Annotated in this window: 94 protein-coding genes, 1 tRNA gene, 5 pseudogenes, 1 riboswitch and 2 other annotated features (1 of these 103 cut by a window edge); of the genes and pseudogenes, 15 read left to right on the forward strand and 85 right to left on the reverse strand. The window is 45.0% G+C overall.

Annotated elements, in window-relative coordinates:
- The 6 genes in view from hemL to hemA are tightly spaced (at most 36 nt apart) and all read right to left on the reverse strand, a layout consistent with a single transcriptional unit that may run on beyond the window.
- On the reverse strand, nucleotides 1-82 hold the 5' portion of the coding sequence (gene hemL, locus V6D44_RS14750) for a glutamate-1-semialdehyde 2,1-aminomutase (protein ID WP_087992326.1). 1211 nt of this gene lie to the left of the window's left edge; 82 of the gene's 1293 nt are visible here — the first part of the coding sequence; it begins with the start codon at nucleotides 80-82; its stop codon lies beyond the left edge, outside the window.
- 29 nt (nucleotides 83-111) lie between these two features.
- On the reverse strand, nucleotides 112-1086 hold the full coding sequence (gene hemB, locus V6D44_RS14755) for a porphobilinogen synthase (RefSeq protein ID WP_087992327.1): 975 nt from the start codon (nucleotides 1084-1086) through the stop codon (nucleotides 112-114).
- Nucleotides 1083-1871, reverse strand: a complete 789-nt coding sequence (gene hemD / locus V6D44_RS14760) for a uroporphyrinogen-III synthase (protein WP_289347817.1) — start codon at nucleotides 1869-1871, stop codon at nucleotides 1083-1085. Before hemD ends, hemB begins: the two co-directional genes overlap by 4 nt.
- Nucleotides 1861-2802 carry a hydroxymethylbilane synthase gene (gene hemC, locus V6D44_RS14765; RefSeq protein WP_087992329.1) on the reverse strand — a complete coding sequence of 314 codons (942 nt, stop codon included), beginning with the start codon at nucleotides 2800-2802 and terminating at the stop codon, nucleotides 1861-1863. The genes hemD and hemC overlap by 11 nt, the downstream gene beginning before the upstream one ends.
- A 36-nt stretch (nucleotides 2803-2838) precedes the next feature.
- Nucleotides 2839-3669, reverse strand: coding sequence for a cytochrome c biogenesis protein (locus tag V6D44_RS14770; protein WP_087992330.1), 831 nt, complete (start codon nucleotides 3667-3669; stop codon nucleotides 2839-2841).
- Between the two features lie 7 nt (nucleotides 3670-3676).
- Complete coding sequence (gene hemA / locus V6D44_RS14775) at nucleotides 3677-5044, reverse strand: glutamyl-tRNA reductase (protein WP_087992331.1); 1368 nt, start codon at nucleotides 5042-5044, stop codon at nucleotides 3677-3679.
- A 227-nt stretch (nucleotides 5045-5271) separates the two neighbouring features.
- Between hemA and V6D44_RS14780 the strand changes: the two genes are divergently transcribed.
- Nucleotides 5272-5769, forward strand: a complete 498-nt coding sequence (locus V6D44_RS14780) for a hypothetical protein (RefSeq protein ID WP_087992332.1) — start codon at nucleotides 5272-5274, stop codon at nucleotides 5767-5769.
- Between the two features lie 26 nt (nucleotides 5770-5795).
- Here V6D44_RS14780 and yihA read toward each other — a convergent pair whose 3' ends face one another.
- From yihA to ilvB, 13 genes are all read right to left on the reverse strand, one after another.
- Nucleotides 5796-6383, reverse strand: a complete 588-nt coding sequence (gene yihA, locus V6D44_RS14785) for a ribosome biogenesis GTP-binding protein YihA/YsxC (RefSeq protein ID WP_087992333.1) — start codon at nucleotides 6381-6383, stop codon at nucleotides 5796-5798.
- Entirely contained in the window at nucleotides 6380-8704 is a 2325-nt protein-coding gene (lon, locus tag V6D44_RS14790; protein WP_087992334.1) for an endopeptidase La, read from the reverse strand. The genes yihA and lon overlap by 4 nt, the downstream gene beginning before the upstream one ends.
- 179 nt (nucleotides 8705-8883) lie before the next feature.
- Entirely contained in the window at nucleotides 8884-10542 is a 1659-nt protein-coding gene (lonB, locus tag V6D44_RS14795) for an ATP-dependent protease LonB (protein ID WP_087992335.1), read from the reverse strand.
- A gap of 152 nt (nucleotides 10543-10694) precedes the next feature.
- The gene (clpX, locus tag V6D44_RS14800; protein WP_087992336.1) at nucleotides 10695-11957 is read right to left on the reverse strand and encodes an ATP-dependent protease ATP-binding subunit ClpX; all 1263 of its coding nucleotides are present in this window, start codon (nucleotides 11955-11957) and stop codon (nucleotides 10695-10697) included.
- A 271-nt stretch (nucleotides 11958-12228) separates the two neighbouring features.
- Nucleotides 12229-13503, reverse strand: a complete 1275-nt coding sequence (gene tig, locus V6D44_RS14805) for a trigger factor (RefSeq protein WP_087992337.1) — start codon at nucleotides 13501-13503, stop codon at nucleotides 12229-12231.
- 226 nt (nucleotides 13504-13729) lie between these two features.
- Nucleotides 13730-14734, reverse strand: a complete 1005-nt coding sequence (gene ddcA / locus V6D44_RS14810) for a DNA damage checkpoint antagonist DdcA (protein ID WP_148962253.1) — start codon at nucleotides 14732-14734, stop codon at nucleotides 13730-13732.
- A 118-nt stretch (nucleotides 14735-14852) separates the two neighbouring features.
- The gene (gene leuD / locus V6D44_RS14815) at nucleotides 14853-15452 is read right to left on the reverse strand and encodes a 3-isopropylmalate dehydratase small subunit (protein WP_087992339.1); all 600 of its coding nucleotides are present in this window, start codon (nucleotides 15450-15452) and stop codon (nucleotides 14853-14855) included.
- A 12-nt stretch (nucleotides 15453-15464) separates the two neighbouring features.
- A complete protein-coding gene (gene leuC / locus V6D44_RS14820; RefSeq protein WP_202327017.1) occupies nucleotides 15465-16883 on the reverse strand; it encodes a 3-isopropylmalate dehydratase large subunit in 1419 nt (472 codons plus the stop codon).
- Nucleotides 16884-16933: 50 nt separating this feature from the next.
- The gene (gene leuB, locus V6D44_RS14825) at nucleotides 16934-18031 is read right to left on the reverse strand and encodes a 3-isopropylmalate dehydrogenase (RefSeq protein ID WP_087992341.1); all 1098 of its coding nucleotides are present in this window, start codon (nucleotides 18029-18031) and stop codon (nucleotides 16934-16936) included.
- A 20-nt stretch (nucleotides 18032-18051) separates the two neighbouring features.
- Nucleotides 18052-19608, reverse strand: coding sequence for a 2-isopropylmalate synthase (locus tag V6D44_RS14830; protein WP_333516659.1), 1557 nt, complete (start codon nucleotides 19606-19608; stop codon nucleotides 18052-18054).
- Nucleotides 19595-20623 (reverse strand): ketol-acid reductoisomerase, encoded by a 1029-nt coding sequence (ilvC, locus tag V6D44_RS14835; protein WP_087992343.1) that lies wholly within the window; start codon nucleotides 20621-20623, stop codon nucleotides 19595-19597. The genes V6D44_RS14830 and ilvC overlap by 14 nt, the downstream gene beginning before the upstream one ends.
- Before the next feature lie 23 nt (nucleotides 20624-20646).
- Nucleotides 20647-21165, reverse strand: coding sequence for an acetolactate synthase small subunit (gene ilvN, locus V6D44_RS14840; RefSeq protein ID WP_003222543.1), 519 nt, complete (start codon nucleotides 21163-21165; stop codon nucleotides 20647-20649).
- Complete coding sequence (gene ilvB / locus V6D44_RS14845; protein ID WP_202327016.1) at nucleotides 21162-22886, reverse strand: acetolactate synthase large subunit; 1725 nt, start codon at nucleotides 22884-22886, stop codon at nucleotides 21162-21164. The genes ilvN and ilvB overlap by 4 nt, the downstream gene beginning before the upstream one ends.
- Nucleotides 22887-23007: 121 nt before the next feature.
- Nucleotides 23008-23255: a binding site (T-box leader), on the reverse strand.
- A gap of 425 nt (nucleotides 23256-23680) precedes the next feature.
- Between ilvB and V6D44_RS14850 the strand changes: the two genes are divergently transcribed.
- The 3 genes from V6D44_RS14850 to V6D44_RS14860 all read left to right on the forward strand — a co-directional run bounded on the left by V6D44_RS14850 (nucleotide 23681) and on the right by V6D44_RS14860 (nucleotide 25630).
- Nucleotides 23681-24007: a hypothetical protein gene (locus V6D44_RS14850; protein ID WP_087992345.1), complete on the forward strand. Its 327-nt coding sequence runs from the start codon at nucleotides 23681-23683 to the stop codon at nucleotides 24005-24007.
- A gap of 179 nt (nucleotides 24008-24186) precedes the next feature.
- On the forward strand, nucleotides 24187-24642 hold the full coding sequence (locus V6D44_RS14855) for a GNAT family N-acetyltransferase (RefSeq protein WP_253268454.1): 456 nt from the start codon (nucleotides 24187-24189) through the stop codon (nucleotides 24640-24642).
- 163 nt (nucleotides 24643-24805) lie between these two features.
- Nucleotides 24806-25630: a YsnF/AvaK domain-containing protein gene (locus tag V6D44_RS14860; protein ID WP_253268455.1), complete on the forward strand. Its 825-nt coding sequence runs from the start codon at nucleotides 24806-24808 to the stop codon at nucleotides 25628-25630.
- 163 nt (nucleotides 25631-25793) lie between these two features.
- Here the strand turns inward: V6D44_RS14860 and V6D44_RS14865 are convergent, their stop codons facing one another.
- The 13 genes from V6D44_RS14865 to sdhC form a co-directional block, all read right to left on the reverse strand.
- Entirely contained in the window at nucleotides 25794-27059 is a 1266-nt protein-coding gene (locus V6D44_RS14865; protein WP_253268456.1) for a Kelch repeat-containing protein, read from the reverse strand.
- A gap of 302 nt (nucleotides 27060-27361) precedes the next feature.
- Nucleotides 27362-27435: transfer RNA gene (locus V6D44_RS14870), tRNA-Arg, on the reverse strand.
- A 130-nt stretch (nucleotides 27436-27565) separates the two neighbouring features.
- Nucleotides 27566-28075, reverse strand: coding sequence for a YfcE family phosphodiesterase (locus V6D44_RS14875; protein WP_333516660.1), 510 nt, complete (start codon nucleotides 28073-28075; stop codon nucleotides 27566-27568).
- A 15-nt stretch (nucleotides 28076-28090) separates the two neighbouring features.
- Nucleotides 28091-28687 carry an XTP/dITP diphosphatase gene (locus V6D44_RS14880; RefSeq protein ID WP_202327009.1) on the reverse strand — a complete coding sequence of 199 codons (597 nt, stop codon included), beginning with the start codon at nucleotides 28685-28687 and terminating at the stop codon, nucleotides 28091-28093.
- A 12-nt stretch (nucleotides 28688-28699) separates the two neighbouring features.
- Nucleotides 28700-29437, reverse strand: coding sequence for a ribonuclease PH (gene rph, locus V6D44_RS14885; protein WP_253268458.1), 738 nt, complete (start codon nucleotides 29435-29437; stop codon nucleotides 28700-28702).
- Nucleotides 29438-29547: 110 nt separating this feature from the next.
- Complete coding sequence (gene gerM / locus V6D44_RS14890; RefSeq protein ID WP_087992354.1) at nucleotides 29548-30648, reverse strand: spore germination protein GerM; 1101 nt, start codon at nucleotides 30646-30648, stop codon at nucleotides 29548-29550.
- A 115-nt stretch (nucleotides 30649-30763) separates the two neighbouring features.
- Nucleotides 30764-31582: a glutamate racemase gene (racE, locus tag V6D44_RS14895; protein WP_087992355.1), complete on the reverse strand. Its 819-nt coding sequence runs from the start codon at nucleotides 31580-31582 to the stop codon at nucleotides 30764-30766.
- Between the two features lie 7 nt (nucleotides 31583-31589).
- On the reverse strand, nucleotides 31590-32030 hold the full coding sequence (locus V6D44_RS14900; protein ID WP_003222521.1) for a MarR family winged helix-turn-helix transcriptional regulator: 441 nt from the start codon (nucleotides 32028-32030) through the stop codon (nucleotides 31590-31592).
- Nucleotides 32031-32278: 248 nt separating this feature from the next.
- Nucleotides 32279-32503 (reverse strand): spore germination transcription factor GerE, encoded by a 225-nt coding sequence (gene gerE, locus V6D44_RS14905; RefSeq protein ID WP_003184172.1) that lies wholly within the window; start codon nucleotides 32501-32503, stop codon nucleotides 32279-32281.
- 115 nt (nucleotides 32504-32618) lie between these two features.
- Nucleotides 32619-33062 (reverse strand): acyl-CoA thioesterase, encoded by a 444-nt coding sequence (locus V6D44_RS14910; protein ID WP_289347830.1) that lies wholly within the window; start codon nucleotides 33060-33062, stop codon nucleotides 32619-32621.
- Between the two features lie 56 nt (nucleotides 33063-33118).
- Nucleotides 33119-33880, reverse strand: a complete 762-nt coding sequence (sdhB, locus tag V6D44_RS14915; RefSeq protein ID WP_087992358.1) for a succinate dehydrogenase iron-sulfur subunit — start codon at nucleotides 33878-33880, stop codon at nucleotides 33119-33121.
- A 2-nt stretch (nucleotides 33881-33882) separates the two neighbouring features.
- Entirely contained in the window at nucleotides 33883-35643 is a 1761-nt protein-coding gene (sdhA, locus tag V6D44_RS14920; protein ID WP_087992359.1) for a succinate dehydrogenase flavoprotein subunit, read from the reverse strand.
- Nucleotides 35644-35676: 33 nt separating this feature from the next.
- Complete coding sequence (gene sdhC, locus V6D44_RS14925) at nucleotides 35677-36285, reverse strand: succinate dehydrogenase cytochrome B558 (protein WP_003222512.1); 609 nt, start codon at nucleotides 36283-36285, stop codon at nucleotides 35677-35679.
- 292 nt (nucleotides 36286-36577) lie between these two features.
- On the opposite strand from sdhC, the gene V6D44_RS14930 reads away from it, so the two are divergent.
- Nucleotides 36578-37024 carry a YslB family protein gene (locus tag V6D44_RS14930; RefSeq protein WP_087992360.1) on the forward strand — a complete coding sequence of 149 codons (447 nt, stop codon included), beginning with the start codon at nucleotides 36578-36580 and terminating at the stop codon, nucleotides 37022-37024.
- Nucleotides 37025-37062: 38 nt separating this feature from the next.
- Here V6D44_RS14930 and V6D44_RS14935 read toward each other — a convergent pair whose 3' ends face one another.
- The 14 genes from V6D44_RS14935 to zapA form a co-directional block, all read right to left on the reverse strand.
- Nucleotides 37063-38292: an aspartate kinase gene (locus tag V6D44_RS14935; protein WP_202326999.1), complete on the reverse strand. Its 1230-nt coding sequence runs from the start codon at nucleotides 38290-38292 to the stop codon at nucleotides 37063-37065.
- A gap of 127 nt (nucleotides 38293-38419) precedes the next feature.
- A riboswitch (Lysine riboswitch) is annotated at nucleotides 38420-38598 on the reverse strand.
- A 64-nt stretch (nucleotides 38599-38662) separates the two neighbouring features.
- Nucleotides 38663-40435, reverse strand: a complete 1773-nt coding sequence (uvrC, locus tag V6D44_RS14940; protein ID WP_333516661.1) for an excinuclease ABC subunit UvrC — start codon at nucleotides 40433-40435, stop codon at nucleotides 38663-38665.
- A 135-nt stretch (nucleotides 40436-40570) separates the two neighbouring features.
- On the reverse strand, nucleotides 40571-40885 hold the full coding sequence (trxA, locus tag V6D44_RS14945; RefSeq protein ID WP_087992363.1) for a thioredoxin: 315 nt from the start codon (nucleotides 40883-40885) through the stop codon (nucleotides 40571-40573).
- 324 nt (nucleotides 40886-41209) lie between these two features.
- Complete coding sequence (gene abfB / locus V6D44_RS14950; protein ID WP_333516662.1) at nucleotides 41210-42697, reverse strand: alpha-L-arabinofuranosidase AbfB; 1488 nt, start codon at nucleotides 42695-42697, stop codon at nucleotides 41210-41212.
- 214 nt (nucleotides 42698-42911) lie between these two features.
- The gene (gene etfA / locus V6D44_RS14955; protein WP_087992365.1) at nucleotides 42912-43889 is read right to left on the reverse strand and encodes an electron transfer flavoprotein subunit alpha; all 978 of its coding nucleotides are present in this window, start codon (nucleotides 43887-43889) and stop codon (nucleotides 42912-42914) included.
- 35 nt (nucleotides 43890-43924) lie between these two features.
- The gene (gene etfB / locus V6D44_RS14960; RefSeq protein ID WP_087992366.1) at nucleotides 43925-44698 is read right to left on the reverse strand and encodes an electron transfer flavoprotein subunit beta; all 774 of its coding nucleotides are present in this window, start codon (nucleotides 44696-44698) and stop codon (nucleotides 43925-43927) included.
- A 14-nt stretch (nucleotides 44699-44712) separates the two neighbouring features.
- Nucleotides 44713-45489 (reverse strand): enoyl-CoA hydratase, encoded by a 777-nt coding sequence (locus V6D44_RS14965; protein ID WP_087992367.1) that lies wholly within the window; start codon nucleotides 45487-45489, stop codon nucleotides 44713-44715.
- Between the two features lie 14 nt (nucleotides 45490-45503).
- The gene (fadR, locus tag V6D44_RS14970; protein ID WP_202326993.1) at nucleotides 45504-46088 is read right to left on the reverse strand and encodes a fatty acid metabolism transcriptional regulator FadR; all 585 of its coding nucleotides are present in this window, start codon (nucleotides 46086-46088) and stop codon (nucleotides 45504-45506) included.
- A gap of 110 nt (nucleotides 46089-46198) precedes the next feature.
- Nucleotides 46199-47887, reverse strand: coding sequence for an AMP-binding protein (locus V6D44_RS14975; protein ID WP_202326985.1), 1689 nt, complete (start codon nucleotides 47885-47887; stop codon nucleotides 46199-46201).
- A gap of 188 nt (nucleotides 47888-48075) precedes the next feature.
- The gene (locus V6D44_RS14980; RefSeq protein WP_003222485.1) at nucleotides 48076-48480 is read right to left on the reverse strand and encodes a DUF350 domain-containing protein; all 405 of its coding nucleotides are present in this window, start codon (nucleotides 48478-48480) and stop codon (nucleotides 48076-48078) included.
- Nucleotides 48481-48494: 14 nt separating this feature from the next.
- The gene (locus V6D44_RS14985; RefSeq protein WP_333516663.1) at nucleotides 48495-50852 is read right to left on the reverse strand and encodes an endonuclease MutS2; all 2358 of its coding nucleotides are present in this window, start codon (nucleotides 50850-50852) and stop codon (nucleotides 48495-48497) included.
- Between the two features lie 20 nt (nucleotides 50853-50872).
- Entirely contained in the window at nucleotides 50873-52585 is a 1713-nt protein-coding gene (gene polX, locus V6D44_RS14990) for a DNA polymerase/3'-5' exonuclease PolX (RefSeq protein WP_289347835.1), read from the reverse strand.
- A gap of 72 nt (nucleotides 52586-52657) precedes the next feature.
- The gene (locus V6D44_RS14995) at nucleotides 52658-53191 is read right to left on the reverse strand and encodes a CvpA family protein (RefSeq protein WP_087992373.1); all 534 of its coding nucleotides are present in this window, start codon (nucleotides 53189-53191) and stop codon (nucleotides 52658-52660) included.
- Between the two features lie 6 nt (nucleotides 53192-53197).
- Nucleotides 53198-53455: a cell division protein ZapA gene (zapA, locus tag V6D44_RS15000; protein ID WP_087992374.1), complete on the reverse strand. Its 258-nt coding sequence runs from the start codon at nucleotides 53453-53455 to the stop codon at nucleotides 53198-53200.
- Nucleotides 53456-53588: 133 nt separating this feature from the next.
- On the opposite strand from zapA, the gene rnhC reads away from it, so the two are divergent.
- Nucleotides 53589-54530, forward strand: coding sequence for a ribonuclease HIII (gene rnhC / locus V6D44_RS15005; protein WP_202326981.1), 942 nt, complete (start codon nucleotides 53589-53591; stop codon nucleotides 54528-54530).
- Between the two features lie 34 nt (nucleotides 54531-54564).
- On the opposite strand, the gene pheT is transcribed toward rnhC, so the two are convergent.
- Together pheT and pheS are read right to left on the reverse strand one after the other, a co-directional pair.
- On the reverse strand, nucleotides 54565-56979 hold the full coding sequence (pheT, locus tag V6D44_RS15010) for a phenylalanine--tRNA ligase subunit beta (RefSeq protein ID WP_333516664.1): 2415 nt from the start codon (nucleotides 56977-56979) through the stop codon (nucleotides 54565-54567).
- 15 nt (nucleotides 56980-56994) lie between these two features.
- Nucleotides 56995-58029, reverse strand: a complete 1035-nt coding sequence (gene pheS / locus V6D44_RS15015; RefSeq protein WP_087992377.1) for a phenylalanine--tRNA ligase subunit alpha — start codon at nucleotides 58027-58029, stop codon at nucleotides 56995-56997.
- Between the two features lie 80 nt (nucleotides 58030-58109).
- Here pheS and V6D44_RS15020 point away from each other — a divergent pair.
- Nucleotides 58110-58317, forward strand: a pseudogene (locus V6D44_RS15020) (hypothetical protein).
- Between the two features lie 66 nt (nucleotides 58318-58383).
- On the opposite strand, the gene V6D44_RS15025 reads toward V6D44_RS15020, so the two are convergent.
- Nucleotides 58384-59130 carry a TrmH family RNA methyltransferase gene (locus V6D44_RS15025; protein ID WP_087992378.1) on the reverse strand — a complete coding sequence of 249 codons (747 nt, stop codon included), beginning with the start codon at nucleotides 59128-59130 and terminating at the stop codon, nucleotides 58384-58386.
- Between the two features lie 118 nt (nucleotides 59131-59248).
- Here V6D44_RS15025 and sspI point away from each other — a divergent pair, with 118 nt between their 5' ends.
- The 4 genes from sspI to V6D44_RS15045 all read left to right on the forward strand — a co-directional run bounded on the left by sspI (nucleotide 59249) and on the right by V6D44_RS15045 (nucleotide 63480).
- A complete protein-coding gene (sspI, locus tag V6D44_RS15030; RefSeq protein ID WP_087992379.1) occupies nucleotides 59249-59464 on the forward strand; it encodes a small acid-soluble spore protein SspI in 216 nt (71 codons plus the stop codon).
- Between the two features lie 68 nt (nucleotides 59465-59532).
- Nucleotides 59533-60636, forward strand: a complete 1104-nt coding sequence (locus tag V6D44_RS15035) for a CdaR family transcriptional regulator (protein WP_202326978.1) — start codon at nucleotides 59533-59535, stop codon at nucleotides 60634-60636.
- 100 nt (nucleotides 60637-60736) lie between these two features.
- Complete coding sequence (glcD, locus tag V6D44_RS15040; RefSeq protein WP_202326976.1) at nucleotides 60737-62149, forward strand: glycolate oxidase subunit GlcD; 1413 nt, start codon at nucleotides 60737-60739, stop codon at nucleotides 62147-62149.
- Nucleotides 62146-63480, forward strand: a complete 1335-nt coding sequence (locus tag V6D44_RS15045) for a (Fe-S)-binding protein (RefSeq protein ID WP_333516665.1) — start codon at nucleotides 62146-62148, stop codon at nucleotides 63478-63480. Before glcD ends, V6D44_RS15045 begins: the two co-directional genes overlap by 4 nt.
- Before the next feature lie 38 nt (nucleotides 63481-63518).
- Here the strand turns inward: V6D44_RS15045 and V6D44_RS15050 are convergent, their stop codons facing one another.
- The 19 genes and pseudogenes from V6D44_RS15050 to V6D44_RS15135 form a co-directional block, all read right to left on the reverse strand.
- Nucleotides 63519-63887 carry a VOC family protein gene (locus V6D44_RS15050; protein WP_333516683.1) on the reverse strand — a complete coding sequence of 123 codons (369 nt, stop codon included), beginning with the start codon at nucleotides 63885-63887 and terminating at the stop codon, nucleotides 63519-63521.
- Nucleotides 63802-63989 (reverse strand): annotated as a pseudogene (locus V6D44_RS15055) (hypothetical protein). Before V6D44_RS15055 ends, V6D44_RS15050 begins: the two are co-directional and overlap by 86 nt.
- Nucleotides 63932-65728, reverse strand: a complete 1797-nt coding sequence (cstA, locus tag V6D44_RS15060) for a carbon starvation protein CstA (RefSeq protein ID WP_333516666.1) — start codon at nucleotides 65726-65728, stop codon at nucleotides 63932-63934. Before cstA ends, V6D44_RS15055 begins: the two are co-directional and overlap by 58 nt.
- 111 nt (nucleotides 65729-65839) lie before the next feature.
- On the reverse strand, nucleotides 65840-66397 hold the full coding sequence (locus V6D44_RS15065; protein ID WP_333516667.1) for a DUF4097 family beta strand repeat-containing protein: 558 nt from the start codon (nucleotides 66395-66397) through the stop codon (nucleotides 65840-65842).
- The gene (locus V6D44_RS15070; RefSeq protein ID WP_333516668.1) at nucleotides 66357-66725 is read right to left on the reverse strand and encodes a hypothetical protein; all 369 of its coding nucleotides are present in this window, start codon (nucleotides 66723-66725) and stop codon (nucleotides 66357-66359) included. The genes V6D44_RS15065 and V6D44_RS15070 overlap by 41 nt, the downstream gene beginning before the upstream one ends.
- Nucleotides 66722-67036 (reverse strand): hypothetical protein, encoded by a 315-nt coding sequence (locus V6D44_RS21155; protein WP_437124934.1) that lies wholly within the window; start codon nucleotides 67034-67036, stop codon nucleotides 66722-66724. The genes V6D44_RS15070 and V6D44_RS21155 overlap by 4 nt, the downstream gene beginning before the upstream one ends.
- A gap of 59 nt (nucleotides 67037-67095) precedes the next feature.
- A complete protein-coding gene (locus V6D44_RS21160) occupies nucleotides 67096-67275 on the reverse strand; it encodes an HAAS signaling domain-containing protein (protein WP_437124935.1) in 180 nt (59 codons plus the stop codon).
- Nucleotides 67272-67598, reverse strand: a complete 327-nt coding sequence (locus tag V6D44_RS15080; RefSeq protein WP_176365293.1) for a PadR family transcriptional regulator — start codon at nucleotides 67596-67598, stop codon at nucleotides 67272-67274. The genes V6D44_RS21160 and V6D44_RS15080 overlap by 4 nt, the downstream gene beginning before the upstream one ends.
- A 154-nt stretch (nucleotides 67599-67752) precedes the next feature.
- Nucleotides 67753-69255: an alpha-L-arabinofuranosidase AbfA gene (gene abfA / locus V6D44_RS15085; protein WP_333516669.1), complete on the reverse strand. Its 1503-nt coding sequence runs from the start codon at nucleotides 69253-69255 to the stop codon at nucleotides 67753-67755.
- An 18-nt stretch (nucleotides 69256-69273) separates the two neighbouring features.
- Entirely contained in the window at nucleotides 69274-70119 is an 846-nt protein-coding gene (gene araQ, locus V6D44_RS15090; RefSeq protein ID WP_202326970.1) for an arabinose ABC transporter permease AraQ, read from the reverse strand.
- Nucleotides 70120-71061 carry a carbohydrate ABC transporter permease gene (locus V6D44_RS15095; RefSeq protein ID WP_087992389.1) on the reverse strand — a complete coding sequence of 314 codons (942 nt, stop codon included), beginning with the start codon at nucleotides 71059-71061 and terminating at the stop codon, nucleotides 70120-70122. It lies immediately after the preceding gene.
- Nucleotides 71062-71096: 35 nt separating this feature from the next.
- Entirely contained in the window at nucleotides 71097-72398 is a 1302-nt protein-coding gene (locus tag V6D44_RS15100) for an ABC transporter substrate-binding protein (protein ID WP_202326968.1), read from the reverse strand.
- Between the two features lie 30 nt (nucleotides 72399-72428).
- Nucleotides 72429-73613, reverse strand: coding sequence for a sn-glycerol-1-phosphate dehydrogenase (egsA, locus tag V6D44_RS15105; RefSeq protein ID WP_087992391.1), 1185 nt, complete (start codon nucleotides 73611-73613; stop codon nucleotides 72429-72431).
- On the reverse strand, nucleotides 73610-74428 hold the full coding sequence (locus tag V6D44_RS15110; RefSeq protein WP_333516670.1) for an HAD-IIA family hydrolase: 819 nt from the start codon (nucleotides 74426-74428) through the stop codon (nucleotides 73610-73612). The genes egsA and V6D44_RS15110 overlap by 4 nt, the downstream gene beginning before the upstream one ends.
- A complete protein-coding gene (gene araD, locus V6D44_RS15115; RefSeq protein WP_187957039.1) occupies nucleotides 74406-75095 on the reverse strand; it encodes an L-ribulose-5-phosphate 4-epimerase in 690 nt (229 codons plus the stop codon). The genes V6D44_RS15110 and araD overlap by 23 nt, the downstream gene beginning before the upstream one ends.
- Before the next feature lie 13 nt (nucleotides 75096-75108).
- On the reverse strand, nucleotides 75109-76794 hold the full coding sequence (araB, locus tag V6D44_RS15120) for a ribulokinase (protein WP_087992394.1): 1686 nt from the start codon (nucleotides 76792-76794) through the stop codon (nucleotides 75109-75111).
- 15 nt (nucleotides 76795-76809) lie between these two features.
- The gene (araA, locus tag V6D44_RS15125; protein ID WP_333516671.1) at nucleotides 76810-78300 is read right to left on the reverse strand and encodes an L-arabinose isomerase; all 1491 of its coding nucleotides are present in this window, start codon (nucleotides 78298-78300) and stop codon (nucleotides 76810-76812) included.
- Between the two features lie 316 nt (nucleotides 78301-78616).
- On the reverse strand, nucleotides 78617-79585 hold the full coding sequence (locus tag V6D44_RS15130; protein ID WP_087992463.1) for a glycoside hydrolase family 43 protein: 969 nt from the start codon (nucleotides 79583-79585) through the stop codon (nucleotides 78617-78619).
- A gap of 155 nt (nucleotides 79586-79740) precedes the next feature.
- Nucleotides 79741-80826, reverse strand: a complete 1086-nt coding sequence (locus V6D44_RS15135; protein WP_087992396.1) for a M42 family metallopeptidase — start codon at nucleotides 80824-80826, stop codon at nucleotides 79741-79743.
- A gap of 183 nt (nucleotides 80827-81009) precedes the next feature.
- On the opposite strand from V6D44_RS15135, the gene ysdB reads away from it, so the two are divergent.
- Nucleotides 81010-81402, forward strand: a complete 393-nt coding sequence (gene ysdB, locus V6D44_RS15140; RefSeq protein WP_087992397.1) for a sigma W pathway protein YsdB — start codon at nucleotides 81010-81012, stop codon at nucleotides 81400-81402.
- A gap of 16 nt (nucleotides 81403-81418) precedes the next feature.
- Here the strand turns inward: ysdB and V6D44_RS15145 are convergent, their stop codons facing one another.
- The 4 genes from V6D44_RS15145 to infC are packed head-to-tail and all read right to left on the reverse strand — an operon-like array spanning nucleotide 81419 to nucleotide 82870.
- Complete coding sequence (locus V6D44_RS15145) at nucleotides 81419-81688, reverse strand: DUF1294 domain-containing protein (RefSeq protein WP_087992398.1); 270 nt, start codon at nucleotides 81686-81688, stop codon at nucleotides 81419-81421.
- 56 nt (nucleotides 81689-81744) lie between these two features.
- On the reverse strand, nucleotides 81745-82104 hold the full coding sequence (gene rplT / locus V6D44_RS15150; RefSeq protein WP_087992399.1) for a 50S ribosomal protein L20: 360 nt from the start codon (nucleotides 82102-82104) through the stop codon (nucleotides 81745-81747).
- Between the two features lie 31 nt (nucleotides 82105-82135).
- Complete coding sequence (gene rpmI / locus V6D44_RS15155) at nucleotides 82136-82336, reverse strand: 50S ribosomal protein L35 (RefSeq protein ID WP_003222418.1); 201 nt, start codon at nucleotides 82334-82336, stop codon at nucleotides 82136-82138.
- Between the two features lie 12 nt (nucleotides 82337-82348).
- Nucleotides 82349-82870, reverse strand: a complete 522-nt coding sequence (infC, locus tag V6D44_RS15160; RefSeq protein ID WP_010886591.1) for a translation initiation factor IF-3 — start codon at nucleotides 82868-82870, stop codon at nucleotides 82349-82351.
- A gap of 58 nt (nucleotides 82871-82928) precedes the next feature.
- Nucleotides 82929-83059, reverse strand: a sequence feature (ribosomal protein L20 leader region).
- A gap of 459 nt (nucleotides 83060-83518) precedes the next feature.
- Between infC and V6D44_RS15165 the strand changes: the two genes are divergently transcribed.
- Nucleotides 83519-84151: a hypothetical protein gene (locus V6D44_RS15165; RefSeq protein WP_333516672.1), complete on the forward strand. Its 633-nt coding sequence runs from the start codon at nucleotides 83519-83521 to the stop codon at nucleotides 84149-84151.
- A gap of 31 nt (nucleotides 84152-84182) precedes the next feature.
- Here the strand turns inward: V6D44_RS15165 and lrgB are convergent, their stop codons facing one another.
- The 4 genes and pseudogenes from lrgB to lytS all read right to left on the reverse strand — a co-directional run bounded on the left by lrgB (nucleotide 84183) and on the right by lytS (nucleotide 87956).
- Nucleotides 84183-84878, reverse strand: a complete 696-nt coding sequence (lrgB, locus tag V6D44_RS15170) for an antiholin-like protein LrgB (RefSeq protein WP_202326962.1) — start codon at nucleotides 84876-84878, stop codon at nucleotides 84183-84185.
- Between the two features lie 20 nt (nucleotides 84879-84898).
- Nucleotides 84899-85339 (reverse strand): antiholin-like murein hydrolase modulator LrgA, encoded by a 441-nt coding sequence (gene lrgA / locus V6D44_RS15175; RefSeq protein ID WP_087992402.1) that lies wholly within the window; start codon nucleotides 85337-85339, stop codon nucleotides 84899-84901.
- Between the two features lie 133 nt (nucleotides 85340-85472).
- On the reverse strand, nucleotides 85473-86198 hold the full coding sequence (gene lytT / locus V6D44_RS15180) for a two-component system response regulator LytT (protein WP_087992403.1): 726 nt from the start codon (nucleotides 86196-86198) through the stop codon (nucleotides 85473-85475).
- Nucleotides 86176-87956: pseudogene (lytS, locus tag V6D44_RS15185) on the reverse strand (two-component system sensor histidine kinase LytS). The gene lytT and the pseudogene lytS overlap by 23 nt, the downstream one beginning before the upstream one ends.
- A gap of 175 nt (nucleotides 87957-88131) precedes the next feature.
- Between lytS and V6D44_RS15190 the strand changes: the two are divergent.
- Entirely contained in the window at nucleotides 88132-88914 is a 783-nt protein-coding gene (locus V6D44_RS15190) for an HAD family hydrolase (RefSeq protein ID WP_202326960.1), read from the forward strand.
- A 41-nt stretch (nucleotides 88915-88955) separates the two neighbouring features.
- Here the strand turns inward: V6D44_RS15190 and thrS are convergent, their stop codons facing one another.
- The 9 genes and pseudogenes from thrS to V6D44_RS15235 all read right to left on the reverse strand — a co-directional run bounded on the left by thrS (nucleotide 88956) and on the right by V6D44_RS15235 (nucleotide 98329).
- A complete protein-coding gene (thrS, locus tag V6D44_RS15195) occupies nucleotides 88956-90887 on the reverse strand; it encodes a threonine--tRNA ligase (protein ID WP_087992405.1) in 1932 nt (643 codons plus the stop codon).
- A 401-nt stretch (nucleotides 90888-91288) separates the two neighbouring features.
- Entirely contained in the window at nucleotides 91289-92134 is an 846-nt protein-coding gene (gene ytxC / locus V6D44_RS15200; RefSeq protein WP_202326958.1) for a putative sporulation protein YtxC, read from the reverse strand.
- A gap of 78 nt (nucleotides 92135-92212) precedes the next feature.
- Nucleotides 92213-92854 (reverse strand): TVP38/TMEM64 family protein, encoded by a 642-nt coding sequence (locus V6D44_RS15205; RefSeq protein WP_202326956.1) that lies wholly within the window; start codon nucleotides 92852-92854, stop codon nucleotides 92213-92215.
- Nucleotides 92855-92887: 33 nt separating this feature from the next.
- The gene (dnaI, locus tag V6D44_RS15210) at nucleotides 92888-93823 is read right to left on the reverse strand and encodes a primosomal protein DnaI (protein ID WP_333516673.1); all 936 of its coding nucleotides are present in this window, start codon (nucleotides 93821-93823) and stop codon (nucleotides 92888-92890) included.
- Nucleotides 93824-93850: 27 nt separating this feature from the next.
- A complete protein-coding gene (gene dnaB, locus V6D44_RS15215; RefSeq protein WP_333516674.1) occupies nucleotides 93851-95272 on the reverse strand; it encodes a replication initiation membrane attachment protein DnaB in 1422 nt (473 codons plus the stop codon).
- A gap of 114 nt (nucleotides 95273-95386) precedes the next feature.
- Nucleotides 95387-95845 carry a transcriptional regulator NrdR gene (gene nrdR, locus V6D44_RS15220; protein ID WP_087992410.1) on the reverse strand — a complete coding sequence of 153 codons (459 nt, stop codon included), beginning with the start codon at nucleotides 95843-95845 and terminating at the stop codon, nucleotides 95387-95389.
- Between the two features lie 276 nt (nucleotides 95846-96121).
- Nucleotides 96122-96502, reverse strand: coding sequence for an adenosylmethionine decarboxylase (speD, locus tag V6D44_RS15225; RefSeq protein ID WP_003223584.1), 381 nt, complete (start codon nucleotides 96500-96502; stop codon nucleotides 96122-96124).
- A 238-nt stretch (nucleotides 96503-96740) separates the two neighbouring features.
- A complete protein-coding gene (locus V6D44_RS15230; RefSeq protein WP_087992411.1) occupies nucleotides 96741-97763 on the reverse strand; it encodes a glyceraldehyde-3-phosphate dehydrogenase in 1023 nt (340 codons plus the stop codon).
- Nucleotides 97764-97968: 205 nt separating this feature from the next.
- Nucleotides 97969-98329 (reverse strand): annotated as a pseudogene (locus tag V6D44_RS15235) (winged helix-turn-helix transcriptional regulator).
- 149 nt (nucleotides 98330-98478) lie between these two features.
- Between V6D44_RS15235 and V6D44_RS15240 the strand changes: the two are divergent.
- Nucleotides 98479-98728: pseudogene (locus V6D44_RS15240) on the forward strand (aldo/keto reductase); the annotation flags it as partial.
- Nucleotides 98729-98757 lie beyond the last annotated feature (29 nt).

Here is a 98757-nt window from a genome sequence, read left to right on the forward strand (position 1 = left end):
CGCGAACAGGACTGTTCACACCGCCCGGCATGAGTTTTTGCGCTTCTTTAAAAGCCGCTTTAGATTTTTCATAGCTTCTCATCTGCCTCAACTCCTGTCAACTGAATAAAATTACTCCGCAAGCCATTTCGCTGCGTCTTTCGCATGATACGTAATAATCAGATCGGCGCCTGCACGCTTCATGCTTGTTAAAATTTCTAACACAATTTCTTTTTCTTTGATCCAGCCGTGCTGCGCTGCAGCCTTCACCATTGAATACTCTCCGCTTACATTATAAGCGACGAGCGGCAAAGTAAATTCATTTTTCACATCACGCATGATATCCATATATGAAAGCGAAGGTTTGACAATCAAAAAGTCCGCGCCTTCCTCGACATCTGATTGTGCTTCGCGAAGGGCTTCCATACGATTGGCAGGATCCATCTGATATGTTTTGCGGTCCCCAAATTGCGGCGTGCTGTTTGCTGCGTCACGGAACGGGCCGTAAAACTCACTTGAATATTTCACGGCGTAAGACATAATCGGAATATTGACAAACCCTTCTTTATCAAGCGCTTTTCTGATAACCGTAACAAATCCGTCCATCATGTTTGACGGCGCAATGATATCCGCACCTGCTTTCGCTTGACTGACAGCTGTCTGCGCCAAAAGTTCCAGCGATTCATCATTGAGGATGACCCCGTCTTTGACAAGTCCGCAATGGCCGTGATCTGTATATTCACATAAGCATGTATCAGCGACAACAACCATCTCAGGGAAGTGTTTTTTAATTTCTGTGATGGCTTCTTGGACGATGCCGTGATCATGGTACGCTTGTGTACCGCAATCATCTTTTTCTTCTGGGATGCCGAACACGATAACAGATTGGATGCCCAGTTTGACCAGCTCTGCCACTTCATCCTTCAATACATCCAATGATACATGGTAAACATCAGGCATTGACGGAACAGCTTTTTCACCTTCGAGCCCTTCAACGACAAAAATCGGATAAATAAAATCGGATGGATGCAAGCGTGTTTCCTTTACCATCTCTCTCATTGCTTTTGAAGACCGCAGGCGGCGGTGCCTGTTAAATGATTGACTCATATTCTCTCTTCCTCTCTTGACATGCTGCACATTAACTCAAGCATGCCATCTATTGTAAATGTATCAGGCGTATACGATGTGATGCCGTACGTCATCAGGGCGTCCCTTGTTAAAGGTCCGATGCTGATACAGGCCGTCCTGTTCATCTGCCACTTTTTCAATTCTTCTTTTAAGACATGCATAAACGTATGTACGGTTGATGAACTCGTAAAAGTCACATAATCAAATGAGTATTGACTCGCAGCCTCTTTCAGTGCCTTGATGCCTTCTTCATCCGGAATCGTTTCGTAGACAACCCATTCCTTCACTTCAAAACCAAGCGGGATAAGCTCTTTTTTCACCACATCACGTGACAAATTACCTTTAATCACAGTAATCCGTTCCTCGGGTTCAGCGTGCTGCTTAAGGGTCTCTGCCAATTGTTCAGCGATATAATCCTTAGGCATCACATCAACCGATACGTTATGCGTTTCCAACCGGCGGGCCGTTTTTTCACCGACTGCCGCAATTTTTTTATGCGCAGGAAGAATAAGCTGATTTTCCTTTAGGTAAGAAAAAAAGAAGTCCGCTCCGTTCACGCTTGTAAAAACAAGCCAGCCAGGCGCGGCAAGATCCTCTTTCACCTGTTTCGCAACATCGTTTGGCAAAGCGCGGCGAAACGTAATTAAAGAGGTCAAAACCGCTTTTCCGCCAAGTGCCTCCACTTTTTGCTGAAACGATTTTGCCTGCGCCTTATTCCGGGTGACTAGCACTGTTTTTCCCTTCAGCGGAAAATCATTTTTCATCCTCATCAAGCTCCTGTTTTACACGATCAATTAATTCTTTGGCTCCTTTGGCAGCCATAAGAGCGGCACAGCGTTTTCCGACTTCTTCCGGATCGTTTCCTGTAACGGTTTCTTTATAAATGATTTTGCCGTCCGGAGAAGCAACAAGACCTGTCAATTCAATTTCATCCTGCTCGTTTAAGACGGAGTAGCCTGCGATCGGAACCTGGCAGCCGCCCTCCAACGCGTTTAAATAAGCACGTTCCGCCAACACAGTCCGTTTTGTATATTCATCTGTAAACTGTGAAAACAATGCCAATAGTTCGTCATCCGTTTCTCGGCACTCAATCGCCAGTGCCCCCTGGCCCACTGCAGGCAAGCAGCGTCCAGGCTCGAGGAATTCGGTTACAACATCTTGCTTCCAGCCCATTCTGGAAAGTCCGGCAGCGGCTAATATAATCGCATCATAATCCTCAGTTTCCAGCTTTTGAAGTCTCGTATCTATATTACCTCTAATCCATTTAATTGTAATGTCAGGACGCTCAATCAAAAGCTGCGCGCTTCTTCTTAAACTGCTCGTGCCGATGACAGCGCCTTCCTTCATTTCTGAAAGCTTTACGCGATTCTTTGAAATAAGGGCATCACGAGGGTCTTCTCGTTCAGGAATACAGCCGATCACAAGGCCTTCAGGCAAAACAGCAGGCATGTCCTTCATGCTGTGTACCGCCATATCAATCTCTTCGTTTAAAAGCGCTTGTTCAATCTCTTTGACAAACAGCCCTTTTCCGCCCACTTTTGATAGTGTAACATCGACGATTCGGTCGCCCTTTGTCACAATTTCTTTAATTTCAAAAGCAAATGAAGGATTGATTTCCTTCAGTTTTTGAATGACCCATTTGGTTTGAGTCATAGCGAGTTTGCTCCGTCTGGAACCTACTTTAATCGTTCTCATATTTTTCTTTCCTCCCGAATCTGCTTGGGACATCATTTAACTGAACCAATGGAATTGCGACAGGCTTCCAAGCAGGAAATAATTGATCATCAGCACAAGAAAACAAGCCGTATTCCACAGTGCAGCGACCTTTCCTTGCAGCTCTTTAATCAGCCTGATATAAAGATAATAGCTGTACAGCAGCAGGACGACAAACGAACCAAGTACTTTGGCGTCGAACCAATACAGCGTTTCTAGTGAGACATACGCCCAAATGACGCCGAGAATCAAACTCAGCAACAGCATCGGGACCCCGATGACATTCAGAACATACGCCATATAATCAAGCTTAGACAAATCTTCTATTCTCAACAGCCATTTCCCCCATTTTTTCTTTTTCAGCAGACGATATTGAAACAGATATAACACTGAAAAAACGAACGAAAGGGAAAAAGCGCCGTATGAAAGAATCGCCATTGTAATATGAATCACCAATAGCTCGGATACAAGCTGCCCGGAAAAAGCGGCTGACTGCTGCTCTGTCGGTGAAAATGTGTGAATGGCGATCATAGAAAATCCTATTACATTTGTGAAAAACACAATAAAGTCAACTCGTAAAAGCTTTGTCAGTACAAGTGACAGCGTGACAAGAACCCAGGCATAAAAATAAAGCGCCTCCGTCACATTTAATACCGGAAACCGCCCCGTCACCCACATAAAGTAGGCCAAATACACAGTTTGCAGAGTCCAGACAATAGAAAGCAACCAGAAGGCCATTTTTCCAGCCTTCCGGTTGTGTTGAAGAAAATCTATAAAATAAAAGAGTACACTTAATGCGTAAATGACGATTGTCCCCTCATTAAGTCTTGCCATTGCAGTATCAATCATTCAGCTTTCACTCACTTACAAGTGGGGCAAAGCCCGCTTTTGATTCAGCCTTTTTAAAAGAATGGACCTTTTGGCTGCTTTCAACAGTATTCAGCATTTGACGGCCCGCAGCTTCCTCAATGTCAAAAATCTGCATAAACAAGGCCAGCTTTTCTTCAGAATCAGCATCTGCCGCAAGCTCTTTCACCTTTAAGATCGGATCTCGGAGCATTTGGTTAATGATACTTTTGGTATGTTTGTTCAACAGTTTTTTCTCTCTCGTACTCAAGTGAGGCAGCTTCCGCTCGATGCTGTCCATCGTTTCTGACTGGATGGCAAGCGCCTTTTCGCGCAATGCGGAAATAACCGGAACGACACCAAGTGTATTCAGCCATTGTTTAAACTCTACAATGGTTTCTTCAATTAACAGTTCAACTTTTTCAGCGGTTTCTCTGCGCTCTTTCATGTTCGCCTCTACAATGCCTTCCAGATCGTCGATATCATAAAGGAAAACACCTTCTAGATCATTCAGCGCCGGATCAAGATCTCTAGGAACGGCAATGTCCACCATAAACAGCGGACGCCCCTTACGAAACTTATTCGCATTTTCCATCATCTCTTTGGACACGACAAAATCACTTGCACCGGTTGAACTGATTAAAATATCGGCCTCCGCCAGCGCGCTTTCAAGCTGATTTAAGCTTCTCGCCTCACCAGAGAAACGGTCTGCAAGCTCCTTTGCTTTCAAGTACGTTCGGTTAATGACAGTTACCTTGCCAATTCCCTGTCCGTGCAAGTTTTCCGCAGCAAGCTCGCCCATTTTTCCTGCACCAAGAATCAATATGTGCCTGCTTGAAAGGTTTCCGAAGATTTTTTTCGCAAGCTCAACGGCCGCATAGCTAACAGACACTGCATTAGAGCCAATGTCTGTTTCGGCGTGAGTCCGTTTACCTACTGTAACCGCCTGCTTAAACAACTCATTAAAAATCGTGCCGATCGTTTTTTCTTGCTGAGCTGTTTTAAAGCTGTCGCGCACCTGGCCGAGAATTTGCGTTTCACCGATAACCATAGAATCCAATCCGCAGACTACACGGAACAAATGCTCAACAGCCGCATCGCTTTCGTAAAACCTTAAAAACGGTGAAAGGTCTTCTTTGCTTAATTGAAACCAGTCAGCTAAAAACTTCTTTATATAATAACGGCCGGTATGGAGCTGGTCGACGACCGCATAAATTTCAGTGCGGTTGCAGGTTGAGACAATGATGTTTTCAAGAATGCTTTTCTCCGCTTTCAGCTGCACCATCGCTTCTGCCAGCTCTTCCTGCTGAAAGCTTACTTTTTCACGTATCTCAATAGGGGCGGATTTATAATCTACTCCCACAACAAGTATATGCATAGCTTAATTACACCCCCAACACCCAATCTTTATTTATAATCATTCTAACATAGAATTCATTATTTATAATAATTATAACATAGTTTCTTTCGCAAAATGTGAACAGATTTTAAAATTCTTATGCTATATTAGAAAAAGCTTCACGTGCAATAAGCATTCCTATTGACAATACCAAAAACAGCAGAAATTTACTACACATCAGCTCTAAAAATAAGAAGGTGATATGCATGAAACAAAAATCAATTTTATTCCCTTGTCTGCTGCTTGCCGCTTCTGTATATGCATGGCTTGAAAGCGGCCAAGCCGAACTGTTTTCAGGGCAGGATCAATGGCCTGTTCTCCTCATGCTGTTAGGCGCAGCCTTTATATATCAAGGAAAAAAAGAAGCCGTTACACCCCATTTTTTTATCGGTTTGCTTCTTTTGGGGATCGGTTTGCACTTTTTCGCCAAGCCGAAATGGGTATGGTGGCCGGATGATTTTGAAATGCTTCTATTTATGATCGGCTTCTCGCTCTTCGTTTCAGCCGTTCAGAAAAAAGAATATGTATATGAAGCTGTATCAATGATTTGTTTTTCCCTGTTTTTGTACTTTTTCAAACACATTATGGCGTGGCTTGAGTCTGCGCATATTCCGACAGCGCTTCTGAAAGAGTATTGGCCGTTTGTCTTTATTGGAATCAGTTTATTGTTATTATTGATAAAACGAAAAAAATCTATGCGATAAAACAAAAAACCGGCAGAGAAAACTCTCTACCGGTTTATCATTTTTTTGATCGCTCCCCAAGCCTCGTCTTTCCCCTTTTTCGTTTCTGAGGAGTAGAGAATCAGCTCATCTTCGGGATCAATATTTAATGTCTGGCGGACAACTTTTGCGTGTTTGTCCCATTTTCCTTTCGGAATCTTATCCGCCTTTGTAGCGATAATAATAACAGGGATGCCATAATACTTTAAGAATTCATACATCTGCACATCATCATTAGACGGCGCATGCCGCAAATCAACGATCTGCACCACTGCTTTCAATTCCTCGCGTGACGTAATATAAGTTTCAATCATTCTGCCCCAAGCTTCACGCTCAGACTTTGACACTTTGGCAAAACCGTAACCCGGTACATCCACAAAATGCAAAACATCATTGATAATATAAAAATTCAACGTTTGTGTTTTTCCCGGTTTTGATGATGTTCTCGCAAGATTTTTGCGATTGATTAACGAATTGATAAATGACGATTTTCCCACGTTCGATCTTCCGGCCAGTGCAATTTCCGGAAGTCCCCCTCCAGGGTACTGTTCCGGCTTAACCGCACTGATCACGATTTCTGACTTTGTGACTTTCATTTCTTCTCTCCTACTAAGGCATGTTCCAAAACTTCGTCTAAGTGGGACGCCAATATAAATGTCAGGCCCTCTCTGACGCTTTCCGGAATATCCTCTATATCTTTTTCATTCTCTTTAGGCGCAATAATGGTCGTTAATCCCGCTCTATGCGCGCCGAGCGCTTTTTCCTTTAATCCGCCGATTGGAAGCACGCGTCCGCGAAGCGTGATTTCCCCAGTCATGCCGACTTCACGTGAAACTGCCCGTCCAGTTAAAGCAGAAACAAGAGCTGTCGCCATCGTAATCCCGGCTGACGGACCATCTTTAGGCACCGCACCCTCAGGTACATGTATATGAATATCATACTTCTCATGAAAGTCAGGTTCAATGCCAAGTTCTTCTGTTTTTGAACGCACATAGCTGAATGCAGCCTGAGCTGACTCTCTCATGACATCTCCGAGCTTTCCTGTCAGGATCAATTTCCCTTTACCCGGAGAGAGCGATACTTCAATCGACAGCGTATCTCCGCCGACGGTTGTATAAGCAAGCCCTGTAACTACACCTATTTGATCTTCTGTTTCAGCTTGTCCATATCTGAAAATGCGCTTTCCGATAAAGTCCTGAAGGTTCTTCTCAGTAACCGTAATCCGTTTTCGCTCTTCAGCAACAATGGTTCTTGCGGCCTTACGGCAAATCGCGGCAAGCTGGCGTTCAAGGCTTCTCACACCCGCTTCTCTCGTATAGTAGCGGATGATATCGAGAATCGCCTGATCACGTAGCTGCAGGTTGCTTTTCTTAAGCCCGTGTTCCTTGATCTGCTTCGGAAGCAGGTGGTCTTTCACGATTTCGAGTTTTTCTACTTCTGTGTAACCTGCAATATTAATAATTTCCATTCTGTCTCTGAGCGGACCCGGAATCGTCGCCAAATTGTTTGCCGTTGCGATAAACAGCACTTTTGATAAATCAAAGGTTTCTTCAATATAGTGATCACTGAAGGTGCTGTTTTGCTCTGGATCAAGCACTTCAAGCATAGCAGATGACGGGTCGCCTCTGAAATCAGATGACATTTTGTCAATCTCGTCTAATAAGAAGACCGGATTCAGCTTGCCTGCTTTTTTCATTCCTTGAATAATGCGTCCAGGCATTGCTCCGACATAAGTTCGTCTGTGTCCGCGGATCTCTGATTCGTCACGCACTCCGCCGAGTGAAACTCTGACAAATTTCCGCTCCAAGCTTTTTGCAATGGATTTCGCTAAGGACGTTTTCCCGACACCTGGAGGTCCTGCCAAGCAGAGAATCGGGCCTTTTAGGGATTTTGTCAGCTTCTGGACAGCCAAATATTCTAAGATACGCTCTTTCACTTTTTCTAGTCCGTGATGCTCTTCGTCCAAGAGGCGCCCTGCCTCTTTCAGATCAAGCTTATCATCTGTCTCATCCGTCCACGGGAGAGCGATCAGCCAGTCGATATAATTGCGGATCACAGAGCTTTCCGCGGAACTTGACGGAATTTTTTCGTATCTGTTCAATTCCTTTAGCGCGGTTTCCTTCACATGGTCAGGCATGCCAGCTTCTTCGATTTTTTCCGTCAGCGTTTGTACTTCGCCTGTTTTGCCTTCTTTATCGCCAAGCTCTTTTTGGATTGCTTTCATTTGCTCACGCAAGTAGTATTCCTTTTGCGTACGCTCCATCGAACGTTTAACGCGCTGGCCGATTTTTTTCTCGATCTCCAGCACTTCTTTTTCATTATTAATAAAATCAATAACCTTGTTCAGTCTGTCTTTGACGTCAGACGTTTCTAAAATATCCTGCTTATCCTTTAGTTTAAGGGGCAGGTGAGAAGCAACGATGTCTGCCATTCTCCCTGGCTCTTCGATATCTGTAACCGCGGCGTATGTTTCGGCAGAGATTTTTTTAGAAATTTTTATGTACTGATCAAAGTGGTCTAACAAAGTCCGCATCAATGCTTCGTCTTCTGTATCTTTTGATTCATCTTCATGAATCAGCTGAATGTCGACCGACGTGTAATCCTCATACTCATTGTATTTGACGATTTGAGCGCGTTTGAGGCCCTCAACCAACACACGAATCGTACCGTTCGGAAGCTTCAGCATTTGCTTAATTTTTGTATAGGTGCCGACAGTGAAAATCTCGTCTTCACCCGGTTCGTCTATCGAAATATCCTGCTGAGTGGCTAAAAATATCATATGATCATGCATCATTGCCTGTTCAAGGGCTTGAACCGACTTGTCACGTCCTACATCTAAGTGTAAAACCATCGTCGGGTACACTAATAAACCTCTTAAAGGGAGGAGCGGGATGCTGCGTTTTAATTCTTCTGCCATATGACTGACACCTCCGTGACTTTAGTATGAACCATTATAATACAACTTTTTCATCCTTGTACAATAAACGGCATGATTCTATTTTCTATAATACAGTCTCCTCGTAGTATACCCTTTCTTTCCGATATGAAAAAGGAAAAGATGTCCTTCATAGAAAAAACCCTATTTTAAAAATAGGGTCAGACGGATTCTTTATTGATTTGCATATTAAACGGTTTTTGTTCTGTTGGCGGATTCACTAAAATTTCATCAAGCACTTCCTGGAACGTCTTCACTGCAATAATTGTGATTCCGTCAATCTGCTTTAGGATCGTCTGCTGATTTTCATACGGGATGATCACTTTTTTCGCACCGGATTGCTTAGCTGCTTTTATTTTCGGAATCACGCCCCCAATGGGTTTTACAAGACCATTCAGGCTGATTTCGCCCGTCATGGCAACAGTATTGTCAATTGGGATTTTGTGAATCGCCGAGAAAATTCCCGCTGCCATGGCGATGCCTGCCGACGGCCCGTCAATCGGAATCCCTCCTGGGAAATTAACGTGTATATCATAATCAGACGGCTTCATTCCCATTGTCCGGAGGACGGTTAACACGTTTTCAACCGACCCCTTTGCCATGCTTTTTCGCCGGATTGATTTTGATTGGCTGCCGATACTCTCTTCTTCAGCTATTCCTGTGATATTAATGGATCCTTTGTCCTGAGCCGGGCTTACACTCACTTCGATTTCCAGCAGCGATCCGCTATTAGGTCCGTATACTGCAAGCCCATTTACGATGCCGACTTGCGGTTCAGCGCCGATTTTCTGTTCGTGCTTCGGAATAAGCTGGCTGGAATGAATGACCCATTCAATATCCTCAATCGTAATGTCTTTCCGATTCTCCGTTACCGCCATTCCCGCCGCGATTTGAATCATGTTAACGGCTTCCCGCCCGTTTCGCGTAAAGCTGGTCAGCAGATCCAAACCTTCAGCAGAAATGTTTTTTTCAATTTTATCCGCTGCCGTTTTGGCAACTGTTTTCAATTCATCCTTTTCAAGCTCACGGAAAAATACCTCTAAACAGCGGGATCGGATAGCTGGCGGAATTTCGTTCGGCATTCTTGTCGTTGCGCCAATCAGGCGAAAATCAGCCGGCAGCCCATTTTGAAAAATGTCGTGAATATGATTCGGGATTTGTGTGTTTTCCTCGCTGTAATACGCGCTGTCTAAAAAGACTTTTCTGTCCTCAAGCACCTTCAGCATTTTATTCATTTGAATAGGATGCAACTCACCTATTTCATCAATAAACAGCACACCGCCATGGGCATGGGTAACAGCACCCTGCTTCGGCTGCGGAATTCCCGCCTGTCCCATCGCTCCTGCCCCTTGGTATATGGGATCATGGACAGAGCCGATGAGCGGATCGGCAATTCCTCTTTCATCAAAACGAGCTGTTGTCGCATCGAGTTCCACAAATACAGCCTGCTCTTTAAACGGCGATTGTTTATGTTTTTTCGCTTCTTCTAACACAAGCCGTGCAGCAGCTGTTTTTCCGACGCCCGGAGGCCCATAGACAATGACATGCTGAGGATTGGGCCCGCACAAAGCGGCCTTTAATGCTTTAATGCCGTCTTCCTGCCCAACGATATCTTGAAAGCTTTTGGGGCGGACCTTTTCAGATAATGGCTCGGACAAGCTGATGGCACGCATTTTCCGAAGCTGCTCCATTTCCTTCTTCGATTCCTTATCTATCGTGACCTTTTGTGTCCTTTGATTTTTAAGCAAATTCCAAAAATACAAACCGATGATGATCCCAAAAAACAGCTGAATAAATAACGCGATCCCTGTCCAACTCATGATGGTCCCTCCTGAAAAACAATTTATGTATCCAATTCATTCCTCTGAATGCTAGTATCTCCCACAGAAGACGGGAATAAACGTTTTTCCGGAAGAGTTTGCACGACAAAAAACCTCCTGAATGTCACCACTCAGGAGGTTTGTGCTTATCTTTATGCAGATGTTTTATCTTGGCTTACCTCAGTGCCGTCTTTTAATAAGAGGCGGGGAAGCTCTCCGTGTGTCACAGTTGCCCCGGTAATCACACATTTTTCAATGTCATCACGAGAAGGCAGATCAAACATCACATCAAGCATGATGCCCTCAATGATAGAACGGAGTCCGCGCGCTCCAGTCTTACGTTCAATTGCTTTTTTAGCAATTTCAGAAAGCGCTCCTTCTTCAAACTCAAGCTCAACATTGTCAAGCTCAAGCATTTTCTTGAATTGCTTAACAAGAGCATTTTTCGGTTTTGTTAAAATCGCAACCAATGCTTCTTCGTCAAGCTTTTCAAGGCTCGCAATAACCGGAAGACGTCCGATAAATTCAGGAATTAACCCGAAGCGGAGCAAGTCTTCAGGAAGCACTTTTGAAAGAAGATCTTCTTTCTCAAGATCAGCAGCTTTATTGTCCCCACCGAATCCAATCACTTTTTGACCTAAACGGCGTTTGATGATTTGCTCGATACCATCGAAAGCACCGCCGCAAATGAACAAAATGTTTGTTGTGTCAATTTGAATGAATTCTTGATGAGGGTGCTTACGTCCTCCTTGAGGCGGCACGCTTGCCACTGTACCCTCAAGAATTTTAAGCAATGCCTGCTGTACTCCTTCACCTGACACGTCACGTGTAATAGACGGGTTTTCTGATTTTCTTGCCACTTTATCGATTTCATCAATATAAATAATGCCCTTTTCGGCTTTTTCTACATCATAATCAGCAGCTTGGATGAGCTTCAAGAGAATATTCTCTACATCTTCACCCACATATCCAGCTTCAGTCAAAGACGTAGCGTCCGCAATCGCAAACGGCACATTTAAAATGCGGGCCAATGTTTGCGCCAGAAGGGTTTTACCGCTTCCTGTAGGACCGATTAATGAAATATTACTTTTTGAAAGCTCAACATCATCAACTTTACTGTTGGAGTTAATGCGCTTATAGTGGTTATACACAGCAACAGCGAGTGATTTCTTCGCTTGATCCTGTCCGATGACATATTCATTCAGAATTTCGCGAATTTCCTGAGGCTTCGGTACGTCTTTAAATTCTACTTCTTCTTCAGTTCCGAGTTCTTCCTCCACAATTTCAGTGCAGAGTTCGATACATTCGTCACATATATATACACCAGGTCCGGCTACAAGCTTACGAACCTGATCTTGTGTTTTTCCACAAAACGAGCATTTTAATTGTCCTTTTTCCTCGTTAAATTTAAACATTCTTTCACCCCTTAATCTTGTCTCACTTTTTCTTTTACCGGCAGAGCAAAAGAAAATGATTCTTGAAACGAACGAGTATGTATTGCATTTTACCATACTTTCCAAAAAGACGGTAACAATGTGTTTCTGACTTGCACATTCTATATGTATGACAAAAAACAGCCCTGCATTAACTATCTTGCCCCAAGAAAAAGAGATATATCATAATTGTACAAAACAAGGCACGAATGATTCGCGCCCTGTTTTATTATTACTATTATTATGCACCATATTAACGGTTTTCTACAAGAAAATCAATTGCTTTGCGAACTTTTAAATCTTCTTTCATCGCGTCAGTAGAACCGATGGCTTGTTTAATATTTTCAACAGGCATGTTGTATGCTTCAGCCATTTTAGAAAGCTCAGCATCAACTTCCTCATCTGATACTTCAAGGTTTTCCGCTTTCGCAATCCCCTCAAGAGTCAGGTTAGATTTAACGCGTTTTTCAGCATCTTCTTTCATTTGCTCTTTTAACGCAGCTTCATCTTGGCCAGAGAATTGAGTGTAAAGCTCAAGGTTCATGCCTTGCATTTGCAGACGCTGTTCAAATTCCTTCAGCATGCGGTCAAGCTCAGTGTCGACCATTGCTTGCGGTACATCGATTTCAGCATTCTCAGAAGCTTTCAGAACAAGCTCTTCACGCAATTTAGCGTCAGCTTCGTTTTCTTTCGCTTCTTCTAAACGTTTCTTTGTTTTTTCAGTTAATTCAGCAAGTGTTTCCACTTCTTCATCGATATCTTTTGCGAATTCATCGTCAAGCTCAGGAAGCTCTTTCGCTTTGATTTCGTGAATTTTCACTTTGAACACAGCTGGTTTGCCAGCAAGCTCTTCAGCGTGATACTCTTCAGGGAATGTCACTTCAACATCCTTCTCAGCGCCTGCTTCAAGGCCGACTACCTGCTCTTCGAAGCCAGGGATGAATGAACCAGAACCTACTTCAAGAGAGTAGTTTTCTGCTTTTCCACCTTCGAACGCTTCGCCGTCAACGAAACCTTCGAAATCAAGAACAACTGTGTTTCCTTCTTCAACAGCGCCTTCTTCTTTTACAACAAGCTCCGCTTGACGCTCTTGAAGCGCTTTTAGTTCATTTTGAACATCTTCATCAGTTACAGTTGCATCGTCTTTTTCAACGCCTAAGCCTTTGTATTCGCCAAGCTTCACTTCAGGTTTCACTGTTACTTTCGCTGTGAAGATTAAGCTTTCGCCTTTTTCGATTTTTTCAACATCGATTTCAGGACGGTCTACAGGCTCGATTCCAGCTTCTTCAACCGCTTTAGGGTATTCTACAGGAAGAAGAATATCCAAAGCATCTTGGTAAAGAGCTTCTACGCCAAAGCGCTGTTCGAATAATCCGCGAGGAATTTTTCCTTTACGGAATCCAGGAATTGAAACTTGTTTTACTACTTTTTTAAATGCATCATCAAGTGCTGTTTTAAACGTTTCAGCATCAACTTCAACCGTTAAAACGCCTTCGTTGCCTTCTTGTTTTTCCCATTTTACAGACATGTGTTTCCCTCCAAAAATCTATTCAGGTTGTGTCGGTCTTCCATTCTAAAGCAATCATTCGGCTTCGTCCAACAAAAACAAAGCTGCCAAAGATCAGAATCATTATGTATAGATGTTAATAATGAACTCAAAGCCTGTCCAACCGTATTTCTTATAACCCGTTATACACAAATACAACCATTATATTATAACATAACACATACCGCTTTCAACTATATGGCGCGATTTACAAATAAGAAATTTCTTCAATATCTTTTATCATCGTGCACGCTTCATCGAGTTCTCTGTCGGTAAACTCATACATCATATGAAGTTCTTCTCTTTCAATTTCAATCCCATGCATCTCGTAACCGACTTTATGCAGGGCAGCCGCCCAAAGGTCTGCCGAAAGCAATTTCGGCTGGAACGGATATAAAACATATAAATGTCTTCTCCACAGTTCTTCAACTGCCGCATATAAGGTTGGATTTTCATTTCCAAGTGTCTCATCCAGCACCCGAAGAACACGGTGTAAAATCGGTGCGGCATCAGGCGGGACAATCTCAGACGGTTCAATTGTCAGCGACTCGCCAAATTTAGTAATGTGCACGGGTTTGCTATACTCATGCTCAGCCAACAGCATGACGATCATCGTTTTGATATTCGGGTGAGCTGAGGGGTCTTGAAGGATTGTTTTGAGCAGACCTGTATACTTCGCTACATTCCGGTCTTTTAAAGAATGAATTAAATTCATTTGCTCCTCAGGGCTTGCCAGCACTTTCTCCGTGTCAATTGTATCCTCATATTCCTCGGCCCAAGCCTCGTCTTCACGTTCCGGATCGGTCATTTTACGGCTGAAATCAAGCAGCTTATAAAATTGTTCGGCACTTTCCGCAGGCAGCTGGTTTTCTTCCAAAACAGCTTCAATCGTGCTTTTGACTTCTTCGTATTTTTTGAGCTGAATTAAGATGGTCATGTACACCTGTAAAACCGTAAAATAATGGCCGTAACCTTCTTTTAGCATCTTCTCGCATACGCTTTCTGCCTCTTCCAATTCGCCCAGCTCTAAAAAGCAGATGGCCATCCCTAAGTGAAGATCGGATTCAGTATCATCATATTTCATCGCTTCTGAAAACAGATCAAGCGCTTCTTGATACTTTTTTTCCTTCAGTGATGACATCCCTTTTTCCACAAGACGGTCTTTCAGATGAGGAAAAGGAATAATTTTTGCGTTTTTCTTGTCATGCGTCATACCTATATTCCTTTCAGGCATTTATTTTGTTCAAGTGTATCAACACCTGCGAACAAAAACAAGGAATGAAAGGTTTCGCCAGGCTAAAAAAGCCGCCGGACAAATGCCGGCAGCTTTTTCAGGCTTGAAGCCAAGAGCTTCTTTGTGATTCAAACTGCTTGATTTCATCTTCCAGCAAAAGCGTTAATGAAATTTCATCATAGCCGTTGATGAGCATCTCTTTCCAATGCGGATCAACTTCGAATGAAATTTGATTGCCTTCACTATCACGAATAAGCTGATTTTCAAGGTCAACAGTCATTTGCAATGACTGGTTTTCATACTGACCGACAAGCGTTCTCCAATTGTCATATGGCATACGAATCGGCAGCATACCGTTTTTAAAGCAGTTCTGGTGGAAAATATCAGCAAATGACGGCGCGATAATGATTTTAAACCCATAGTCATCAAGCGCCCATGGAGCGTGTTCACGTGATGAACCGCACCCGAAGTTTTCTCCTGCTATTAAAATGGAAGCCCCTTGATAAGCAGGCTGGTTTAATTCAAATTCAGGGTTCGGTTCACCTTTCGCATCATATCTCCAATCAAAGAATGCAAATCGGCCGTAGCCTGTTCTTTCAATTCTCTTCAAAAATTGCTTAGGAATAATCTGGTCTGTGTCAACATTGATTCGATTTAATACGGCCGCTTTCCCCGTATGTGTTTTCAAAGGTTCCATCTCGCGCACTCCTTACACAACTGTTTTTTCCTGATAAAACTTTCTGACATCAACGAAGTGTCCGTGAATGGCAGCCATCGCAGCCATTGCCGGGCTGACGAGATGTGTTCTTGCACCTTTTCCTTGTCTGCCCTCGAAGTTGCGGTTAGAGGTTGACGCACAGCGCTCTCCCTCAGGAACAACGTCATTATTCATGCTTAAACACATACTGCAGCCTGACTCTCTCCATTCAAATCCAGCTTCCAAGAAAATCTGGTCAAGCCCTTCTTTTTCAGCCTGAAGCTTTACGCTTTGAGATCCGGGAACAACGATGGCTCTTACGCTGTCAGCTACCTTCTTCCCTTTGATCATATCAGCAGCCTGGCGAAGGTCAGTCATGCGGGAATTTGTGCAGGAACCGATAAATACGTGATCCACTTTGATGTCTTCAATATTCTGATGGGGGGTCAGCCCCATATATTCATAAGCACGAATCGCTTCTTTTTTGTCATCTTCTGCGGAAAAGCTTTCCGGCGCAGGAACTTCAGAATCGACAGGAAGAACCATTCCCGGGTTGATGCCCCATGTCACCATAGGAGAAATTTCGTTGCCGTCAAAGACGATAGATTTATCGTAAACAGCGCCAGAATCTGTGCGCAGCGCCTTCCATTCCTCTACGGCCTTGTCAAATTCTTCGCCTTTTGGCGTGTATTTGCGGTTTTGGCAATATTCGAATGTCACTTCGTCAGGTGCAATCAACCCTGCTCTTGCCCCTGCTTCAATTGACATGTTACACACGGTCATTCGTTCATCCATCGTCATATTTCTGAATACTTCCCCAGTGTATTCAATGACGTAGCCAGTGCCGAATTTCACCCCGTATTTACCAATGACAGCAAGAATGACATCCTTTGCCGTTACCCCTTTTTGAAGCGTTCCGTCTACGCGCACTTCAAGTGTTTTCGGACGCTGCTGCCAAAGTGTCTGTGTGGAAAGGACATGCTCAACTTCACTTGTCCCGATCCCGAATGCAAGGGCGCCGAATGCGCCATGGGTTGATGTATGGCTGTCGCCGCATACGATCGTTTTCCCCGGAAGCGTTAAGCCCAGTTCAGGACCGACGACATGGACAATCCCTTGATCCACACTGTGAAGATCGGCAAGGCGCACGCCAAATTCTTCACAGTTTCGTTCAAGCGCCGTCACTTGGCGTTTCGCCACTTCATCCTTTATCTCAAAACGATTGACGGTCGGAATGTTGTGGTCCATTGTCGCAAATGTGTTTTCGGGTCTTCTGACCTTTCTTCCCTTTTGTCTCAACCCTTCAAATGCCTGAGGAGACGTCACCTCATGAATAAGATGCAAATCAATATAGAGAAGATCAGGTTTCCCCTCACCATGTTTGACAATATGCTGATCCCAAATCTTTTCGATGATTGTTCGAGGCATCATCTTTTATTTCCTCCCTCTACCTATGAACTAAGACCGCTTAACGTAAGCTGTCACACATTAGAAATTGTATTTTCACTCATAATTAATGTCTTAACTTCCTTTGTAATGGCCTGAGTGCTGCTGAACTCTTCGCCTCGTGCCAAGTCTCTTGTTCTTTTTCCGGAAGCCAAGACTTTATTAACCGCATCTTCTACAGCTTTCGCTTCCTCTTCAAGCCCGAAAGATGTCCTCAAAAGCATTGCCGCTGACAATATGGCCGCGAACGGATTTGCCATCCCTTTACCGGCTATGTCAGGCGCGGAACCATGAACAGGCTCAAACAGATGAAGACCTGAACTTGACAGGCTGGCTGACGGGAGCATTCCGAGTGAGCCTGTAAGCATGGACGCTTCATCGCTTAAAATATCGCCGAACATGTTTTCAGTCACCACGACATCAAATTGATTCGGTGCATAAATCAGCTGCATGGCCGCGTTATCCACAAGCATGTGCTCCAGCTTCACATCAGGAAAGTCTTTTGCAACGTCCTCTGCCACTTCACGCCACAGCCTGCTTGATTCAAGAACGTTCGCTTTATCAACAGAGGTCACTTTGCCTTTTCTGGCCGCCGCCATTTTAAAGCCCTCTCTGATCACGCGCTCAATTTCCGTCCGCTTATAAAACAGTGTGTCTACAGCTTCCTGCTCACCTTCAGTGTTTACATAGCGTTTGCTCGGCTGGCCGAAATACAAGCCGCCTGTCAGCTCACGGACGATAACGAAATCAACGTTATCAATATATTCTTTTTTCAAAGGTGAAGCGTCAGAAAGGCTTTCGAACACCTTCACAGGCCGCAAATTCGCAAACAAATCTAGCTGTTTTCTGATGCTGAGCAGCCCTTTTTCCGGTCTCAGCTCCGAAGGATTTTGATCCCATTTCGGTCCGCCCACAGCGCCAAGCAATATAGCGTCCGCATTTTTACAAGCCGAAACGGTTTCCTCCGGGAGGGGGTTGTTATGTTCATCAATCGCCGCCCCTCCGATCAGGCCATATTCAAATTCAAAATCATGTTTAAAGCGTTCGGCAACACTTTTCAGTACGTCTGTCGCTGATTCTAATACCTCAGGGCCGATCCCGTCTCCGGGCAATAGAGCAATACGTTTCTTCAAGTTAACCGTTCTCCTTTCTTTTATGACCCGACAGCTGTATGGTTTTTAAGTCCGCTCATATTCGACTGGAAAACCAATTGACGGTTGACTGCGTTCAAATAGGCTTTCGCTGAAGCTTCTAATACGTCTTGCGCTATGCCCCGCCCTGCTGATTCTTTTCCGTTCAATAAAACTCTTACATACACCTGGGCAAATGCGTCTTCGCCTTTTCGATTGGACTGAATGCGGTAGTCCAAGAGCTCCACGTCTTTATCGATGCAGCGCTCAAGCGTGTTGTAGATCGCTTCCACGCTTCCTGCTCCAGTTGCCGCTTCCTGAATAAGCTCTGCGTTTTCTTGATTTTTCAAAGAAAGTGTAGCCGTAGGCACCTGGCTTGTTCCGTAATGCACTTGTAAGGAAAGAAATTCATACCCAATCTTGCGGTCTGTTACTTTTTCTTCTAAAATAAGAGAAACAAGATCCTCATCAGTGATTTCTTTTTTCTTCTCAGTCAACTCTTTGAACATCGCAAAGAATTTATTAATCTCTTCACTATCAAATTGGAATCCTAAAGCAGTCAGCCGGTCTTTAAATGCGTGGCGTCCGGAATGTTTACCCAGGACAAGCGCATCAGCTGTTACACCGACAAGCTCCGGTGAAATAATTTCATAAGTCGATTTTTCTTTTAAGAAGCCGTCCTGATGGATGCCTGATTCATGAGCAAATGCATTATCGCCCACAACCGCTTTATTGCGCGGAACAGCCATACCTGTCAGCTTGCTTACTAAATCGCTTGTTCGCTTAATCTCGTTCAATGTAATGCCTGTTTCAACTTGATAGAAATCTTTTCTGACATGGAGGGCAACGGCAATCTCCTCTAATGCCGCGTTTCCGGCTCTTTCACCGATCCCATTCACAGCGCATTCGATTTGATCAGCGCCATTTTCAATCGCAGCAAGAGAGTTTGCGACTGCCATCCCCAAATCATCATGACAGTGGGCTGAAAGCTTTGCTTGATGAATGTTCGAAACGTTTTCCTTCATATATTTAAAGATATTTCCGTATTCCGCTGGAGCCAGGTAGCCGACCGTATCTGGAAGATTGATAACACTGGCGCCTGCGTCAATGACTTTCTCGACGATTTCCGCTAAAAACGGCAGTTCAGTCCGGCAGGCATCTTCAGCTGACCATTGCACAACCGGAAAACGCTCTTTTGCGTATTTCACCATTTCAACCGCTCTTTCGATGACTTGCTCACGAGTTATTTTCAGCTTGTGTTTCAAGTGAATGTCCGATGTGGCGATAAATACGTGAACTCTCGGGTAAGCACCGTCCTTTAACGCTTCCCAAGCAGCATCAATATCACCTTTTACACAACGGGCAAGACCAGTCACTGAACAATTTTTAATGGTTCTTGCAATTTCCTGAACAGCTAAAAAGTCACCTCGGGACGAAGCGGGAAACCCCGCTTCAATGATATCTGCCCCGAGTCTTTCGAGCTGCTTTGCTATGGCAAGTTTCTCCTGTGTATTTAAGTTCACGCCAGGGGACTGTTCACCATCACGAAGCGTCGTGTCGAAAAAATTAATTTTGCGCAACGGAGACCACCGCTTCCTTCTTCTTGCCTTGTTTCACAAACGGCATCATTTCACGAAGCTTTCTTCCCACCACTTCAATTTGATGTTCGTTTTCGCTCGCATTGATCGCGTTGAAACGAGGACGGTTTACTTGGTTTTCGACGATCCACTCTTTTGCGAATGTCCCGTTTTGGATATCTTTTAATACTTCTTTCATAGATTCTTTTACTTTAGCGTCCACAACGCGCGGCCCTGATACGAAATCTCCCCACTGTGCTGTGTCAGAGATTGAATATCTCATGCCTTCAAGTCCTTCTTCGTACATAAGGTCTACGATTAATTTCAACTCGTGCAGACACTCGAAGTACGCAAGTTCAGGCTGGTAACCTGCTTCAGTTAATGTTTCAAATCCAGCTTTTACAAGCGCGCTTAATCCTCCGCAAAGAACTGCTTGCTCACCGAACAAATCTGTTTCTGTTTCTTCTTTAAATGTCGTTTCCAAAACGCCCGCTCTAGCGCCGCCGATTCCTTTTGCATACGCAAGGGCTTTGTCTCTTGCTTCTCCAGTCACATCTTGGTAAATCGCGAACAATGCCGGCACGCCAGCTCCTTGCTCATATGTTCTTCTTACCAAGTGTCCCGGACCTTTAGGCGCTACCAAGAATACATCTACATCCGCAGGAGGAACAATTTGATGGAAATGAACGTTAAATCCGTGAGCGAACACCAATGATTTTCCAGCTGTCAATTCATCTTTGATTTCAGCTTCGTATACTTTTTGCTGCTGTTCATCCGGAAGCAGAACCATGATGATTTCAGCTTGGGCTGCCGCTTCTTTTACTGAAAATACTTTATGTCCGTCTTCTTGAGCTTGCGTGAAAGATTTCCCTTGTCTAACACCGACGATCACGTCAACTCCGCTTTCTTTAAGGTTCAGGGCATGCGCGTGACCCTGCGAACCGTACCCGATAACCGCTACTGTTCTCCCACTCAATACGTTTTCTTTGATATCACCGTTATAATATACTTTTACCATTTCAATCTCTCCCTTGTTATGTTTTATACAATAGATATTGTTTTATTGGATGACGCCTTCTGCTGGGTTCCCCTCGCAAAAGCCGTTGTACCTGTTCTCGCGATTTCTTTAATGCCATAAGGTTTTAACAATTCAATAAGCGCTTCAATTTTGTTAGATTCGCCTGTCACCTGAACAACGATGCTGTCTCTGCTGACATCAACGACAGAGGCTCTGAACGGTTCTATAATTCCATTAATCTCTGATCTCGTTGACGGTGCGGAAACGACCTTGATTAAGGCCAGCTCCCTCTGGACAATCGATTGATTCGTGATGTCTGTGACTTTCAGGACATCAATCTGTTTGTTGAGCTGTTTTGTCAGCTGTTCAACATCATTTTCTCCTTCTACGTGAACGACAAAGGTGATTCTGGAAACGCCGGTTGTTTCTGTGTGGCCAACTGTAATACTTTCAATGTTGTAATGTCTTTTTGTAAATAGACCGGTGATCCGGTTTAATACGCCGGAACGATTCACCACAGTCAAAGTGATAATTCTTTTCAAGGTTTCACCCCCACCATTTCATGCAGCCCTTTCCCCGGAGCCACCATCGGGAATACTTTTTCTTCTCTGGCAACCCGCACGTCAATGACAACCGGCTCTTTTGATCTTAATGCCTCTTCCAGCTTTTCTTTCGCTTCCGCATCCGATGAAATTCTGATGCCTTTAATGCCGTATGCTTCTGACAATTTGACGAAGTCAGGCTGAGAAGCAAATTTAGATTCTGAATAGCGTTCTTCATAGAAAATTTCCTGCCACTGTCTGACCATTCCGAGACAAGCGTTATTTAAAATGATGACTTTGACCGGAAGATTCAATTCGCGAATGACATCGAGTTCTTGGAGCGTCATTTGAAAACCGCCGTCCCCGAGAACCGCCACTACAGTAGCATCTTTATCCGCCAGCTGTGCGCCAATCGCTGCCGGAAGGCCGAATCCCATCGTTCCAAGTCCGCCTGATGTGACCCATTTATCTGCTTTTTGGAACGGATAGAATTGCGCTGACCACATTTGATGCTGGCCGACATCCGTTGCGACTATAGCCTCGCCATTTGTAAATTGATGAATATATTCAATTAATTTCTGTGGTTTAAAGCCTTCTTCTTCATTATCTACATACCAGAGCGGGTACTCTTCTTTCCATTCGGCGAGCTGTTTTTTCCATTCGCCTGAATCGCTTTGTCTGCCGTCTTGTTTGATCAGCTCCTGCAGGACAATTTTGCTGTCTCCGACTACAGGAATCTGTGTTTTCATGATTTTTCCGATTTCAGCCGGATCAATATCGATGTGGGCAATCTTTGCGTTTTTTGCAAAGTGCTTCAGGTTTCCTGTGACGCGGTCATCAAAACGGGCACCGATACTGATTAAAAGATCACAATCATGAAGGGCCATATTGGCTGTATACGTTCCGTGCATTCCCGCCATCCCCAAGAAAAGCGGGTGATCAGCCGGGAAGCCTCCGAGCCCCAAAAGGGTGTGTGCCACTGGGATTTGCTGCTGTTCTGCATAATTTTTTAATTCTTCTGACGCTTTTCCGTGCAGTACGCCCGCCCCCGCCAGGATCACCGGTTTCTTTGCGCCGCTTACGGCTTCCACAAGCTTGCGGACCTGCAAATAATTCGGCTCGATAGTCGGCTGGTATCCCGGGAGATTCATCTCATGATCATAGCTGAATTCTCCTTCAATTGTTGCTACATCTTTCGGAATATCAATCAATACAGGTCCGGGTCTTCCAGTTGTTGCAATATGGAACGCTTCTTTAATGATACGCGGCAGATCTTCCGGCTGGCGAACCTGATAGCTGTGTTTTGTCACCGGCATGGTAATTCCTAAAATGTCCGCTTCCTGAAATGCATCACTCCCGATAACGGATGTGGCTACCTGCCCTGTAAAGACGACTAATGGCAATGAATCAATCATGGCATCCGCCAGGCCTGTAACAAGGTTTGTCGCTCCCGGGCCTGACGTGGCAATGACGACACCCGGTTTTCCGGAGACTCTTGCGTATCCTTCCGCTGCATGGATCGCACCTTGTTCGTGACGGGGAAGGATATGTACCAACCCTGAATTGTAAAGCTTATCGTAGATCGGAAGCACAGCCCCGCCCGGATAACCGAATATCATGTCTACTTTCTCTTTTTTCAATGATTCAATCAGCATTAATGCTCCGCTCATCGTCTGTGTACATTTGGCAGACGCCGAATCCACCTGTACATTAGTCCCCATTTTAGTTCCTCCTTTTGGATTTTCATCCTCTAAAGATCAATCGTTTTATTAGTTTGATAGCTGACTATTCAATAAAAAGAGCCTTTCCACCCACAATCAGCCGCGCAGTGATGCGATAGCTAAAAGGGGCGAAAAGGCTCTTCTTTCCGCGGTACCACCCTTGTTTACGGCCTATTGAATCAGCCGTCTCATGGATATTTCTATCCGCTTTAATAACGAGTGAATCAAGTTCACCCGGCCAAGTCCTACTATGGTTTCAGACTGGCACTCTGAGGCGAGTTCACCTTGTAAAGCTTTGCCGGTTCTCAGCTAACCCGGTTCTCTGTGGAAAGCTTTATCAAGGCTACTTATCCTCATCTGCGCTTTTCATATTCAGTCTCCGAAACAGCTTTTCAGCTGTTCAAGAAGGTCGTTTGTTTTTTCATTTTTCAGCATCACATTGCGATCATTTTCGCTTGTGAAGCTTGCGTTTATCTTTTGTTGAACTCATATTACGCCGCTTTGGACGCAGTGTCAACAGCATTTTTTAAAATTATTAGACAATTTTGATTAATCAATCTATATTGTATACGCTTTCATTATTGGCGCATAAGGAATTGTAACTATTAAAAGTTTTTATAATTTTTTTATTAATCTAATAAGAATACAACAGAATTTTTCAATCTGATAGAAAACTGTCATAAAATATGACGCGCTATCGTTTTTGATGGAATATATGTATGAAAGATCGGATAGGCACTTCCATTATTCCTCCGGCATACATTGGTGGTATCTTGTAAAGAAAAGGTGATACGATGAATAAATCATTAGCTGACATGCAAGGGTTCCCAGCGGGCTTTCCCACCTTTCCGCAGCCATATTATCCGACAGCTCCTTCCTTTTATCAGCAAAACGACCAGCCTTTTGGAGGCTATGGATACGGACAGCCGTACAGTCAGGCGTACAGCCCGATAAGCACCCCCTCTGCCATGTACTCCTCATTCCCATACGCATCCGGATTTTATGGGCAGCCATTTGCAGGCGCAGGCTATAGCGGCCACGGGGTAGGTTTCAGTATCCCGGCGACGCACGCCGGCGGATTCAGCAGAGCACCTGGCGCTCACGGAGGGTTTCGATATTAAAGCCGAATATTGTTTTCGGCCTTTTTTTTGCCTTGAAACGCCTTTCACAAATCAAATCATTCCAAAAATGATTCATACCGGCAGATTTTCTGTCTTTCTATTTGGAAAAAAGACGGAATATGATTATGATGAAATGAAATATGTTCTGATAACCTGCAAGTTTTTGAGGAGGAATAGAATTGCTTATAAAAATAGATAATGTAACTGGACACGAAGTGATCTCATTTGTGAATGAGCATTTACATAGCATGACGCTCAAGTCCCCGCCAGAAAGCATCCATGCCTTAGATGCAGAAAGGCTGAGAGGGCCTGAAATGACATTTTGGAGCGCATGGGAGGGCAATGAACTAGCCGGCTGCGGAGCGCTTAAAGAACTGGACAGCCGGCATGGAGAAATCAAATCAATGCGCACGTCTGCATCCCATTTAAGAAAAGGGGTTGCCAAACAAATTCTCCAACACATCCTAGAAAAGGCTAGAGAGCGGGGTTATGAGAGGGTAAGCTTAGAAACAGGTTCAATGGCTTCATTTAAGCCGGCAAGAAAATTGTATGAAAACTTCGGCTTTCAGTACTGTGAACCGTTTGCCGACTATGTTGAAGATCCGAACAGTGTGTTTATGACGAAGAAGCTGTGAACATTTTTTGGGATAGATAAGTGCAGAGGAGGATCTGACTTATCTATCCTTTTTTGTCCCTTGAAACTCCCCAATGCGTTCAATTTTGTTTATTTCAAAGTTCAGCGGGAATTAAAAACGACATGAACGATAAAATGCAAAATTGATAAAGGAGGAGATTAATATGAAAAGCATAGTTGGTGTATGCGAAACGCCGCAGGAAACCATTGCAGCCATTGAAGGCTTAATAACAAAAGGTTTTGATTCTGACGATATTTCGGTTGTGACAAGCCGGCGAGATACAGATTATCTTGAGTCACGGACAGGAACAGAGGTCAATCAAGCCGTCGATGCACATGAGGATGAATCCGAATCATTTTTTGATAAGCTGAAAGATTATTTTACAATGGATGATACTGCCGCACACAGCAAGACATTATCAGATTTGGATATTACGACTGGCGAAATAGAAAATTATCAAGAGGATCTGGATGATGGGAAACTCCTTGTGGCTGTTGATACAGATGCAGAAGTCAATCCACCTATTGATAACGGCAATGCTCTTTCAGGCGGCTTTTCAAGCACAAACGACATGGCGGATTATACAACGAAAGAAGAAAAAACAATGCCGCTGAGGGAAGAACAACTGAAAGTCGATAAGGAAGACGTTCAAACTGGAGAAGTAGAGATTGGAAAAGAAGTGAAAACAGAACAAAGAGATATGGACATCCCGGTGAGACGCGATGAAATTTATGTTGAACGCCGCCCAGTGGATGAAAATACAGCGGACGCTTCTCCCGTCAATGATTCAGAAACGGTTAGAGTTCCAATCGTTGAGGAAAAGCTGGAAGTGACTAAAAAACCGGTCGTCACTGATGAAGTGGTTGTCGGAAAACGGACTGTCGAAGAGAATGAGCACATTTCCGACACCGTGAAAAAAGAAGAGCCTCGTCTCAATAAAGAAGGAAAAGTTGACGGCTTGGATGATGATTCGTTAAATAACAAATAAATTAGTACATGTAAAAGGCTGCCTTGATATATTGTCAAGGCAGCCTTTTATATTCAGCTGTTAATGATAAAACTACCATAATAAGGATTTATTTTTCTCCAATTTTCAGAAAGACTCATACAAAAAACCGTCCATCACTATACTGAATGGTTTTAAAATACGTTTAATTTTTGTATTTATTCACTTCATACATCAAAATATTGTTAAAAACAACATAGTCCTTTTTACTTTCAAAGGGTCCTTTGTTATTATCATGCTCATCAATTTCATAAAAACCTGATCCCTCTCCAGCATCACGCTGCTTGTACCATTTAAGGAAACTGTTCACTTCTTTCATTGGAAGCTGATACTCTTTTTGTAGACCGTTAATCATCGTGATGACAAGGAAGGCTTCACCCTCATCAGATACAGTTTCATCATCTGGTTTTGTTTTGTTACCGTCATTCGCGCCTGGATTTGGAGTATTCACAGTTTCTGTAATTGTATATTTTTCTAAAGAGTTAAAGGCATTGCTTTGCGTATTGCTTTTTGGCGCCCCTCCAACAGTATAAAGCTCGTTATTTATTGAAACCGTCCCTGCCCCTGCGCGAGCATGCTGTATTTTTTCTTCCATAATGCTTACTTTATCAGATGCAGGATCATACACTTGGACGTTATTACTAACTGTAGTAGATGCAGAAAGGAACCCTCCGACTATATAAATTTTTCCATCCGACACCGCCGCGGAAGTATACCATAAAGGATTTATTAAATCCGCTTTCCTCTGCCAAGAATCACTCGACGGATTATATTCGTAAATATTTTTTCCGCCACCATTAGATCCGCCGCCAATGTAATAAATTTTTCCGTTCACAACAGCTGAAGCGGCAGCTCTTGCATTTGTTGGTTGGTTCGCTTTGTTTGTCCATGTCTTTGATAAAGTGTCATAAGCGAAATGTCTAGGTGTAGATGTATCCTGCTGTGTTATGAGATAGATGGTATTATCAATGGCTACCGCTGTGCCCAAATAGCTTTTTTTTGGTACATCTCCCCCTTCTTCCCACGTATCTGTTTTGGTATCATAAATTAATAGTTTTGAAGAATTATGATTTGAATCCGTGTTAGTTTTATTTCCTCCCATGACATAAATCTTTTCTTTTACTACAGCTACAGCTGATCCCGCTAAGTTTATTGGCATATCTGCTTTCTTTGACCATGTATCTTTCTGTGAGTCATATACAAGTGTAGTATTTGTAGCTGATCTATTTTTACCGAATCCACCGATAACATAAATTTCATTTCCAACCACAGCTGTTGCCGCATGGCTTCTTGGTTCAGGTAAGTCAGCCTTGCTCACCCACCCTTTTTCCTCTTCTGTTGCATGCGCTTGATAAAAAGGGCTTACGATTCCACAAAAAGTCAGCACTAACAATAGAATTACTTTTTTCAAAAATATCACTCCTTTTATAAAATTAGCTAACTCCTGTAATATCGTCTTTTCTTATCGAAAGTTTAACTTTCAAATATTTTTACCAATTTATAAATCCCATCATCTTAAATCGAAAAAAACCGCTCTGCTTTTCTTCTGACTGACGTTTCCATCGAAGATTGTCATAAAACTCCTCAGCAATATAATTATTGATATCAACAGTTTTTCAATACCTTCTGATTAGTTTTCAAATTCAAAACAATATAGAATTCTCAAAAGAAAAAAGCCTCAAACCAACTTCATGGTTTGAGACTTTTTTTAGACGTCCCAGGAGAGATTCGAACTCCCGACCGACGGCTTAGAAGGCCGTTGCTCTATCCAGCTGAGCTACTGGGACACGTTTTGTGTTTTCGTTTTTCGCTTTAACTATCAGCGACAAGATTTATTATATATGGGATGCAGCAATAAGTCAACGGTTTTTTAGAATTTTTTTCATGAGGAAGAAAAATTTCTTCCTCATGACATTTTCATAGTGGGACACGGTTTTGCAGATCGTCAATTTCATGGCCTGCTTGGTCGTAAAAACGCACTGTTGCGGCGTCATTTTCTAAAGTCAGTATAGCATAGCTTTCTGTCCTGCGCACCCTTGGAAGCCGGATGCTGCCTGGATTAATCATTAGTTTTCCGCGCAGCACTTCGCTTCCCGCGATGTGCGAATGCCCGAAACAGATCATATCCGCTCCGAGCTCCTCTGCACGATAGTATACGTTTAACAAGGTCTGTTTTATACCGTGAAGGTGGCCGTGTGTGACCAGTATTTTTTTTGAACCGGCATTCAGAAGAAGCTCGTTCTTAAAATCGCCTGTAAAATCGCAATTTCCTTTTACAACCTTATAAGGATCCAATGCCGGATGCCCGGTTTCGAGTTCAGAGTCTCCGCAATGAATCATGAGATCAACTTCCGCTTCATGCCGTTTCGCGATGGTTTGGAGTTCTTCTTCAAGCCCATGGCTGTCACTGATAATCAGCACGTTCATGTACAAGCTTCCTCCTTATGCCTCTAAAAGCTTCGACAGCTTTTTAAGCGCGTCAGCCCTGTGGCTGATTTTATTTTTTTCATCACTTGTCAGTTCGGCCATTGTCTGATCTTTATCTTTTACGATAAAGATCGGGTCATAGCCAAAACCGTATTCTCCTCTCGGCTCTTCAGCGATATACCCCTCAACATGGCCTTCGACTGTTTTTGTTTCCTCACCAGGGATGCTCACAGCCAGCGCGCATCGAAAACGGCCGGTACGCTGTTCTTTTTCGATTCCTTTCAGCTCGTTAAGAACTTTATCGATATTTGCCTGATCGTCTTTCTGTTCCCCTGCATAGCGGGCGGAATAAACGCCGGGTCGGCCCCCAAGATTATCGATGGACAGACCCGAGTCGTCCGCAATCACCATTTTGTTCACTGCTTTGGCAACAGCTTCTGCTTTGAGAATAGCATTTTCTTCAAACGTATGGCCTGTTTCTTCGATTTCTTCTGTGTATCCGATTTCAGCTAACGATTTGACATCATAGCCTTTTGGCTCAAGGATTTCTTTAAATTCCTTCACTTTTCCCGGATTATGTGTCGCAATAATTGCTTCTTTCATGATGTTCAAGCCTTTCTGTACTTATTTCAGTTCTGGCAGAGAATCACCCAGCACTTCTTTTTGCTTGTCAATCAGTTCATGAATGCCTTTTTCCGCAAGACCGAGAAGACCGTTCAGATCATCCCGTGAAAAAGTCGCCTCTTCCCCGGTTCCCTGCAGCTCCACAAAGCGGCCGCCGCCTGTCATAATGACATTCATATCAACTTCAGCGGAAGAATCTTCTTCATAATTTAAATCTAACAAAATTCCCTGTTCCTTATCAATTCCGACAGAAATCGCAGCAAGAAAATCAGTAATCGGATTTGCCTTGATCGTTCCCGCTTTGAGCAGCTTGCCAATCGCAATTGCCATGGCTAGAAATGCTCCTGTAATAGAAGCAGTTCTTGTTCCGCCATCAGCCTGAATGACATCGCAGTCAATCCAAATCGTACGTTCACCGAGCTTGTCTAAATCTACGACTGCCCGAAGCGCGCGGCCGATCAGGCGCTGGATCTCCATTGTTCTGCCGGTAACTTTCCCCTTAGAAGACTCTCTGATTGTTCTTTGGTTTGTTGCCCGCGGCAGCATGCTGTATTCAGCTGTAATCCAGCCTTTTCCCCCGCCCCGCAAAAACGGCGGCACGCGATCCTCAACAGACGCGTTGCAGATTACTTTTGTATTTCCCGCTGTTATTAGAACAGAACCTTCCGGATGGCTGATAAAATCCAAATCAAATGTGATTGGACGCAGCTCATCATGTTGTCTTCCGTCATGTCTCATGTTTTACCTCCGATTGTATGTACATAAACCATTTTTGTTCCGGAATTGAATAAAGAAAGAGGCAGCCGGAACGCTAACCTCTTTCTTTCTAGTATATCAAAAATTTCAATTTAAAAACTACCCGTATTCACTTGAGATGGTCTGGAGACCGGTTCAGTGAGCTTTTCGCCTTTTTCATTTACAAGCTCTGATTTCCCGTTTACTTTGACGGAAACGCTTTTTACATTCGGCTGCTCCGTTAACGTCAGCACAATGCTGTTCAGCACTTCTGAAGAAATCATTTTTGTCTTTTCATCAGCGCTGCCGAATATGGATTGATTGAAATCTAACGTCACGCGTCCGTCTTTGATTTTCGGCTTACTGACCAGCTTTACGTCATCACTGAAATCTGTTAACAGCCCGCTCACTTTGCTTGGGCCTTTAGCCAATTCGTTGATCGCTGCAGAAATATCATCTTTTTCAGTATTGTCGATCCGTTTCGTCACAGGCACATAGTACTCACTGTCTTCGTTTTCCGCCAAATAATAAACGGTGAGCGGATGTGTTGCGGTAAGATCATTTACGCCCGATGTTTCCATATTAATCCCGTCTTTACGGCTTAAATCATCTGAGATCGGCGTGCCCCCTACAGGCATCTCCTTCAATTCATGGCCGTTTATTCTCAGCTTCACTTTATCTATCGAACTGAATTGCGTAAGCGTCCACGTCACGGATTGAACAATTTTCTGTTCGTCTTCTTTCTTATAATTTTTAAATTCATTAGAGAAGTCGGCGATTGCAGTTCCATCTTTTTTGATGTCAACGTTAACGGTTGTGTCAGCCGGCAATACGGCTCTGAAGCCATTCGGAAGAATTTCTGACACAGGTCCGCCCTGAACGAGGTATTCAAGCGCCTGCTTGGCCGTGCCTTCACTTTTTGGAAGAGGCAGCGTTTGCGCAACGACATACCCGTTTTTATCAATGAGATAAAGCTCCCTCATGATTGTAGATGCGGCTTGATCCGCTTTGGCGGTATCGTTTTTTTCACTTTCTGTTTTTTCGGCTGCTGTTGTATTTGAATCGGCCCCCGCTTCATCGTTCACGTATGTAACGTCTTGAGGCGGATCAATTTCCTCGCCTGCCTTATCAGATTGAAACAAACCGCATCCGGATAAAAGCAGGGCAGAGGTGAGACAAGTGGCACCAATGACTGCAGGTCCTTTTTTCAGCATACTTTTCCCTCCTAAGGCTGTTTGTACTATTATGTATACGAGCCCTTATCAGGAAATAGACCGAAGAATTCCGGCAAAACAGAAAAAACCCGCAACATAACGTTGCGGGGCAAAGCTATTTTCTAATCGGTTCTTGCAGTGAAGTGCATTCCACATGGCCCACCTCATGGCCAAACCAGTCATTTGCGATTTTCGCAAACTGATCACGTGCTCCTGTTGTTAGGAACTGATGATCCGGAACAATCGGAGACTGGTTCAGCAGCCCTTTATATGAGAGAATCGTGCTGACTTCCCTTGCTGTTTCATCGCCGGACGAAATAATGTTTACGTGCTCTCCCATATATCTCTGAATGGATTCTTTTAAAATAGGATAGTGGGTGCAGCCTAAAATCAGTGAATCAATCGATGTGTCTTTTAACGGATACAGGGATGTTTTGACAATCTCGTCTGCTGTCTTGTCAAGAAACTTTCCGCTTTCTACAAAAGGCACAAGCAGCGGGCAGGCAAGGTTCTCAACCTTCAGGTCAGAATTTAATGCCAAAAGCGCCTCTTCGTACGCATTGCTCTTAATTGTATTCTCTGTGCCGATGACTCCGATATGCTGATTTTCCGTCACTTTTATCGCTGCTCTCGCACCCGGCTGGATCACTCCGACCACTGGTATACCGACGCTTCGCTGGATGTCTTCCAATGCGATCGCTGTTGCTGTGTTGCAGGCGATCACGAGCATTTTAATGTGGTGGTTTTCGAGTAAATAATTCGTCAGCTCCCACGTATATTGAAGCACTTCTTCTTCAGGACGCGGCCCGTATGGACACCGTTTCGTATCCCCGACGTAGATAATATTTTCTTTTGGTAGCTGTCTCATGATTTCCTTTGCAACGGTTAAACCGCCAACCCCGGAATCAATGACTCCTATTGGTTGCCCCAACAAAATCGCCTCATTTTCTCTTCATTTCATGCTGCAGTTTCATCAATGATTTTTCGAAGATGGCTATTTCTTCATCTGTAAACGTTTCGAACATATCACGCAGATATTCCTGCCTTTTTGTAATGACCTCTTGAATAATCCGTTCTCCTTCAGGCAGAAGATGTATCCGGACCACACGTCTGTCCGCCGGGTCCTTGACCCGCTCGACAAGCTCATTTTTTTGCATGCGGTCGATTAAATCCGTTGTCGTGCTGCATGCCAGATACATTTTGCCCGATAGTTCGCCGATTGTCATATCTCCTAGTTCATAAAGCCATTGCAGGCCGACAAATTGCGGCGGCGTAATTGCATATTGGTTAAGGATTTCTCGTCCTTTTTGCTTAATGATCGCGGCAATGTGGCGGAGTGACTTTTCAATATCCGCAACATGCTCCAAAGGTTTTGATGTCATTTGTCCATCCCTCACTCAAGGATCTCTTACGCACAAAAGCGTTCCGTGTCTATTTTCCTTCTTTTTTGAAGAAAATGCAAGACTCGCGCGAGAGAATTAGAGGACTTTAGGCAAACAACATCAAATAGCAAAAACTGTTTTAAGCTTTGCCATCCAAGTTTTGCATAGCATTCCAAATATGGTTTCAAACGTTCCAAACAAACAGCAATAACCGGCTCCTTCCTGAAAAGAAGGAATACCGGCAAGGATTAAAGCTCTAGCTCACCCATTCTAAGAAGCTCAACAACGGCTTGCGAACGCCCTTTCACACCCAATTTCTGCATGGCATTTGAAATATGGTTTCGAACGGTTTTCTCACTGATAAATAGCTCGCTTGCAATCTCCTTTGTTGTCTTATCTTGAACGAGCAATTCGAACACTTCTCTTTCTCTTTTCGTTAGCAGCGGCTTCGATTGAAATTCTTTCTCCTTCAAGTATTGTAACCCTCCTTGCTAAGGTGAGAGCGAATCAGAAACGAATGGGTTTTGATATAGTCAAGATATCTTATGTAAGAAGGGCACAGGAGGTGACGTTTACAAGAGAATTAGTTTATGGTGTATGGAGGAGCGTTTCTTTCTCCTCATCCGTCCAGCTGACAGTCTTGCCGCTTTCCTTTGAAACTTGGACCATCACAACTGCTCCGGTGAAGCAGGGCTCGCCTTCCCGATTTTCTCCGAGATAATGCAAGGTAAGGGATGAGCTGCCGACGGCGCTTGTTTTCACATAGATACGCAGCTCTTCATAAGGCATGACTTGGCGCAGATAATCGCATTGCTGGCTTGCCACGACCGTCATAGTCTGTTTGTTTTGATTCATCATATTCAGCTTTTTAAAATAAGAAATCCGCGCCTCCTCAAAGTATATAAAAGGCGTTACATTATTCATATGTCCAAACATGTCCGTCTCGGAAAATCGCACGGATACTTCATTAAAAAAAGAAAAGGACGTCTTCCATTGTTGAAACGGCATATCAATATAAGCGGGAAGCTTCATCTTTACTCATCTCCTTATTAAAAAAACCTCTCCCATGCGGAAGAGGTTTTTTCTTCTTATACTCTGTCGCTTCCGAAGAAATTGCGGAACGCTTGTAAGTTTGTATCTCTATTTAAGGCTGCAATCGAAGTGGTGAGCGGGATGCCTTTCGGGCAAGATTGAACGCAGTTTTGCGAGTTGCCGCAATCTCCAAGGCCGCCTTCATCCATCAGTGCGTCTAACCGCTCAGATTTATTCATGGCGCCTGTCGGATGTGCGTTAAACAGGCGGACTTGAGACATCGGTGCCGGCCCCATGAACTTCGATTTGCTGTTCACATTCGGGCAGGCTTCGAGGCAGACGCCGCACGTCATGCATTTTGATAATTCATATGCCCATTGACGGCGTTTTTCCGGCATTCTCGGCCCCGGTCCCAAATCGTGCGTACCGTCAATCGGTATCCACGCTTTTACTTTTTTCAATGAATCAAACATTCTGCTCCGGTCAACCTGCAAATCACGCACGACCGGGAACGTTTTCATTGGTTTTAAGCGGATCGGCTGTTCAAGCTGGTCGATAAGCGCCGTACAAGACTGGCGTGGCTTTCCGTTTATGACCATTGAACATGCGCCGCACACTTCTTCAAGACAGTTCATGTCCCATGTAACAGGGGTTGTCTTTTCACCTTTAACGTTAACCGGATTCCTGCGTATTTCCATCAAAGCGGAAATGACGTTTAGGTTCGGGCGGTATGGAACCTCAAATTCTTCATCGTAAGGCGTGCTGTCGGTTGTATCTTGCCGTGTGATAATAAATCGTATGGTTTTTTGTTCACTCATGATTATTTCGCCACCTTCTTCTTCGAGTAATCCCGTTTCCGAGGCGTTATCAGTGATACATCGACATCCTGATACTCAAATTCTGGCGCTTCATACGGGCTTACATGTTTAGCCATTGTTGTTTTGAGCCATTCATCATCATTACGTTCAGGATAATCCGGTTTATAATGGGCGCCCCTGCTTTCATTGCGGTTGTAAGCGCCAAGGGTAACCACCCTCGCAAGCTGAAGCATGTTCGAGAACTGGCGTGTGAACATCGCCCCCTGATTGCTCCATTTTGTCGTATCATTGATGTTAATCTTTTTAAATCGCTCCATTAATTCCTGAATTTTGTCATCCGTTTTCAAAAGCTTATCGTTATGGCGGACAACCGTTACGTTTGCCGTCATCCACTCACCGAGCTCTTTGTGAAGGACATAGGCATTTTCGGTTCCGTCCATGCTCATAATGTCAGCCCATTTTTCTTCTTCTTTTTTGACGTGAGCGTCGAATAAAGAGGAAGACATGTCTTCTGCTGAAGATTCTAAGCCATTTACATATTTCACGGCATTCGGTCCGGCCACCATTCCCCCGTATATCGCGGAGAGCAGGGAGTTCGCTCCCAAACGGTTGCCGCCGTGCATAGAGTAATCACATTCCCCAGCCGCAAACAGTCCCGGGATGTTTGTCATTTGATTGTAATCCACCCATAAACCGCCCATTGAGTAATGAACCGCCGGGAAGATTTTCATTGGAAGCTTCCGCGGGTCATCTCCCATGAACTTCTCATAAATTTCAATGATGCCGCCGAGCTTAATGTCAAGCTCTTTGGGATCTTTATGGGACAGATCAAGATACACCATGTTTTCACCATTAATGCCGAGCTTCTGGTTGACACACACATCAAATATTTCGCGTGTCGCTATATCACGCGGCACCAAGTTTCCGTAAGCTGGGTATTTTTCTTCCAGGAAATACCACGGTTTCCCGTCTTTATATGTCCACACGCGTCCGCCTTCACCGCGCGCCGATTCACTCATCAGTCTTAGTTTGTCATCGCCCGGTATGGCTGTCGGGTGAATTTGAATGAATTCTCCGTTTGCATAATACGCTCCCTGCTGATAAACGATCGACGCAGCAGATCCTGTATTAATCATGGAGTTGGTCGATTTTCCAAAAATGATCCCCGGTCCGCCCGTCGCCATGATGACAGCGTCTGAACGGAAGGATTCAATTTGCATGTTTGTCAGGTTTTGCGCAACAATTCCGCGGCAGGTTCTGTCATCATCCAATACAGCGCCAAGGAATTCCCAGCCTTCGTATTTTGTAACCAGACCCGCAACTTCGTATCTGCGCACTTGCTCGTCCAGTGCGTAAAGCAGCTGCTGTCCCGTTGTCGCACCCGCATAAGCTGTTCTGTGGTGCTGTGTACCCCCGAATCGGCGGAAATCCAGCAGGCCCTCAGGCGTCCGGTTAAACATGACGCCCATCCGGTCTAATAAGTGGATGATAGAAGGCGCTGCGTCACACATCGCTTTGACCGGCGGCTGGTTCGCAAGAAAGTCTCCCCCGTATACAGTGTCATCAAAATGCTCCCACGGAGAGTCGCCTTCCCCTTTTGTGTTGACCGCTCCGTTTATGCCGCCTTGCGCGCAAACCGAATGAGAACGTTTGACAGGAACGATGGAAAAAAGCTTAACCGCCATTCCTGATTCCGCTGCTTTAATTGTCGCCATGAGGCCGGCAAGACCCCCGCCGACTACGATAATGCTTGATTGACTCATGATAGCCCCTCTCCCTCTAGTAATCTAGTACTCTTATACAAATGCGAAAATCGCTTTTAAGCCTACGTATGACAGTGCAACAAAAATAATCAGCGTAACGTATGTCGAAATTCTTTGAGAACGAGGCGTTACCGTAATGCCCCATGTAACAGCGAAAGACCATAAACCGTTCGAGAAGTGGAAAATTGTTGATAAAACACCGACAATGTAGAAGCCAAGCATAGCCGGAGAGCTCAAAATATTCGCCATCATGTCGAAATTGACCTCAGCGCCCATTTGTGCTGCAATACGGGTTTCCCACACATGCCAACTGACGAAAATGAGGGTGATGATACCGGTTACACGCTGCAGGACGAAGAGCCAATTTCTCATATAGCTGTATTGACCTGCGTTATTTTTTGCAGTAAACGCTATGTACACACCATAAACTGCATGATAAATTAATGGTAAGAAGATAATAAAAATTTCCAATGCATACCTGAAAGGCAGACTATCCATAAAATGAGCAGCACTATTGAATGCTTCAGCGCCCCTTGCGGCAAACTGGTTGACGACTAAATGCTGAATGAGAAAGATGCCGACCGGTATGACGCCAAGCAAGGAATGCAATCTTCGAAAATAAAACTCTCTGTTCCCAGACATTACTTTACCCCCTGTTTGATAAGTGCGAAATGTGCTAAATCTCTTCCCCCACTTCTTTCAATTGTAAGCACTTTATTAAGATTTATTGACAATTTCATTTTACTCCTCCCTCAAAAGGGCGTCAAGAAAACGCGTACATAAATTACAATTTTCCGAATTAATTAGTTGATTTAAAAATTTTATTTTATCAATATATATTTCTCCCTTAATTTTTCATAAGAATTACAGGATCATTCTGTAATCCTCCCCCCTCTTTGGGCTATAATATACGAAGGAGAGAGGGGAGACAGCTATGAAGTCTAAATTTGAAGGATCTATTGACAATCTAAAAGAAATTGAAATGAACGCCTATGCCTACGAACTAATACGAGAGATCGTTCTCCCAGATATGCTTGGCCAAGATTACTCTTCCATGATGTATTGGGCAGGGAAACATCTCGCCCGTAAGTTTCCTCTTGAATCATGGGAGGAATTTCCGGCCTTCTTTGAAGAAGCGGGCTGGGGAACCCTCACTAACACAAGCGCTAAAAAACAGGAGCTTGAATTTGAACTTGAAGGGCCGATCATTTCCAACCGCCTTAAACATCAGAAAGAACCATGCTTTCAGCTTGAAGCTGGTTTTATCGCTGAACAAATTCAATTGATGAATGACCAGATTGCCGAATCATATGAACAAGTGAAAAAGAGAGCCGATAAAGTGGTTCTGACTGTGAAATGGGATATGAAAGACCCTGTGTAATCAAAAAGGCGGTGACTGCATAGTCCCGCCTTTTTTGATTACACAGCTGAAGGGTGTTTTGAAAGCTCAAATGCATCGTGCAGCGCTTCGACCGCTTTCACCATGTCATTTTCGCTTACGACTGTTGACACTTTGATTTCAGATGTGCTAACCATCTTGATTAAAATGTTTTTTTCCGCCAGTACAGCAAACATTTCAGCCGCTACACCAGGATTTGATACCATACCTGATCCGACAATGGATACTTTAGCCAGCTTGCTTTCTGTCTCGATTTTCTCAAATTCCAGCGCGCCTTTGTACTCTTCAAGCACCTCAACAGTCTGGTCCGCGTCTTCAGATTTAACAGAGAAGGAAATCCCGGCATCATGGTCTCCCGCCTGCGTTTGGATAATGATATCCACGTTAATATTTCTTTTGGCAAGCGTTGTAAAAATGGTAGACAAAGTGGTTAGGCCGCTTGTCAGCCCGTAGATTGTTACCCTTGTGATTTGATCTTCGAACGCAATGCCTCTGACAATTAAATTCTGCTCCATGGATGATTCCTCCTCAATTAATGTCCCCGCTTCTGTTTCTGTACTTGAACGCACTTCTAACGGCAATTGGTAATTTTTCGCGAATTCAACAGCTCTCGGATGAAGAACGCCGGCGCCTAAATTGGCAAGCTCAAGCATTTCATCGTATGAGATTCCGGCAAGCTTTCTCGCTGATTTCACATACCGCGGATCGGTTGTAAACACGCCGGGCACGTCGGTGTATATGTCACATTTATCCGCTTTTAATGCGGCAGCCAAAGCGACCGCTGTTGTGTCTGAACCGCCCCGGCCCAATGTCGTGATTTCACAATCCTCCGTCATGCCTTGGAATCCCGCGACAATCACAACCTTTCCTTGCTCAAGCTGGCTTGCTAAAACTGTAGTGTCGATATCTGTAATTCTGGCGTTTCCGTGTACGGATTCCGTGCGGATTCCCGCCTGCCAGCCAGTATAGGACACCGCGTCATAGCCTTTTTCCTGCAGCGCCATTGAAAGCAGGGAAATCGTGACCTGTTCGCCTGTCGCCAGCAGCATATCCATTTCGCGTTTGCTCGGCTGATCGGTGATGTCTTTTGCAAGGCTGACCAATGCGTCAGTCGATTTCCCCATAGCTGAAACGACTACGACGACTTGATGGCCTTTCTGTTTTTCCGCGATGACGCGGTTTGCCGCATTATTAATTTTTTCGACTGAGCCGACGGAAGTACCTCCGAATTTTTGTACGATTAGACCCATGAATGACCACCCTTTACATTTTGGTTCGTGCGGGTGAGGAGAAAGAGCGCTTTGTCCACAATAAAAAAAGCAATGAGAGGAATTTGCTCTCATTGCTTATCAATTAATCATCATGAATGATTATGAACAACGAGATAGCCCTCCAAGAAAATGATTTCTTGACAGCCTTACATTTATTCAATGCACGGCCAGCAAATAACACCGATGGGATTTTATTTGCTTCGGCGACCTCCCCTTTCAGCCTTTTTCACGGAATCCATCTTTCTCCAAAGGCTTACTCTTGAAGTTCGCACCTCTATCTTCACCATATAACACGATCTAACTATGAAATTAGTTCACATTTTATCAGATCTTTTTTAAAAGGACAACATTATTTTTGCAATTTGTCGTAAAGGAGCTGAGCCGCCGCTGCGGGAACACCCGCTTTTTTGAGGTCCTCAAGGCTTGCTTCCTTCATTTTTTTAACAGAACCGAAATGCTTTAACAGCATTTTCTTTCTTTTCTCTCCGATACCCGGAATGTCGTCCAATACGGATTGAAACGCGCTTTTACCGCGGATTTGCCTGTGAAAGCTGATCGCGAACCGGTGCACCTCGTCCTGGATGCGCTGCAGAAGATAAAATTCCTGGCTGTTTCGTTCCAGATACACCGCCTCCAGCGGATCCCCGATGAGTAAATTTGAGGTTCTGTGTTTTTCGTCTTTCGCTAAACCGGCAATGGGAATATCCAGACCGAGTTCATTTTCAATGACATCCCTTGCAGCGTTGATCTGCCCTTTTCCTCCGTCAATGATGATCAGATCAGGCAGCGGCAGGTTTTCACGAAGCACTCTTGAATAGCGCCTTCTGACGACCTCTCTCATTGAGCCGTAATCATCCGGGCCTGTAACGGTTTTGATTTTATATTTGCGGTATTCCCTTTTGTTCGGTTTGCCGTCGATAAACACGATCATCGCGGAAACCGGGTTTGTCCCCTGTATGTTTGAGTTATCAAACGCTTCGATTCTGTGAGGCGTATAAATATTCAAGGCTTCACCGAGCTTCTGCACAGCCCCGAATGAGCGCTCCTCATCCCGTTCGATTAAGGAGAATTTTTCTTTCAGCGCGATTTTCGCATTTTTATGGGCCAGCATGAGCAGTTCTTTTTTCGGGCCTTTTTTCGGCTGGTGGACGTTTGTTTCCAGCAGCTGCTCAATTATGGATTGATCTACGCTGTCCGGAACTAAAATTTCCTTTGGAAGGAAATGGTTGTTTTTTGAATAGAACTGCCCGATGAACGTAAGGAACTCTTCATCAGCTTCCTGATAGAGCGGGAACATGCTGACATCGCGTTCAATGAGCTTTCCTTGCCGGATGAAAAAGACCTGTACGCACATCCAGCCCTTATCGTATGCGTAAGCGAATACGTCACGGTCGACTAAATCGTTCATCGTCATTTTTTGTTTTTCCATCGTTGAGTCAATATGGGCCATTTGGTCGCGAAGCTCTTTTGCCCTTTCAAACTCAAGATTCTCCGCAGCCTCATGCATTTTCTCTTCAAGCTCTTTTTTGACATCATTATAGCCGCCCTTTAAGAATCGGGTAATGCTCTCAACCAGCTCTCTGTTCGTCTCTTCGGAAATATCCTTTACGCAAGGAGCGAGACATTGGCCCAGATGATAGTAAAGGCACACTCTGTCCGGCAGTTTGGAGCATTTTCTGAGAGGATACAGACGGTCGAGCAGTTTTTTTGTTTCCCTTGCTGCTTGCACATTCGGGTACGGCCCAAAATAGCGCCCTTTGTCTTTTTTGACATTGCGGGTGACAACCAGCCTTGGATGGCGTTCGTGGGTGAGTTTTATAAAAGGGTAGGTTTTATCGTCTTTCAGCATGACATTGTATTTCGGATCATGCTTTTTGATCAAATTCATTTCTAAAATAAGCGCTTCGAGATTAGAGGACGTCACGATATATTCAAAATCCTCGATTTCCGTCACAAGCCTTTGTGTTTTCGCATCGTGAGAACCGGTGAAGTAGGAGCGCACTCTGTTTTTCAGCACTTTCGCTTTTCCTACGTAGATCACAGTCTGCTGTCGGTCCTTCATCAGATAACATCCGGGCTGATCAGGAAGGAGGGCGAGTTTTTCTTTCAGTTGTTTGTTCATATGTTACCCTTCCTTATATTTAGTCCTTTGTTTCCAGTTTAACACGAACGTTTGTTTTTCTCTATGGTTCACAATTGGCGAATAAAAAAAGCGATCCCTCAATCGGAATCGCTCTGGCATGTAAGCAGCCGTAAATTAAAGATGTTTGTTTACAAGCTCTTGAAGTGCTTCTTTCGGTTTGAAGCCGACAGAAGTTTCAACAACTTCTCCGTCTTTTAACACAAGAAGTGTCGGGATGCTCATAACGCCGTATTTTCCGGCTGTTTCTTGGTTTTCATCCACATCGATTTTTACGATTTTCAGTTTGTCTCCCATTTCTTGATCCAGTTCTTCAAGAACAGGCGCAATCATTTTACAAGGTCCGCACCAAGGAGCCCAGAAGTCAGCCAGTACGACGCCTTCGCTTGTTTCAGCTGGGAAAGATTGATCAGTTGCTTTTACGATAGCCATTATTGAATTCCTCCAATTGTGAATGATGATTTTTAGTATAGCATCTCCCATTCGTTCACGCTATTTTAATGCTTACAAATTATTTTTTCCTGATCACAATCGGTTTACTCATTTTTATCTGGATTGAATGGGATATGTCACTTTTATTAAAACACGAATCTGATAATTGCCCCGATCACTACAATAGCCCCGATGATCATTAGAATTGTACGAAGCATAAGCTAACATCTCCTCTTCACTGTCATGTACTTTACCATGCCCTCCCGGAGCTGTTTTAAAACCTGAAAAAGAGCGCCGGCATGAAGCTCCGGCGCTCTCGCGCGATTAAGAATCCGCACGCAGCGTGAGTAAGACGACCGACATGGGCGGCAGTTTTACTTTCAGTTTGTTTTTGTTGAGGGTATATCGGCTGAAAGATTCCGGTTTGACGTGATGAGGATCGTCAAACGTGTTATGCGCATTCATTTTTTCTGCCGTGAGAATGAATCCGGAATGGTCCGCAGTCTTGTTAAGACCTCTCAGCTCAATTTCGGCCTCCGCTTTGTTTTGATGGTCGATGTTGCAAATCGTGATATTGATATCACCTTCCGCATGTTTCGATGCTGAAATACTGATTTGCGGCAGCGTTTCCCCCTTCCATTCATAGGCAGCGGAGGTTGTTTCAGTGTCTAAAAGAGAAGCATCCTGGTGTACCTTAAACATATCAAATACATGGTACGTCGGTGTCAAAAGCATCCGCTCTCCCTCAGTCAAAATCATCGCTTGAAGAACGTTTACCGTTTGGGCGATGTTGGTCATTTGCACCCTGCGGCAATGCTGATGGAAAATGTGGAAATGAGAAGCCGCGACCAGTGCATCACGAATGGTGTTTTGCTGATAAAGGAATCCAGGGTTCGTGCCTGGCTCAGGATCAAACCACGTGCCCCATTCGTCAATAATCAGCCCGACCCGCTGCTCCGGGTCGTACCGGTCCATAATCGTACCGTGTTTTTGAATCAATTCATCGATGTATTTGGCTTTTTTCATCGTAATGAACCATTCATCCTCCGTGAATTCTGTCGCTGATCCTTTGCCCTTCCAGAAATCACCCGGAATCGTGTAATAATGAAGGCTCAATCCGTCCATCAGGCCGGCGGCTTTTTTCATGAGCACGTCCGTCCAATTAAAGTCATCTACATTTGCACCGCCTGCAATTTTATAGATTTCATTGCCGCTGTAATTGCGGACATAGGTTTGAAAACGTCGGTACAGATCAGCATAGTATTCAGGGTGCATGTTTCCGCCGCAACCCCAGTTTTCATTGCCCACACCGAAATATTTCAGCTTCCAGGGCTCCTCTCTTCCATTTTGTATTCTCCAGTCTGACATCGGCGTGCCTGCATCAAACGTCATATACTCGATCCATTCCGCCATTTCCTGAACGGTTCCGCTTCCGACATTTCCGCAAATATAAGGCTCGCATTCAAGCAGCTCGCAAAGCATCATAAATTCATGCGTTCCGAATTCATTTGATTCAACTGTTCCGCCCCAGTGCGTGTTAAGCATCGTCTTTCGGTCACCGACACCGTTTGCCCAATGGTATTCGTCCGCAAAACACCCGCCCGGCCATCTGAGGACGGGAATGTGAAGCTGCTTGAGCGCTTCCAGCACATCCTTTCGTATTCCGTTTATATTGGGAATGCTTGAGTCCGATCCGACCCAAATCCCCTCATAAATCCCTCTTCCTAAATGCTCCGCAAAATGACCGTATATATTTTTGTTAATGGTTCCTTTTACAATATCTGTCTGGATCACTGCTTGATGTTTAGACATGCCTGATCATTCCTTTCATACGAATATGAAAAGCACCACAGTCAAATATGTGATCTGTCTTTTGTCTGAGGAGTCAGCATGAATGTAAGCGCTTTTAAAGTAACCATATTATATATGTTCGTACATGTCAACGATATTTTTCGTTATATATTTATTTGTACGTATGTATTTAAACATATAAAAAACCCCGAACTTCAGCAGTCCGGGGTTTCCTTTACGAGTGAATATTTAATTGTTTGAATTCCTCAGTTAATAATGGAACCACTTCAAATAAATCGCCTATGATGCCATAATCCGCTATTTTAAAAATATCGGCTTCAGGATCTTTATTGATGGCGACAATGACCTTGCTGTTTGACATGCCGGCTAAATGCTGGATGGCGCCGGAAATGCCGCAGGCGATGTACAAATCCGGGGTGACGACTTTCCCGGTCTGTCCGATCTGGAGAGCGTAATCGCAATAGTCAGCGTCGCACGCCCCGCGAGAGGCTCCGACTGCGGCTCCCAGCACCTCGGCAAGCTCCTGCAGCGGCTGAAATCCTTCCTTGCTTTTGACTCCGCGGCCGCCCGCAACGATAATTTTGGCTTCGGAGAGATCAACGCCGTCCGCTGTTTTTTTCACGATCTCTTGGATAACGGTGCGGAGGTCAGTAAGAGAAACATCAACGCTTTCAATACTCCCCGACCTGCCGGCGTCTATTTCTGAAGCTTGAATGTTATTGGGACGAATCGTTGCAAAAATCATGGGATCGGTTGAAATCACACGTTCAAATGCTTTTCCCGAGTAAATCGGCCTTGTGAATACGACATTTTCTCCGGTAACGCTTACATCTGTAGCATCAGAAATTAAGCTTGTTTGCAGCCGGGCCGCAAGTTTTGGTGAGAGATCCTTGCCCATTGCCGTGTGCCCGCATATGACCGAATCGGGCTTTTCTTGGTCAATAATGACCCTCATGACCTGGCTGTATCCGTCTGCCGTATAGGCTTTCAGCTTCGGATCCTCGGCTGTGAGAACTTTATCTGCTCCGTAATGGATAAGCTCCTGTGCAATGTTTTGTACATTTTCTCCGATGAGAACACCGATGACTTCTCCATCGCCTGAAATGGTTCTTCCTGCAGCTAATGCTTCAAAGGTGACATTCCGCAATTCTCCATCGCGAATTTCTCCGAGTACGATCACTTTTTTTCCCATTCTAACATCCCCCTGTTTCTTTGAATGTCCAAGCTTTATATGACTTTAGCTTCGCTGCGGAGCAATGAGACGAGCTCTTTTGCCTGTTCGGCAGGATCACCTTGGAGAAGCTTCCCGGCTTCTTTTTTCGGCGGCAGAAAACGTTCAATGGTTTTCATTTTTGGTTCGGCATCCTCTTCGTCAAGATCAAGATCATCAAGCTCTAGCTCTTCAAGTGGTTTTTTCTTGGCCTTCATAATGCCCGGAAGCGATGGGTAACGCGGTTCGTTTAAACCCTGCTGAGCTGTGACAAGCAATGGAAGTGTGGTTTTGATTTTCTCAACATCCCCTTCGACGTCCCTTTCTGCTTCTGCATCAGTGCCATTGATTTCGAGTTTGGTGATCGTAGTGATGCACGGAATATCCAGCAGCTCGGCAAGCCGAGGCGCGACTTGTCCTGATCCTCCGTCAATGGCAACATTTCCGCCGAGAATTAAATCAAAATCTTGATCCTTCATATAGTGGTATAAAACTTGAGAAATGGAATATTGGTCGGGTTCTTCAAGATCATCTTCTATGTTGATTAAAACGGCTTGGTCACATCCCATGGCAAGCGCCGTACGCAATTCCTTTTCCGCTTCTTCACCGCCGACAGTGACGGCAGTGATCGTGCCGCCGTGCTTTTCCTTCAGCTGGATGGCTTCTTCTATCGCGTACTCGTCGTATGGATTAATGATCCATTCCGCTCCGTCATCCTGAATCTTTCCTGCTTCAATGACGATTTTTTCTTCTGTGTCAAACGTCCGTTTCATCAGTACAAATAGATTCATGATCATATCCCCTTTTATTCGCCTTTGAACTGAGGCTTTCTTTTTTCGAGAAATGCCTGGATGCCTTCTTTGGCGTCCTCTGACTCAAATGCTTCTCCAAACCGCTTTGCTTCAAGCTTTAAGCTGCCATCATAGGAATAAACCTTGTTTGAATAAAGAAGCTCAAGCAGAGATGCCAGCGTTTGCGGGCTTTTTTGCGCAAACTTAGCGGCAAGCGCATTTGCTTTTTCAAGCACTTCTGCTTCATCCTTTGCTCCAATTGAAACAAGTCCGAGATCAAGCGCTTCTTTTCCGGATATCGGTTCTCCTGATCCAATGAGCTCTAATGCTTTGGCTATACCTATATATCTCGGAAGACGCTGTGTTCCCGCAAAACCCGGAATGATACCGAGGTTAAGTTCCGGGAGCCCCAGCTTGGCATCTTCTGCGGCGATTCTGATATGACACGCCATCGCAAGCTCAAGACCGCCGCCAAGTGCAGCACCGTGAATCGCTGCGATAATCGGTTTAGAGAAGCCTTCAATTCTTTCCATCAGCTGCTGGCCGCGCTCAGCCAGCTCTGAGGAATCCTCATTGCCTTTTAGCGATGTAAATTCTTTAATATCAGCGCCCGCTGAGAAAAATCTTCCCTCACCATGAATGATAATGCTTCGTACGCCTGCATCTGTCTCACATTGATCTAGACAGGAGGAGAGCTCTTCTAAAATTCGGCTGGAAAGCGCATTAGCTGGCGGATTGTGAATCGTCAAAACTGCCACAAATTGATCAACTGCCAGTGATATTGCATTCATAGGACAGAACTCCTTTACTTATTGTGAATTCCGGACACCAACAATTCTAAAACGCTGTCTGATAAGGCAGCTATATCGTACTTTTGGTCATTCATAACCCAAGTTGTCACGGTTTCGTCAATCGTTCCAAAAATCATCTGCCGGGCGAGGCGGACATCGAGGCCGTCTTTTAATTCGCCTGATTGTATGCCTTCCGTCAAAATGCCCTCTAAAATAGTTAAGTAGCCCTTTAATATTTCATTGATCTTCTGGCGCAGCTCCAAGTTGGACTGGCGGAGCTCAAGCTGAGTGACAATCGCGAGATTATGGTCATCCGCCAAAAGGGAAAAATGCTTTGAAATCACAAGCGCTAATTTCTCTTTGGCTGTCTCCTTGTCTTTTATGTCCTCTTCCATCCGCTCAATAAATTGGCCCATTTTTTCTTTAAAAAGAGAAATTAAAATGTCTTCTTTGTTTTTGAAATAGAGATAGATGGTGCCGTCCGCTACTCCGGCTTGTTTGGCGATTTTGGATACCTGTGACTGGTGGTAGCCGTTTTCCGCAATGACTTCTACTGCTGCATCAATAATCTGCATATACTTTGGCCGTTTTTGCTTCAAAGTTCATCGTTCCTTCCTATTGAAATGAATGACTATTCATTCATAATTTCATGATAAGGAGGATTTTCGACTTTGTCAAGTTTATTCATAGGTGTTCTCTTTTTCTTATGTCATGAGTTATTGATATGATGATTTTCGGCATCTTCTTCAAGTAAACGCCTTCTTAAAATTTTTCCTACCGCCGTTTTTGGCAGCTCTTTTCTGAATTCATAGGCTTTCGGCACCTTGTAGGGAGCGAGGCGGGATCTGGCAAAAGCGTCCAGTTCTTCTGCATCGGCTTTTGCGTCTTTCTTCAACACGACAAATGCTTTTACTGTTTCCCCTCTGTAGGAATCCGGCACACCTGCAACGACAATTTCCCGGATGGCTTCATGTTCATAAAGCGCTTCTTCTACTTCACGCGGGTAAATATTATAGCCGCCGGCGATGATGATGTCCTTCTTCCTGTCGGCAATATAGAAAAAGCCCTCTTCATCCATATAGCCCATGTCTCCGGTGAACAGCCAGCCATCTCTCAGTACAGCGGCGGTTTCCTCCGGTTTGTTCCAATATCCTTTCATCACTTGCGGCCCTTTAACAATGATTTCTCCATGCTCATACGGAGCGGCAAACCCATCCGTCTCTTCAGAATAGATCGCGGCGTCCGTACTCGGCCAAGGACAGCCGATACTGCCGGGCTTGTTCTTCCCCCAGATAAAATTGGCGTGCGTCACAGGGGATGCCTCAGACAAACCATAGCCTTCCACAAGCTTTCCGTCAGTCACCTTTTCAAATTTCTGCTTTACCTCAACAGGGAGTGCGGCTGATCCGCTAAGACAGCTTTTAATGGATGACAGATCATATTGCTGTAATTCGGGGTGATGCAAAAGACCAATGTAAATCGTCGGTGCGCCTGGAAAGAGCGTCGGTTTTTGTTTGTCGATGGTTTTAAGCGTTTCGAGCGGGTCGAACTTAGGAAGAAGAATCATTTCGAAGCCTTGCTTCATCGAATAATTCATCACTGCCGTCAGTCCGTAAACGTGAAAAAACGGTACGATGGCAAGCACTTTTTCAGCACCTTCCTTTACATCGTACATCCAAGCCGCGCACATTTCGGTATTGGCCAAGATATTCCGGTGCGTGAGCATGACCCCTTTTGGAGCCCCCGTTGTTCCTCCGGTATACTGGAGAACAGCAATATCATGCTCAGGCTCGATCTTTGGGATTGTCAGGAGCTCCATTTTTTCCTGTTTCACGCTGGAGGCGAACGTGTGAATGTGATCTTTTTTGTCAAAATCAATTTGTACTTTTTGTTTTTGCGTCAGTGGATAAAGAATATTTTTCGGAAAAGGCAAATAGTCTTTTATGCTGGTTACTAAAATCTGATCCACTATTGATAACGTTTTCATTTTTATCGCCTTCGGAAAAAGCAAATCTAAGGTGATGATCACGCTTGCCTCAGCATCTCTCAGCTGGTATTCAAGCTCGCGCTCGGTATAGAGCGGGTTCGTCTGGACCACGATACCGCCGGCAAACAAGACGCCATAATAAGAAATGACTGATTGCGGGCAATTGGGCAGCATGACAGCCACTCTGTCTCCTTTTTGCAGGCCATTGGACTGTAAAAAAGCTGCGAGTTTAAGCGCATCCGTCAGAATGTCATGAAAGGTGAGTTTTTTTCCATAAAAAGATACGGCGGTTTTGTCAGGGAATCGTGCGGCGGAGTCTGTCAGGATGGATTGCAGGGTTTGGTTCGGCAACGGAAGCTCATGCGGGATATTGTCAGGATACTCGGCAAGCCACGGCTTTTGAGACTGCATAAAACCTCCCCTTTCGGTTTTAGAGTTCCACCCTATCATTATAGCAGATGGACGGCAAAAAAAAGAAAAAGAAAGGTAAATCTTTCTTTTTCTCATGATACGAACAGATATATAAGACCGATTAACAAAAAGATTCCCGCCGCGGCGAGCAGTACCTTTGCAAGCTTTTCCATCGATTCTCCGTCCCCTTATATTCCGGCTGCCACCACAAATGAAAGCCCGACAGAAATGACAAATGAAATAAAACCGACAGCCCGGTTATCATTTTCAATTTCTTTATCAATTTTAAACCGCGGAGTCAAAAACTCAAAAATAAAGTAGCTGAGCAGAAGCATAACAAACCCGTACACGCCCCAGCCGATCATTTGCAGCAGAGAATTGTGCTGGGAGATGGAATGCTGAAATACGTTTGCGATCCCCAAAATTTTTCCGCCGGTCGCCATTGCCACCGCAAGATTTCCTTTTTGAATCTCTTCCCAGTTTTTATAAGCCGTCACCAGTTCAAACACAGTCAAAAAGAGGACGAGGCAGAGAACCGCGACACTGTAATACGCCGCGATTTCCACAAGCTCGTTTTCCCAAAAATCACTCATGGCCATACTCCCTTTTATTTTAGTTCAACAACCGTAACGCCTGATCCTCCCTCACCTGCTTCACCGAAACGGGAGCTTTTGACGCTGCGGTGGTTTTTCAGAAGATCCTGCACGCCTTTTCTCAAAGCGCCGGTTCCTTTTCCGTGGATAATTGACACTCTTGGATATCCGGCTAACACTGCATCATCCAAGTATTTTTCAACACGGCTAAGGGCATTTTCATAGCGTTCACCCCGAAGATCAAGTTCAAGCGATACGTGGTAATCCTTCCCCTTGACCGCCGTAATGATTTTTTCTTTTTTTGGTTCCGGAGCTGATTTGATAAACTCCAAATCTTTTTCTTTTACTTTCATTTTTAATATGCCGATTTGAACATTCCATTCATTGCCGCCGGTTTTTTCGAGCAGTGTTCCTTTTTGCCCGAAGGTGAGGACTTTCACCTCATCACCAGGCTTGAAATCACGTTTTTGCGGTTTCGGTTTTTCTGGTTTTTTGGACTTTTCAAAAGTAGGAACTGCGCCTTCTAACCTTTTCTTCGCGTTGATCAGCTCGTGATCCTTGAAGGATTTGTGTTCTTCTTTGATTGAGCGCAATTCATGAATAATGTCTTCGGCTTCTTCCGTTGCAGCTTTTACTTTTTCAGCCGCTTGCTGTTCAGCCTCCTCGAGCATTTTGTCTTTTTTGCTGTTGAGCTCGATGATTTGCTGCTGGAGCTCTTTGTGCAGCTTTTCTGCTTCTTTTCTGATTGATTCTGTCTCAGATAGCTCTTCTTCCGCGCGTTTTTTGCTATGTTCGAGCGACGCAATCATCGTATCGACTTCGTTATGCTCGGCTGTCATTTCTGACTTCGCCTGCCCGATAATATGAGCTGGAAGTCCAAGGCGTTTTGAAATTTCGAAGGCGTTGCTTCGTCCCGGCACACCAATTAAAAGTTTATAAGTCGGTGATAGCGTTTCGATGTCAAATTCGACGCTGGCGTTCATGACGCCTTCTCTGTTATAGCCGTACGCCTTCAATTCCGGATAATGCGTCGTGGCTAACACTCTAGCATTGGTGCGATGCACGTCATCCAGGATGCTCATGGCGAGGGCCGCCCCTTCTTGAGGGTCTGTCCCTGCGCCCAGTTCATCGAAGAGCACCAGGCTGTTTTCATTGACCTGCTCTAAAATGCCGACAATGTTCACCATATGGGATGAGAACGTACTTAAGCTTTGCTCAATCGATTGTTCATCGCCGATATCAGCGAACACATGCTCAAATACCGCGGCTTCTGACCCCTCATCTGCCGGAATATGAAGACCGGATTGCGCCATCAAGGTTAATAGCCCTAACGTTTTGAGGGTTACTGTCTTACCCCCGGTGTTTGGCCCTGTAATGACAATGGTTGAAAAATCACCGCCAAGCTCGATGTCATTGGCAACAACCTGGTCAGGCGGAAGCAATGGGTGGCGGGCTTTTTTCAAACGGACAAAGCCGCTGTCGTTCATGATCGGTTTTGTCGCTTTGACCGCTTTTGAGTATCTTGCTTTTGCAAAGATAAAATCAAGCGTCTGCAGCACTTGCAAATCTTGAAAGAGTTCCTCTGTATGCTCTGCCGTTTGCTCTGTCAGCACGCGTAAGATCCGTTCAATTTCTTGCTTTTCTTTCACTTTCGCCTGCTGAAGCGAGTTGTTCATATCTACAATCGCCTGCGGTTCAATGAACAACGTCGCGCCTGAGGAAGAGGTGTCGTGCACGATTCCTCCGTAGCTCGATCTGTACTCTTGTTTGACCGGAATAACAAAACGGTCATTCCGGATCGTAACGATCGTATCGGACAGCATTTTTGAAGCGGAAGAGGAGCGCAGCATTGACTCTAATCGGTCTCTGATTCTCGATTCGAGTGTTCTGAGCTGTGTCCGGATTCCTCTTAATGTTTCTGACGCATGATCAAGCACTTCTCCGTGATCATCGATGCAGGAATTAATCTCCCGCTCTAAATCCGACAGCGTAATAAGCTGTTCAGCATGCTGATGAATCAGCGGGATGTCGACGCCATCTTCAGCCATTTGGCTGATAAAATGTTTCATTTGTTTAACTGCGTAAAGCAAGCCTGAGATTTCAGTGAATTCTGAGGGACTGAGTACGCTGCCGATTTCCGCCCGTCTTAACGCTCCTCTGATATCAACAAGGCCGCCAAATGGCGCCCGGCCTCTCAGCCGGATAATGGCAGAAGCTTCATCTACTTCATCCAGCTGTTTTTTGATTTCGTCTATAGAAGCAGAAGGCTTAAGCTGGAGAAGCATTTCTTTTCCGAGCGATGATGCGGCGTGCTCAATAACCTGTTCTTTCACTTTATGAAATTCAAGTGATGATAATACTTTTTGCTGCACGATTGTGTGAGCCTCCTTACTTAATCGTTGCGCTTCAGGAATGCCTCTACGTCTTCAAGCGACCGGGCATTCAGAACGTTTTTCGTTTCCGTCCATCCTTTGCGCGCGGCAGTAACGCCGGTTTTCATATCGTCTAACATCTCACTATTATGGGCATCGGTATTAATCACCAATGTAACCCCTTGTTCGTTTGCTTTGATTAAATGCTCTGTGCGCAGATCGAGGCGCGCAGGGTTGGCGTTAAGCTCAAGCGCCGTATTTGTTTTCTTCGCTAGCTCAATCAGCTTGTCAATATCGATTTCGTAACCGGCCCGTCTGCCGATCAGGCGTCCGGTCGGATGTGCGATAATGTCAACATGCTTGTTGGCAAGTGCCGTCTCAAGGCGTTTCATAATGACGTGTTCCGGCTGATTAAAGCTGGAATGAATCGATGCAATGACAATATCCATTTCCGCCAGTACGTCGTCATCATAATCGAGTGTACCGTCAGGCAGGATATCCATCTCGACACCCTTCAAGATCCGGAAGTTCTCGAATTCCGCATTCAGCGCGTCAATTTCTTTTGCCTGCTGCTTGAGCCTTTCTGCAGTCAGTCCGTTGGCGACCTTTAAATATTGCGAGTGATCGGTGATCGCCATGTATTGATAGCCTTTTTTCATGCATGCTTCAGCCATCTCTCTGATCGAAAACGCGCCATCGCTCCACGTTGAGTGCATGTGGAGATCTCCTTTGATTTGCTCGGGCTCTATCAGTTCAATGCTGTCGCTGTAGGTTTCCACTTCTTGCCCGCTTTCACGGAGCTCCGGCGGAATCAGCGGCAGGCCGAAATGCGCATAAAATTCACGTTCACTAGGAAATGTTTTAATGGCTCCGGTTTCAACTGTCTCGACGCCGTATTCACTGATCCGCTCGCCTCGTTCTTTCGCGATCTGGCGCATCTTAATATTGTGATCCTTTGATCCCGTAAAATGATGGAGTGTTGTCGGAAACTGCTCTTCCGTCACAAGGCGGAAATCGACGCTTGTCTCATATTCAAAAGAAAGGATGACAGATACCTTCGTATCTCCGCTCGCAATGACGCTTTTGATGTTTGGCAGTGCAAGAAGCTGCTCCCTTATTTCAGCCGGATGATCTGTGGCAATAATATAATCCAGATCCTTCACCGTTTCCCGGGCTCTGCGGAGACTTCCGGCACGAGAAAACTTGATGATATCTGTAAATTGACCAAGATGCTCTTCAATATCCCGGGCAATCCGAAGGGCGTAGCCGATCGGGAACCGTTCTGGCTGTTTTCCGGCTTCACCGAGCGCCTGTAATATTTTTTCTTCTGATTTTTTGCCAAAGCCCGCAAGGCCTTGTACTTTTTGCTGTTCACAGGCTTCCTTCAGAGATTCTGCATCATGTACGCCGAGCTCCTTATACAGCTTTGCGATTTTTTTGCCGCCGAGCCCCGGCAGTTTCAATAAAGGCACGAGCCCTTCCGGCACTTCTTTCTGCAGCGATTCGAGCGTGCTTGACTTTCCTTCATCTATATACTCTTTAATGACGCTGTACGTACCTTTTCCGATGCCGGACAGCGACATCATATCGTCCATTTCTGATAAACTGCGGTCGTCCTGTTCCAGGGCTGCCGCAGCTTTTCGGAAGGCAGATATTTTAAACGGATTGTCCCCTTTGAGTTCCATGTAGACTGCAATGGTTTCAAGCAGCCTGATAATATCTTTTTTATGCATAAAATAACCCCCAGACGTTCACATATGTTTCCATCATACTCGAAAAAAACTTCTCCGGACAAGAGAAGTTTTTTATGCCCCGTACTGTGTCCACAGCTCTTGCAGGAGCCCTGACAAATACGGTGTATGGTTAATGATCACATTTGCGAGAGACGATTGCCCCATCATTTGCTGTAAAGCATCTACCGGAAGCACGGATGCGACATACAGCAGCACAAATGTAAATAAATAGACTTCTAGAAAACCGAGAACGGCGCCCAGCACCTGGTTAATTTGTTTGATCACCGGAATGCCGGCGACAATACTCAGAAATGACCCGAGGGTTCTCAGTAAGATTTTAGCGATGATAAATAAAACAATAAACGCAATCGCATTATAGTAGGCCGCTTCTAAATTTCCCGTAAAAAAAGAAAGTGCCGGCTGTCCTGCTGAGAAGTCGGGTGCAGGAATCCACTTTAAATGCGGCGCCACATTTTTATAGAATAAAGCCGCAAAGGCGATCGATAAAATAAAGCTCGTCAGGCGGATAAACTGAAGAATAAAACCGCGTTTTAACCCCAGTAAAGTCCCCATCAGGAGCAAGATTAAGATGATGATATCCAGCATAGTTGTTCAATCCTTTTCTTTAAGCTGACGCTCCAGTTCCTCATATTTCTCTTGTAATTTGACATAATCGTGCACCACATTTACCGCTGTCAGCACTGCAAGTTTATTTATATCAAGGTATGGATTTTGTTTATTGATTTCTCTCATTTTATCATCAACAATTCCGGCGACATACCTCATATGGGCTTTGCTTTCTTCACCGATCATCGTGAAGTGCTGGCCGTAAATGTCAACGGTTGTTTTTGTTTTTTTGCCGTCAGACAACGTTTCTCCTCCATTCCGTGAGAATCCTAGTACTTATCATAACACGTTTATTAAATGAATGGAAAGACGAGCCTCCCGCTGTTATGATACACTGGTAGATACAGCGAAAAGTGTAAAAAAAGGAGATTATTACGTGTCCCATTCTGTGATAAAAGTATCGTTGTCTGCGATTAATCAAATGAAAATGACGTACAGCGGTTCGCTTACTGCCTCTGTTCCGCAGGGAGCCGTTTTTCAGGCGAAACCGCCAGGCTGTACCATTACAGCATATCAATCCGGCAAGGTCTTGTTTCAAGGCAAAAACGCAGCGGCAGAATCCGCGCGCTGGGGAACAGCGGAGCCGCAGGAAAAGAAGAAAACGGCCAAAAAGCCGCCCGATCCCCGTTATGCCCCTCCGGCAAATATCGCCGGGATGTCTGTTATCGGCTCTGACGAGGTGGGAACCGGAGATTACTTTGGCCCGATGACGGTTGTTTGCGCGTACATTGACAAAACAATGCTCCCTTTAATGAAGGAACTCGGTGTTAAGGATTCAAAAGACTTAAAGGATCCGCAAATCATTGAGATCGCCCGAAATCTAATCAAAACCATTCCGTACAGCCTGCTGGTGTTAAAGAATGAAAAGTACAACAGCATGCAGGAAAAAGGCATGAGCCAAGGGAAAATGAAAGCTTTGCTGCACAATCAAGCCATCACCCATTTGTTAAGAAAAATGGACGGGGTAAAGCCTGAAGCCATTTTGATTGACCAATTTGCTGAGCCCGGTGTCTACTTCAATCATTTAAAGGGCAGAGACATTGTGAAGGAGCGGACCTATTTCAGCACGAAAGCTGAAGGCATTCACTTGTCAGTTGCAGCCGCTTCCATCATTGCGAGATATTCGTTTTTAATGGAAATGGATAAACTGTCACGCGAGGCAGGAATGACACTTCCAAAAGGGGCCGGTCCGCATGTCGATGAAGCGGCTGCCAAGCTGATCCTTAAAAAAGGGGGCTCCGCTCTCAGAACCTTTACAAAATTCCATTTTGCCAATACACAGAAAGCGCAGCGCCTTGCTGATAAAAAACGTTCATAGAAAAAAGCTTGCAGAGAAATCTGCAAGCTTTTTATTAGCCTCTCAAAACAGCCTGATACGTGTCTTCCAACGCTTTCAGCACTTTGCTGTGCGCTTTTGTCACTTCTTCTTCTGTCAGCGTTTGTTCAGGATTTACATACTGGAGTGAGAAAGCGACTGACTTTTTCCCTTCCTCCATATGCTCGCCTTCGTATACATCAAAGACGGATACGTCTTTCAGAAGCTTGCCGCCAGCCTCTTTAATGACGCTCTCGAGCTGGCCGCTTGTGACGGATTTTTCTGTGACAAGCGCGATATCACGTGTCACAGACGGATATTTTGGAATCGCTGTGTAGATAAGCGGCGCTGTTTCCGCTGTAAGCAGCGCATGTAGATCAAGCTCAAAGACGTATGTCTCTTTGATATCCAGTTCTTTTTCCAATGAAGGATGGACTTGGCCGATGAAGCCGATAAGAGAACCATTCAATAGAATGTTCGCTGTTCTGCCGGGGTGCAGCTGTTTGCGTTCAGATTGAACAAATTCAATGCAGTCAAGGACCTTCAGTTTGTCTAACAGTCCTTCCACAATTCCTTTGACGACGAAGAAATCAACCGGTTTTTTCTCGCCTTGCCACAGATGCTTGCGCCATAATCCGGTAACAGCTCCCGCTACGCGTTCTGTTTCAACAGGTTTTGTGTCCTCTTCTTTTGTCAGGAAAACGGAGCCGACTTCGTACAGCGCTACTGAGTCAGTCTGTCTCGCCAAGTTATAAGAAACAGAGTCAAGCAGATTCGGAACAAGGCTGTGTCTGAGAATGCTTCTTTCTTCGCTCATCGGAAGCGCAAGCACAGTGTTCAATGATTTTTCAATCGCAAACGCTGCCGCTTTCTTCTCATTTGTCAGTGAGTAAGTGATGGCTTGTGATAAGCCCGCGCCTTCAAGGAAACGTCTGACTTTACGGCGTTTTACTTGATATGGCGTTAACCCGCCTGTTGTTCCCTCTGTCTCAGGAAGCGCAGAAGGAATGTTATCGTAGCCGTACAGTCTTGCCGCTTCTTCTATTAAATCCTCTTCGATTTTAATGTCGCCGCGACGTGATGGAACTGTCACAACGAGAAGTTCATTCGCTTCACCGACAGTAAAGCCCAGACGGTTGTAAATGCTGATCAGTTCTTCTTTGCTGATTGTCATGCCGAGAACGCTGCTCACTTTGTCGGCTGATATGTGAATGTTATTTGCTTCGATTGTCAGATGATCTTTCTCAACCGTTCCAGCAAGCACTTCACCGCCGGCATATAAATGGATCAGCTGTGCAGCCCGTTCTGCCGCAAGACGTACGCGCGCCGGATCAATGCCTTTTTCAAACCTTACGCTTGATTCACTTCTCAATCCAAGGTCTTTGGAAGCCTTGCGAACCGTCTGCCCGTTGAAGTACGCAGCCTCAAGCAAAATCGTTTTTGTATCTTCCTGAACCTCTGACTTTGCTCCTCCCATCACACCGGCAACGGCCTGCGCTTTCGTTCCGTTTGTAATGACAAGTTGATCAGCAGACATCTTACGTTCTTGATCATCAAGGGTTACGATTGTTTCATTTTCAGCTGCTTTTCTTACTACGACTTCTTTGGACCCGAATTTGTCATAATCAAACGCGTGAAGCGGCTGGCCGTATTCAAGCAGGACAAAGTTTGTGATGTCAACGACGTTGTTGTGCGGGCGAATGCCTGCGTTCATCAGCTTCGTCTGCATCCAAAGCGGTGACGGAGCAATCGTGACGTTTTTAATGATTTTTGCAGTGTACAGCGGGTTCACTTCTTGATCTTCGACTTTGACAGCGATGTAATCAGACGCTTGTTCTGAAGCAGCCGGATAATCCGTTTGCGGAAGTTTTACCTCTGTGTCTAAAATTGCCGCAACCTCGTAAGCAACACCAAGCATGTTCATTGCATCCGCGCGGTTTGGCGTTAAACCAAGCTCAAGAATCGCATCATCAAGCTGTAACGCCGCTAAGGCATCGCTTCCTGTTTGTGCGTCATTCGGGAATACGAAAATGCCTTCCGCATACTCCTGTGCCACAAGTTTGCTTTCAATACCAAGCTCCTGCAAAGAACAGATCATGCCGTTAGATTCTTCACCGCGAAGCTTTGCTTTTTTGATTTTGAAATTGCCCGGCAGCATCGCTCCGACTGTTGCAACTGCGACTTTTTGTCCTTTATCCACATTCGGCGCGCCGCAAATGATCTGTACAGGTGCTTCCGCTCCGATATCCACAAGGCACTTATTCAGCTTATCAGCATTCGGATGCTGCTCGCGCTCCAGCACATGGCCGATGACAACGCCTTTGACGCCTTCTCCTTTGTATTCAATTCCTTCAACCTCAATACCTGCTCTTGTAATTTTCTCAGCAAGAACAGCCGGGTCCATGCCTTTTATATCAACATAATCCTCTAACCATTTATAAGAAACAAACATCCTAGCATCCTCCTCTTACGCCTGTTTAAACTGCGAAATAAATCTGACATCGTTTGTATAGAAGTGGCGGATATCATCAATGCCGTATTTCAGCATCGCGATGCGCTCAACCCCCATTCCGAATGCGAAGCCCTGATATTCCTTCGGATCAAAGCCAGCCATGCTCAGCACGTTCGGGTGAACCATGCCGGCGCCGAGGATTTCGATCCAGCCTGTTCCTTTACAGACTGAGCAGCCGTTTCCTCCGCATTTAAAGCATGTCACGTCCACTTCTACTGAAGGCTCAGTAAATGGGAAGAAGCTTGGGCGAAGTCTGATTTCGCGGTCTTGCCCGAACATTTTTTTCGCAACGAGTTCAAGCGTTCCTTTTAAATCACTCATGCTGATGTTTTTGTCAACGACAAGCCCTTCAATTTGCATAAATTGGTGGGAGTGTGTCGCATCATCATTATCACGGCGGTAAACTTTACCCGGGCAAATGATTTTAACGGGCCCTTTGCCTTCATGCTTTTCCATCGTCCGTGTTTGAACGGGAGACGTTTGCGTTCTCATCAGCATTTCCTCTGTGATGTAAAAACTGTCCTGCATATCGCGCGCAGGGTGTTCTTTCGGCAGGTTGAGCGATTCGAAGTTGTAATAATCTGTTTCAACTTCAGGTCCTTCCTCGACTGTGTAGCCCATACCGATAAATAAATCTTCAATTTCTTCAATGACAATAGTGAGCGGATGGCGGCCGCCGACTGCGACAGGGTTGCCCGGCAGCGTGACGTCGATTGTCTGTCCTGCGAGCTTCTGCTTCATTTCCTCTTCTTCAAGCTTCTCGTTTTTGACAGCAATCGCATTGGCGATACGCTCTCTTACTTCGTTCGCGAGCGCGCCCATTTTCGGACGTTCCTCAGCAGAAAGTTTGCCCATTCCGCGCAGCACTTCTGTGATCGGCCCTTTTTTTCCGAGATATTGCACCCGAATATCATTGACAACCTTTAATGAGCTTGTCGCTTCTACTTGTTCTAAAGCTTCTTGTTCCAGCTGTTTCAGCTTTTCTTCCATTTTGCATCCTCCTTTTATGTAAACAAACCGTCATATGTCTTTGGAAAACAAAAAAACCCGCCCCTTATACAAGGGACGAGTTGTGGCCGCGGTACCACCCTTATTTCAGACAGACTGATGCTGTCGTCAGCTTCATTGACATAACGGAATCAGATTCCGGTTCACCTTTACGCGCAGTGTACGCGGTCCCGGCGACAACTCAAGAGGTGAAGCCCATTTCCGGCTGCGTTTAAAAATGCTCTCAGTCAGCGGCATTTTCTCCCTGGAAAGCAGTTGATCAGAAATTGAGGTCCTCTGTCACGGTTTTTCAAATATTATGTTCTATTATAGATAAATCCATCGCTTGGCGCAACACTATCCTCGCAAGTGGTACACAAGGATGGCAGCCGCAATCGCAACGTTCAGTGATTCAGCTTGTCCATAAAGCGGCACGTACAGGTTCAAATCCGTTTTTTCCAGCAGGGCGGCATCGACCCCTGCTCCTTCATTTCCTACAAGAAGCGCGAAGGATTCAGACTGATGTATTTCCCGGTAAGGCGCCCCGTTTTGCAGCGCCGTGCCGTACACTTTTACGCCCTTTACCTTCAACTCATCCACGTATGTATGCAGATTTCTTCTTATAACAGGAATATGAAAATGAGACCCTTGCGCGGATCGAAGCGTTTTTCCGTTAAATGCGTCAGCCGTGCCGTCACCAAGCACAACCGCATCTAAACCGGCCGCATCAGCCGTCCGAATCATTGTTCCGAGGTTTCCCGGATCTTGAACAGCATCAATCAGCAGCACACGCTGAGGCAACGCCAGTTTTTCTTCAGGCATATGGCACACAGCGGCAATCTGCTGCGGCGTTTCTGTTTCAGTAACAGCTGCAAACGCATCTTCACTCAGCACATAGCACTGGATGCTCATATCAAGAGCTGACGGAATTTTCGTTTCATCCTTTACAAGAATTTCTTTCACCGTGCCCTCGCTCTTCAGCGCCTCTTCAACAAGATGTTCTCCCTCTATGAGGAATGTATTCGTTTTTGTTCGTTCTTTTTTCGTGTGAAGCTTTTTCCAATCCTTCACTTTTTGGTTTTTTGCCGATTCTATTTGTTTCACTGTCTGTGTGGCTCTCCTTTTTTTAACATGATGTTATTATATCGCAAGAACAGCACATAATAAACCAGGTGCAGGGTTAGAATATGCGTATTACATTTTAGGAAAAGGAGCGTTTCACATGGATCTTAATTTGCGTCATGCCGTCATTGCCAATGTTACCGGCAATAATCAGGATCAGCTTGAGCATACAATTGTGGATGCGATTCAAAGCGGTGAAGAAAAAATGCTTCCGGGGCTCGGCGTTTTATTCGAAGTCATTTGGCAGCATGCATCCGAAAGTGAGAAAAACGAAATGCTAAAAACGCTTGAAGGCGGATTAAAACCCGCCGAATAAGAGATGAAACCGGGTGACAGCGCCCGGTTTTTTTCTTATATAATAAAAACATGATGAGGGGGATCGCCATGTTTTTACAGCCGTTATTAGCGAAAAAAATTATTGCCGAAGTCAAGAAAATGTATGAACGTGAAGTCATTATTGTGAATACAGACGGACTCATTATGGCTAGCACAAATGATGAGCGTGTGGGACGATTTCATGAAGGAGCGCTCATCTGCGCAAAAGAGAAACGGAATGTCATTATTACAGTAGAAGATGAAAAAAAATTAAAAGGAGTAAAGGCAGGCCTGAATCTTCCTGTATTTTCCGACCGGGATGTAATCGCCGTCTTCGGGCTTACAGGTGAGCCTGCTGAGATTCAGCCTTACGGGGAGCTGCTTCGAAAAATGACAGAGCTGTTCATTAAGGAATCGCGGCATTTAGAGCAATCCCAGTGGCGGGAGAGAATGCTGGAGTCCTTTACGGTCGATTGGCTGCAATTAAAAGAGTGGTCTCCCGGTTTTCTTGAGAAAGCCCAGCTTCTCGGTGTTGATCTTTCCTCCCGGCGCCAAATGATTCTCATTCAAGGATATGAGTGGTCATCTTATGACATTGAGCAAATGGCACATATCTGGAAATCCGCGTACTCTTCTGACTTGTTCATCAGGTGGGGAAATGAACGGATTCTGATTAATCACGAAGTGCAAAAGCATGAACAAAGGGATCAGCTTTTGCGGCAGCTCCTTCACATTTGTTCATTTGTTCATACTGCAAACAGCTGTGTTGCAGCTGGCGCCGGAAGGGCTGTCGCAAGCTCCAGCCTGACAGACTCCTACGCGCAGGCTGAAAAAGCGCTGGCTGTCAGCCTTAAGCGAAAAACGCCCATCTTCGAAGAGGATCTGAAGCTTGATATGTGCCTGACTGAGATCAGCCCGGGCACCCGAAATGAATTTCCGCAAAGAGTATTCCGGGAGGCGCTTCAGCATCACGAGCTTATGAATACGATACGGACTTTCTTTCATCACGATTTGTCTTTGAAACAAACCGCTGAAGACATGCATATTCACATCAATACATTGCGTTATCGCCTGTCTAAGGCTGAACAGCTGACGGGTTTGCGTTTTGACTGCACAGAGGATATCGTCACGATATATGTTGCACTCTATTTTTTAGATCAAGATATAAAATAGAGAGTGTTTCAGTTTCATTTTTTGTATGTTTCTCCATAGAAAACGTTGCTTTTTTTCTTTTACAATAGATTGAAAGCGTTTTGACAGGGGGATGGGTGAAATGATCACCAAAGATGTAAAAGAACAGCTGGTCCAAATCGTCGGCAAGGAAAACTATGATGACTCGAATGCCGGCCGTCTCGTCTATTCGTATGATGCGACGCCGCAGTTTCAGTCTATGCCTGATGCCGTGATTGCTCCGAGGAGCACAAATGAAGTATCACGAATTTTAATGATTTGCAACGATCATCGAGTGCCGATCGTTCCAAGAGGATCAGGAACAAACCTATGCGGCGGCACGTGCCCGACTGAAGGCGGACTTGTTCTTCTCTTTAAGCATATGAACCGGATTCTTGAGATTGATGAAGAAAATTTGACCGCCACAGTCCAGCCGGGCGTCATTACATTAGATATGACCCGCGCGGTTGAAAGCAAAGGTTTGTTTTATCCGCCTGATCCGAGTTCTATGAAAATATCAACAATGGGCGGAAACATCAATGAAAATTCCGGCGGGCTCCGCGGATTAAAATACGGCGTCACCCGCGACTATGTCATTGGACTGGAGGCGGTGCTCGCAAACGGAGACATCATCCGCACCGGCGGAAAGCTCGCAAAGGATGTGGCCGGATACGATCTCACACGTCTTTTTGTCGGTTCAGAAGGAACACTTGGCATTGTGACAGAGGCAATCGTCAAACTCGTTCCAAAGCCGGAAACGAAGAAGACGCTGCTTGCCCTTTATGAAAATATCGATGCCGCTGCTCAAACGGTATCAGATATCATTGCCGCAAAAATCATACCCGCCACGCTTGAATTTCTTGACCAGCCCACACTTTTAGTCATTGAGGATTATGCTAAAATCGGACTTCCGACAAATGCAAAGGCGGTTCTGTTAATTGAGCAAGACGGACCGCTTGAAACCGTTGCACGGGATATGGAAAAGATTGAGGCGATCTGCAAAAAAGGCGACGCTGTTTCCGTTCAGACCGCCCAAACCGAGGAGGAAGCATTTGCCCTGACTGAAGCCCGGCGTTCTGCACTTTCTGCCCTTGCCCGCCTCAAGCCGACGACGATTTTAGAGGACGCGACCGTTCCTCGCTCAGAAATCGCCAATATGGTAAAAGCCATTAATGATATTGCCGCTAAATATGGGCTTTCTATTTGCACCTTCGGCCACGCGGGAGATGGAAACCTTCACCCGACATGTACGACTGACATAAGAAATGAGGATGAGATGGAGCGTGTCGAACAGGCTTTTGCCGAGATTTTTGAGAAAGCGATTGAACTTGGCGGCACGATAACCGGAGAGCACGGGGTCGGGGCCATGAAAGCGCCTTACTTGGAGATGAAGCTGAAAAAAGAGGGCATTGCCGCGATGAAAGCGATGAAAGCGGCATTTGATCCCCGGAACATATTAAATCCGGGCAAAGTGTTCGCGAAAGACTGCAGAAAACGTGTGGTGACGAAAAGATGACAACAGAAAAAGAAATGAACCAGATCCAAGATGAATTCAAAGAGCGCATGGATGAAGGCGAGCTTTTGAATTGTATGCGCTGCGGCTTCTGTCTTCCTTCTTGCCCGACCTATATCGAATCGGGATTTCAGGAAACTCACTCTCCGCGCGGGCGCATCGCCTTAATGAAAGCCGTAGCCGACGGTATGATTGAACCCGATGAAGATGTCGAGCGTTCGCTGTCACTTTGCCTAGGCTGTCGCGCCTGTGAACCTGTATGCCCGTCAGGCGTGAAATACGGACAGCTGCTTGAGGAAGCCAAAGATATTATCCACCAAAATAAAAAACACTCGCTCGGCGCTCGTGTCTTGCGAAAAGCCGCTTTTCAGGAGCTGTTTCCGCATCAAAACCGCATGCGCTCAGCTGTCAGCCTTATCGGTTTGTATCAGCGGTCTGGACTGCAAACCGCTGTTCGCAAAACCGGTATGCTTCGCGTCCTGCCTGAGCATTTGCGGACGATGGAAGCCGTTCTTCCTGATATTCCTAAAAACAAAGAAATGAAGCATCGGCCGCGTTTGCTGCCGTCAATTGGCCCCATGAAAAAACGGGTCGCCTTTTTTTCGGGCTGCTTAATGGATACCATGTTTTTACCGACCAACAATGCCACACTGAAGCTGCTGCAGCTGGCGGGCTGCGACATTGTCATCCCGCCTGACCAGGCTTGCTGCGGCGCGCTGCATGGGCACAGCGGGGAAAAAAACGCGGGGAAAGAGCTCGCGAAACAAAATATCGCTGCCTTCGAAGCGTTAGACGTCGAAGCTGTCATTACAAACGCAGGGGGATGCGGAGCCTTTCTCACTGAATATGATCATTTGCTGAAGGATGACCCCGAGTGGTCGGAGCGATCCGCTGCATTTGTTCAGAAACTAAAAGATTTTTCGTCCGTTTTGGTTGAACTCGATTTTCATCAAATGGACTTAGCGCTCGAGATGCCGCAGGTCATTACCTATCAAGATTCATGCCATCTAAGAAATGTGATGCATACGTCGCTTGAGCCACGCCAACTTCTTCAAAGCATCAAGGGGACCGAATTCAGAGAAATGGATAAAGCGGATAGCTGCTGCGGATCAGCGGGAATTTATAACATCGTGGAAGCTGAGATGTCTATGAAAATACTGGACAGTAAAATGGCTGCCGTCAAAGCGAGCGAAGCAATCGTCATTGTGACAGCAAATCCCGGCTGCCTGCTGCAGATGAAGCTGGGCATTGAACGTGAAGGACTAAACGGTAAAGTCAAAGCCGTTCACCTGGCTGATTTGCTGCTGGAAGCGACTGGACACCAAACATCATAAGAAAGCCCAAAACAGAAATTGTTTTGGGCTTTTGTGCATTATTCTATCGGACTGCAAATTTCAATATAATGTCCATCCGGGTCGGAGATATAGGCAACCGTCTGCCCCCATGGCTTCACTTTCGGCTCCCCAATAATTGTGACCCCCTGTTCTCTTACCCTTTTGATAACCGCTTCTACGTTTTCAGTGACAAAACCAATTTCAAATGTGTTCGAAGCAGATGTATCTGGAATGTCTAGCGGCGTGATTTCTCTGGCGCTTTCTCGCGTATTAAGCGCCAATATCGCAGAGCCTGTTTCAAATTCGACATACGTGCCGTGCTCAGCACGAATCGGCAGTCCTAAAATATCCTGATAAAAATGAATAGCCTGCTTGCTGTCCGATACGTATAGAATAAGATATTTCATTGATAATTTCATTGCCAATCCTCCTCAACATTTCATTAGTCCTTCTATCCCGGTATAGATGCTTCCATCCTTAAGCCCGGATCTCTCCACATCTGCGCCCATTTTTTCACAGCCGCCACGATAATGATGAAGCCTAACAGCAGCATGATGATCGATAGTACGCCATTCAATACACTGTAGCCTGCTGCTTCAGGATTGAAATACACATTGCGCACCATCCAATAGCCCGCATAATTGACAGTGACATATAAATAGGCAAGCGGGATAAGGCAGGTCAGAATGTAACGGCGTTTATCGGCGATTTTCAGCACGATGGTCGCTCCAATAATCAGCCCCACTGAAGCCATCAGCTGATTGGACACGCCAAACAGCGCCCAAATGGAACCGATATCCCCTGAATACAGCAGATAGCCCCACATCAGGCAGGCGAGCGCGCTGGCAAATACAGATCCCGGAATCCAGTCTGTTTTCTTCAGCGGTTTATACACCTCTCCGAAGAAATCCTGAATCAGATAACGGGCAACACGTGTGCCGGCGTCAATCGCTGTTAAAATAAATACGGCTTCAAACATAATGACAAATTGGAAAAAGTATGAGGCCAAATGGCTGAAAAACGGCATTCCGGTAAAAATATAAGTCATTCCCACCGCAAGCGTAACGGCTCCCCCTGTTCTTCCTTCTAAGTCCAAACCGATTTCCCTGCTCAATTCAGGCAAATGGACGACATTCATGCCGAGCGTACGGAAAACCTCAGGCGTGCTGTTAATCGCAAAGTAATCAGCAGGCTGCAAGGCGGTCGCTGCAATCAGCGCCATAATGCCGACAAGACACTCGACAAGCATTGCGCCAAACGCAACCGGCTTCATATCACTCCATTTATTCAGCATTTTCGGGGTCGTACCTGAACCGACAAAGGCGTGAAATCCCGAGATCGCACCGCAGGCGATAGTAATTGAAATGAACGGCCAGACGGGTCCTGCCAGCACCGGCCCGCCCCCTTTTACGAATTCTGTAAACGCAGGAAACGGGATGGACGGATTGACGACAAATACCCCGGCAATCAAAGCGATAAACACACCGATTTTCATAAAGCTGCTTAAATAATCACGCGGTGCGAGAAGGAGCCAAACGGGAAGCGCCGCTGCAAAAAACGCATAAATAGGAAGTGCAATTGCAAGCGTTTTCGTTTCTAGCGATAAAAAGTCACCGAGCGCAGTAGTCTGCACCCATGGGCCGATAAAGACTCCCGCCATTAAAAAGAGAAAACCGATCGTTGACGCAAGCTTTAAATTTCCCGTTTTCTTATAAAATAAGCCCACGCCCATCGCAATCGGAATTGTAATTCCTACCGCAAATGTGCCCCACGGATTGCGTTCAAGCGCGTGCAGCACAACCATCGACAGCCCCGCCATCGTAATCGTGATAATAAAAAGCATAGACAGTCCCGTGCAAAATCCGGCAACAGGGCCAAGCTCATCCTTCGCCACTTCTGACAGCGACTTTCCATTTTTGCGCATTGATGCAAACAGCACAACAAGATCATGGACGGCTCCCCCTATTACCGCCCCGATTAACAGCCATAATAACCCCGGCAAATAGCCGAACTGCGCCGCCAAAATCGGTCCGACCAGCGGCCCGGCCGCTGCGATCGCTGCAAAATGGTGGCCAAAAGAGACCCATTTATTTGTAGGCACATAATCTTTTCCATCCTCAAGCGCGTGAGCAGGCGTCGGCTTGTCATCATTCACTTTGAGAACCTTCACCATCATAAATGTTCCGTATAAACGATAGGCAATAGCCAAAATGCACATTGACGCTATCACAATTGTAACCGCATTCATTTTCTCTCATCCCCTTTGCTGTTTTTCATAAATATATCATAATTTCATGGTGATAAGCGGTCATTTTTTCCTATACAGAAAAGCCGGCTGGAATTGGCCGGCTCGTCGCAGTTAGTTTAGTTCAATGTCTCCAGAGGTTGTGCGAATGTTTAAATGATTAGAGGTTTCGTTATCACCTATATATCCTGTAATGCGCTTCTCTGATTTTTCTTGATACATAATTTGATCTAGGTTGACTGACGTCTCACCTGAGTCAGTCTGACAATCCATTGCTAAGGTTGCAGGTTCTTTCTGATATTCTACGGACACACTTCCGCTCGTTGTGACGATGTCAACTTCTTTGTTCTGACTCTCCTGTAGAAGGTCAATATCTCCGGAGGTTGTCTTATAATTCACCTTTCCAGCTGTTGTGCGGCTGCTTTCTATTAATCCACTTGTTGTCTTTACCACACCTTGGCCGAATGAATTTTGGTTTTCTTGAATATCTCCGCTCGTTGTTTTTAGCGTCAACTCGTTTTCGATGCGTGCATGCTTCAGCTCAATATTTCCTGATGTAGAGTCAACAGCAGTTTGATCCGCGTGCACATTTTCAATGAGAATATCCCCAGAGGTTGTCGTTACCGTTAACTCACCATACTTCTTTTCCGGAATAATGATTGTGATTTTCATATCCTTTTCGCTGTCCCACGGTATAAAAGAGATGATATTCTCGGTGATTGATTTTTAATGACTTGCCATCTTGGCTCACATCGAACAGCTTTTTGCTTTTATCACTGACTTTCCCTTCAGCCGCTACCTGAATATCATCCGTTTGCCCAATTTTGACCTCTGCATTCATCGAGCTCGTTGTTACCTCAATTTTTTTAATATCTGTGGCAGAATATGTTTCAGCAGCTGTCACCTCGTCTCTTGTAAAATCAGAAGCAGCTGCAGTGATGACAGCTCCGATGACCCCGACTGCAAATACTGCGATTAATCCTATTATGATTTTTTTCATGTCCGCGCCCCCGTCACCAGCTTTAGATTATATTTGATATATCGTAAACCCATGCCATACAGCAGCTTTCCTAAATGCGACAGCCCTATACAAGATAGCAGCCCCAGACTGCCAAACACGAGTGATAAAAAGAACTCCAGCATCATGTGCGTATTCGTTTGAAACATCAACATGCCGATAAAAATGATCGGTGACACAGAAAGTGCAAGCGCCGCCCCGCATAACCCCACGTACACTCCTAAAATGCCAATAGCCGGTCCCAGAACGAAAATCATATTTAAGAAGCTTATCGCTGCTGCTGAACATGCCATGTGAAAAAGATTCTTTTTAGGGCGTTGCTCTGCTGGAGCAGTTTCCGTGACATCTTGCATCAATTCCTTTGCAATTTGTTTTGGAGAACCGAGTTCCCTGATGATGTCCGCTTCCAGCCGCCTTCTTTCATCCCTTCGGTCATATGTTCTTCAAAATCAAATAAGATCTCATTCCGCTCTTCTTCTGAAAGCGGCATTAACGCTTTACTTAACTCCTGCAAAAACAGTTCTTGATTCATTGTTCTCCTCCCCTTGCCACGTCGATGATTTGATTGACAGATGCTGTGAACTGATCCCATTCTGCCAGCAGCAGTTTCATTCGCATGGAACCAAGCTTTGACATCGTATAGTATTTTCTGGCAGGACCTTCGGAAGACGGCGCCATATATGTTTCTAAATACTCTTCTTTCGTCAGTCTTCTTAGAAGAGGATATAAGGTGCCTTCAGCAATCGCCATGTGCCTGGAAATGTTTTGAGAAAGCTCATATCCGTATTGGTCTTTTTCAGATATGAATACAAGCACACATAGCTCTAATGCTCCCTTTTTGAATTGAGCATTCATCATAAAATCCTCCCCGAAGCTCGTTAATTTTGTTTATATTTTCCACCATTTATGCATATAGTAACATTCACTACTGAACATTACAAGGTACTGAATCATATCTACCTCCAAAAAAAAGAAAAACCGGAGAGCGATCTCCGGCTAATGTTTCACTTTATGACTGTTTTTTCAAGCGGATCACATTCCAGGAAAGCGGCGTGAAATGCGCGGTTAAGCCGTTTTCGCTGACAGATGATGTTCCGTTGGAATGCGGGACGACATTTTTTCTGTTTTGCTGGTTTGTCGCTTTGATATCCTGATGCTCGAGTACAATGTGCTCTGCGATTTGGAAGGATTCAAAGCCTCTGAGCGAAATCTCCGTCTCCATCTGATCTTCAGCTTTGTTTACCGCAAAAATCGTGAGTGTTTCTTCCTCTTCGGCATACACAACAGCGGCATCAACATATGGCACATCAGTAAAATCTGAGCAGTCGTACTTCGGAGAAGAAATAAGCGGCTTCAGTGACTCGCCTCTTCCGTAAACAGAAGCATGCATGTATGGATAGAAGATTGGCTGTCTCCATGCTTCCCCGCCTTTTTCCGTCATAATCGGCGCGATGACATTTACAAGCTGTGCAAGGCACGCGATTTTCACACGGTCTGCGTGCTGCAGCATCGTAATAAGCAGAGAGCCGACCAATAAAGCATCTTCAAAATTATAAATATCCTCTAAAATCGGACGCGCAGTAATCCAAGGCTCGACTTTTTTATCCGCCTCATTTGAGTGATACCAGACGTTCCATTCATCCAGAGAGAGATTGATTGTTTTCTTGCTGCGGGTTTTTGCTTTTACATAGTCACAGGTTGCAGCGACAGATTTAATAAAATGATCAAGATCCATGGAACGGGCCAAGTAGTTTGGCAGATTGTTATCCCGGTTTCCGTAATACGTATGGAGAGAGATATAGTCGACATGCTCGTACGTATGCTCCAGCACCTTCGCTTCCCAATCGATAAAGGTCGGCATGCCGCTGTTTGAACTGCCGCAGGCAACAAGTTCAATTGTTGGATCAACCCACTTCATGACCTTTGCAGTCTCTGCGGCAAGCCGTCCGTATTCGTCAGCTGTTTTATGGCCGATCTGCCACGGGCCATCCATTTCGTTTCCTAAGCACCATGTCTTGATGCCGTACGGCTGTTCATAGCCATGCGATCTTCTTAAATCACTCCAGTAAGAGCCTTTCGGGTGGTTACAGTATTCAACGAGATTGCGGGCGGCATCTATGCCTCTTGTGCCAAGGTTGACGGCCATGTTGACCTCAGTGTTCACCTTTTTTGCCCAAGATAAAAATTCATTTGTTCCCACTTCATTCGTTTCTGTCGTTTGCCATGCCAAGTCAAGCCGTCTCGGGCGGTTTTCGACAGGTCCGACACCGTCCTCCCAGTTATATCCGGATAAAAAGTTTCCGCCCGGATAGCGGATAAGCGGAACCTGCAATTCTTTGATCAGCGACTGGACATCCTTTCTAAACCCGTCTTTATCTGCTTCAGGGTGGTCAGGCTCATATATGCCTTCATATACCGCTCGCCCCATATGTTCGATAAACGAGCCGTAAATCCGCTTGTCTACTTCACCGATTTTATATTCTTTGTCTACAATCATTCGCGCTTTTTTCATCACACGTTTCCTCCTCTATTAACCTTTGACTCCTCCTACCGTTAGGCCGGAGATAAAGTATTTTTGGAAAAATAAGAAAATGATAATAACTGGCAAAATTGCAAATACTGAGCCGGATATGAGCATGTCATAGTTGTTTCCGTAAGGGCTCAGCAAGCTGGACAGCCCAATTGGAAGCGTAAACATTTCTTTCGAACGAAGCACAATCAACGGCCATAAGAAGTTGTTCCAGCTGTTTAAGGACTGGAGGATAATCATCGCGCCGAAAGCCGGTTTCATCAGCGGCGCCATAATCCGGAAAAAGATCCCGAATTCCGTACAGCCGTCCATCCTTGCAGAGTCCAGCAGATCTTTTGGAAGACCGAGGGCATACTGCCTGAAAAAGAAAACAGCTACCGGCGAAACGATGAATGGCAGGATGACACCCGTATACGAATCGATCAAGTGCAATCCGACGGTCAGCTTAAACAACGGAAGCATCATTACTTCAAGCGGAACCATCATAATAATCAGCACAAGAACAAAGATGATATTCCTGCCCTTAAACTCGTAAACCGCAAGTCCGTACCCAATCATCGATGAAAAAAACAGAGTGAGCACGGTCGTGAAAACCCCAAGCACAAGACTGTTAAAAAACCATTTAAAATAAATGCTGCCGCCATTAAACAGAAATGTGTAGTTATCTAAACTCATCACTTTTGGATCAATATCAACATTCAGCCCTACACGCAAAAGCTCAGATGACGGCTTTAATGATCCTAAAAGCAAACAGAAAATCGGAAAAATATACAATAGGCTCAGCATGATAAAAAACAGGGTAAGCGCGATTTTGTAAACGCTGTACTGAGGACTGTGCCGCAACATTTATCCCTCCCCCTTAAACGAGCCTGACAGCTTTAACGAAATCAGGCTGACAACAAGTATCACAATCAAAAGCACAATGCCGATGGCCGCTCCGTATCCCATTTCGTTGTAGGCAAGCCCTTGCTGGTACAAATATCCGACAAGCGTCAAGCCGATATTACCCGGGGAATTATTTTGCCAAAGGACGTAGCTTTCCTCAAACATCCTGAATCCGCCGATGATACTGATGGTTAGCACATAAACCGTTACAGGCTTGAGAAACGGCAGCGTAATGTGCCGGAATTTTTTCATCGTATTCGCGCCGTCAATATCGGCGGCTTCGTACAGCTCTTTCGGCACATTTTGCAAACCGGCCAAAAAGTAAAGGATGTTGATTCCCATCCATCTCCACGAAGCAAGCAGCACCATTAAAAACATGCCGGTATGTTCATTGTTCATCCAGTTCTGAGGTGAAAAGCCGAGTTTGAGTAAGATGGAATTGGCCAGCGACGTTTCCATTTCCCCGAAGATCAGCCGAAAAATGATCCCCGCCACAATGGTGGAAGTCAATGCCGGAATGAATAGTGCTGATTTGAATATATTTCTGAATTTGACCAGCTTTGAATTCAGGAATATGGCCAGCAGCAATGGGACTGGAATCAGCACAATCAGTGTCCAAAAGGTGTATTCCAGTGTATTCCAAAGGGCAGTATAGAACGTCGGATTGTTTAGTGCAGTGTAATTCGACAATCCGACAAACGTCACCTCTCCCGGCAATATTCTTTGAAAGCTCATGATGAAGACGCTAATGATGGGGTATAAAAAAAATACGAGAAAGGATAAAACGAATGGCGCTGTAAACAGATAGGGCGCCGCTTTTTTCGAATAAAATAGATCTCGCCAGCCTGATTGTTTCGCAGCTGAGGGAACGGGATGAACCGTTCCCGTTTTCACAGGTTTCATGAGAACCTCCCCGCTTTCACTTTTTGAATGGGATTCTATTTCTGTTTCAGTTCACCTGCCGCTCTGTCCAAGGCTTGCTTAGGCGTTTTTTGCTGAGATTTAAGTGCGTCGAACAATACGCTTCTGTTGACAAGGTCTGAAGCCTTGGCAAAATCCTCGTGTAAATAAATCGGATTGATTTCGTCCTTGATATCGAGCAGCATAGAAAAAATGCCTGTTCCATTTTGGAAGTAATCCGTGTATTTGTTTTTCTCCTTCAATTCCTGAGAGCTCCAGACATCCCAGCGAAGCGGGTCAAACCCGAGTACGCTCCAAAGCTTTTTGTTTCCTTCTTTAGAGCCCTTCGCAAAGGCCAAAAACTCTTTTGCTAACTCAACATGCTTAGATTGCTTCGGCACAACAGTTGCCGTACCGCCCAAACCTGCCGAACGGTCGCCCCCCTCTTTCCACGCCGGAAGCGGCCGGATGGCAATCTTCCCTTTCAGATCAGGCATATAATCTATGAATCTTCCCATATACCAAATCGGCATCAGAACCGACGCTGCTCCGCCTTGGTTCATAAAGCCGTAATATTCTTCACTGTGATGCCCGCCGCCCGGTGCGGCAATCATCGTTTTATCATTAATCATGTCCTTTAAAAATTGAATTGTTTTTACATTGGTGTCATTATTAAGGATCAGCTTGCCGTTTTTATCAAAATAACCTGATTTTTGCTGTGAAATCATGGATAAGAACGTTGCGGAATCATTGGTTTCCACCGTCCCCATCGGCCTTCCGGTTACTTTGCGCACTTTCTGCCCGGCTTTATGGTAATCATCCCATGTTTTGATATCATCAGGATTGACGCCGGCTTTTTTCATCACATCCATGTTATAAAACATCACTGTCGTTCCTACATGCGTATCCAGCCCGTAAAGCTTGCCGTTTTTGCTGTACAAGGTAAGCCGCGCCTCAACGAATTTATCGCGGTCCTTTTCAATCAGCGGAGTCAGGTCGGCAAGCGGTATATCAGAGCCCTTTAAAAAGTTTGAAAAACGGGCCAATTCGACATCGGCAATATCAGGGACGCCTTCTCCCGCAATTAAGGAGATAGACAAATTATCGTGCATTTGCCCATATGGATAAACGACCGTATTCAGTTTAATTTTGCGGTCAGGATATTTTTTGTTCCATTCCTTCACCATTTCCACATAAAACTGCTCATGAAGTCCATTAAATGTCCAAAAGGTCAGTTCGGTTTCACCCGATTTCCCGGATGATCTTTCTGCTGAACACCCAGCAATGAATAATGTCAGCAGCATCATGAGCACAAGAAAACAGGCAGTCATTTTTTTCATTTGCGTTACCCCTTCCATTCGAGGTGCGGGCTATTCATATAGACCATGATTGATCAGCGTTTTGTTTTCATTGATGATTCTTAATCCGGTGCAGCGGTCTCTTAATGTGTGCGCGTGTCTGAAGGCATTCTTGACGGAATCCTGCCCGACACCGATTTCGTCAAAAAACGCAGGGCCTCCTGCTGATCTCAGCCAATCGGCCAGCACTTCTCCTTCCGGGAGCGTTTCATAAGCCGATTGAATGGCTTGCCGCCGGCGCGGAGAAAATTCGTTCAGTCCGTCATCCTGGGCGAGCTTTCTGTATGTGTCAGTTAATAACACAGCGGCACAACCCACCTTTGCCCCATGGAGAATTTGAGGCCGGTTTTTCTTCATTAATTCCATCTCAATCCAATGGGAAATATGATGCTCTCCGCCTGATGCCGGACGGGAATGATCTAAAGCCAGCATGACAAGACCTGATACAATTAAAGATTCCATTAAAACCAGTATGCCTGTTTCCGTTTTCATCGCAATGTCTTCTGTGTGTGCGATACAGGCTTCCAGCGCCTCCTGAACGATCTTAGCCCCCGTTGGAGAATAAGGCTCGCCGGCAAGGTGGCGGGATATTTCCCAATCAGCTAAAGACGTGATTTTCCCGAGCATGTCGCCAAATCCAGCCGCAACCATTGACTGGGGTGCCGCTTTTAATAGATCCAGATCAGCGAACAGCGCGGATGGAGCCTTCGTTTGGATGGTTGTTTTCGTTCCGTATAAAATAAGCGGCGCCCCGGCTGACGTAAATCCGTCTACAGATGGAGCAGTCGGATAGGAAATAAACGACAAATCCCTCTGAAACGCTGCGAAGCGCACGATATCATGAATCGTGCCCGAACCGACCGCGATCATAACATCCGTTGTTTTTTCCGTATGGATCAGCGCATGAATGAGCGATCGTTCATCAGCCGTCACATCTCCGGCTTCATTTCCCGGAATGATCAGGCACTCAGCCTGAAACCCTTCTTGATGCAGGCGGTTTTCCAAATCAATTCCCGCAATGCGATGTGTATTCGAGTCGCAGACAAGGACAATCTGTTTGTTGTTTTTTCTTTTTACATAATCCAATAGCGAATCAGCTGCTTGTTTGCCGATAACAATTTCTTCAACTTCTATAGGAAAAACCTTTTCTCCGGCGAGTTCAAAAGCTTGCTCAACGTCAGCTGCGATACGATTCATAACAGAATCCCCTCCTCAGCCAATTTGGTTATATCCTTAATGGATTCCAGCACATAATCCGGCGTGTACAAACGCTGCTCACCCGGTTTCGCAGAACCAGTAAGCACTAAGGCGCTTTTCATGCCATAAAGCTTTCCCATCGCAATGTCAGATTCAATACTGTCTCCGATAATCAGGCATTCATGTGCGGACAGCCCCATTGCTGTACAGGCAGCCTCCGCCATCAGCCATGACGGCTTTCCGACAACAAGCTCTGTTTTTGCTTGAGCGGAAGCCTCTATCGCTCCGATCATACCGGCCACATCGATCGCATTGCCGTCTTCATTCGGAAAGAAGCGGTCTTTGTTCGTAGCCATGATACGAGCGCCGCCGGCGGCAGCTTGAAAGGCCAGATTTAAATCTTCGTACGTGAGTGTTTCATGAAGGGAGATCACCAGCCAATCCGCTTCCTTCGGTTCGTTCGCGTGCTCTACACCGGCCAGTCTCAGCTCGTCTGCCAAGCCTTGTTCTCCAAGCACCCACACTTTTGAAAAACGATAATGTTTCTTCAGAAAATCTGCTGTGACGCTTGACGACAGAACAATGTCGTTTACATCAGCTTCAATCCCCGCGCCGAGAAGTTTTTTTCTGCACATGGCACGGGAGATATTCCCCCGATTGCTCAAAAAGACGATTTTCTTCCCCATTCCCCGAAGCGTACTGATCGCTTCTCTTGCCCCTTCAATCAATTCATTTCCTCTGAATACAGTACCGTCCAAGTCAATCAGAATGCCGGCCGGTGACACAGGCGTATCATGACTGGCCATAATACGCATTTGCTCCGTGTTTTCGATAAAAATGCTTTTCATGAAGGACTGTATTGATTGGGGTTACATCCTTGTTCAACATAATGGAGTGATAGGCCATTTCGGCAACCGTTTCTAATACAACTGCGTTATGGATGGCATTTAAAGCGTCCGTGCCCCAGCAGAACGGTCCGTGGTTATTCACGAGTACACCCGGCACCTGTTCGTAGTTATGGTGCTGAAAGGTTTCAGCTATGACTTTTCCTGTATTCAGTTCGTAGTCATGAATGATTTCTTCATCGTACATTTCTCTTGTACATGGAATCGCACTGTCAAAATAATCAGCATGTGTCGTGCCTAAAGGCGGTATGTCTCTGCCCGATTGCGCCCAGCTTGTCGCCCATTGAGAATGGGTATGGACAATTCCCCCGATGTTCGGAAAGGCTTTGTACAAATAAACATGAGTAGGTGTATCTGAAGAAGGCTTGAGCGAGCCTTCGACGACCTCTCCTTCAAGGTTCAAAACAACCAAGTCATCAGCTGTCAGGTCGCTGTATTCGACTCCGCTAGGTTTGATGACAATTCTTTCTTTCTCACGGTCAATGCCGCTGACATTTCCCCACGTAAAGGTTACCAGCTGATGCTCTTGAAGCTTCAGGTTGGCTGCCAGCACTTCTTTTTTTAATGTTTCAAGCATGCTCCATCACCCTTTATGAATTCTTTTTGGCGGCAGATGAAAATTGAAGATTTTTGATTGTTTTCAGACGCTTCATCACATGATTTTCTTTTCCGAAGTAGTGAACCAGTTCTTTATATTCAGCGTACAATTTTTCATACACCGCGGCGTTTTCGGCGTTTGGCGTATAAGATATATCTTTCAGTTTCCCCATGTGCGCCGCTGCCTCTTTGATGTCATTGTATCCGCCGTTTTCTTTACCTGCGGCAAGCGCGCCGAAAATGGCAGATCCTAGGGCTGGCGCTTGCGGGGAACCAGAGATTTTAATGTCCATATTTGTCACATCCGCATAAACCTGCATGACAAACGGGTTTTTCTCAGCAATTCCGCCGGCTGCGTACAGCTCCTCAATCGGAACCCCGCTTTCTTTGAACGTTTCGATAATCATCCGGGTTCCGTAAGCTGTCGCTTCAACTAAAGCTCTATACATCTCTTCAGGCTTTGTCAGCAGCGTCATGCCAAGCAGCATTCCTGTTAAATCAGCATCAACAAGGGTTGAACGGTTTCCATTCCACCAATCCAAAGCAAGCAATCCGCTTTCACCCGGCGCTTGAAGGTTTGCTTTTTCACTCAGCAGCTCATGAATGCCAATGTTTTTTTCCTCTGCTTCCTTTTGATACGCTTGCGGGACACATGTCTTCACAAACCAGTCAAAATGATCGCCGACACAGGACTGCCCGGCTTCATAGCCCGCGTAGCCCGGAAGAATTCCGTTGTCCACAACACCGCACATACCGGGCACGATATGTACGTCTTCGCCTAGAAGTACATGGCACGTCGAGGTTCCCATAATCATCAGCATTTTCCCTGGCTCTGTGATGCCGACCGCTGGTACGGAAACATGAGCGTCCACATTGGCAACCGCGACAGCTGTCCCTGGAAGAAGGCCTGTCAGCTGTGCCATTTTTTCAGTCAGTCCACCGGCTCTTTCCCCTACTGAGTGAATAGAACCTGCTAATTTGTCCTTTGTAATCGTTTTCATTAAAGGGTTTAATTTGTTAAAGAAATCATCCGACGGATAGCCCGCTTTTTCACTCCAAATCGCTTTATATCCTGCTGTACAATTACTTCGCTTGAGCGAGCCGCACAGCTGGTACACGATCCAGTCTGCAGCCTCGATGATCCGGTCAGCCGCTTCATAAATGTGAGGCGCTTCTTCAGCAATCTGCATGACCTTCGGAATCATCCATTCTGATGAAATTTTTCCTCCGTACCGCTGTAAAAAAGCTTCTCCTTCTTCTTCCGCGATTTGATTGAGCCGATCAGCATGTTTTTGAGCCGCATGATGCTTCCAGAGCTTCACATAGCTGTGCGGCTCCTCTTCATATTCCGGCAGCATGCATAACGGCTGTCCTGTACTGTCAACAGGCAGGATCGTACATGCCGTAAAATCAATGCCGATCCCGATAATGTCTTTCGGCTCAACACCCGTCTGTTCGAGTAAAGACGGAATGGTTGTTTCCAAGACTTCGAGGTAATCAGCCGGATCCTGCAGCGCCCAATCCCGCGGCAGCTTATGACCCGTTTTTGGAAGGACAGTATCGATGACAGCATGTCTGTATTCTTTTACAGCAGCCGCCAGTTCCTCCCCTGTTTCGACATGAACGAGCACCGCTCTTCCTGATAAAGTTCCAAAATCAACTCCTATAGTGTAAGCCAAGTGGCATCCCCCTTCCTACTTTTGAAGCCGGTAAAGCGCCTCGTTCCATTTTAATTCGTGTTTCAGCTTGTGAATTGTCGTATCACGGGAAATGAGAACACTTTCGATTCCCGCCATTTCTGCCCAATCGAGCATTTGCTCCACTGTCAGTTCATAAGACAAGCAGGTATGGTGTGCGCCGCCGGCTAAAATCCATGCCTCCGCCGCTGTTTTCAATGATGGCTCCGGCTTCCAGAGAACACGGGCCACTGGCAGATGCGGCATATCTTTTTCAATTTCTTGTCCGTTAACTTCATTCAAAACAAGGCGGAAACGCCCGCCGATATCAACAAGGCTTGCTTGAATAGCTGAACCGCTGATGCCGTTAAATACAAAACGTGCAGGGTCCTCTTTTCCCCCGATAGAAAGCGGATGAACCTCAATTTTCGGTTGATCCAAAGCGACAGTCGGACACACTTCAAGCATATGCGAACCTAGAATCATTTCATTTCCCGGTTCAAAATGGTACGTATAATCTTCCATGAAGGACGTTCTTTTTCCTTCAGCCATGATTTTCATCATTCGTACAAGAGCCGCCGTCTTCCAATCTCCCTCACCGGCGAATCCGTAGCCCCTCTCCATCAGGCGCTGAACGGCAAGCCCCGGCAGCTGTTTCATTCCGTGCAGCACTTCAAACGATGTCGTAAACGCCGTGTATCCGCCTTGTTCAAGAAAAGCGGTTAATCCAAGTTCAATTTTCGCCTGTTCTTTAATGGACGCTACCTTTGCTTCGTCACGTTTTGTTTCCTCGCTGATCACATAGAGCCTGTCATACTCCGCATAGAGCGTGTCAACCTCGTCGTCGGTGATGCGGTTCATCACCTCTACAAGGTCTCCGATGCCATACCCGTCAACCTGCCAGCCAAATTGAATATGCGCCCCCACCTTGTCTCCGTCCGTTACCGCGACGTGACGCATGTTATCTCCGAATCTGGCAACCTTAATATGTCTGCTTTCATTTAATGCAGCCGCTGTATCCATCCACTGGGAAATCTCTTTCTTCACTTCTTCATCATCCCAGTACCCTGCAACGACTTTCCGGCTCAGACCCATTCGCGAGTTGATGTAACCGTACTCACGATCGCCATGTGCGGATTGGTTGCTGTTCATAAAATCCATGTCAATCGTACCCCAAGGGATATCGCGATTATATTGAGTATGCAAATGCATAAGCGGTTTTTGATAAGTAGAAAGACCTTCTATCCACATTTTTGCGGGAGAAAATGTATGCATCCATGTAATGATGCCGGCGCATGTCTCACTGTACTCCGCTTCTCTTAACAGCTGTCTGATGGTTTCCGATGAAGTGACGACAGGCTTGTGAGTGATTTTATATCTGGAAGAAACCCCGCTGAGCCCCTCGCAAATGCTTTTCGCATGCTGATCCACCAGTTCCAGTGTCTCTTCCCCGTATAGATGCTGGCTTCCTGTTACAAACCAGAATTCATAATCCTTTGTCTGAAGCATGTAATCTGCCCCTTTCTTCCTATAGTAAAACGCTTTCAATTACCCAAACAGATACGGACTAATAACAAAAAATAAACTATTAACAATTAATTTGTACGAACAACTTCATTATATTAGTAGGTTTATTTACTGTCAATCATTTTTGTATTCTTTTACAAAAAGAAATGATTGGTTACTAGGTTTTTAGGTGAAAAAATACGTTCTTAAAACTATGATTTTTCTGTCAATTCACCTTCCGATTCCGCTTTCCATTAGAAAAAGCCCTGATGTATCAGGGCTAAACAAAGAGAATAAGATGTGAACGATTGCCTTTATCTTAATAAGACGGCCAGCCTGAGCTCCAATTCAAATCATTGATTAACATCTTTGGTATGCCGTTGTCTTTTGCATCATAAGCATGACGCACAAGTATGTTTCCGTTTACGATATCCTGTCCGCCCGGCCCTTTCCACTGTTCATTGCCGGAATCAAGAATCGTACCTCCTCCGTCCATCATGCTTTTACCGTTTCTGTCTACATAAGGACCTGTAATATTTTTCGATCTGCCGTAAGCAATTTTGTACGTACTATTTATCCCTTGACAGCATTTATCGAATGACACCATTAAATAGTAGTAGCCATTATGGTATGTTAATGTAGGGGCTTCCAGAGCGCCGCCGTTATTTGGTCTGGCCGCTATTGAATATAATGAACCGGTTGGTTTCATCGTATCTTTGTTTAATTTCGTTAATTTAATTCCGCCCCAAAATGATCCGAATGCAAGCCAAGGGTTTCCATCTTTGTCAATCGTTAATTCAGGATCAATGGCATTATAATTATTTGCAGTTGTTGTCCGAGTAACTAGCCCTTCATCCTTCCAGCTGCCCGAACTGAGATTAGTTGCTGAAGCAAGCCCAATTAAAGAGGTATTGCTTCCAAACGAAGAAACCGAATAGTAAAGCCAGTACTTTCCGTTGTAGTATGTCACATCCGGAGCCCATTGGTTTCGTTCGAAATTAGGCACATATTGGCGCCACCACGATAAAGGACTGGTGAAAATTGATTTTTGAACTCTCCATACCCCGTTGCTGTCCGCTTTCAGTACACGAAGTCCGTTTTCCTCTGCAAGCCCTGTCCCGAAGGCATACCAAGTATTTCCTTCCTTTGCCATCGTCGGATCATGCAGAAGCTCGTTCGATGCTCCCCAAAAAGCGGCTGATGCCGGCAAAGCGGACAACATCACAGCACCAGCTGTTAAAGCTGCGCAAGAAAAACGCAATAAATTTGAAAACGCTTTCTTTTTCATATTCATTAAATCCTCCTTTTTTTGAGATATAGAAAACTTGCTTATCAACCAGACTAGCACATATTTTCTATATATATCCTTATTGTAGAGTTACTTATTGAATTTGTACAGACAAATAAATAGAATCCGCCTTTTATAGCGGATTCAAATCATTTTTATTCATATGTGATTTGGTCAACTGTCTTTCGGTCTAATTTCTTAATCACTTCTGTAATTAATTTGACCGCATTTTCATAATCGTCACGATGCAGCATAGCCGCGTGTGTATGAATGTAGCGGGTTGCAATGGTAATGGACAGCGCGGGAACACCATTTGCCGTCAAATGGATGGCTCCCGAATCAGTTCCGCCGCCGGCAATGGCATCAAATTGGTACGGAATGCCCGCTTCCTCCGCCGTAGCGACAACGACATCTCGCAAACCTTTGTGAGAAACCATGGATGCATCGTACACGATAATCTGGGGTCCTTCACCCATTTTACTTTGCGCTTCTTTCTCAGAAATCCCAGGCGTGTCTCCTGCTATCCCTACATCAACACCAAACGCAATATCAGGCTGAATGGTGTATGCTGCTGTTTTCGCTCCTCTTAGGCCGACTTCCTCCTGCACAGTTCCCACGCCATACACAATGTTTGGATGATCTGTGTTTTGTAAATTTCTTAACACATCAATGGCAATCGCACAGCCGATGCGGTTGTCCCACGCCTTCGCCAAGAGGAATTTTTCATTGTTCATGACTGTAAATTCAAAATGAGGAACGATCATATCTCCCGGAAGCACACCCCATTCCAAGGCTTCTTCTCGGCTTGAAGCTCCAATATCAATAAACATCTCTTTTATTTCCACTGATTTTTTTCTCGCTTCAGGAGATAAAATATGAGGCGGCTTTGAGCCAATAACCCCTGTGATTTCCCCTTTTTTCGTCACGATGGTTACACGCTGGGCCAGCATCACCTGAGCCCACCAGCCGCCAACGGTTTGAAAACGGATAAAGCCTTTATCAGTGATTTGCGTCACCATAAAACCGACTTCGTCCAAATGCCCGGCAATCATAATTTTCGGGCCGTTTTCCGCACCTGTTTTTTTGGCGATTAAACTGCCCAGACGATCTGTTGTCACTTCATCAGCAAATGGTTCTATGTATGATTTCATCACTTGCCTTACTTCTCTTTCATTGCCCGGTATGCCTTTTGCATCTGTTAAATCTTTCAGCATGGTCAATGTTTCATCTAATTTTGCCATGTTCCATAACCTCCTTCATCAGTCCTGCATTCTTATTATACAAAACCTGACGCTAACCATACGACTATTTCACTTGAAAATCGGGTATATGTTTTTAGAACTTTTCTTTAAAAAAAGTGAAACCTTTTTCTATGCTCTTCGTATTACATCAGATCATCACAATAAGGGAGGTGCCTTCACACAATGTTTGTCATGGTTCTAAGGATTATATTACTTGCACTTTTTGCTTATTGTATTTATGCCGCGGTCAAATATGTCGCCAGTCCAAAGAGAAGGCTCAAACTGGCCCAATCAAAAGAACATTTTTATATTATTGATGAACAGAACAATGCCCGTAAGAACTTTCAACTGACGTATAAAGGCGTGCTTTTTGAAGGAGAAAAGCATATTCCTTCCAAAGATCATCCGCTGTTTATCCATACCATTTTTGTCTGGACAGAATCTCCTCAGAAGCTGAAGCATTTGTCTGCAAAAGATTTTGAGAACATTGAAGAAAAAGTGCTGGAACGCTATCCGAATTGTAAGATTGACTGGGACCAGCCCATTAAACTCGCCAAAAAAGCAGAAGAGCGCTAAAACGCTTTTCTGCTTTTTATAAATCAAACGGACTGTAATAAATGCCGATCAAGACCGCTTCAATCAACAAAAGGAGCGGCACTCCATACTTAAAAGAGGCGTGCTTCGTTTTATGTCTGAAGGTTTGCATGCCAAGCCAGACACCGAGCGCTCCAAACACGATCGCTATCAGCCACAGCCGGTCTTCAGAAATTCTCCATTTGTGCTGCTGCGCTTTTCGTTTGTCAGCCCCCATCACCCAAAAACCGCACAGATTCATCAGCACCAAATAAACAGCAATAACCATGTTGCCCCCATCCTTTATATAAAAAAGCCGCTCTGCTGGAGAGCGGCTCTATATGATTACTTGTTTAATTGAGATTTAGCAGTATCAGCAAGCTGATTGAATGCAGTAAGATCGTTTACAGCAAGATCAGCAAGCATTTTACGGTTTACTTCGATACCAGAAAGCTTAAGACCGTGCATTAAACGGCTGTAAGAAAGACCGTTCATGCGGGCAGCTGCGTTAATACGAGTGATCCAAAGTTTACGGAAATCACGTTTTTTCTGACGACGGTCACGGAAAGCATAGTTTCCAGATTTCATGACCTGCTGGTTAGCTACTTTGTATAATGTATGTTTTGAACCGAAATAACCTTTTGCTAATTTAAGAACCTTTTTACGACGCTTACGTGTAACAGTTCCGCCTTTTACTCTTGGCATTAAATTTCCCTCCTAATTGTTCCTTGTCCGATTACTTGATGTTAGCAAGCATTTGTTTGATGCGTTTGAAGTCTCCTGCACTTACAACAGCACTCTTGCGAAGCTTACGCTTTTGCTTTTGAGATTTGTTGGCGAATAAGTGACTTGTGTACGCGTGAGAACGTTTCAACTTCCCAGAACCTGTCTTTTTAAAACGTTTAGCAGATCCGCGGTGAGTTTTCATTTTTGGCATGGGATTTCCTCCTTATTGCTTTTCGTTTTTCGGCGCGAGCATTAAGAACATGCTGCGGCCGTCCATTTTTGGTTTTGTTTCGACAGTCGCAACCTCAGCACATGCTTCAGAAAAACGGTCTAATACACGCTGGCCGATTTCTTTATGAGTGATTGCGCGTCCTTTAAATCGGATAGAAGCTTTCACTTTATCGCCTTTTTCAAGGAATTTAATCGCATTGCGCAATTTCGTGTTAAAGTCATGCTCATCGATTGTCGGACTTAACCGAACTTCTTTTAAGTTAATGATTTTTTGATTTTTGCGTGCTTCTTTTTCCTTTTTCTGCTGCTCAAATCGGAACTTACCGTAGTCCATGATTCGGCAGACAGGCGGTTTTGCATTCGCTGCAACTAACACAAGGTCAAGATTTGCGCGGCCGGCGATTTCAAGTGCTTCCTGACGGGACTTGATTCCAAGCTGGTCGCCATTTTGTCCGATTAGACGGACCTCACGTGCACGGATACCCTCATTAACCAATTGATCTTTGCTAATAATGAGCCACCTCCATAGTTTCTTCGAATTGATTCACAACTCATTTTGACTGCATTCTGCAGGCAAACAAAAAGTGCGGGCATTATAAAACACCCACACTACGAACATCTGTATCAATAAAAATGTACGGTCAACCTGCCAACTACATGCATGTGTCAATCAGGTGAGAAGCGGGTGCTTCTGCTTGTGATTTATATTCAATTCAATAACTATTCTACACAATGCCGGATCTTTAGTCAAGGATGACTTCTCCGGAACAACTTTCTCATTGTAACATGGGTTTTCTATGAGTGCAAGAAAGAAAAAGAAAATCTTTGCATTCTCATCCAGAATGTAAAGTGTCCGAACAGTCAGCTACACATCAAGTGTTTTGTTGAATAACATCGATTCAGCCAGCGAATACTCCATGGCCGATCCCCCGAAATGTTGAAAATAGCTGATTTGCTGTACCGCATCCAGCCGCTGACACCCCCGCCATGAATAAAGACCTTGAGCCGAGGGTGGTGCACACCTGATTCTGTTAGATGAAGAACCAATAGTCTCCCCCATCCTTCTTCTTATTTCGCAATTTTCCACGCAACCACTGACAGGAAAAAATGTAAAACAAAGTTAATCCCTAACCGATATAAGAAGCAGAAGGGAGTCTGACGTATGAACAAACTGATACAGCTTGCTTTATTTTTCACATTGATATTGACCGGTTGCTCGAATAGCAAAAGCACACCTTCCGAACCAAAAGCTGAAACTGTTAAAACAGCCGCAGCATTTCATCAAAAGGAACTGGAGAAAGAGCTGAAAAAACTAAAACCCGTTTCAACGAAAATAAAGTTTGAAAATCCGCTCACTGCTGAATTAGGAAAGCTGAAAGCAAAAGAAGAAGCAGAGAAACAAAGACAAATCGCCGCCGCAAAAAAACGAGAAAAAGAGCGAGAGGCGAAACGAAAGAAACAGCAGGAGGAAGAAGCGGAGAGACAGCGATTGGCAGAAGCTGAAAGACAAGCTGAACTTGAAAGACAGCGGCAGGCAGCAATCCAAAAAGAGCAGGAAGCAAATGCTGAAAAAAAGCGGCACTCGCAGGCACAACGACAGCAGACCGAGGCACCCTCATCTAATAGCCAACATTCACCGTCATCCTCGAACCAGACAGATGGTACCGTTCAACAGCCGGCTTCAGAGCTTCCTGATGACGACGGCTATGGTTATGAAGAACGAAAAAAGTGGCATGATGACCAAGTCGAATGGGGCATTAAACAAGGATATATCGATCCCGAAGACGCACCATAAAATAGACAAAGCCAAGGCTATCAGCCTTGGCTTATCCTCCGATCAGCTGCACGAACACAGGGATGACCAGAACCGTTACAACTCCTACTACGACAACAGCAATACTTGCCATCGCCGCTTCGACCTCTCCCATCTCGATCCCGACAGCTACACCGAGTGCATGCCCGGACGTTCCGAGAGCCAACCCTTTAGAGATGGGATTCTTCACTTTAAACACCTTCAAGAACAACGCTCCGAGCGCATATACAATGACAGCGTTAAAGATAACCGCAAAAGCTGTGATGTTGCTGATGCCTCCGATGTCTTTTGATAAAGGTAGCGCAATTGCCGTTGTAGCCGCCTGCGGAAGCATGCTTTTCATCACTGACGCATCGAGGTGAATGCCTTTTGCGAGCAAATAAACAATCGTGACAGAGCAAATAGAGCCAACGATAATAGAGGACATGATTTGCCACCAGTATTTTTTCAGCTTATCTCTTTGTTTGTACAAAGGAATGGCAAAAGCGATCGTCGCCGGTTCAAGAAAAAACTTAATGATTTCTCCCCCGTTATTATAGTCCGCGTAGGAAAAACCGCCGATTTTTAAAAATGCGATCCCAAGCACCATGGCAACAAACAAAGGAGTGAAAAGGAAGAAGCCTTTCGTTTTCTTAAATAAAAAAGTGCCGATGCCGAATGCAGCCAGTGATACGACAATGCCGAAATAAGGACTCATTGTGCTTTCCATCTGTTGAACCTCCTGTTTCCTTAATGGTGAACGAGTTCGTTATTGTTCTGCGGGCTTTGCACTGTTTTTGTTTTCATGTCCGCTGCGGATTTGCGTTTTCCGCTTAGCGAAAGAATCAGCTGAGAAAACAATCCTGTAGCTCCCAGCAATATAATCGTTGCGAGCAGAATGACAAGAACAATTTGCAGGCCGTATTGCTGCATCACACCAAGCGAATTCATAACAGATATACCTGACGGGACAAATAAAAATCCGATCAGAGAGGTTAAAGACGTTCCGAGCGTTTCTACTTGTTCCAGTTTAATCACTTTTAAACATAATAGGAGAAATAATAAGACCAATCCTACAACCGATGCCGGGATAGGAATTGGGACAATAGCGGCAATCATATTTGAAACCAGCATAATGACGGCAAAAATAAATGCTTGTGTTAAAAACCCGTACACTTTTTTAGCACTCATTTTCTTCACCTCTTTCTCTTTGGTACTCCCATTATAAATAAGAATCCTCTGTTATGAAGCGCTTACAAGATAACATGCCGAATAGCGGGACTGAGTTGCAGAATGAAATGGCTGAAATGCAAAAAGCCGCCCATCAAATATGGAGCAGCTTTTTCAATTCCTTCGCATATGTCCGGCTGACCGGTATTTTCGAACCGTCTTTCATGATCAGATTATATGTAGAATTAAACCATGGCTGAATTTCTTTAATATATTCGGTATTGACGACAAAGCTCCGATGGACGCGGATAAAATCAGCATCAGGCAGCTTTTTCTCAATGACAACGAGCGTATCGCTGACTGTATGAGTATTTTCGAAGGTTTTTACATTGACGTGGCCATCTTCCGTTCCGGCATAGACAATATCCTTCGTATCTACGATCACAATTGATTCTCCGACAGATAGCGCCAGTTTGTGCTGGCCGGCATGGCTGCTCTGATCTGTTTCAACAATATCCCGATTGACTTTTTTATATTTTTTTAACGTTTGCTGAATTCTTTCCTCATCGAAAGGCTTGGTTAAATAATCTAAAGCGTCCACCTCAAACGCTTTGAGCGCATATTGGTCATACGCCGTCGCAAACACAACAGCAGGAGGATGCTTCATTTTCTTCAATCGCTTAGCGATATCAAAACCGTTTTCTCCCGATAAATCAACGTCTAAAAACAGCAAGTCAGGTTTTTGATCCATCATTTGGTCAAAAGCAGATTCGATATTTTCCGCTTCATTGATTTCCATTTCCTCATTGGTCCGCTTGAGCAAGTAAGCCAATTCATCCCTCGCCAGCATCTCATCATCAACTATTAACACCCTGAGCATGTTTTTCTCCCTCTTTCATTGTTGCGTTGGGACTTGAAAGGACACCTCTGTCCCTTTTTGAACCTCACTCCTGATATTCAGCGCAGCCTGCTGTCCGAATAAACCGATCAGCCGCTGATTCAGGTTATAAAGCGCTGTACCCGTACCCTCCTTAGACGGAAACGGTTTCTTTCCGAGTTCCGGCAGGACGTCCGGCGGAATTCCCCGTCCGTTATCCGTCACCTTCATATAGACGGAAGTATCATCAGATAAGACACAAACCGTAACTTTGCACATGTCTTGTTTTTTCGGAAATGCGTGCCGAAGCGCATTCTCCACAAGCACCTGTAAAACAAACGGAGGGATTTCAATCTGCTCCAGTTTGCTGTCGATATTGAGCTCAATCTTATATTTCCCGGGAAAACGCGCCTGTTCTAATGACAAATAGGCGTGAAGGTGGTTCAGCTCCTTTGAGAGCGGAATCAGCAGCTGTCTCGCTCCTTGAAGGTTTGAACGAAAATAAACACTGAGCTGCAATAAGAGCTTACGGGTTTTTTCAACATCCGTGCGGGATAACGCAGAAATCGTGTTGATCGCGTTAAATAAAAAATGCGGATTCACCTGCGCCTGAAGCGCTTTGATTTCAGCATCTTTGAGAAGCTTGCTTTGCAGCTCTGCTTCCCCAAGCTCCAGCTGTGTCGAAAACAGCATGGCCAGCCCCTCAGCAAGCTCTTCCTCTACCTGACTCAGGCCTGCCGGGCTTTTAAAGTACATTTTTAAGGTGCCGATTGTATTGCCGTTTGATGTCAGCGGCAGGACAATCGCCGCGTGCAAGGGACATTCAGCATGCGTGCATTCAATCTCTTCCTGAGTAACCGCCTTCATGATTTCTCCTGTTTTGATCACCTTTTTGGACAGGCCGGTGATCAAGCTTTTTGATGGAATGTGATGATCTATTCCCGCGCCGACATGCGCAAGGATCTTCTCATTATCAGTGAGAGAAACAGCATCTGTTCCGGTCAGCTTATGGATAATAGCCGCCACACTTTTACAGGAGCTTTCATTTAATCCTTGGCGAAAAAACGGAAGCGTCTGGTCAGCAATCGTCAGCACTCTGTGCGTTTCAAGCGCCCTTGCCTGCTCTTCTTTGCGAATGATCACTTGGATAATGGACAGGAAAATAAAACTGCCTGTTCCATTGATGAGTATCATCGGAATCCCGATTATGCTGACAAGTTCCCAAGCGTCACTGAACGGCTTCGCCATCAGCAAAATAATCACCATCTGCAGTGACTCCATACCGATTCCCACAAGAGCGGCGATTCGAGGTGTCGGCATTCGGTAGCGCTTCGTAAAATACCGTCCGATCAAACCTGCTAGAACACCTGCTAAAACCGATGATACCGCACAGCTTATGGCCGTGCTGCCGCCGAGCGAAAAACGGTGAAGGCCCGCCAGTACACCGATTCCCGCCCCTACAAGCGGACCTCCGAGAAGGCCTCCGATTTCCACGCCCAAAATACGGGTATTCGCGATAGAGCCCGACGGATCTATCGCAAACACCCAGTCATTGTTTACAATCATATTTTTTTGAATTTCGATGCCTGTATAATTGCTGATGATGCTGAAGAGAGAAAAAATAGAGATTAAAACCGCTTTTCCTTTATAGCCGTCCTGATTTTGCAAAGCTTGTCTGAAAAGCTTCGTATGGGCGAGAATAAACCCCAAAATCACAATAATCCCTACCCTTTCAAGCATCATAATCATTAAATGAATCATGCGTGTCACCTATTCTTTCCGTTTTCATTCTAGCATGTTTTCAGTCAATGAGCTTCACGGCTGACTGTTTTTTTAAAATCATCTGAAAACATATTTCACAAGGCTTTTATCTATTGTAAAATAAAACATGAGCCTTTTGGCTGAAAGATTTGAATCTGAAGCAGAGGAGAAGATCATGAAAGCCGTATTTTTTGATTTAGACGATACACTACTTTGGGATGAAAAAAGTGTCAGAACAACATTTGCAGAAACTTGTTTACAGGCGGAAAAAAAATATGGCCTTGACCCGCAGGCATTTGAAGAAGCTGTTCGCGAAGCGGCGAGAGAATTGTACATGTCATATGAGACGTATCCATATACAGTGATGATCGGCATTAATCCGTTTGAAGGACTGTGGTCCAATTTCTCAGAACCGATCAGTGAAGGCTTTCAGAAGCTGAACAAGATTGTGCCGGAGTACAGAAGAAACGCTTGGACAAACGGACTGAAAGCGCTTGGCATTGATGATCCCGCATATGGCGAATACTTGGGAGAGTTTTTCGCAGCAGAGCGCAGAAAACGCCCATTTGTATATGATGAAACATTTGAAGTGCTCGATCAATTAAAAGGCAAGTATGAACTGCTGCTTTTGACAAACGGCGATCCGAGCCTGCAAAAAGAGAAGCTCGCCGGCGTTCCAGAACTCGCCCCTTATTTCAATGAAATCGTCATCTCGGGCGCTTTTGGCAAAGGGAAACCGGATGTTTCCATTTTTGAACATTGCCTTGAGCTGATGAATATTGAAAAAGACGATGCGATCATGGTCGGCGATAATTTGAACACTGATATTTTAGGCGCCTCAAGAGCCGGAATCAAAACCGTTTGGATCAACCGGACGGATAAGAAAAACGAAACGGGCGTGGCACCTGATTACATCATCAGCAGCCTTCATGATTTGTTTCCTATAATAGAGAAATAAAAAAAAGCATGATCTCTTCAACGAGATCATGCTTTTTTAGCTTATTTTTTCGCTTCAGCTACTGCTTTTTTCACAAAATCATCAAGCGAAATGGTTTCAGAGTTCTGCTCTCCGTACTTACGGACGTTTACCGCTCCGTTTTCTGCTTCTTGATCACCGACCACAAGCATGTACGGGATTTTTTGCATTTGCGCTTCACGGATTTTGTAGCCGATTTTTTCATCACGGCTGTCGACTTCTACACGCAGGCCTTCACGCTGCAGGCGTTCCTGCACTTTTTTCGCGTAGTCTAAATGCACAGCAGGAGAAACCGGGATGACTTGGAATTGAACCGGTGCAAGCCATGTTGGCAGCGCGCCTTTGTGTTCTTCAATTAAGAAGGCAACAAAGCGTTCCATTGTTGAGACGACACCTCTGTGAATCACAACCGGACGGTGCTGCTTGCCGTCTTCACCGATATAAGTCAGATCGAAACGTTCAGGTAATAAGAAATCAAGCTGAACCGTAGACAATGTTTCTTCTTTGCCGATCGCTGTTTTTACCTGAACATCAAGTTTAGGGCCATAGAATGCCGCTTCACCTTCTGCTTCGTAATAGTCATGGCCGATTTCATCCATTGCCTCTTTCAGCATGGATTGCGCCTTGTTCCACATTTCATCGTCATCAAAATATTTCTCCGTGTCTTCAGGATCACGGTAAGACAGACGGAATGTGTAATCACTTAAGCCAAAGTCTTCATATACGTCCTGAATTAAACGGACTGTACGGATAAACTCGTCCTTAATTTGATCCGGGCGCACAAAGATATGTGCATCGTTTAATGTCATGCCGCGCACGCGCTGAAGGCCTGACAGGGCACCTGACATTTCATAACGGTGCATCGTTCCCAGCTCCGCAATCCGAATCGGAAGTTCACGGTAGCTGTGAATGTCTTGTTTGTAAATCATCATATGGTGCGGACAGTTCATTGGACGTAGCACAAGTGTTTCGTTGTCCATTTCCATCGGCGGGAACATGCCTTCCTGATAATGCTCCCAGTGCCCTGATGTTTCATACAGTTCTTTGCTTCCAAGCACTGGTGTGTATACGTGCTCATAGCCGAGACTGATTTCTTTATCGACAATGTAGCGCTCGATGACGCGGCGGATTGTCGCCCCTTTTGGCAGCCAAAGCGGCAGGCCTTGTCCGACTTTTTGAGAATTCGCAAACAGCTTTAACTCTTTGCCGAGCTTTCTGTGGTCACGCTCTTTCGCTTCTTCAAGCATGCGAAGATGCTCTTCCAGATCAGCTTTTTTGAAGAAAGCTGTGCCGTATACGCGCTGAAGCATTTGGTTATTGCTGTCACCGCGCCAGTATGCGCCTGCAAGGCTTAACAGTTTAAACTCTTTGATTTTTCCTGTTGAAGGAACGTGTACGCCGCGGCACAGGTCAAAGAATTCACCTTGCTCATAGATCGAAACGGTTTCTCCTTCCGGAATCGCATCTAATAGTTCAAGCTTCAGGTCATCGCCGATTTCAGCAAAACGTGCTTTCGCTTCTTCGCGGCTGACCTCTTTTCGAACGATCGGGAGGTTCGCATTAACGATTTTTTTCATTTCTTTTTCAATTTTCGGCAGATCCTCCGGCGTAATCGCTTCTTCCATTTCTACATCGTAGTAAAAACCGTTTTCGATGACCGGACCGACACCGAATTTGACATCTTTGTAAATGCGTTTAATCGCTTGAGCCAGCAAGTGAGCCGTACTGTGGCGCATTATTTGAAGGCCTTCTTCGGAACCTTCTGTAATGATTTCCACTTTACCGTCTTCATTGATCGGCATTTTCAAATCAATTTCTTCTCCGTTCAGTTTTCCGGCTAATGATTTCTTCTTTAATCCCGGACTGATGGATGCCGCGATATCCTCTGTTGTTGTTCCTTTCGCAAACTCCTTGACTGCTCCATCAGGAAATGTGATTTTTACCATATCTGACATCTATGTCACTCCTTTTTTTGCATATAAAAACCCCGCCCCCTATGAAAGGGACGAGGTTGAATAAACGGAATCGTGGTTCCACCCTTTTTTCCGCAAAGCCAATATTCCGGCACTTGCGGCTCTAATCTCTGTAACGGGAGTTCCCGTCAGCCATTACTGCTCCTTATCAAGGAGGGGTTCACAGCTGAAGTTCAAAGGCGGTAAAGCGAATGGTCCTTAGCTAGGAAGCTTGCAGCCGGGGCTTCCCTCTCTTTGAGCCGGTATCATTCCTTCATGTCCTTATCAATACGTGTGTCTTTCTTAATCTCCTATGTATTATAAATTGTTCATTCCAAAAAATCAACACGATCGCATTTCCTTTTTTCCAAACCGACAGCCCTATATATACAGGCTGCCGGCCCTTATCCTTCTGAGTGCTCTACCGGTATTTCTGCGTCTGAAAAAGCATGCAGCGGAAGCATTTCCAGTCGCTCTTGAAATACGTTTTGAATGGTCCTTGCCATCATATGCTCGGGCTGGTCGGTATAAAGCACCACTTCATCAGGCGCGATGGAGATCAGCGGCGCGAGCAAATGAGAATCAATGTACATAGGATGATCCCGGACAAATCGCCTGTCTATGTATTTCATTTTTTCCCGTTCCTGCACATAACGCAGCTCCCAAATTGTAAATGAACCGTCATGGACAATATGCACCTTTTTGATTCGCGGCTGTTTGGCCATTACATATTCTCTGAGTGTTTGAATAAAGTTTTGATATTCCTGTTCCATTTTATATTCATCTATCGCCGCTTCCGTAATGTCTCTCAGCTGCTTGTAGTATTGTCCGAGCCGGAAGGTCTGAAAGGAACGAATGGAAAATAAGCCTTCCTCTAAACGAATCGTTTGGAGTTCATCCAAAATTGATTGTTTCCGCGAAAGCTTTAGCGGCTCAAACGGAAGATCGTCCGCTTCTCCTTCAATAATACTATGGGCAAGCTGAAGGATTTGCTGCTGTTCATCCTGGTCCGTGAAGCAGTATGTTTCCTCAATCAATGACAGCATATGTTCGTCTTCTTTGCACTCTAAAAAAAACTTGACCAGAATCGGCTCCATAAAACGCTGAATAGAGATAGCCGGCTTAGCTTTTTCAATCCCGATTTTTCGTATGCCTTCCCGGACAATGATATAGTTCCGATCGTCCGAATGCTGAATGAGATGTAAAAAAGCGGCTGCATCATGGTCATCTTCAAAGATTATTTCAAGCATGTTTGTCCCCCCTTACGGCATCTGTTACAAGTATATGGGGGATGTTTTTAAAATAGACGTAAAGGTCATTGGCAAATGTTAATTTGATTCTTGGAACAAGTTTTGCATTTTCTTTCTGAAGATAAACGGCAGCGAAATAAACACGCTATACAAAGCGATCACCATAAAGAAAGCGGGCAGATTTCCAGTTGAAAAGCTCGCTCCCAGCACATTCAGCGCGATGGTCCCGGGAATGATTCCCGCGGCCGTTGCCGCAAAATACGGCAGCGCTTTGACATTGGAAAGGCCTGCCGCATAGCTGATGAAATCAAAATTGATCGGCATGATTCTTAAAAGAAAGATATAAAAAAATCCGTTATCCTCCATCTGCTTCTGAATGGCTTCAAGCTTTTCGTAATGGCCGTTCTTTTTCGCCGCAAACAAACCTGCGGCAAAAAACGAAACAGCTGAAGCGCACATTGAACCGAATAACGTGTAAAGCGTGCCGAGAAGCGGGCCAAATGCGAGTCCTCCCGCTAGAGAAACAACAGATACGGGAAATAAAATAAGAGGCCTGACGATGGATATCCCGATAAACATCACCGGTGCAAAGGCCCCGAACGACAATACCCATATCCTGATCTCTTTCGGCGATAAATTCAAATACGTTTTATTTCCCCAAAAGATTATTCCTGCACCTGCAAGCACTGCCAGCCATTTAACAGCTGTTTTTCGTTTCATACCCTCAGTTCCTTCCCCTTTGAACCGCAGCAGTTACGGATGTCGGCGGTTTTCTCCGTCCAGGCGGATTGGAGCAGCCAAATATAAAATTCGCTCCATAAGTCTTGCCGCTTTTACTTCTTCCTTTTCTCCCCTTTGCGAATACGTAAAATGATGCTTCAGCTCGTCAGGTGAGAAATTAGACGAAAAGAAAGTCGGCAGCTGCTGGGACATTCTGTGCTGAAGCACTGTTCCGATGACTTCATCCCTAACCCAGCTCGTCATTGATTCCGCTCCGATGTCATCAAGCATCAATACGGGTGTTGATTTGACCATATTGAGCTTCTCTTCCAATGACTTGTCTTGCAGCGAATTCTTAAGCTCTCTCACAAATTCGGGCACATAGACGATCATCGAGGAATACTCTTTTTCCGCCAGCTCATTGGCAATCGCAGCGAGCATAAACGTTTTTCCTACTCCGAATTTCCCGTGTAAATACAGCCCTTTCCCTTTTCCCGTCTCATTATAGCTTTTCAGAAAATCCGTCACATGCTGGAACATCGCGAGCCTGCTCGGGTCACTGATATCAACTTGCTGGAAAGTCGCTCCGAGAAGATCCTGCTGGATATACATGCTTTTCATAAGGGACTTCTGTTTTTTCTGCTTATCGAGTTTCCGTTTAACCGGACATTCATAATACTCGATACCAATAGATTGGCCATTGACAACAAGCTTCGGATGGTAGCCCTCCAGTAAATTGTTGCAATCTTTATCTTCCGAACAATAGGAGCATTTCTTGTTTTGCTCGATATATTCATAAAGCTTGTTTAAGCTCTTTTCGATCATTTTTTGATCAATCACTTCTTCGTTTTCCTTCAAAAATGCCTGAACATCTTGATCCTTCATGACTTTTTCCTTCATTTGTTCAAGACGTTTTTGGAAATCCGGCCTGCCGGTTACGCCCTGCAGGGAACGGCCGATTGGTTCCATCTATTCCTTCACCCCGCATCTCTGTCTTTAATAGGCAGAGTATTTTTTCAGTTTTTTCATTTCTTCCATCATCTTTTTCTTCTGTTCTTCCAAGTCCTGCGGATGCAGCTTCCCCTGTCCGGATTCTGACTCGGAGGCTGTCTCTTTTTCTTCCATCCAGTCAGGAAGTTTTTCTTCGCGAATCACTTTTTGGTTTCGTTTCGAAGGCTGATTTGCTTTCCCTTCAGCCCATTCAAGGTATTGGCGGTTTTCTTCTATCGCGAGCTTCATCGCTTCTCTGACCGTTTTTACCTTTTTGCGCGCCCAATGCGAGGCGATCTTTTGGATATAATTTTTCGACAGCTTCATGTCGGTTTTCAGCATGACATAATAAATTAACACATTTGTAACGCCTGGCTCGAGCTTCTGTTCAAACATAATCTCTTCTATGATTTTCAGATCAGCTTTTGACGGCTCTGTTCCGTCGGCAATGTCCTGCAGAAGCTTCTTCGGAGAAATCGTCTCCAGCAATGCGATCAGCTTTCCGTCCAGCGAATCCTCTTTCGCCGGTTTTTCGCCTTCTCGCAGATGCACCGGCTGTGTTTTTTCAACGACGTCTGGCAGCTGTCCGTTTCTTTCGATTTGATACCAGTCGCTGGCCGCTTTTCTTAAAGCCTCCGACGTAATAACGTCACGCTCATCAATTGCACTCATCACGACATTTTGCATCTGCAAAGGGTCTATACCGTACAGATAAGAAAGCTTTTTGATTGTGTCCCGCACCTGCTGGGTCATCGCTTTTCTCGGAATCATCGTCTCAGAAAGTCCCGCTAAAAACAAATCAAAATCAAACACATCCTCTGTTATGGTATAGGACGGAGCCTGTCCGACAGAAGTATATTCTGTGCCCTCCGCAAGTCTCACCGTTTCCTCCATATCAGATGTAAGCTTCCATTCACTCGGCTGCAGCGATTCAAACGCATGATTAAACGGCCGCGTAATGTCCTTCGCATCCTCTGAAATGGCCGGATGCGTGAAAAATTGTTTTAATTGCTGGTATTTTGTTTTTCCGACTCTATTGTACAGAAAAACATTCAGCATCCCGTCTTCAAAAAACTCATTTGGCCTGAGCGGCGGAAGGAGTTCATATATAAAGAGGCGCTCCTGCCGCTCGGATTCTTTCATATATACTTTTAGCAATCCGATGCCCTCGAGCTTCCCTTGTTCCTGATGGATCGTTTTTAAATTAGACTGTGTCATCCCCATCAGCTGTCTATGTGTGGACTCGCCGCCCCACAGACGGTTTTGTTCCAGCTCTCCCCACAATGTCATATAAAGTGAGAATGCAACAGGGCCGATTAAGGGCTGGTACAGCAGTGTGATTATTTGTCTGTCTATATCCTGAAGCATCGATCTGCTTTTGACCGCATAAGGATCTACAGGCAGTACATCTTTCCAATAGTCAGCCATACATTCTCAAACCTTCCGAATTTGTTTCTACCTTTCATTTTACACCGTTTCTTATATCTATCAAATGCCAATTTTGCACATGAGAAAAGAGCTAGAAGAATCCTCTTAGCTCTTTTAACGCTCTTTCTTTATTAAGTCTTTTAGTTCGTCGATAAAGACGTTTATATCCTTAAACTGCCGATAGACAGACGCGAACCGCACATATGCGACCTCATCAATCTTAGCCAGCCGGTCCATGACCATTTCTCCGACGAATTCGCTTTTCACCTCAGAGCAGCCTTGATTGCGAAGTTCTTTTTCAATATCAAAGCACATGTCTTCAAGCGTTTTGAGTGGAACGGGTCTTTTTTCGCATGCTTTTATGAGGCCGCGCAGCATTTTTTCTCTGCTGAATTCCTCCCGCACGCCTTCTTTTTTCACGACGATGAGCGGGGTTTCCTCCACTTTTTCAAAGGTGGTAAACCGGTAATGGCAGCATTCGCACTCGCGTCTTCGGCGAATGGATTTCCCATCATCCACAGGCCGTGAATCAAGGACCCGCGTTCCGTTATGCTGGCATGAAGGACATTTCAATAAAATCAGCTCCCAACTATTTCGTTCCCTGGAATGTATTTTCGGCAGCCTCCGCCTTTTAAAAATAAATGTGACAGCCATCTGTCAGGAGAGCCGTTCTGGGTAAAGCTGTATCTACAGCATCAGGTGGTTTGTGAAAATCTCTTTCTATTTTACAAAAAAAATGAAAAAAGAAAAAGCTGACCGCCCTTGTTTGTTTATAAAAATAAAAGGAGCATAAGCTAAAAAGCGCATAACGGCTTTCTAGCTTCAGCTCCCTTTGTGTTCGTGTTTACTTTATAGTACTTTCGCTTGCGCCTGTTTAATTTGCACAGGCCCCATTCCTCTCGGTATTTCAATGTTTTCTCTTGTATCAGCATGTAATGCCTCTGCGATATAGTCAGCAGCGACATTAGGATCTAAGTCTCCACAAGTATAAACATCAATGCTCGCATATCCGTGCTCAGGAAAACTGTGAATAGTTAAGTGTGATTCAGAAATAATCACAACTCCGCTTACGCCTTGCGGTGCAAATTTGTGAAATGCGACCTCGCGCACCTCAGCACCTGATTTTAGAGCAGCATTTACAAACGTTTTTTCAATAAAATCCATGTCATTTAGCTTATCAAAATCGCATCCCCATAGCTCGGAGATAACGTGACGCCCCATTGTTTCCATAGTCATGGACCCCCCTTAACAAGAATTAAAAAGTGAAATTCCAACAACTGGGTCGGCCATTTACCACGGGGGAAAGTTAGTCCGGAGAGGTCCTAACCCTTTAAGTAATTCCGAAACAGTCTCAAGCAAGAAGTTCACGAAAAATAGTATACTGTGTTTAAGTCTAATTTGCAAGGTGCGTTTTTTTAGAAATATGCTGTTAAGGGTTTTTTCTTCAAAATATGTCCACGACCTTATTTTATACAGCAGACGGATGTTTCATTCGTGCCGCTACATGGCGGATCAGATCCACGACTCTGCACGAGTAGCCCCATTCGTTGTCATACCATGCGAGCACCTTTACTTTACTCCCTTCCATTACCATTGTTGTCAGCCCGTCAATGACCGCAGAATGCGGATTCGTATTATAATCAGTCGAGACGAGCGGTTCATCTGAATAATCAAGCACGCCGTACATCGAAGTTTTGGCAGCCCGTTTAAATGCCTCGTTTACCTCTTCAGCCGTCACATCCATTTTCAGATCGACAACGAGATCAACCAATGAGACATTCGGAACCGGGACACGCAAGGCGAGGCCGTGAAGCTTTCCTTTCAGATGCGGCAGCACAAGCGAAAGCGCCTTTGCCGCTCCTGTTGTCGTCGGAATGATGGATTCACCGCATGCCCGCGCCCGTCGCAAATCTTTGTGCGGATTATCAATATTTTTTTGGTCATTCGTATACGCGTGAACTGTAGTCATCAGCCCGCTCTCAATGCCAAACTCTTCATCCAGCACTTTTACAACAGGCGCAAGACAGTTTGTCGTGCATGATGCATTTGAAATAATGACATGGCGGTCAGCGTCGAATTGGTCCTCATTTACTCCCATCACAATGGTAACGTCTTCATTTTTTCCCGGAGCAGTCAAAATGACTTTTTTTGCGCCCGCTTCTATATGGCCCATCGCTTTATCTTTTGAATTAAACTTCCCTGTTGCTTCGACGACTATGTCAATATCATATTCCCGCCAAGGCAGCTGTTTTGGATCACGGCTGTTTAACAAAAGCACTTTCTTTCCATTTACAATCAGGCTGTCTTCACCGGCCACAACCTCTTTGTCGTACCTGCCGTGATTTGTGTCATACTTTATTAAATGAGCCAGCGTTTCTGCGGAATAGCTGGCGTTAATGGCCACTACTTGAATTTGATCGTCTAACATCGCTTTTCTAAAAACCATTCTTCCGATTCTTCCAAACCCGTTGATCGCTACTTTCACCTTCATGTTGGACACCCCTTATCAATTATGCCATCCTAATTTGTTGTTATCTAAAATTAGTATAACACATTAAAACAAATTCGCCAGTACATCTTGATAAAAATCAACGATTATAACGCTAATTTATGATGCATGATATATTTTCTTGCACACAATTTCAGTCCTAAGAATCAAAAAGCAGCCAGCGCTCCGCACTGACTGCCATTATTTTTTATGATTCCTGTTTTAACTTATCATTGAGCACACTTTCTTCTAACACTGAAAATGTATCCCCCGTACACTTTGTTAATATGATTCGCTCCCCAAGCACACAGCATGTCTAAAACCCCTTCTAAGCTGCGGCGGTATTCGCCGAGCTCACACTCCACTTTGGGAGGAAACTGATTATATACGATCTGGTTAATGACACCGTCCGTTTCCAGCTCACGAAGCTGCTGATTCAGCATTTTTGGCGTAATGTTGGGCATCAGGCGCTTTAATTCACTCGTGCGTTTTTTTCCGTGCGTCACATGGCATAAAATGACGCATTTCTATTTCCCGCCGATTACTTCAAGAGTCGCTTCAACAGAAATGTTATATTTTCTCTTCTCCTTACAGGCACCAAAAAGTGACTATAGTACGTACTTTTCTTTCTTGACGATATCTTTCATAATCACATTTGCCGGCTGATTTGAATCTGCTCTTTTTTATTTATACGGCACATCACACAAAGGAGGAATATGAGATGAAGGCTTGGTCACATTTAATGCTGGGACAGCTGCTTGACCACTCTGTACTGGCAGGCATCGCTCAAACATATAACAAATCTGCAGCATGGCATCATTACGATTCCTAAATCAACGAAGGAACAACGCATAAAAGAAAACGCCAGCGTATTTGACTTTGAATTAACACAGGATGACATGAATCGCATCGATGCGCTGAATGAAAACCTGCGCGTCAGTCCTGATCGGGACAACTTTGATTTTTAATCACAAAAAACACCGTTCATATTGAACGG

It is taken from the genome of Bacillus sp. 0209A (genome assembly GCF_036765095.1).
GTDB classification, from domain to species: Bacteria; Bacillota; Bacilli; order Bacillales; family Bacillaceae; genus Bacillus; species Bacillus subtilis_G.

What these genes read in the sequence shown, in the direction of transcription:
- rplT (WP_087992399.1), bottom strand. Translation starts at nt 82,104, where the DNA reads ATGCCAAGAGTAAAAGGCGGAACTGTTACACGTAAGCGTCGTAAAAAG.
- abfA (WP_333516669.1), bottom strand. Translation starts at nt 69,255, where the DNA reads ATGAAAAAAGCGCGAATGATTGTAGACAAAGAATATAAAATCGGTGAA.
- lonB (WP_087992335.1), bottom strand. Translation starts at nt 10,542, where the DNA reads ATGAGTTGGACAGGGATCGCGTTATTTATTCAGCTGTTTTTTGGGATC.
- V6D44_RS14770 (WP_087992330.1), bottom strand. Translation starts at nt 3,669, where the DNA reads ATGATTGATACTGCAATGGCAAGACTTAATGAGGGGACAATCGTCATT.
- gerM (WP_087992354.1), bottom strand. Translation starts at nt 30,648, where the DNA reads ATGCTGAAAAAAGGACCTGCAGTCATTGGTGCCACTTGTCTCACCTCT.
- egsA (WP_087992391.1), bottom strand. Translation starts at nt 73,613, where the DNA reads ATGAATCGTATCGCAGCTGACGTTGAGCAAGCTTTTGAACTCGCCGGA.
- ddcA (WP_148962253.1), bottom strand. Translation starts at nt 14,734, where the DNA reads ATGACGCATGACAAGAAAAACGCAAAAATTATTCCTTTTCCTCATCTG.
- lrgB (WP_202326962.1), bottom strand. Translation starts at nt 84,878, where the DNA reads ATGGAAAGCACAATGAGTCCTTATTTCGGCATTGTCGTATCACTGGCT.
- rpmI (WP_003222418.1), bottom strand. Translation starts at nt 82,336, where the DNA reads ATGCCAAAAATGAAAACTCACCGCGGATCTGCTAAACGTTTTAAAAAG.
- sdhC (WP_003222512.1), bottom strand. Translation starts at nt 36,285, where the DNA reads ATGTCTGGGAACAGAGAGTTTTATTTTCGAAGATTGCATTCCTTGCTT.
- hemA (WP_087992331.1), bottom strand. Translation starts at nt 5,044, where the DNA reads ATGCATATACTTGTTGTGGGAGTAGATTATAAATCCGCCCCTATTGAG.
- speD (WP_003223584.1), bottom strand. Translation starts at nt 96,502, where the DNA reads ATGGAAACAATGGGGCGTCACGTTATCTCCGAGCTATGGGGATGCGAT.
- V6D44_RS15035 (WP_202326978.1), top strand. Translation starts at nt 59,533, where the DNA reads ATGTTTTTACAGCCGTTATTAGCGAAAAAAATTATTGCCGAAGTCAAG.
- dnaI (WP_333516673.1), bottom strand. Translation starts at nt 93,823, where the DNA reads ATGGAACCAATCGGCCGTTCCCTGCAGGGCGTAACCGGCAGGCCGGAT.
- yihA (WP_087992333.1), bottom strand. Translation starts at nt 6,383, where the DNA reads ATGAAAGTCACAAAGTCAGAAATCGTGATCAGTGCGGTTAAGCCGGAA.
- V6D44_RS15190 (WP_202326960.1), top strand. Translation starts at nt 88,132, where the DNA reads ATGAAAGCCGTATTTTTTGATTTAGACGATACACTACTTTGGGATGAA.
- araQ (WP_202326970.1), bottom strand. Translation starts at nt 70,119, where the DNA reads ATGTTGCGGCACAGTCCTCAGTACAGCGTTTACAAAATCGCGCTTACC.
- hemC (WP_087992329.1), bottom strand. Translation starts at nt 2,802, where the DNA reads ATGAGAACGATTAAAGTAGGTTCCAGACGGAGCAAACTCGCTATGACT.
- V6D44_RS15095 (WP_087992389.1), bottom strand. Translation starts at nt 71,061, where the DNA reads ATGAAACCTGTGAAAACGGGAACGGTTCATCCCGTTCCCTCAGCTGCG.
- V6D44_RS14910 (WP_289347830.1), bottom strand. Translation starts at nt 33,062, where the DNA reads ATGAAGCTTCCCGCTTATATTGATATGCCGTTTCAACAATGGAAGACG.
- V6D44_RS15145 (WP_087992398.1), bottom strand. Translation starts at nt 81,688, where the DNA reads ATGGTTATTGCTGTTTATTTGGTGCTGATGAATCTGTGCGGTTTTTGG.
- V6D44_RS15130 (WP_087992463.1), bottom strand. Translation starts at nt 79,585, where the DNA reads ATGAAAAAGAAAGCGTTTTCAAATTTATTGCGTTTTTCTTGCGCAGCT.
- V6D44_RS15135 (WP_087992396.1), bottom strand. Translation starts at nt 80,826, where the DNA reads ATGGCAAAATTAGATGAAACATTGACCATGCTGAAAGATTTAACAGAT.
- ysdB (WP_087992397.1), top strand. Translation starts at nt 81,010, where the DNA reads ATGTTTGTCATGGTTCTAAGGATTATATTACTTGCACTTTTTGCTTAT.
- V6D44_RS15080 (WP_176365293.1), bottom strand. Translation starts at nt 67,598, where the DNA reads ATGAATGCTCAATTCAAAAAGGGAGCATTAGAGCTATGTGTGCTTGTA.
- thrS (WP_087992405.1), bottom strand. Translation starts at nt 90,887, where the DNA reads ATGTCAGATATGGTAAAAATCACATTTCCTGATGGAGCAGTCAAGGAG.
- lon (WP_087992334.1), bottom strand. Translation starts at nt 8,704, where the DNA reads ATGGCAGAAGAATTAAAACGCAGCATCCCGCTCCTCCCTTTAAGAGGT.
- rph (WP_253268458.1), bottom strand. Translation starts at nt 29,437, where the DNA reads ATGAGACATGACGGAAGACAACATGATGAGCTGCGTCCAATCACATTT.
- V6D44_RS14850 (WP_087992345.1), top strand. Translation starts at nt 23,681, where the DNA reads ATGAATAAATCATTAGCTGACATGCAAGGGTTCCCAGCGGGCTTTCCC.
- trxA (WP_087992363.1), bottom strand. Translation starts at nt 40,885, where the DNA reads ATGGCTATCGTAAAAGCAACTGATCAATCTTTCCCAGCTGAAACAAGC.
- V6D44_RS14965 (WP_087992367.1), bottom strand. Translation starts at nt 45,489, where the DNA reads ATGAATGCAATATCACTGGCAGTTGATCAATTTGTGGCAGTTTTGACG.
- V6D44_RS15065 (WP_333516667.1), bottom strand. Translation starts at nt 66,397, where the DNA reads ATGAAAATCACAATCATTATTCCGGAAAAGAAGTATGGTGAGTTAACG.
- V6D44_RS15230 (WP_087992411.1), bottom strand. Translation starts at nt 97,763, where the DNA reads ATGAAGGTGAAAGTAGCGATCAACGGGTTTGGAAGAATCGGAAGAATG.
- pheS (WP_087992377.1), bottom strand. Translation starts at nt 58,029, where the DNA reads ATGGAAGAAAAGCTGAAACAGCTGGAACAAGAAGCTTTAGAACAAGTA.
- lytT (WP_087992403.1), bottom strand. Translation starts at nt 86,198, where the DNA reads ATGCTCAGGGTGTTAATAGTTGATGATGAGATGCTGGCGAGGGATGAA.
- dnaB (WP_333516674.1), bottom strand. Translation starts at nt 95,272, where the DNA reads ATGGCTGACTATTGGAAAGATGTACTGCCTGTAGATCCTTATGCGGTC.
- V6D44_RS21155 (WP_437124934.1), bottom strand. Translation starts at nt 67,036, where the DNA reads ATGGCATGTTCAGCAGCAGCGATAAGCTTCTTAAATATGATTTTCGTT.
- etfA (WP_087992365.1), bottom strand. Translation starts at nt 43,889, where the DNA reads ATGGGAAAAAAAGTGATCGTACTCGGAGAAATTCGCGATGGAGAATTG.
- V6D44_RS14860 (WP_253268455.1), top strand. Translation starts at nt 24,806, where the DNA reads ATGAAAAGCATAGTTGGTGTATGCGAAACGCCGCAGGAAACCATTGCA.
- leuD (WP_087992339.1), bottom strand. Translation starts at nt 15,452, where the DNA reads ATGGAACCTTTGAAAACACATACGGGGAAAGCGGCCGTATTAAATCGA.
- V6D44_RS15045 (WP_333516665.1), top strand. Translation starts at nt 62,146, where the DNA reads ATGACAACAGAAAAAGAAATGAACCAGATCCAAGATGAATTCAAAGAG.
- hemB (WP_087992327.1), bottom strand. Translation starts at nt 1,086, where the DNA reads ATGAGTCAATCATTTAACAGGCACCGCCGCCTGCGGTCTTCAAAAGCA.
- V6D44_RS21160 (WP_437124935.1), bottom strand. Translation starts at nt 67,275, where the DNA reads ATGAATCAAGAACTGTTTTTGCAGGAGTTAAGTAAAGCGTTAATGCCG.
- ilvC (WP_087992343.1), bottom strand. Translation starts at nt 20,623, where the DNA reads ATGGTAAAAGTATATTATAACGGTGATATCAAAGAAAACGTATTGAGT.
- V6D44_RS14780 (WP_087992332.1), top strand. Translation starts at nt 5,272, where the DNA reads ATGAAACAAAAATCAATTTTATTCCCTTGTCTGCTGCTTGCCGCTTCT.
- pheT (WP_333516664.1), bottom strand. Translation starts at nt 56,979, where the DNA reads ATGTTTGTTTCTTATAAATGGTTAGAGGATTATGTTGATATAAAAGGC.
- V6D44_RS15110 (WP_333516670.1), bottom strand. Translation starts at nt 74,428, where the DNA reads ATGCGTATTATGGCCAGTCATGATACGCCTGTGTCACCGGCCGGCATT.
- araD (WP_187957039.1), bottom strand. Translation starts at nt 75,095, where the DNA reads ATGCTTGAAACATTAAAAAAAGAAGTGCTGGCAGCCAACCTGAAGCTT.
- sspI (WP_087992379.1), top strand. Translation starts at nt 59,249, where the DNA reads ATGGATCTTAATTTGCGTCATGCCGTCATTGCCAATGTTACCGGCAAT.
- V6D44_RS15100 (WP_202326968.1), bottom strand. Translation starts at nt 72,398, where the DNA reads ATGAAAAAAATGACTGCCTGTTTTCTTGTGCTCATGATGCTGCTGACA.
- V6D44_RS15070 (WP_333516668.1), bottom strand. Translation starts at nt 66,725, where the DNA reads ATGAAAAAAATCATAATAGGATTAATCGCAGTATTTGCAGTCGGGGTC.
- abfB (WP_333516662.1), bottom strand. Translation starts at nt 42,697, where the DNA reads ATGTCTAAACATCAAGCAGTGATCCAGACAGATATTGTAAAAGGAACC.
- V6D44_RS15165 (WP_333516672.1), top strand. Translation starts at nt 83,519, where the DNA reads ATGAACAAACTGATACAGCTTGCTTTATTTTTCACATTGATATTGACC.
- V6D44_RS15205 (WP_202326956.1), bottom strand. Translation starts at nt 92,854, where the DNA reads ATGAAACGAAAAACAGCTGTTAAATGGCTGGCAGTGCTTGCAGGTGCA.
- V6D44_RS14875 (WP_333516660.1), bottom strand. Translation starts at nt 28,075, where the DNA reads ATGAACGTGCTGATTATCAGTGACAGCCATGGGCTTGAAGAAGAACTC.
- ilvB (WP_202327016.1), bottom strand. Translation starts at nt 22,886, where the DNA reads ATGGGGACTAATGTACAGGTGGATTCGGCGTCTGCCAAATGTACACAG.
- V6D44_RS14995 (WP_087992373.1), bottom strand. Translation starts at nt 53,191, where the DNA reads ATGCTGGATATCATCATCTTAATCTTGCTCCTGATGGGGACTTTACTG.
- polX (WP_289347835.1), bottom strand. Translation starts at nt 52,585, where the DNA reads ATGCATAAAAAAGATATTATCAGGCTGCTTGAAACCATTGCAGTCTAC.
- araA (WP_333516671.1), bottom strand. Translation starts at nt 78,300, where the DNA reads ATGCTTCAGACAAAGGATTATGAATTCTGGTTTGTAACAGGAAGCCAG.
- sdhB (WP_087992358.1), bottom strand. Translation starts at nt 33,880, where the DNA reads ATGAGTGAACAAAAAACCATACGATTTATTATCACACGGCAAGATACA.
- leuC (WP_202327017.1), bottom strand. Translation starts at nt 16,883, where the DNA reads ATGATGCCTCGAACAATCATCGAAAAGATTTGGGATCAGCATATTGTC.
- V6D44_RS14930 (WP_087992360.1), top strand. Translation starts at nt 36,578, where the DNA reads ATGAAGTCTAAATTTGAAGGATCTATTGACAATCTAAAAGAAATTGAA.
- glcD (WP_202326976.1), top strand. Translation starts at nt 60,737, where the DNA reads ATGATCACCAAAGATGTAAAAGAACAGCTGGTCCAAATCGTCGGCAAG.
- clpX (WP_087992336.1), bottom strand. Translation starts at nt 11,957, where the DNA reads ATGTTTAAATTTAACGAGGAAAAAGGACAATTAAAATGCTCGTTTTGT.
- sdhA (WP_087992359.1), bottom strand. Translation starts at nt 35,643, where the DNA reads ATGAGTCAATCAAGCATTATCGTAGTCGGCGGGGGTCTTGCCGGCCTC.
- tig (WP_087992337.1), bottom strand. Translation starts at nt 13,503, where the DNA reads ATGTCTGTAAAATGGGAAAAACAAGAAGGCAACGAAGGCGTTTTAACG.
- ytxC (WP_202326958.1), bottom strand. Translation starts at nt 92,134, where the DNA reads ATGCTTGAAATAATCTTTGAAGATGACCATGATGCAGCCGCTTTTTTA.
- V6D44_RS15050 (WP_333516683.1), bottom strand. Translation starts at nt 63,887, where the DNA reads ATGAAATATCTTATTCTATACGTATCGGACAGCAAGCAGGCTATTCAT.
- etfB (WP_087992366.1), bottom strand. Translation starts at nt 44,698, where the DNA reads ATGAATCTATTTGTACTGATGAAACGGACGTTTGACACAGAAGAAAAA.
- V6D44_RS14900 (WP_003222521.1), bottom strand. Translation starts at nt 32,030, where the DNA reads ATGACATCAAAACCTTTGGAGCATGTTGCGGATATTGAAAAGTCACTC.
- V6D44_RS14935 (WP_202326999.1), bottom strand. Translation starts at nt 38,292, where the DNA reads ATGGGTCTAATCGTACAAAAATTCGGAGGTACTTCCGTCGGCTCAGTC.
- hemD (WP_289347817.1), bottom strand. Translation starts at nt 1,871, where the DNA reads ATGAAAAATGATTTTCCGCTGAAGGGAAAAACAGTGCTAGTCACCCGG.
- V6D44_RS14975 (WP_202326985.1), bottom strand. Translation starts at nt 47,887, where the DNA reads ATGCAGTCTCAAAAGCCGTGGCTTGCCGAGTATCCTGACAATATCCCG.
- uvrC (WP_333516661.1), bottom strand. Translation starts at nt 40,435, where the DNA reads ATGAACAAACAACTGAAAGAAAAACTCGCCCTCCTTCCTGATCAGCCC.
- cstA (WP_333516666.1), bottom strand. Translation starts at nt 65,728, where the DNA reads ATGAATGCGGTTACAATTGTGATAGCGTCAATGTGCATTTTGGCTATT.
- lrgA (WP_087992402.1), bottom strand. Translation starts at nt 85,339, where the DNA reads ATGAGTGCTAAAAAAGTGTACGGGTTTTTAACACAAGCATTTATTTTT.
- V6D44_RS14980 (WP_003222485.1), bottom strand. Translation starts at nt 48,480, where the DNA reads ATGAGTGATTTTTGGGAAAACGAGCTTGTGGAAATCGCGGCGTATTAC.